At 68.1% G+C, this 110,378-nt stretch carries 109 protein-coding genes, 2 tRNA genes and 2 pseudogenes (2 of these 113 only partly in view); 60 read left to right on the plus strand and 53 right to left on the minus strand.

Annotated features, from left to right (window positions below; all coding sequences use genetic code 11):
* Positions 1-80: the end of an alpha/beta fold hydrolase gene (locus tag AC1DW4_RS05675; protein ID WP_477016279.1), read on the plus strand. Its footprint begins 811 nt before the window's first position; the window shows 80 of its 891 coding nt (coding positions 812-891); the start codon falls outside the window, past its left edge; it ends in the stop codon at positions 78-80.
* Here AC1DW4_RS05675 and lysA read toward each other — a convergent pair.
* Genes lysA through argH form a run of 3 tightly spaced genes read right to left on the minus strand, consistent with a single transcriptional unit; the run spans position 77 to position 3,037 of the window.
* The gene (lysA, locus tag AC1DW4_RS05680) at positions 77-1,351 is read right to left on the minus strand and encodes a diaminopimelate decarboxylase (RefSeq protein ID WP_477016280.1); all 1,275 of its coding nucleotides are present in this window, start codon (positions 1,349-1,351) and stop codon (positions 77-79) included. The two genes, AC1DW4_RS05675 and lysA, sit on opposite strands and share 4 nt — an antisense overlap.
* Positions 1,352-1,367: 16 nt before the next feature.
* On the minus strand, positions 1,368-1,607 hold the full coding sequence (locus AC1DW4_RS05685) for a hypothetical protein (RefSeq protein WP_477016281.1): 240 nt from the start codon (positions 1,605-1,607) through the stop codon (positions 1,368-1,370).
* Positions 1,604-3,037, minus strand: a complete 1,434-nt coding sequence (gene argH / locus AC1DW4_RS05690) for an argininosuccinate lyase (RefSeq protein WP_477016282.1) — start codon at positions 3,035-3,037, stop codon at positions 1,604-1,606. Before argH ends, AC1DW4_RS05685 begins: the two co-directional genes overlap by 4 nt.
* Between argH and AC1DW4_RS05695 the strand changes: the two genes are divergently transcribed.
* Positions 3,036-3,659 (plus strand): TlpA family protein disulfide reductase, encoded by a 624-nt coding sequence (locus AC1DW4_RS05695; RefSeq protein ID WP_477016283.1) that lies wholly within the window; start codon positions 3,036-3,038, stop codon positions 3,657-3,659. The two genes, argH and AC1DW4_RS05695, sit on opposite strands and share 2 nt — an antisense overlap.
* Here the strand turns inward: AC1DW4_RS05695 and AC1DW4_RS05700 are convergent.
* Positions 3,656-4,003: a hypothetical protein gene (locus AC1DW4_RS05700; RefSeq protein WP_477016284.1), complete on the minus strand. Its 348-nt coding sequence runs from the start codon at positions 4,001-4,003 to the stop codon at positions 3,656-3,658. The two genes, AC1DW4_RS05695 and AC1DW4_RS05700, sit on opposite strands and share 4 nt — an antisense overlap.
* A gap of 72 nt (positions 4,004-4,075) precedes the next feature.
* Positions 4,076-4,152: transfer RNA gene (locus AC1DW4_RS05705), tRNA-Met, on the minus strand.
* Positions 4,153-4,344: 192 nt separating this feature from the next.
* On the opposite strand from AC1DW4_RS05705, the gene AC1DW4_RS05710 reads away from it, so the two are divergent.
* Together AC1DW4_RS05710 and gcrA are read left to right on the plus strand one after the other, a co-directional pair.
* Positions 4,345-5,571, plus strand: a complete 1,227-nt coding sequence (locus tag AC1DW4_RS05710; protein ID WP_477016285.1) for a PQQ-dependent sugar dehydrogenase — start codon at positions 4,345-4,347, stop codon at positions 5,569-5,571.
* 270 nt (positions 5,572-5,841) lie between these two features.
* Positions 5,842-6,360 (plus strand): cell cycle sigma 70 cofactor GcrA, encoded by a 519-nt coding sequence (gcrA, locus tag AC1DW4_RS05715; RefSeq protein WP_477016286.1) that lies wholly within the window; start codon positions 5,842-5,844, stop codon positions 6,358-6,360.
* A gap of 283 nt (positions 6,361-6,643) precedes the next feature.
* Here gcrA and apaG read toward each other — a convergent pair whose 3' ends face one another.
* Complete coding sequence (gene apaG / locus AC1DW4_RS05720; protein ID WP_477016287.1) at positions 6,644-7,051, minus strand: Co2+/Mg2+ efflux protein ApaG; 408 nt, start codon at positions 7,049-7,051, stop codon at positions 6,644-6,646.
* 123 nt (positions 7,052-7,174) lie between these two features.
* On the opposite strand from apaG, the gene AC1DW4_RS05725 reads away from it, so the two are divergent.
* A complete protein-coding gene (locus tag AC1DW4_RS05725; RefSeq protein ID WP_477016288.1) occupies positions 7,175-8,197 on the plus strand; it encodes a 2'-deoxycytidine 5'-triphosphate deaminase in 1,023 nt (340 codons plus the stop codon).
* 84 nt (positions 8,198-8,281) lie between these two features.
* Here AC1DW4_RS05725 and AC1DW4_RS05730 read toward each other — a convergent pair whose 3' ends face one another.
* Positions 8,282-9,577: an MFS transporter gene (locus AC1DW4_RS05730; protein WP_477016289.1), complete on the minus strand. Its 1,296-nt coding sequence runs from the start codon at positions 9,575-9,577 to the stop codon at positions 8,282-8,284.
* Positions 9,561-10,037 carry a cupin domain-containing protein gene (locus tag AC1DW4_RS05735; RefSeq protein WP_477016290.1) on the minus strand — a complete coding sequence of 159 codons (477 nt, stop codon included), beginning with the start codon at positions 10,035-10,037 and terminating at the stop codon, positions 9,561-9,563. Before AC1DW4_RS05735 ends, AC1DW4_RS05730 begins: the two co-directional genes overlap by 17 nt.
* 48 nt (positions 10,038-10,085) lie before the next feature.
* Between AC1DW4_RS05735 and dapE the strand changes: the two genes are divergently transcribed.
* On the plus strand, positions 10,086-11,270 hold the full coding sequence (gene dapE, locus AC1DW4_RS05740; RefSeq protein WP_477016291.1) for a succinyl-diaminopimelate desuccinylase: 1,185 nt from the start codon (positions 10,086-10,088) through the stop codon (positions 11,268-11,270).
* On the opposite strand, the gene AC1DW4_RS05745 is transcribed toward dapE, so the two are convergent.
* Together AC1DW4_RS05745 and AC1DW4_RS05750 are read right to left on the minus strand one after the other, a co-directional pair.
* The gene (locus tag AC1DW4_RS05745) at positions 11,267-11,485 is read right to left on the minus strand and encodes a hypothetical protein (RefSeq protein ID WP_477016292.1); all 219 of its coding nucleotides are present in this window, start codon (positions 11,483-11,485) and stop codon (positions 11,267-11,269) included. The genes dapE and AC1DW4_RS05745 overlap by 4 nt on opposite strands.
* Positions 11,486-11,487: 2 nt before the next feature.
* Positions 11,488-12,801, minus strand: a complete 1,314-nt coding sequence (locus AC1DW4_RS05750) for an amidohydrolase (protein ID WP_477016293.1) — start codon at positions 12,799-12,801, stop codon at positions 11,488-11,490.
* 95 nt (positions 12,802-12,896) lie between these two features.
* On the opposite strand from AC1DW4_RS05750, the gene AC1DW4_RS05755 reads away from it, so the two are divergent.
* Positions 12,897-13,250, plus strand: coding sequence for a hypothetical protein (locus AC1DW4_RS05755; RefSeq protein ID WP_477016294.1), 354 nt, complete (start codon positions 12,897-12,899; stop codon positions 13,248-13,250).
* Positions 13,251-13,255: 5 nt separating this feature from the next.
* Here the strand turns inward: AC1DW4_RS05755 and AC1DW4_RS05760 are convergent, their stop codons facing one another.
* A complete protein-coding gene (locus AC1DW4_RS05760; RefSeq protein ID WP_477016295.1) occupies positions 13,256-13,660 on the minus strand; it encodes an SRPBCC family protein in 405 nt (134 codons plus the stop codon).
* A gap of 122 nt (positions 13,661-13,782) precedes the next feature.
* Here AC1DW4_RS05760 and AC1DW4_RS05765 point away from each other — a divergent pair, with 122 nt between their 5' ends.
* The 6 genes from AC1DW4_RS05765 to recR all read left to right on the plus strand — a co-directional run bounded on the left by AC1DW4_RS05765 (position 13,783) and on the right by recR (position 18,749).
* Positions 13,783-15,084 carry an MFS transporter gene (locus AC1DW4_RS05765; protein ID WP_477016296.1) on the plus strand — a complete coding sequence of 434 codons (1,302 nt, stop codon included), beginning with the start codon at positions 13,783-13,785 and terminating at the stop codon, positions 15,082-15,084.
* A gap of 60 nt (positions 15,085-15,144) precedes the next feature.
* Positions 15,145-15,552, plus strand: a complete 408-nt coding sequence (locus AC1DW4_RS05770; protein ID WP_477016297.1) for a DUF3597 domain-containing protein — start codon at positions 15,145-15,147, stop codon at positions 15,550-15,552.
* Positions 15,553-15,633: 81 nt separating this feature from the next.
* Positions 15,634-15,915 (plus strand): hypothetical protein, encoded by a 282-nt coding sequence (locus AC1DW4_RS05775; RefSeq protein WP_477016298.1) that lies wholly within the window; start codon positions 15,634-15,636, stop codon positions 15,913-15,915.
* Positions 15,916-15,953: 38 nt separating this feature from the next.
* On the plus strand, positions 15,954-17,780 hold the full coding sequence (locus AC1DW4_RS05780) for a DNA polymerase III subunit gamma/tau (RefSeq protein WP_477016299.1): 1,827 nt from the start codon (positions 15,954-15,956) through the stop codon (positions 17,778-17,780).
* A 32-nt stretch (positions 17,781-17,812) separates the two neighbouring features.
* Positions 17,813-18,142 (plus strand): YbaB/EbfC family nucleoid-associated protein, encoded by a 330-nt coding sequence (locus AC1DW4_RS05785; protein ID WP_477016300.1) that lies wholly within the window; start codon positions 17,813-17,815, stop codon positions 18,140-18,142.
* A 4-nt stretch (positions 18,143-18,146) separates the two neighbouring features.
* Positions 18,147-18,749, plus strand: a complete 603-nt coding sequence (gene recR, locus AC1DW4_RS05790; protein WP_477016301.1) for a recombination mediator RecR — start codon at positions 18,147-18,149, stop codon at positions 18,747-18,749.
* Here the strand turns inward: recR and ppc are convergent.
* Both ppc and AC1DW4_RS05800 read right to left on the minus strand, forming a co-directional pair.
* Positions 18,746-21,493: a phosphoenolpyruvate carboxylase gene (ppc, locus tag AC1DW4_RS05795; protein WP_477016302.1), complete on the minus strand. Its 2,748-nt coding sequence runs from the start codon at positions 21,491-21,493 to the stop codon at positions 18,746-18,748. The genes recR and ppc overlap by 4 nt on opposite strands.
* 47 nt (positions 21,494-21,540) lie before the next feature.
* On the minus strand, positions 21,541-22,170 hold the full coding sequence (locus AC1DW4_RS05800; protein ID WP_477016303.1) for a cytochrome P460 family protein: 630 nt from the start codon (positions 22,168-22,170) through the stop codon (positions 21,541-21,543).
* Between the two features lie 239 nt (positions 22,171-22,409).
* Here AC1DW4_RS05800 and ffh point away from each other — a divergent pair, with 239 nt between their 5' ends.
* From ffh to rimM, 3 genes are all read left to right on the plus strand, one after another.
* The gene (ffh, locus tag AC1DW4_RS05805) at positions 22,410-23,969 is read left to right on the plus strand and encodes a signal recognition particle protein (protein ID WP_477016304.1); all 1,560 of its coding nucleotides are present in this window, start codon (positions 22,410-22,412) and stop codon (positions 23,967-23,969) included.
* Between the two features lie 21 nt (positions 23,970-23,990).
* Positions 23,991-24,578, plus strand: coding sequence for a 30S ribosomal protein S16 (gene rpsP / locus AC1DW4_RS05810; RefSeq protein ID WP_477016305.1), 588 nt, complete (start codon positions 23,991-23,993; stop codon positions 24,576-24,578).
* Between the two features lie 71 nt (positions 24,579-24,649).
* Positions 24,650-25,174, plus strand: a complete 525-nt coding sequence (rimM, locus tag AC1DW4_RS05815; RefSeq protein ID WP_477016306.1) for a ribosome maturation factor RimM — start codon at positions 24,650-24,652, stop codon at positions 25,172-25,174.
* A 7-nt stretch (positions 25,175-25,181) separates the two neighbouring features.
* Here the strand turns inward: rimM and AC1DW4_RS05820 are convergent, their stop codons facing one another.
* Complete coding sequence (locus tag AC1DW4_RS05820) at positions 25,182-25,361, minus strand: YegP family protein (protein WP_477016307.1); 180 nt, start codon at positions 25,359-25,361, stop codon at positions 25,182-25,184.
* A 142-nt stretch (positions 25,362-25,503) separates the two neighbouring features.
* Here AC1DW4_RS05820 and AC1DW4_RS05825 point away from each other — a divergent pair, with 142 nt between their 5' ends.
* Positions 25,504-26,208, plus strand: a complete 705-nt coding sequence (locus AC1DW4_RS05825) for a glutathione S-transferase N-terminal domain-containing protein (RefSeq protein WP_477016308.1) — start codon at positions 25,504-25,506, stop codon at positions 26,206-26,208.
* 57 nt (positions 26,209-26,265) lie between these two features.
* Positions 26,266-26,697, plus strand: coding sequence for a pyridoxamine 5'-phosphate oxidase family protein (locus AC1DW4_RS05830; RefSeq protein ID WP_477016309.1), 432 nt, complete (start codon positions 26,266-26,268; stop codon positions 26,695-26,697).
* Here the strand turns inward: AC1DW4_RS05830 and AC1DW4_RS05835 are convergent.
* Positions 26,694-27,491, minus strand: coding sequence for an enoyl-ACP reductase FabI (locus AC1DW4_RS05835; protein ID WP_477016912.1), 798 nt, complete (start codon positions 27,489-27,491; stop codon positions 26,694-26,696). The genes AC1DW4_RS05830 and AC1DW4_RS05835 overlap by 4 nt on opposite strands.
* A gap of 158 nt (positions 27,492-27,649) precedes the next feature.
* Between AC1DW4_RS05835 and AC1DW4_RS05840 the strand changes: the two genes are divergently transcribed.
* Complete coding sequence (locus AC1DW4_RS05840; protein ID WP_477016310.1) at positions 27,650-29,296, plus strand: M28 family peptidase; 1,647 nt, start codon at positions 27,650-27,652, stop codon at positions 29,294-29,296.
* Positions 29,297-29,349: 53 nt separating this feature from the next.
* Here AC1DW4_RS05840 and fabB read toward each other — a convergent pair whose 3' ends face one another.
* The 3 genes from fabB to AC1DW4_RS05855 all read right to left on the minus strand — a co-directional run bounded on the left by fabB (position 29,350) and on the right by AC1DW4_RS05855 (position 32,320).
* Complete coding sequence (gene fabB, locus AC1DW4_RS05845) at positions 29,350-30,579, minus strand: beta-ketoacyl-ACP synthase I (RefSeq protein WP_477016311.1); 1,230 nt, start codon at positions 30,577-30,579, stop codon at positions 29,350-29,352.
* A 56-nt stretch (positions 30,580-30,635) separates the two neighbouring features.
* Positions 30,636-31,169 (minus strand): 3-hydroxyacyl-[acyl-carrier-protein] dehydratase FabA, encoded by a 534-nt coding sequence (gene fabA / locus AC1DW4_RS05850; protein ID WP_477016312.1) that lies wholly within the window; start codon positions 31,167-31,169, stop codon positions 30,636-30,638.
* Positions 31,170-31,708: 539 nt separating this feature from the next.
* The gene (locus tag AC1DW4_RS05855; protein WP_477016313.1) at positions 31,709-32,320 is read right to left on the minus strand and encodes an SH3 domain-containing protein; all 612 of its coding nucleotides are present in this window, start codon (positions 32,318-32,320) and stop codon (positions 31,709-31,711) included.
* A gap of 19 nt (positions 32,321-32,339) precedes the next feature.
* On the opposite strand from AC1DW4_RS05855, the gene AC1DW4_RS05860 reads away from it, so the two are divergent.
* A complete protein-coding gene (locus tag AC1DW4_RS05860; protein ID WP_477016314.1) occupies positions 32,340-33,326 on the plus strand; it encodes a 2-hydroxyacid dehydrogenase in 987 nt (328 codons plus the stop codon).
* A gap of 221 nt (positions 33,327-33,547) precedes the next feature.
* Here AC1DW4_RS05860 and AC1DW4_RS05865 read toward each other — a convergent pair whose 3' ends face one another.
* Positions 33,548-33,802: a GlsB/YeaQ/YmgE family stress response membrane protein gene (locus tag AC1DW4_RS05865; protein WP_477016315.1), complete on the minus strand. Its 255-nt coding sequence runs from the start codon at positions 33,800-33,802 to the stop codon at positions 33,548-33,550.
* 194 nt (positions 33,803-33,996) lie between these two features.
* Between AC1DW4_RS05865 and AC1DW4_RS05870 the strand changes: the two genes are divergently transcribed.
* Together AC1DW4_RS05870 and hisN are read left to right on the plus strand one after the other, a co-directional pair.
* The gene (locus AC1DW4_RS05870) at positions 33,997-34,383 is read left to right on the plus strand and encodes a helix-turn-helix domain-containing protein (RefSeq protein ID WP_477016316.1); all 387 of its coding nucleotides are present in this window, start codon (positions 33,997-33,999) and stop codon (positions 34,381-34,383) included.
* Positions 34,384-34,475: 92 nt separating this feature from the next.
* The gene (gene hisN, locus AC1DW4_RS05875; RefSeq protein WP_477016317.1) at positions 34,476-35,261 is read left to right on the plus strand and encodes a histidinol-phosphatase; all 786 of its coding nucleotides are present in this window, start codon (positions 34,476-34,478) and stop codon (positions 35,259-35,261) included.
* Between the two features lie 3 nt (positions 35,262-35,264).
* Here the strand turns inward: hisN and AC1DW4_RS05880 are convergent, their stop codons facing one another.
* The 3 genes from AC1DW4_RS05880 to AC1DW4_RS05890 all read right to left on the minus strand — a co-directional run bounded on the left by AC1DW4_RS05880 (position 35,265) and on the right by AC1DW4_RS05890 (position 38,138).
* The gene (locus tag AC1DW4_RS05880; RefSeq protein ID WP_477016318.1) at positions 35,265-36,287 is read right to left on the minus strand and encodes an alpha/beta fold hydrolase; all 1,023 of its coding nucleotides are present in this window, start codon (positions 36,285-36,287) and stop codon (positions 35,265-35,267) included.
* On the minus strand, positions 36,284-37,195 hold the full coding sequence (locus tag AC1DW4_RS05885; protein WP_477016319.1) for a class I SAM-dependent methyltransferase: 912 nt from the start codon (positions 37,193-37,195) through the stop codon (positions 36,284-36,286). Before AC1DW4_RS05885 ends, AC1DW4_RS05880 begins: the two co-directional genes overlap by 4 nt.
* A gap of 112 nt (positions 37,196-37,307) precedes the next feature.
* On the minus strand, positions 37,308-38,138 hold the full coding sequence (locus tag AC1DW4_RS05890) for a class I SAM-dependent methyltransferase (protein WP_477016320.1): 831 nt from the start codon (positions 38,136-38,138) through the stop codon (positions 37,308-37,310).
* Positions 38,139-38,390: 252 nt separating this feature from the next.
* On the opposite strand from AC1DW4_RS05890, the gene AC1DW4_RS05895 reads away from it, so the two are divergent.
* The gene (locus tag AC1DW4_RS05895; protein WP_477016321.1) at positions 38,391-38,855 is read left to right on the plus strand and encodes an Hsp20 family protein; all 465 of its coding nucleotides are present in this window, start codon (positions 38,391-38,393) and stop codon (positions 38,853-38,855) included.
* A gap of 59 nt (positions 38,856-38,914) precedes the next feature.
* On the opposite strand, the gene AC1DW4_RS05900 is transcribed toward AC1DW4_RS05895, so the two are convergent.
* From AC1DW4_RS05900 to AC1DW4_RS05910, 3 genes are all read right to left on the minus strand, one after another.
* A complete protein-coding gene (locus tag AC1DW4_RS05900; RefSeq protein WP_477016322.1) occupies positions 38,915-40,168 on the minus strand; it encodes a pentapeptide repeat-containing protein in 1,254 nt (417 codons plus the stop codon).
* A complete protein-coding gene (locus tag AC1DW4_RS05905) occupies positions 40,165-41,436 on the minus strand; it encodes a pentapeptide repeat-containing protein (protein WP_477016323.1) in 1,272 nt (423 codons plus the stop codon). The genes AC1DW4_RS05900 and AC1DW4_RS05905 overlap by 4 nt, the downstream gene beginning before the upstream one ends.
* Before the next feature lie 106 nt (positions 41,437-41,542).
* Positions 41,543-43,663 carry a M13 family metallopeptidase gene (locus AC1DW4_RS05910; protein ID WP_477016324.1) on the minus strand — a complete coding sequence of 707 codons (2,121 nt, stop codon included), beginning with the start codon at positions 43,661-43,663 and terminating at the stop codon, positions 41,543-41,545.
* A gap of 161 nt (positions 43,664-43,824) precedes the next feature.
* Here AC1DW4_RS05910 and AC1DW4_RS05915 point away from each other — a divergent pair, with 161 nt between their 5' ends.
* Together AC1DW4_RS05915 and AC1DW4_RS05920 are read left to right on the plus strand one after the other, a co-directional pair.
* Positions 43,825-45,657 (plus strand): cation:proton antiporter domain-containing protein, encoded by a 1,833-nt coding sequence (locus AC1DW4_RS05915; protein WP_477016325.1) that lies wholly within the window; start codon positions 43,825-43,827, stop codon positions 45,655-45,657.
* Between the two features lie 180 nt (positions 45,658-45,837).
* Positions 45,838-46,491: a TetR/AcrR family transcriptional regulator gene (locus AC1DW4_RS05920; RefSeq protein WP_477016326.1), complete on the plus strand. Its 654-nt coding sequence runs from the start codon at positions 45,838-45,840 to the stop codon at positions 46,489-46,491.
* A 116-nt stretch (positions 46,492-46,607) separates the two neighbouring features.
* Here the strand turns inward: AC1DW4_RS05920 and AC1DW4_RS05925 are convergent, their stop codons facing one another.
* Complete coding sequence (locus tag AC1DW4_RS05925; protein ID WP_477016327.1) at positions 46,608-47,720, minus strand: Rieske 2Fe-2S domain-containing protein; 1,113 nt, start codon at positions 47,718-47,720, stop codon at positions 46,608-46,610.
* A gap of 123 nt (positions 47,721-47,843) precedes the next feature.
* On the opposite strand from AC1DW4_RS05925, the gene AC1DW4_RS05930 reads away from it, so the two are divergent.
* From AC1DW4_RS05930 to AC1DW4_RS05940, 3 genes are all read left to right on the plus strand, one after another.
* Entirely contained in the window at positions 47,844-48,833 is a 990-nt protein-coding gene (locus tag AC1DW4_RS05930) for an alpha/beta fold hydrolase (protein ID WP_477016328.1), read from the plus strand.
* A complete protein-coding gene (locus AC1DW4_RS05935) occupies positions 48,830-49,438 on the plus strand; it encodes a methyltransferase domain-containing protein (RefSeq protein WP_477016329.1) in 609 nt (202 codons plus the stop codon). The genes AC1DW4_RS05930 and AC1DW4_RS05935 overlap by 4 nt, the downstream gene beginning before the upstream one ends.
* 136 nt (positions 49,439-49,574) lie before the next feature.
* A complete protein-coding gene (locus tag AC1DW4_RS05940; protein WP_477016330.1) occupies positions 49,575-51,659 on the plus strand; it encodes a transglycosylase domain-containing protein in 2,085 nt (694 codons plus the stop codon).
* A gap of 4 nt (positions 51,660-51,663) precedes the next feature.
* Here AC1DW4_RS05940 and AC1DW4_RS05945 read toward each other — a convergent pair whose 3' ends face one another.
* The 3 genes from AC1DW4_RS05945 to AC1DW4_RS05955 form a co-directional block, all read right to left on the minus strand.
* Complete coding sequence (locus AC1DW4_RS05945; RefSeq protein ID WP_477016331.1) at positions 51,664-52,389, minus strand: M48 family metallopeptidase; 726 nt, start codon at positions 52,387-52,389, stop codon at positions 51,664-51,666.
* Entirely contained in the window at positions 52,343-53,623 is a 1,281-nt protein-coding gene (locus tag AC1DW4_RS05950; RefSeq protein ID WP_477016332.1) for a polyhydroxyalkanoate depolymerase, read from the minus strand. The genes AC1DW4_RS05945 and AC1DW4_RS05950 overlap by 47 nt, the downstream gene beginning before the upstream one ends.
* A gap of 212 nt (positions 53,624-53,835) precedes the next feature.
* Complete coding sequence (locus AC1DW4_RS05955; protein ID WP_477016333.1) at positions 53,836-54,459, minus strand: SCO family protein; 624 nt, start codon at positions 54,457-54,459, stop codon at positions 53,836-53,838.
* 54 nt (positions 54,460-54,513) lie between these two features.
* Here AC1DW4_RS05955 and AC1DW4_RS05960 point away from each other — a divergent pair, with 54 nt between their 5' ends.
* Positions 54,514-55,974 carry an ActS/PrrB/RegB family redox-sensitive histidine kinase gene (locus AC1DW4_RS05960; protein ID WP_477016334.1) on the plus strand — a complete coding sequence of 487 codons (1,461 nt, stop codon included), beginning with the start codon at positions 54,514-54,516 and terminating at the stop codon, positions 55,972-55,974.
* Between the two features lie 99 nt (positions 55,975-56,073).
* Complete coding sequence (locus AC1DW4_RS05965) at positions 56,074-56,640, plus strand: ActR/PrrA/RegA family redox response regulator transcription factor (RefSeq protein ID WP_477016335.1); 567 nt, start codon at positions 56,074-56,076, stop codon at positions 56,638-56,640.
* Positions 56,641-56,647: 7 nt separating this feature from the next.
* On the opposite strand, the gene mmcB is transcribed toward AC1DW4_RS05965, so the two are convergent.
* The 4 genes from mmcB to thpR form a co-directional block, all read right to left on the minus strand.
* Positions 56,648-57,091 (minus strand): DNA repair putative endonuclease MmcB, encoded by a 444-nt coding sequence (gene mmcB / locus AC1DW4_RS05970; protein WP_477016336.1) that lies wholly within the window; start codon positions 57,089-57,091, stop codon positions 56,648-56,650.
* A gap of 93 nt (positions 57,092-57,184) precedes the next feature.
* A complete protein-coding gene (locus tag AC1DW4_RS05975; RefSeq protein ID WP_477016337.1) occupies positions 57,185-57,712 on the minus strand; it encodes a lipocalin family protein in 528 nt (175 codons plus the stop codon).
* A gap of 68 nt (positions 57,713-57,780) precedes the next feature.
* Complete coding sequence (locus AC1DW4_RS05980) at positions 57,781-58,329, minus strand: GNAT family N-acetyltransferase (protein ID WP_477016338.1); 549 nt, start codon at positions 58,327-58,329, stop codon at positions 57,781-57,783.
* A complete protein-coding gene (thpR, locus tag AC1DW4_RS05985; RefSeq protein WP_477016339.1) occupies positions 58,326-58,862 on the minus strand; it encodes an RNA 2',3'-cyclic phosphodiesterase in 537 nt (178 codons plus the stop codon). Before thpR ends, AC1DW4_RS05980 begins: the two co-directional genes overlap by 4 nt.
* A 144-nt stretch (positions 58,863-59,006) precedes the next feature.
* Between thpR and AC1DW4_RS05990 the strand changes: the two genes are divergently transcribed.
* Positions 59,007-59,753 carry a Bax inhibitor-1/YccA family protein gene (locus AC1DW4_RS05990; protein WP_477016340.1) on the plus strand — a complete coding sequence of 249 codons (747 nt, stop codon included), beginning with the start codon at positions 59,007-59,009 and terminating at the stop codon, positions 59,751-59,753.
* Positions 59,754-59,867: 114 nt separating this feature from the next.
* Here the strand turns inward: AC1DW4_RS05990 and AC1DW4_RS05995 are convergent, their stop codons facing one another.
* The 4 genes from AC1DW4_RS05995 to AC1DW4_RS06010 form a co-directional block, all read right to left on the minus strand.
* Positions 59,868-60,206 (minus strand): DUF2794 domain-containing protein, encoded by a 339-nt coding sequence (locus tag AC1DW4_RS05995; RefSeq protein ID WP_477016341.1) that lies wholly within the window; start codon positions 60,204-60,206, stop codon positions 59,868-59,870.
* Between the two features lie 350 nt (positions 60,207-60,556).
* Entirely contained in the window at positions 60,557-61,903 is a 1,347-nt protein-coding gene (locus tag AC1DW4_RS06000; protein WP_477016342.1) for a trypsin-like peptidase domain-containing protein, read from the minus strand.
* A gap of 28 nt (positions 61,904-61,931) precedes the next feature.
* Complete coding sequence (locus AC1DW4_RS06005; RefSeq protein ID WP_477016343.1) at positions 61,932-63,389, minus strand: sensor histidine kinase; 1,458 nt, start codon at positions 63,387-63,389, stop codon at positions 61,932-61,934.
* 4 nt (positions 63,390-63,393) lie between these two features.
* Entirely contained in the window at positions 63,394-64,206 is an 813-nt protein-coding gene (locus AC1DW4_RS06010) for a response regulator transcription factor (protein WP_477016344.1), read from the minus strand.
* A 130-nt stretch (positions 64,207-64,336) separates the two neighbouring features.
* On the opposite strand from AC1DW4_RS06010, the gene AC1DW4_RS06015 reads away from it, so the two are divergent.
* The 3 genes and pseudogenes from AC1DW4_RS06015 (at position 64,337) to AC1DW4_RS06025 (ending at position 65,653) form a co-directional block, all read left to right on the plus strand.
* Positions 64,337-64,615, plus strand: a complete 279-nt coding sequence (locus AC1DW4_RS06015) for a DUF3313 domain-containing protein (protein WP_477016345.1) — start codon at positions 64,337-64,339, stop codon at positions 64,613-64,615.
* A gap of 18 nt (positions 64,616-64,633) precedes the next feature.
* A pseudogene (locus AC1DW4_RS06020) lies at positions 64,634-65,116 on the plus strand (DUF3313 family protein); the annotation flags it as partial.
* Between the two features lie 75 nt (positions 65,117-65,191).
* A complete protein-coding gene (locus tag AC1DW4_RS06025; protein WP_477016346.1) occupies positions 65,192-65,653 on the plus strand; it encodes a nuclear transport factor 2 family protein in 462 nt (153 codons plus the stop codon).
* Between the two features lie 21 nt (positions 65,654-65,674).
* Here AC1DW4_RS06025 and AC1DW4_RS06030 read toward each other — a convergent pair whose 3' ends face one another.
* The 4 genes from AC1DW4_RS06030 to AC1DW4_RS06045 all read right to left on the minus strand — a co-directional run bounded on the left by AC1DW4_RS06030 (position 65,675) and on the right by AC1DW4_RS06045 (position 71,238).
* Complete coding sequence (locus AC1DW4_RS06030) at positions 65,675-65,977, minus strand: hypothetical protein (protein ID WP_477016347.1); 303 nt, start codon at positions 65,975-65,977, stop codon at positions 65,675-65,677.
* 171 nt (positions 65,978-66,148) lie between these two features.
* Entirely contained in the window at positions 66,149-67,339 is a 1,191-nt protein-coding gene (locus AC1DW4_RS06035) for an acyl-CoA dehydrogenase (protein WP_477016348.1), read from the minus strand.
* 98 nt (positions 67,340-67,437) lie between these two features.
* Positions 67,438-70,269, minus strand: a complete 2,832-nt coding sequence (locus AC1DW4_RS06040; protein ID WP_477016349.1) for a M16 family metallopeptidase — start codon at positions 70,267-70,269, stop codon at positions 67,438-67,440.
* A 78-nt stretch (positions 70,270-70,347) separates the two neighbouring features.
* Positions 70,348-71,238, minus strand: a complete 891-nt coding sequence (locus tag AC1DW4_RS06045; protein WP_477016350.1) for an isoaspartyl peptidase/L-asparaginase family protein — start codon at positions 71,236-71,238, stop codon at positions 70,348-70,350.
* A gap of 175 nt (positions 71,239-71,413) precedes the next feature.
* Between AC1DW4_RS06045 and AC1DW4_RS06050 the strand changes: the two genes are divergently transcribed.
* The 3 genes from AC1DW4_RS06050 to AC1DW4_RS06060 are packed head-to-tail and all read left to right on the plus strand — an operon-like array spanning position 71,414 to position 73,895.
* Positions 71,414-72,415, plus strand: coding sequence for an NADPH:quinone oxidoreductase family protein (locus AC1DW4_RS06050; RefSeq protein WP_477016351.1), 1,002 nt, complete (start codon positions 71,414-71,416; stop codon positions 72,413-72,415).
* Positions 72,412-73,137 carry a 2OG-Fe(II) oxygenase gene (locus tag AC1DW4_RS06055; protein ID WP_477016352.1) on the plus strand — a complete coding sequence of 242 codons (726 nt, stop codon included), beginning with the start codon at positions 72,412-72,414 and terminating at the stop codon, positions 73,135-73,137. The genes AC1DW4_RS06050 and AC1DW4_RS06055 overlap by 4 nt, the downstream gene beginning before the upstream one ends.
* A complete protein-coding gene (locus AC1DW4_RS06060) occupies positions 73,134-73,895 on the plus strand; it encodes a 2OG-Fe(II) oxygenase (protein WP_477016353.1) in 762 nt (253 codons plus the stop codon). Before AC1DW4_RS06055 ends, AC1DW4_RS06060 begins: the two co-directional genes overlap by 4 nt.
* A 144-nt stretch (positions 73,896-74,039) precedes the next feature.
* On the opposite strand, the gene AC1DW4_RS06065 is transcribed toward AC1DW4_RS06060, so the two are convergent.
* Positions 74,040-74,438 (minus strand): YkvA family protein, encoded by a 399-nt coding sequence (locus tag AC1DW4_RS06065; protein ID WP_477016354.1) that lies wholly within the window; start codon positions 74,436-74,438, stop codon positions 74,040-74,042.
* A 55-nt stretch (positions 74,439-74,493) separates the two neighbouring features.
* On the opposite strand from AC1DW4_RS06065, the gene AC1DW4_RS06070 reads away from it, so the two are divergent.
* Together AC1DW4_RS06070 and AC1DW4_RS06075 are read left to right on the plus strand one after the other, a co-directional pair.
* Positions 74,494-75,276: an SDR family NAD(P)-dependent oxidoreductase gene (locus AC1DW4_RS06070; RefSeq protein WP_477016355.1), complete on the plus strand. Its 783-nt coding sequence runs from the start codon at positions 74,494-74,496 to the stop codon at positions 75,274-75,276.
* A gap of 121 nt (positions 75,277-75,397) precedes the next feature.
* Positions 75,398-75,472: transfer RNA gene (locus AC1DW4_RS06075), tRNA-Gly, on the plus strand.
* 95 nt (positions 75,473-75,567) lie between these two features.
* On the opposite strand, the gene AC1DW4_RS06080 is transcribed toward AC1DW4_RS06075, so the two are convergent.
* A complete protein-coding gene (locus tag AC1DW4_RS06080) occupies positions 75,568-76,668 on the minus strand; it encodes a phytase (RefSeq protein ID WP_477016356.1) in 1,101 nt (366 codons plus the stop codon).
* A gap of 232 nt (positions 76,669-76,900) precedes the next feature.
* Between AC1DW4_RS06080 and AC1DW4_RS06085 the strand changes: the two genes are divergently transcribed.
* From AC1DW4_RS06085 to lpdA, 6 genes are all read left to right on the plus strand, one after another.
* On the plus strand, positions 76,901-79,636 hold the full coding sequence (locus AC1DW4_RS06085; protein ID WP_477016357.1) for a TonB-dependent receptor: 2,736 nt from the start codon (positions 76,901-76,903) through the stop codon (positions 79,634-79,636).
* Positions 79,637-79,725: 89 nt separating this feature from the next.
* On the plus strand, positions 79,726-80,913 hold the full coding sequence (locus AC1DW4_RS06090; protein WP_477016358.1) for an alkaline phosphatase: 1,188 nt from the start codon (positions 79,726-79,728) through the stop codon (positions 80,911-80,913).
* 185 nt (positions 80,914-81,098) lie between these two features.
* Complete coding sequence (locus AC1DW4_RS06095; protein ID WP_477016359.1) at positions 81,099-82,922, plus strand: PAS domain-containing sensor histidine kinase; 1,824 nt, start codon at positions 81,099-81,101, stop codon at positions 82,920-82,922.
* 65 nt (positions 82,923-82,987) lie between these two features.
* Positions 82,988-83,485: a hypothetical protein gene (locus tag AC1DW4_RS06100; protein WP_477016360.1), complete on the plus strand. Its 498-nt coding sequence runs from the start codon at positions 82,988-82,990 to the stop codon at positions 83,483-83,485.
* Between the two features lie 43 nt (positions 83,486-83,528).
* Positions 83,529-84,032 (plus strand): hypothetical protein, encoded by a 504-nt coding sequence (locus tag AC1DW4_RS06105; RefSeq protein WP_477016361.1) that lies wholly within the window; start codon positions 83,529-83,531, stop codon positions 84,030-84,032.
* Positions 84,033-84,171: 139 nt separating this feature from the next.
* Complete coding sequence (lpdA, locus tag AC1DW4_RS06110; RefSeq protein WP_477016362.1) at positions 84,172-85,596, plus strand: dihydrolipoyl dehydrogenase; 1,425 nt, start codon at positions 84,172-84,174, stop codon at positions 85,594-85,596.
* Positions 85,597-85,603: 7 nt separating this feature from the next.
* Here the strand turns inward: lpdA and AC1DW4_RS06115 are convergent, their stop codons facing one another.
* Positions 85,604-86,530, minus strand: coding sequence for an aspartyl protease family protein (locus AC1DW4_RS06115; protein ID WP_477016363.1), 927 nt, complete (start codon positions 86,528-86,530; stop codon positions 85,604-85,606).
* Positions 86,531-86,737: 207 nt separating this feature from the next.
* Between AC1DW4_RS06115 and AC1DW4_RS06120 the strand changes: the two genes are divergently transcribed.
* On the plus strand, positions 86,738-87,079 hold the full coding sequence (locus tag AC1DW4_RS06120; protein ID WP_477016364.1) for a hypothetical protein: 342 nt from the start codon (positions 86,738-86,740) through the stop codon (positions 87,077-87,079).
* On the opposite strand, the gene AC1DW4_RS06125 is transcribed toward AC1DW4_RS06120, so the two are convergent.
* Genes AC1DW4_RS06125 through fsa form a run of 3 tightly spaced genes read right to left on the minus strand, consistent with a single transcriptional unit; the run spans position 87,076 to position 89,401 of the window.
* On the minus strand, positions 87,076-88,020 hold the full coding sequence (locus AC1DW4_RS06125) for a tyrosine recombinase XerC (protein WP_477016365.1): 945 nt from the start codon (positions 88,018-88,020) through the stop codon (positions 87,076-87,078). The two genes, AC1DW4_RS06120 and AC1DW4_RS06125, sit on opposite strands and share 4 nt — an antisense overlap.
* Positions 88,002-88,715 carry a DUF484 family protein gene (locus AC1DW4_RS06130; RefSeq protein ID WP_477016366.1) on the minus strand — a complete coding sequence of 238 codons (714 nt, stop codon included), beginning with the start codon at positions 88,713-88,715 and terminating at the stop codon, positions 88,002-88,004. The genes AC1DW4_RS06125 and AC1DW4_RS06130 overlap by 19 nt, the downstream gene beginning before the upstream one ends.
* Positions 88,716-88,747: 32 nt before the next feature.
* Positions 88,748-89,401 carry a fructose-6-phosphate aldolase gene (gene fsa, locus AC1DW4_RS06135; protein WP_477016367.1) on the minus strand — a complete coding sequence of 218 codons (654 nt, stop codon included), beginning with the start codon at positions 89,399-89,401 and terminating at the stop codon, positions 88,748-88,750.
* A 30-nt stretch (positions 89,402-89,431) separates the two neighbouring features.
* Between fsa and AC1DW4_RS06140 the strand changes: the two genes are divergently transcribed.
* Positions 89,432-91,594, plus strand: a complete 2,163-nt coding sequence (locus AC1DW4_RS06140) for a primosomal protein N' (protein ID WP_477016913.1) — start codon at positions 89,432-89,434, stop codon at positions 91,592-91,594.
* Here AC1DW4_RS06140 and ligD read toward each other — a convergent pair.
* Positions 91,591-94,179 carry a DNA ligase D gene (gene ligD / locus AC1DW4_RS06145; protein ID WP_477016914.1) on the minus strand — a complete coding sequence of 863 codons (2,589 nt, stop codon included), beginning with the start codon at positions 94,177-94,179 and terminating at the stop codon, positions 91,591-91,593. The genes AC1DW4_RS06140 and ligD overlap by 4 nt on opposite strands.
* Before the next feature lie 201 nt (positions 94,180-94,380).
* Between ligD and AC1DW4_RS06150 the strand changes: the two genes are divergently transcribed.
* A complete protein-coding gene (locus AC1DW4_RS06150; RefSeq protein WP_477016368.1) occupies positions 94,381-97,224 on the plus strand; it encodes a M16 family metallopeptidase in 2,844 nt (947 codons plus the stop codon).
* A gap of 181 nt (positions 97,225-97,405) precedes the next feature.
* On the plus strand, positions 97,406-97,633 hold the full coding sequence (locus AC1DW4_RS06155) for a DUF3072 domain-containing protein (RefSeq protein WP_477016369.1): 228 nt from the start codon (positions 97,406-97,408) through the stop codon (positions 97,631-97,633).
* Here AC1DW4_RS06155 and AC1DW4_RS06160 read toward each other — a convergent pair.
* Positions 97,630-98,052: a metallopeptidase family protein gene (locus tag AC1DW4_RS06160; RefSeq protein WP_477016370.1), complete on the minus strand. Its 423-nt coding sequence runs from the start codon at positions 98,050-98,052 to the stop codon at positions 97,630-97,632. The genes AC1DW4_RS06155 and AC1DW4_RS06160 overlap by 4 nt on opposite strands.
* 84 nt (positions 98,053-98,136) lie before the next feature.
* Here AC1DW4_RS06160 and AC1DW4_RS06165 point away from each other — a divergent pair, with 84 nt between their 5' ends.
* The 4 genes and pseudogenes from AC1DW4_RS06165 to AC1DW4_RS06180 form a co-directional block, all read left to right on the plus strand.
* Positions 98,137-100,467: a sensor histidine kinase gene (locus AC1DW4_RS06165; RefSeq protein ID WP_477016371.1), complete on the plus strand. Its 2,331-nt coding sequence runs from the start codon at positions 98,137-98,139 to the stop codon at positions 100,465-100,467.
* A gap of 105 nt (positions 100,468-100,572) precedes the next feature.
* Complete coding sequence (locus AC1DW4_RS06170; protein ID WP_477016372.1) at positions 100,573-101,433, plus strand: HAD family hydrolase; 861 nt, start codon at positions 100,573-100,575, stop codon at positions 101,431-101,433.
* A gap of 18 nt (positions 101,434-101,451) precedes the next feature.
* Positions 101,452-102,402: a glutathione synthase gene (gene gshB / locus AC1DW4_RS06175; RefSeq protein WP_477016373.1), complete on the plus strand. Its 951-nt coding sequence runs from the start codon at positions 101,452-101,454 to the stop codon at positions 102,400-102,402.
* 92 nt (positions 102,403-102,494) lie between these two features.
* Positions 102,495-103,139 (plus strand): annotated as a pseudogene (locus tag AC1DW4_RS06180) (magnesium chelatase domain-containing protein); the annotation flags it as partial.
* A 29-nt stretch (positions 103,140-103,168) separates the two neighbouring features.
* Here the strand turns inward: AC1DW4_RS06180 and AC1DW4_RS06185 are convergent.
* Both AC1DW4_RS06185 and AC1DW4_RS06190 read right to left on the minus strand, forming a co-directional pair.
* Positions 103,169-103,438 carry a helix-turn-helix domain-containing protein gene (locus AC1DW4_RS06185; RefSeq protein ID WP_477016374.1) on the minus strand — a complete coding sequence of 90 codons (270 nt, stop codon included), beginning with the start codon at positions 103,436-103,438 and terminating at the stop codon, positions 103,169-103,171.
* 26 nt (positions 103,439-103,464) lie between these two features.
* Entirely contained in the window at positions 103,465-103,695 is a 231-nt protein-coding gene (locus tag AC1DW4_RS06190; protein ID WP_477016375.1) for a helix-turn-helix domain-containing protein, read from the minus strand.
* 118 nt (positions 103,696-103,813) lie between these two features.
* Between AC1DW4_RS06190 and AC1DW4_RS06195 the strand changes: the two genes are divergently transcribed.
* The 5 genes from AC1DW4_RS06195 (at position 103,814) to AC1DW4_RS06215 (ending at position 108,217) form a co-directional block, all read left to right on the plus strand.
* Positions 103,814-104,803, plus strand: a complete 990-nt coding sequence (locus AC1DW4_RS06195; RefSeq protein ID WP_477016376.1) for a lysozyme inhibitor LprI family protein — start codon at positions 103,814-103,816, stop codon at positions 104,801-104,803.
* A gap of 220 nt (positions 104,804-105,023) precedes the next feature.
* Complete coding sequence (locus tag AC1DW4_RS06200) at positions 105,024-105,188, plus strand: hypothetical protein (protein WP_477016377.1); 165 nt, start codon at positions 105,024-105,026, stop codon at positions 105,186-105,188.
* Positions 105,185-105,910, plus strand: coding sequence for a hypothetical protein (locus tag AC1DW4_RS06205; RefSeq protein WP_477016378.1), 726 nt, complete (start codon positions 105,185-105,187; stop codon positions 105,908-105,910). The genes AC1DW4_RS06200 and AC1DW4_RS06205 overlap by 4 nt, the downstream gene beginning before the upstream one ends.
* 1,076 nt (positions 105,911-106,986) lie before the next feature.
* A complete protein-coding gene (locus AC1DW4_RS06210; protein ID WP_477016379.1) occupies positions 106,987-107,349 on the plus strand; it encodes a hypothetical protein in 363 nt (120 codons plus the stop codon).
* A gap of 103 nt (positions 107,350-107,452) precedes the next feature.
* The gene (locus tag AC1DW4_RS06215) at positions 107,453-108,217 is read left to right on the plus strand and encodes a hypothetical protein (protein WP_477016380.1); all 765 of its coding nucleotides are present in this window, start codon (positions 107,453-107,455) and stop codon (positions 108,215-108,217) included.
* Positions 108,218-108,265: 48 nt separating this feature from the next.
* Here the strand turns inward: AC1DW4_RS06215 and AC1DW4_RS06220 are convergent, their stop codons facing one another.
* The gene (locus tag AC1DW4_RS06220) at positions 108,266-108,730 is read right to left on the minus strand and encodes a hypothetical protein (RefSeq protein WP_477016381.1); all 465 of its coding nucleotides are present in this window, start codon (positions 108,728-108,730) and stop codon (positions 108,266-108,268) included.
* Between the two features lie 186 nt (positions 108,731-108,916).
* Between AC1DW4_RS06220 and AC1DW4_RS06225 the strand changes: the two genes are divergently transcribed.
* Both AC1DW4_RS06225 and AC1DW4_RS06230 read left to right on the plus strand, forming a co-directional pair.
* Positions 108,917-109,096 (plus strand): hypothetical protein, encoded by a 180-nt coding sequence (locus AC1DW4_RS06225; protein ID WP_477016382.1) that lies wholly within the window; start codon positions 108,917-108,919, stop codon positions 109,094-109,096.
* Positions 109,097-109,621: 525 nt separating this feature from the next.
* Positions 109,622-109,798: a DUF3606 domain-containing protein gene (locus AC1DW4_RS06230; protein ID WP_477016383.1), complete on the plus strand. Its 177-nt coding sequence runs from the start codon at positions 109,622-109,624 to the stop codon at positions 109,796-109,798.
* Positions 109,799-110,337: 539 nt separating this feature from the next.
* Here the strand turns inward: AC1DW4_RS06230 and AC1DW4_RS06235 are convergent.
* Positions 110,338-110,378 carry the final stretch of a hypothetical protein gene (locus tag AC1DW4_RS06235; RefSeq protein ID WP_477016384.1) on the minus strand. 175 nt of this gene lie beyond the right edge of the window, so 41 of the gene's 216 nt are visible here — the last part of the coding sequence; the start codon falls outside the window, past its right edge — the gene reads right to left on this strand; its stop codon occupies positions 110,338-110,340.

Genomic DNA, 110,378 nt, shown 5'->3' on the forward strand with positions numbered 1-110,378 from the left:
GCATCGAGGGGGCCGAACACATGGTGATGATCGACCAGCCGGGCCGGTTCCTGGCGGCGGTGGGGCGTTTCCTGGGCTAGAGCCAGCCTGCCAAGGCTTCCCGCGCCAGCATCTCGTCATACGTCGGCCGTCCCCGCACAACCGCCCAGCGCGCCCCGTCCACCAGCACCTCCGGCACCAGGGGGCGGCTGTTGTATTCGCTCGACATGACCGCCCCATAGGCCCCGGCCCCGGTGAAGACGACCAGGTCTCCCGCCATCAGCGGCGGCAGGTCGCGGCCTCGGGCGAAGGTGTCGCCGGTCTCGCAGACCGGGCCGACGATATCGTAGGCGATCCGGTCTCTGTCGCGCGGCGTGACGGGTTTCACCTCGTGGAAGGCGTCGTACATGGCCGGGCGGACCAGGTCGTTCATGGCGGCGTCCAGCACCAGGAACCGCCGACCATCGGCCCGCTCGGTCACCTGGATGACGCGCGCCAGCAGCACCCCCGCATTGGCGGCCAGCAGCCGCCCCGGCTCGAACGCCGCCTCGACCTCCAGCCCCTCCAGCACCCCCGCCGCCATCGCCGCATAGTCGGCCACCGACGCCGTGACCGCCCCGCCGGAATAGGGCACGCCCAGACCGCCGCCGAGGTCCAGCCGCGTCACCGACAGACCTTGCCCACGCAGGCCTAGCGTCATCTCCCGCAGTAACCGAAAGGCAGCCTCCAGGGGGGTCAGGTCGATGATCTGGCTGCCGATATGGCAGGCCAGGCCGACCGGGTTCACATGCGGGCTGGCGGCGGCGCGGGCATACAGCGCCAGGGCCACGTCCGCCGGAATGCCGAACTTGTCGCCCTCGCCGCCCGTGGTGATCTTGGCATGGCCGCCCGCGCCGATCTTGGGGTTCACCCGAATGGCGATGTCGGGGCAGGCGTCCTTCTCGGCCGCGACGGCGATCAGGCGGTCCAGCTCGGCCGGGCTCTCGACATTGATCTGGCGCACCCCGGCGTCGAGCGCGAACGCCAGCTCCGCATCCGTCTTGCCGACGCCGGAGAAGATGATCTTTTCCGCAGGGACACCCGCCTTCAGCGCCCGCCGGATCTCGCCCTCCGACACCGTGTCCGCCCCCGACCCCAGCCGGGCCAGGGTCGCCAGCACCGACAGGTTGGAGTTCGCCTTCACCGCGAAGGCGATCAGGGCGTCGCCGAACGCGCGGGGGTGCGCGGCCACGGCATCCCTCAGCACGCCATAGTGCCGCGTCAGCGTCGCGGTCGAATAGACATAGGCGGGCGTCCCGACCCCGGCCGCCAGGGCGTCGAGCGCCACGTCCTCGGCATGAAGGGTGCCGTCCCGAAGCTCGAAATGATCCAAGGCGGCCTGGCGGTCGTTACTGGGGGTCGCGCGCGGCGGCGGGCGATCCGTAGGGATTGGTCGGCCCCCCGTCGATCGGGATCTGGCTGGATGGGCGGTTGACGGTCGCCGGATCGGGCAGGTGCGGCGCGCGGGCGTCACGCGGCGCGCGCTCGGTCTGGCGCGGAGCGGGGGTCTCCAGGTCCGCCATCCGGCCGCAACCGGCGGCGGCCAGCGCGGTCAGGGCGAGCGCGCCCGCGAGGATCGACTTCTTCATGCGAGACGCGCTTTCCATTCGACGATGCGCGCGCGGACCTGTTCCGGCGCGGTGCCCCCGAAACTCTGGCGACTGGCGCAGGAAGCCTCAGGGGTCAGCACCTTGTAAACCTCTTGCGTGATCGAGGGATGCAGCGCCTGCAGTTCTTTCAGCGGCAGTTGCGCCAGACCCACGCCCAGCGCCTCCGCCCGCTTGACCGCCGCGCCCGTCACATGATGCGCCTGGCGGAACGGCAGATCGGCTTCGCGCACCAGCCAGTCGGCCAGGTCCGTCGCGGTGGAAAAGCCCCAGCCCGCCGCCTCGGCCATGCGTGCGGTGTTGGGAATGAGGGCCGAAACCATCGCCGTCATGGCCGTCAGCGCCAGGTCCAGCGCGTCCAGCGCTTCGAACACCGGCGGCTTGTCCTCCTGCATGTCCTTGGAATAGGCCAGCGGCAGGCCCTTCATCACGGTGGACAGGGCCACGAACGACCCCAGGATGCGCCCGGTCTTGGCGCGGACCAGTTCGGCGGCATCCGGGTTGCGCTTTTGCGGCATGATCGAGGAACCGGTCGTCAGGTCGTCGGGCAGGCTGGCGAACCCGAACATCGGCGTCATCCAGACCACGATCTCCTCGGCGAAGCGCGACAGGTGACCGGCCGTGATCGAGGCCGCGGCGAGGGTCTCCAGCGCGAAATCGCGGTCCGACACGGCGTCGAGAGAATTGCCCATCGGCCGGTCGAAGCCCAGCGCGGCGGCCGTCGCATGACGGTCGATCGGAAACGGCGACCCGGCCAGGGCGGCGGCCCCCAGCGGGCTCTCGTTCATGCGGGCTCGCGCATCGGCGAACCGCCCGGCGTCGCGTCCGAACATCTCGACATAGGCCATCAGGTGATGCCCCAGGGTCACCGGCTGGGCCGTCTGCAGATGGGTGAAGCCCGGCATCAGGTCACCCGCATGCTGCTCTGCGCGGGCCAGCAGGGCGTGTTGCAGCGCCGTCAGCTGCGCCACCGTCCGGTCGCAGGCATCCCGCACCCACAGCCGGAAATCCAGCGCGACCTGGTCGTTCCGGCTGCGCGCCGTATGCAGACGCCCCGACGCCTCGCCGATCAGTTCGGACAGGCGGGCCTCCACGTTCAGGTGGATATCCTCGTATTCGTCGCGGAAGGGAAAGGTCCCGGTCTCGATCTCGGCCCGGATGGTGTCCAGCCCCGACAGGATCGCCGCGCCGTCCTCAGGCCTCACGATCCCCTGGTCGATCAGCATGCGGCAATGGGCCCGCGACCCGGCCAGGTCCTGCGCCCACAGGCGCTTGTCCACGCCGATGGAGACGTTGATCGCCTGCATGATGTCGGCGGGCTTGGCGGAAAAGCGTCCACCCCATAGGGTCTGGCCGGATTGCGGCGTGGCCGCTTCGCCCGCATCGGGCGTCGGCGCAGGGGACTGAGGCATGGGCGGCTCGTTGAAGGTCGTTTTGATCGCGGGTGCGATCGCGGGCGTGCTGGTGGGCGGGACGGTCGGCACCCTATACGCGATGAAGGCAGGTCCTTTCAAAGCGTCCGCGCCCGTCGTGGCCGAAAAGAGCGAACTGGCCCGGTTCGCGGTCGGTCCGCTGGCTTCGCTCGACACACCCGCCAACTTGGAAACCGCGCCCGACTACGTCTTCAAGACCCGGGATGGCACCGACGCCCACTTCGCCGACTTCCGGGGCAAGGTCGTCCTGGTCAATCTCTGGGCCATGTGGTGCGCGCCGTGCCGGACCGAGATGCCGACGCTGGCCACCCTGGCCTCGGCCTATCCCGACGGCGATCTGGTGGTCCTTCCGATCAACGTCGATGTGGGCGCGGACGCCCTGGCCGACGCCAGGAGCTTCATCGACGTCCACGACCCGCTGCCGTTCTACTCGGACCCGAAGTTCCAGCTTCCGTTCGAGTTTCCGGGCAAGGGCAAGATGCCCCAGACGATCCTGCTGGACCGTCAGGGGCATATCCGCGCCGCCTTCGCGGGCGAAGCCGACTGGTCCAGCCCTCAGGCGCGCGCGCTGATCGGTGCCGTGCTGGCCGAAGGGGCCTAGTTGGAGGCCGGAACGCGCTTGTCCGTCGTCGGATCGACGGCGCCCGGTCGACCTTCGGATGCTGCCTCGGCCTGATTGGCTTCTAGTCTGTCGGCGACATTTCCCGCTCCCGCTTCGACGGCCTGGGCCGCCTTCATGGCTCCGGCTTCCAGAACTTCACCGGCGGCCGCCGCGCCCTCCTTGACCTCCTGGCCGGCCTCGGCGGTCGCGACCTCAGCCTTGTCGCCGGCGGCGTCGGCCTGGGCTTCTGTCTGGTTTTGCTCGGCCTGGGTGCAGGCGGCGGAACCCAGCGAAAGGGCGGCGATGGCGGTCATGGCCGGGATGGATGGAATGCGGATGGTCATATCTTGCCCTCGGAAACGGTTGAACCTTGACCGTAAACGCCGCCCGTCACGGACGGTTGCGGAGGGCTGGACTGGTGGCTGGAGGCGGGATCGAACCGCCGACCTGTGGGTTATGAATCCACCGCTCTAACCATCTGAGCTACCCAGCCCAGTCCAGCGCGCGCACCGGGGCCCGATCCGCGCGAGAGGCGTGCCTATATAGTTCAGGCCCGCGCGGTTCAAGTCGCCATTCCGCCGGGCCGGAGACGCGACAGTGCGACGCGGTCGCATCTGGACGGGAACGGTGCAGGTCGCGCATCGTTCGAAGTCAACATCCCATCCGACCCGGTCCGGAGATCGCCATGCGCCCCCTTCTGCTCGCCGCCTCAACATCCGTTCTCGTGCTCGCCGCCGCCTGCCAGGCCAGTGGCCAGTCCCAGCCTCCTGCCGCCGGCGCCCCGGTGGAGACCCGCCCCGCCAACGGCGCGAACCAGACCCCGGCCTTCGAAGGTCAGACCCGCGCGCCTGGCGTCCGCACGGAGCAAGCCCTGACCACCACCGTCGTCGCCTCGGGGCTGGTTCATCCCTGGGGGCTGGCGCTCCTGCCCGACGGCCGCTGGCTGGTGACCGAGCGTCCCGGACGCCTGCGGATCGTGACCGCCGAGGGTGACATCGGCGCGCCCATCACCGGCCTGCCCGCCGTCGATGCGGTCGGTCAGGGCGGTCTGCTGGATGTCGTTCTGTCACCCGCCTTCGCCACCGACCGGACGATCTTCTGGAGCTACGCGGAGCCGAGGGAGGGCGGCAACGCCACCTCGGTCGCTCGCGGGCGGGTGTCGGACGACGGCACATCGGTCGGCGATGTTCAGGTCATCTTCCGGGCCCTGCCTACCTATGACGGCGACAAGCATTTCGGCTCCTCCCTGGCCTTCGACCCCGAGGGCCACCTGTTCATCACCCTTGGGGAACGGTCCGACACGCCGATGAGGCCCCAGGCCCAGGACCTTGGCTCGCACATGGGCAAGGTCATCCGCATCAACGCCGACGGCTCGGTCCCGGCCGACAATCCGTTCGTGAATACGGCCGGAGCGCGGACCGAGATCTGGTCCATGGGTCATCGCAACGTCCAGGGCGTCGCCGTCCAGCCCGGCACCGGCCGCGTCTGGACCGTCGAGCACGGCACAAAGGGCGGCGACGAGCTGAACCATCCCGAGGCCGGCAAGAACTACGGCTGGCCCATCATCGCCTATGGCGTCGAATACGCGGGCGGGCCGATCAACGCGGGCATCACCGCGCGCGAGGGGCTGGAGCAGCCGGTCTACTACTGGGACCCGGTGATCGCGCCGGGTGGTCAGGCCTTCTACTCCGGCGCCATGTTCCCCGGCTGGGACGGCAACCTGCTGATCGCGGGCCTGGGCGGCAAGTCGATCACCCGGCTCGTGCTGGAGGGCGACCGCGTGGTGGGCGAGGAACGGCTGATCGCCGACTTCGGCAAGCGCATCCGCGACGTGGCCGTGGCCCCGGACGGCGCGGTCTGGGCCATCACCGACGAGGATGACGGCCAGCTGATCCGCATTTCGGCGCGTTAGACACGACCGATACTGGCGTGGCCGCCTGCTAGAAGCCCAAAACCGCGAGCGGCGGGCGGCTGGCCATTGGAGAAGTAGAAGTCGCTTTTTTCGACTCCAGCGCTCCAACCGCCTCACTCGTCGAACGCCGATTCAAGATGTGGTTTCTGTGGACGGACTGATTCGCACATCTTGCGTCCGTTAAGGGCTCGTTTACGATTAGTTGTGGCCAAGGGGACCCCGGAGGGGCTTCAGGCGCCACATCTTGAATCGCTCGACCCGGAGGGTGTCATGACCGCAGGCTGGACCGAAGATCGCGTCGGCGCGCTGAAGAAGCTGTGGCTGGAAGGCCAGTCGGCCTCCCAGATCGCCAAGCAGCTGGGCGGTGGCGTGACCCGCAACGCCGTGATTGGCAAGGTGCACCGCCTGGGCCTTTCGGGACGCGCGACCCCGTCCCAGCCGGCCCGCACCGCCACCAGCTTCCGCCCGGCCCGGACGCGCACGACGCCGCCGGCCCAACCGTCCGCCCCGCGCCGCATCGAGGCGGCGCAACCCACGCCGCGCCCCGTCGTGGCCGCGCCCAGCCTGCCCGCCGTCGCTGAAATGCCCGGAACCGCAACGGTCATGACCCTGGGTGCGCACATGTGCAAATGGCCGATCGGCGACCCGTCCTCGACCGAGTTCAGCTTCTGCGGCCGCCGTGCCTCGGAAGGCGTCTACTGCCAGGAGCACGCCCGCGTCGCCTACCAGCCGCAGATGAAGCGCGGCGGCAAGGAAGAGCTGGCCCGGAGCCTGCGGCGCTACATCTAAGCGAAGGGCGCTATCGCTCGCGACGCGGTCACTCGCTGCTTGAGCGCGGATCGCGGCGTTGTCGCCCTCTCGTCATCCACGCCCTGTAGAGGGCCGCATCCGCCTCGTGGGCTCGCCCACGAGACCGGGGCGGGGCTGCGGTTATCCGGGTTGACGCAGCCCCGCCGCCTCCTCTTTCAAGCGGCTAACGCCCGGCTCGCGGAGCCGCGCTGCTTGAGCCTCTTTCAAGGGGCTAACGCCCGGCTCGCGGAGCCGCGCTGCTTGAGCCTCTTGGGGCTCTTGCCTAGTTCAGCACCCGACGGCCGCCCGGCACATCCAGGCTGAAAGCCGGAATGGCGGCCTCGAATTCACGCCCGGCCGCGTCGGTCATCACATAGGCCCCTTCCATCGATCCCGACGGCGTCGGCAGGGGGCAGCCCGAGGCATAGGAATAGCTGTCGCCCGGTCCGATCAGCGGCTGCTCGCCCACCACGCCCGCGCCGCGCACGGTTTCGACATGGCCGGTCGCATCGGTGATGATCCAGCGGCGCGCCATCAGCTGCACCGTCTCGGGTCGCGAATTGACGATCTCGACCTGATAGGCCCAGACCCAGCGCCCCTCCTCCGGATCGGACTGTCCGGCCAGATAGCTGGGCCGGACCCGCACGATCACGCCGTCGGTCTCGGCTTCATAGGGGCGGGTGTCATGCATGGCCCATGGTCGCCCGGCCCCCGCCACGTTTCAAGCGCGCTCAAGCAGCGAGCGACCGCGTCGCGAGCGCAGCGCCTTACTGGCAGGTGGTCGCCCCCGAAGGGATCAAGTATGGCAGGGTCCATGACTTTCGAATCCTCCACGCCGGGCATCCTGCCCTGCCAGTCCATCGAGACCCTGATCGCCACGGGCGCGATCTCATCCGCCACGCCGTTCGACGCCGATCAGGTGCAGCCGGCCAGTCTGGACCTGCGTCTGTCAGAGCGCGCCTGGCGGGTGCGGGCGTCCTTCCTGCCCGGCCAACGATTGGTCGCGGACCGGATCGCCGACGTGTCGATGCATTCGATCGACCTGACCGGCGGCTATGTGCTGGAAAAGGGCTGCGTCTACATCGCCGAGCTTCAGGAACGCCTCAGCCTGCCCAAGGGCCTGATCGCCCGCGCCAACCCCAAGTCCTCGACCGGCCGCGTCGATGTCTTCGTGCGCCTGCTGACCGATCGGGGCGGGTCGTTCGACGATGTGGACGAGGGCTATGAGGGGCCGCTGTATCTGGAGATCGCGCCTCAGACCTTTTCCATCCTGGTCCGCCCGGGCACCCGTCTGAACCAGCTGCGGCTGAAGGCCGGCGAGCCGCCCAAGCTGGAAACCCGCAGCGTGGGCGTCGATCTGCAGGGCGGCGACATCGTCGGCTTTCGGGGCCGTCGCCATGCGGGCGTGGTCGATCTGGACCGGATCGACGGCCATGATCCGCGGGATTTCTGGGAACCCCTGACCCTGCGGCGCGGCGAACTGCTGCTGGACCCGGGCGAGTTCTACATCCTGGCCTCTAACGAGGCGGTCGAGATCCCGGTCATGCAGGCCGCCGAGATGACCCCGATCGACCCCAGCGTCGGCGAGTTCCGCGTCCACTATGCCGGCTTCTTCGACCCCGGCTTCGGCACCGACGAGGCGCACGGCGCGGGTTCGAAAGGGGTGCTGGAAGTCCGCACCCACGACACGCCCTTCCTGCTGGAACACGGCCAGATCGTCGCCCGCCTGGTCTACGAGCCCCTGACCGAACGCCCGACCCGGCTGTATGGCGAAGGCGGCAGTCATTATCAGCGGCAAGGGCTGAAGCTGAGCAAGCACTTCAGGGCGTGGGGCTGAATTCGAGGGCTTAGTGAGTAGGTCTTGGGGCTTAGGAGGCCGGTCTCACCAAGCCCTAAGACCTAGGCCCTAACCCCTCGCTGCTCACACCAGCTTGTCCGCCTTCCGCAGCCCCGGGAACAGCCTGGCCCACAGCCCCGTCGCGGTCAGCGCCCCGATGCCGCCGAAGACGGCCGCGCCGATCGGCCCCAGAATGCGGACCATCAGGCCGGAATAGGCCTCGCCCAGCTCGTTGGACGCGCCGATGAACAGCATCGACACCGACGACACCCGCCCGCGCATGTGATCGGGCGTCGACAGCTGGATCAGGGTCTGGCGGATGTTGACGCTGACCATGTCGGCCATGCCGCCGATGAACAGGGCGATGGCGCTGATCCAGACGATCTTCGACAGGCCGAAGACGATCGTGCACAGGCCGAACACGGCGACCGAGGCGAACATCAGCAGGCCGCCCTTGCCGGGGATCGGATAGCGCGCCAGTACCAGCGCCATCAGGAAGGCCCCGCCGCCGAACGAGGCGCGCAGCAGGCCAAATCCCTCCGGTCCGACATGCAGAATGTCGCGCGCGAAGATCGGGGTCAGCAGGGCGACGCCCGCGAACAGCACCACGATCAGGTCCAGCGAGATGGCCCCCAGCACGATCTTGGTGTCCCAGACGTATTTCAGGCCATCTTTCACCGACTGCCAGCGGCCGACATCGGTCGTGACGGGCGCGGGTCTGCCGCTGGTCTTGATCATCACGAAACAACTGAGGCCCAGCAGGAACAGGGCCACCGACGATCCGTAGGCCAGGGGCACCGACAGGCCGACGATGACGCCTCCCAGAGCCGGTCCGGCGATGGCTCCGGTCTGGAAGGCGATGGACTGGGCGGCGATGGCGCGGGGCAGGGCCGCCCGGCCCACGACCATGGGCAGGAAGGCCTGGCTGGCCGGTGCCAGAAAGGCGCGCGAGGCCCCGAACCCGAACGCGACCAGCAGCAGACCCCACAGGGGCGGACTGCCGTGGATCGCCATGGCCAGGAACGACAGGGCACAGGTCCCCTCGGCGATGATCGCCAGGACGACGGTGCGCTTGCGGTCCCGACGGTCCGCCATCTCGCCCGCCGGCAGCGTCAGGGCCAGCAGGGGGATGAACTGCGCCAGGCCAACCAGCCCCAGATAGAGGCTGGCCTCCGCGATCGGATGGTCCCGCCGCGCGATCTCGTAGACCTGCCACAGCAGGGCCGAGGACTGAATCTGGATGGCGAGCACCGCCGCGATCCGCCCGAGCCAGATCAGGCGGAAATCGTTGATCGCCCACGGATTGGTGCCGTGGGCCGCGAGCGCCGCCTTGGCATTCGGCCGGGTGATCGGCTCGGGAGCCTCAGGTGCGTCGGTCATGTTTGGGGTAAGGCGTTCCGTCTCGGTGGTGATAGCGGTCCGCCCCGGCGGGCAGGACCATGTCGATGTCGGGATAGTCGCAGGCGTCGGTCGTGGGCGAGCGCGTGCCGACTTCCAGCAGAAGCGCCTCTGCGTCCGATCGGTTCTCGATTTTATGCCCGTTGGGAACACCGGCCTTGAACCCCGCGCAATCCCCGGCCTGCAGCACCGTTTCCCCGTCCTCCTCGACCAGGACGACCTCGCCGGACAGGACAGTCACGAACTCGTCCTCGTTGGCATGCCAGTGGCGCTGGCTGGACCAGGCCCCGGCCGGGAGCCGCAACAGATTGACGCCAAACTGGGTCAGACCCGCGGCGTCCCCAAGCCTCCAGCGACGCCGCGCCAGACAAGGCCCGGCGTGTTCGTCCGGATAGCTGGTGCCGTGGCCGGTCGGTGCGGCATCGATGTCGATCTTCGGCATGGCGGCTCCCCTTTCCGGCTCGGTGCGATCTCCCTAAAGCATAGCTGCATGGGCACTGCATCAACTCCTGTGATCGATCCTGTCGAACTGACGAAGGCGCTGATCCGGCGGCCGTCGGTGACCCCGGTCGATGCGGGCGCGATGGACACGCTGGAGCGGGTGCTGATCGACCTGGGCTTCACCTGTCGGCGGATGGCGTTCGAAGGCTCGACCGGGGCCGCGACCGATGCCCGGATTGAGAACCTGTATGCCCGACGGGGCACCGCTTCGCCCAACCTCTGTTTCGCCGGTCACACCGACGTCGTGCCGACAGGCGAGGCCACGGCCTGGTCCTCCGGCCCCTTCGAGGCCGAGGTGAAGGACGGGCTGCTCTATGGGCGGGGTGCGGTCGATATGAAGGGCGGGATCGCCGCCTGGATCGCGGCGGTTTCGCAGGTCCTTGCGAAGGGCGAACCCGCTGGGTCCCTGTCGTTCCTGATCACCGGCGACGAGGAAGGCCCCGCGCTGCACGGCACCAAGCGCGTCGTCGAGGCCCTGATGGCCGAGGGCGAGGTCATAGACGCCTGCGTGGTCGGCGAGCCGTCGTCCCAGCAACAGCTCGGCGACATGATCAAGATCGGCCGGCGGGGTTCGCTGAACAGCTGGATCACGGTGCACGGCAAACAGGGCCACGTCGCCTATCCGGCCCGCGCCGCCAACCCGGCGCCGGTGCTGGTGCGGTTGCTGGCGGCGTTGGACGCCCACGTCCTCGACGACGGTTATGAGGCCTTCCAGCCGTCGAATCTCGAGATCACCACGATCGACATCGGCAACACGGCCACGAACGTGATCCCCGCCGAGGCGAAGGCGCGGCTCAACATCCGCTTCAACCCGGCCCAGACCGGCGATGGCCTGATCGACTGGCTGAACCGCGAGGCGGGGCGGGTCCAGGCCGAGACCGGACTTCAGATCACGCTGGAACACATGTGTTCGGGTGAGGCCTTCTTGACGCCCCACGGCCCGTTCGTGACGGCGGTGCAGGACGCGGTCGAGGCCTCCGCCGGGATCCGGCCCGAGGCCTCGACGACGGGCGGAACGTCTGACGCGCGCTTCATCCGCGCGATGTGCCCGGTGCTGGAACTGGGTCTGGTCGGCCAGACCATGCATCAGGTTGACGAGCGGGTCCCGGTCGCCGAGCTCGTGGCCCTGACCGCCGCCTATCGCCGGGTGATCGAGACGGTCCAGGTCGCCTAGTTCGGCAACCCCGTCGGTGGGGCGGCCATCATTTCTGCCCGGGCGATGCGGCGATCCATGTCGGCGACCACCTGTTCCAGCCGAACCTTCTCCGAGGCCATGTCGATCGGCGTGCCGTCCTCGTAGGTGATCTGTGCGCCTCTCGCGATCAGGTCGAGGCGGTGAATCGCCGTGGCGCGCGTGGCCTTGAACCGATCCAGTTCGCGGTCGGCCATGGTCAGGGCCGCTCCAGGAAGCGCAGCGCGCTCAGAACGTGGGCGCGAACACCGACCGGCAGGACCGCCTCGTTGACGTCGAACTGGGGCGAATGGTTCGGGGCGGCCGTGGCCGGATCGACACCGTCGGGTGTGGCCCCGAGGTGATAGAAAACGCCTGGCACCTCGCCCTGGAAATACGAGAAGTCCTCCGCGACCGTCGTTGGGGGCGCGGCCGGATTGACCTTGCCCTCGCCGGCCGCCTCGGTCAGCACCGGGGCCAGCCAGGCCGACAGGGACGGGTCGTTGAACACCAGGGCCGCGTTCTGACGCACCGAGAAATCGGCCGTCGCGCCATAGGCCTCGGCCACATGATCGACGGCGGCCTCGGCCCGGGCGACCAGGGCGTCCCTCTGAGCGATGTCGAAGGTGCGCAGCGTCCCCGCCATCGTCGCTGAATCGGGAATGATGTTGTAGCGCACGCCCGCATCCAGGGTGGCGATCGTGAACACGGTCGGTGTGGTCGTGGGATCGACGGTGCGGGCGGTCAGCGTGTTGATGGTCTGGATCACGTTCGCGGTCGCCGCGATCACGTCCACGCCGCGCCAGGGCCAGGCCCCGTGCGTCTGGCGGCCATGCAAGACGATGTCGACCCGATCCGACGCCGCCATGAAGCCCTGCGGCCGATAGAAGATCGTGCCCGGCACGCCCGGCACGACGTGCAGGCCGAAGATGGCCTCGACCTTCGGATCCTTCAGCGCGCCCGCCGCGATCATCAGCTTGGCGCCGCCCATGGGCTCGCCCGGTGGCACGCCCTCCTCGGCGGGCTGGAACACGAAGACGACGGTGCCGCTGAATCGATCCCGCATGCCGCTGAGCACCTCGGCGGCCCCCAGCAGCATGGCGACGTGGGCGTCGTGACCGCAGGCATGGGCCACGGGCACGGTCTCGCCCTGATAGGTGCCGGTCGCGGTCGAGGCGAAGGCCAGGCCCGTCGCCTCCAGCACCGGCAGGGCGTCCATGTCGGCGCGCAGGGCCACCACATGCTGCGGCCCGGTCCCGGTCCCGCGCAGCACGCCGACGACCCCGGTCCGCCCCACGCCCTCGCGCACCTCGATACCCATGGCGCGAAGGTGTTCGGCGACGAAGGCGGCGGTGCGGGTCTCGGCCAGACCCAGTTCGGGATGCTGGTGCAGGTCCCGCCGCCAGGCGACGACCTCTGCGCTCACCGCCTCGGCCGCCGTCGCGACCTCCCCAGCGCTGACCGGTGCGGATTGCGCAAGGACCGGCGAGGCCGCCAGCGTCAGGGCGGCGGCGATCAGGGCGGGGCGAAACATCGGCGGTCTCCGAAAGGGTCAGTCGATGATGGGGTCAGGCGTCGCAATGACGCAAGCGACTTGCGTCGCACAGGGCGCGGCCCGATGGTGCGGCCATGGCGATCAAGACCGCAAAGACGAAATGGCGCGACGTCGTCCTGGTCTGCAAGAAGTGCCAGAAGAAGCTCGACGGCGGCTTCGGCCCTGACGGCGACAAGACCCTCAAGAAGGCGCTGAAAAAGTATCTGTTGCCGGGCGACGGCAAGGGCCGGAAGGCCGAGCTCGCCGTGATCACGACCGGATGTTTCGATGTCTGTCCGAAAAATGCGGTCATCGCCGTCAATGCCGCCAACCCCAAGGCCCTGCTGATCGTGCCGGCCGGTGCCGACCTGTTCGAGGTCAAGGCGCGGCTGGGTCTGGACGATGGGCGACGCCTCAAGCCGACCCTGACGGTGGTCGGCGAAGACTGACGCGATCAGGCCGCCCGATCCCGTTCCATCGAGGCTTTGATGGCGTCGATCCCGGCATTCATCATGGCGGTTATGCGCTCCCCAGGTCCGTCCGGCAGGAAGTCCACGACCCAGATGAAGCGGCAGCGGTCTTCACCCTCCGGCACGACGGCGTTTGACGCGCTGTGGTGTTCGAACGTGTCGGCCAGGATGCTGTAGACGATCCGACGGTGCTCATCATCGATGGCGATCAGCCGTTCGCGCAGGACAAGGCCGCCGTCGAACGTCACGGTCCGAACATCGCCCTCCACGACCGTGTCCAGGATGAATCCCGGTGCCGTTTTCGTATGCAGGGCACCAAAGTCCCTCAGCGCGTCCCAGACTGTGTCCGCCGAGGCGTGAATGGTTCGCTCGATGTGGATAGTGGCCATCTCGTCACTCACGTTTCCTGTGCACCCCAGCTTGTATCGCCGAGCTTTGTGAGTCTCGCGGCTTTCGGACCGGATCGCCCGTCCGACGTGACCTGGAGCCGGGTCGGCGCTATGCCGAACCGATGTCGCCCAGATCCCCCGCCTTCATGATCCTGTTCATCGTCAGCCTGATCGCGGCGGCGGGGAACATGGGGCTGCAGTCGGTGCTGCCCGCCATCGGGCGACAGTTCCACCTCGCCGACACCCTGGTCGCGGGGGCCTTCGCCATCTCGGCGCTGATGTGGACCTTCACCTCCCCGTTCTGGGCGCGGTTGTCGGACACGCTGGGACGCAAGCGGGTCATCGTCATCGGCATGACCGGGTTCGTGGTGTCGATGATCGGGTTCGGTCTGGCCGCCACGTCCGGCATAGAGGGATGGCTGGGCCCGGTCATCGCCTTCGCCCTGATGGCGACGGCGCGCACGGTCTATGGCGTGTTCGGCTCGGCCGCGCCGATCGCGTCGCAGGCCTATGTGGCGGATCGGACCAAACCGGCGGAGCGGACCCAGGCCATGTCTTTGCTGGCCTCGGCGCAGGGGCTGGGCACGGTGATCGGGCCGGTTCTGTCGCCCTTCTTCATCCTGCCCCTCGTGGGGCTGGCGGGGCCGATGTATGTCTTCGCCCTGTTCGGCCTGATCGTCCTGGTCATCGTCATGCGGTTCCTGCCATCGGGCGAGGTGATCCGCATCCCGTCGCCCAGCGGCCAGAGAGGCGCGGGCGACGCCGGCAAAGGACTGTGGCGCGATCGGAGGGTGCGCGACTTCCTGCTGTTCGGCCTGCTGGTCACCGGGGCTCAGGCGGTCAACATCTCGGTCCTCGGCTTCCACATCATCGACGAGATGGCGACGACAGGCCTCGATGCGCGCGCGGCCCAGCCGTTCATCGGCCTGGCCATGTTCGCTGGTGCTCTGGCGACCCTGATGGTCCAGTGGGGCCTGATCCCGCTGCTGAAGCTGCGCCCGCCCGAACTGATGCGCTGGGGTGCGGCGCTGGCGCTGGTGGGCAATGTCCTGAGCATCGCCTCGCCGGGCTATTTCGGTGTGGTCGTGGGCTATGCCGTCGTGTCGATGGGGGTCGGGTTCGCCCGGCCGGGATTCACCGCCGGCTCGTCACTGGCGGTGGGCGCCCACGAACAGGGCGCGGTGGCGGGCCTGATGATGTCGCTGGCGGGTCTCAGCTTCCTGGGACCGCCCGTGGTGGGGGTCGCCCTGTACGAATGGAAGGAGTTCGCGCCCTTCGCCGGCAACGCGCTGCTGCTGGCCGGAGCCGTGGCGGTCGCCTGGATGAGCCCGGCCCTGAAGGCCCTTTCGGAACGCCCCGATGACGAGACGCCGGCCCCGGAAATGGCCCCCGCCTCCCAGCCCGGACCCGAAGGCAACAGCTGAGCGCCGGGAACCTCCACCGTTCCTGACCGCTCCTGTGGCTGGACCCACCGGAGCACGACCATGAGCATCCTCGGCAACATTCTCGGCAAGATTTTTCATCGCAAGGATGAGCCCAAGGCCCCGTCGGCACCCGGCCAGCCCGCGCCGACCTCGACACCGGTCCAGCCCCAGGTGACCGCCGCCGCCGCGACCGCGCCGCAGCCCGCGCCGCCTGTGGATGTCGCAGGCATCCTCGATTTCATGAACGAGCAGCGGGACCAGACGCTGAACTGGCGCACCTCCATCGTCGATCTGATGAAGCTGTGCGGCATGGAAAGCTCGCTGGCCGAGCGCAAGCAGCTGGCCGATGAGCTGGGCTATACGGGCGACAAATCCGACAGCGCGACGATGAACATCTGGCTGCACAAACAGGTTATGCAGAAGATCGTCGACAACGGCGGGCAGATTCCCGGCGATCTGACGCCCTGATCACTGAGCGGAACCTTAACGAAGTTAATCCGGTTGCCTCTCATTGCCTTTTGAAGGGAACCACTATGGAACGCTCAACTCATGACCCATGACGAACGCATCGAGGCCAACGACCATTTGCTCAAAGCAGTGGTTGCCTTGTTGACGATCAAGGATCCAACGTTCGTGAACCAACTCGATAACATTTTCAGGATGGCAGAGGCCCAGGGCGACGAAATCGCGCGAATGAATGCCCAGTCCTGGTCTCACATACGTGACGAACTGGAAGTCGTTCGAAACTTCGTCCATGGCGACGAGGATCCGCAGGCTCTGATCCATGGATCGGTCGCCCTCGACGGCAAAATGGCGTTGGGCAGCGCCTGAGCGTTCACGATCGCGCTGGCTCGCGCTATGGGTCTTCAATGACCGACGTCGACCTTGATTCCGGCGATCCGCCCTGGGCGGAGGACGATGCCGCGCCCGAGCGCGACGAGAACACTGACGACATGTTCGGCGCGCCTGCTCCTGCGCCGGTGGCCGAGCTCTCCGCGCCGGCACCGCCAGGCGACGCCGCGCCATCGAACGGCGGCGAGGCCTATACCGTCCTCGCCCGCAAACACCGGCCCCGGACCTTCGAGGACCTGATCGGGCAGGAGGCGATGGTCCGGACCCTGACCAACGCCTTCGCCACCGGCCGAATCGCCCACGCCTTCATGCTCACGGGCGTCCGGGGCGTCGGCAAGACCACCACGGCCCGTCTGCTGGCCCGTGCCCTGAACAACGAGACCGACGTCATCGACCGGCCCTCGCTGGAGTTGACCGCCTTCGGCCGCCACGACGCGGCGATCATGGCCGGCCAGCACATGGACGTCATGGAGATGGACGCGGCCTCGCACACGGGCGTCAACGACATCCGCGATATCCTGGAGAGCGTCCGCTATGCGCCGGTCGAGGCCCGCTACAAGGTCTATGTGCTCGACGAAGTGCACATGCTGTCCAACCAGGCCTTCAACGCCCTGCTGAAGACGCTGGAGGAGCCTCCACCCCACGCCAAGTTCATCTTCGCCACCACCGAGATCCGCAAGGTGCCGGTGACGATCCTGTCCCGATGCCAGCGATTCGACCTGCGCCGCGTCGAGCCGGAAATCCTGGTCGAACACCTCGGGCGGATCGCCACCAAGGAAGGCATGAAGGTCGAGGACGACGCCCTGGCTCTGATCGCCCGCGCCGCAGAGGGGTCGGTCCGTGATGGGCTGTCGCTGCTGGATCAGGCCCTGGTCCAGGGCGAACGCGGCGAGCCGGTCGCCACCGACACGGTCCGCGACATGCTGGGCCTGGCCGACCGCAGCCAGACCATCGCCCTGTTCGAACAGATCATGGCCGGCCGCACGCCCGAGGCGCTGGAGACGTTTCGCACCCTGTACGGCTTCGGGGCCGACCCGGTTCAGGTGACCAACGACCTCTTGGAACACTGCCATGCGGCCTCGGTCGCCAAGATGCTGGGCCCCAACGCCACCCGCCTGCCCAACGATCAGGCCCAGCGGCTGGCCGCCATGGGGTCGCAGGTCTCGGCCGGCACCCTGTCGCGGACCTGGTCCATGCTGCTGAAGGCGCTGGACGAGGTGCGGCGAGCCCCCAGTCCCGCGGACGCGGTCGAGATGGCCATCGTGCGCCTGGCCTATGCCGCTGACCTGCCGGGGCCGGAGGAGGCGCTGAAGCGGCTGCAGTCTGGCGAACCGATGGGCGGCGGCACAAGCGCGGGCGGCCCACGCGGCGGCGGGGGCGGCGGGGCCTCGGCCCAGCTGGCCCCGCGCCCCCTGGCCCAGCCCAGCCTGCCCGATCCACAGACCTTCGAGGCCGTCGTGGCCCTGATCGGCGAGAAGCGCGAGATCGCGCTGCAGATGGACGTGCAGCGCTACGTCCGTCCCGTATCGTTCAAGCCGGGAGCCTTGACGTTCGAACCCGTCGACGGCGCGCCCGCCAACCTGGCCACCCGCCTGTCGTCGCGGCTGAAAGAATGGACCGGCCGACAGTGGTTTGTCGTCGCCAACGGCCAGGGCGGCGGCGAGACCCTGATCGAACAGGAAAAGAAGGCCACCGTCGCCCTGCGCGCCGAGGTCGAGGCCGACCCCTTCGTCCAGGCGGTGATGGCCGCCTTCCCCGGCACCGTCGTCGGCGAGATCAAGACCCTGGCCCCGGCCGTCGAGATGCCGTCCATCCCGGACGAGGTCGAGGACGATCAGGACTAAAACTTGCGCGTGAAAGGCCCTATCTAGAGCCCATGAAAGATCTCAACGAACTGATGCAGCAGGCCCAGGCGATGCAGCAGAAACTGCAGGACGCCCAGGCGAAGATGGCTGAAACGACCGCCGAGGGCACTTCGGGCGGCGGCATGGTGGCCTTGGCTCTGAAGGGGGCGGGCGAGGTCACCTCGGTAAAGATCGACGACAGCCTGATGGTGCCGGGCGAGACCGAGATCCTGGCCGACCTGATCGTCGCCGCCCATGCCGACGCCAAGCGCAAGCTGGACGCGGTCAATGCCGAACTGATGCGCGAGGCGGCCGGGCCGATGGCGGGCATGAACATTCCCGGCATGCCCAAGCTGTTCTGACGACTTGGCCGCCTCCGCCGGACCCGAGATCGAGCGGCTGATCGCGCTCCTGGCCAAGCTGCCGGGGCTCGGACCCCGCTCGGCCCGACGCGCGGCCTTGGCTCTGCTGAAACGACGCGAGCAGCTGCTGGAGCCGCTGGCGGCCTCGCTGGCGGAGACGGCGGCCAAGGTCGTGTCCTGCTCGATCTGCGGCACGCCCGACACCCGCGACCCCTGTTCCATCTGCTCCGACCCGAACCGCGACAACGGCCTGATCTGCGTGGTCGAGGAGGCCGGGTCGCTGTGGGCCATGGAGCGGTCCGGCGCGTTCCGCGGCAAATACCATGTGCTGGGCGGGCTGCTGTCAGCCCTGGACGGCGTCGGTCCCGATGCACTCCGGGTCGCCGAGCTGGTCGGGCGTGTGAAGGGGGGCGAGGTGCGCGAGGTCGTGCTGGCCCTGCCGGCCACCGTCGACGGCCAGACGACCGCCCACTATCTGGCCGAGCGGGTGGCTGGAAACGACGTGGAGGTGACCTCACTGGCGCGCGGCGTCCCGGTCGGCGGCGACCTGGACTGGCTGGACGACGGCACCATCGTTCAGGCGCTGCGCGCGCGCCGGCCGGCCTAGCCGCTGTTCCTCAGGCCAGCCGCCACGCCGTTGATGGTCAGCAGGATACCTTCACGGACCCGGGGATCGTCGTCGCCGGCCCGTCGGCGGCGGATCAGCTCGATCTGGACGTGATTCAGCGGCTCGACATAGGGCATCCGCAGGCGGATCAGCCGGTCCAGCTCGGGCTGACCACCCAGCAGGTCCGTCTGGCCGGTGATGGTCAGGACCGCGTCACGCGTCCGGTCCCATTCGGCCCGCAGGGATCCGAAGATTGAGGCGGCCAGCGTCTGATCCGGCACCAGACCGGCATAGCGCCGCGCGATGGTCATGTCGGACTTGGCCATGATCATCTCCATGTTCTGGAGCAGGGTCCGGAAGAAGGGCCAGTCGGTCGCCATCGCGCGCAGCTCCTCCATGTCCCGGCCGCGCACGGCCGAGCCGAAGCCGAACCAGCCGGGCAGCATGACGCGGCTCTGTGACCAGCTGAGCACCCAGGGGATGGCACGCAGATCGTCGATGGCGGTCGAGGCGGTGCGGGATGTCGGGCGCGAGCCGATCTTCAGCTCGGCGATCTCGTTGATCGGGGTGGCGGCCCGGAAGTAATCGACGAAGCCCGGCGTCTCGTAGACCAGGGCCCGATAGGCGGCCATTGAGGCGACCGACAGGGCCGAGGCCGTCTCGCCGTGTTTCGCCGTCATCGCCTCATCCGGCGGCGGGGCCAGGGAGGCGATCAGCGTTCCGGCGGTCAGGGCGTCCAGATTGCGGCGCGCCACGTCCGGCTCGCCGTATTTGTTGGCGATGACCTCGCCCTGTTCGGTGATGCGGATGCGGCCCGCGACCGTGCCCGTGGGCTGGGAGATCACACCGGCGAAGCTGGATCCCCCGCCGCGCCCGACCGCACCGCCGCGTCCGTGAAACAGCTGGAGCCGGACGCCGACGTCCTGGGTCACGCTGAGCAAGGCGCGCGAGGCCTCGTGCAGTTCCCAGGTCGAGGTCAGGTAGGAGCCGTCCTTGTTCGAGTCCGAATAGCCGATCATCACCTCCTGCACGCCCCGCGCCCTGGCGACGGCCAACGCCGAGGGCTCCTGCAGCAGGCGGGTCAGGGTGGGCTTTGCGGCGCGCAGGTCGTCGATCGTCTCGAACAGGGGTGCGGCCTGGATCGGGCAGGAGGCCGGGTCGTCGGGGCGATAGAGGCCGACCTCCTTCAACAGCAGGTAGACCTCCAGCAGGTCCGACGCAGCATCGGTCTTGGACACGATATGGGTGCGGATCGCCTGGGGTCCGAAGGTCCGAAGGGCCTCGGCCGCCGCCTGCAGAATGGCGCGTTCCTTGAGCACCTCTGGGTCGTAATCGGCATAGGGGCTGAACAGCAGGCGCGGCGCGGCCAGTTCGGCCGACAGCAGGGCGATGCGCGCATCCTCGTCCAGCGCGGCATAGTCGGGACAGACCCCGGCGACCCGCAGAAGATGGGAAACGACACGCGCGTGGACGTCCGAATTCTGGCGCAGATCGAGCGTCGCCATGTGGAAGCCGAAGACGTCGACCGTGGCGATCAGGCGCGACAGGCCGTCGTCGGCGAAGACCGCGCCGTGGCTGGCCACCAGACTGTCGTGCAGCACCGCCAGATCGGCGCGGAAGGCGTCCGGCCCGTCATAGGGCGGGGCGGCGAAGGGGGCAGGCCGGGGCGCGGTCTCACCGGTCAGCAGCGGGTGGGTCGCCGACAGCCGGGCGTAGATCTGGCTGAGCGCGCGGCGATAGGGTTCGTCGGCGCGATGAGGCGAGGCGTCGCCCGACCCGTCGGCCAGGGCCTGCAGCGCCGGGCTGATGGCGACCAGCGAGCCCGACAGGCTGAGCTCGGCCCCCAGGGTGTTCACCGCCTCCAGATAGTGGCGCAGCACGGCCTTGGCCGGTGTGGCGAAGGCGGCCCTCAGCGCAGCGGCGTCGACGTTGGGATTGCCGTCCCGGTCGCCCCCGACCCAGGCCCCGATGCGGATGAAGGGCTTCAGGTCCGGCGCGCTCAGCCGCCTGCGCCAGTCGATCAGCTGTTCCGGCGCGACCTTCAGGAAAACCCGTTCCAGGAAGGATACGACCGTGTCGATCTCGTCCTGAACCACCAGCCCCGTGGTCCGCACCAGCCGCGTCGCCCAAAGGATCACCGTCTGTCGCCGCAGTCCCGCGATCAGGACATCGGGCGCGCAGGACAGGTCGTCCCGGTCGCAGGCGTCCAGCAGGTCCGACACGGTGGCGATCCGGTCGATGACGCTCTTGCGGCGCACCTCCGAGGGATGGGCCGTCAGGACGGGGGAGATCAGAGCCTCCGACAGCAGGGTCCGCGCATCCTCGACCGACCGCCCGGCCTGGGCCAGCCGGGCCAAGGCCCCCTCGGGCGTATCGGGCCGCGCCCCCTCGGCGGTCTGGCTGCGCGCGCGGCGCTTGCCGGCCCGGTCCTCGGCGACATTGGCCAGCAGGGAGAAGACCGCGAAGCCGTGGGCCAGGCCCACCGCGTCGTCCAGAGACAGGTCCGACAGCAGCCGCTCCAGCTCCGCCGACCCGCGCGCGCCCGCGTGCCGATGATAGCCGACCGAGGCCACCCGCACCGCCTCGATCCGGTCGTAGAGCGCCTGTCCGCCCTCGTCGCGGATCACCTCGCCCAGCAGCCCGCCCAGCAGGCGCACCTCCTCGCGCAGGCGATCATCGGTTTCAGGCAAGATGGCGGTGTCGGCGGGCATGGCGGTCTCGTGCAGCGGGGAGGCTGCTGCCATCCGACGCCGCATCGCTGTGTTTCGTCAATGCACGTTCCGTGACCAGGTCAGGGCGCGTCGGCCTCAATATCAAAGCTGAAGCCTGGCTTGACTGTGCCTAGCCGTTGGGCGGTCCCCAGCAGTGTTGGATAGAACTGCACGAAGGTCGTATCCACCGCTCCATTGGCCTGATGGCAGGAATAGCAGTTGGCTTCCTTTGCGATCAGGTCGCCGGGCGTTCCGTCGACCAGAAAGAAAAAGCCCCAGCCGCCCTCGAACCGCGCCTCGTCACGCACATGGGCCTCCAGTCCGATGACACCGGCCTGAAACTGTCCCGAGCGGTTGATGGAGCCGCCCGTACGGCCTGCGCGATTTTCCAGGATCAGCACCGTTTTGTCCGGCCAGTGACCCGTCCGCTGGAACGCCTGATAGGCGACCGGAGGGGCAAAGACGTTGCCGAAAACATGCTCGGTCGGCGTTGACCCGAACTGCACATAGTTCATGTCCAGCCCGGCGCTCAAAAAGACCCACTCGCGATAGTTCGCGGGCGGGATCAGGCGACCGTCAGCGGTGTAGTGGGGCGTGTCGTCCTGCGCATTCGACCGGGCGCGCAGCGGGCCCAGAAGCAGGAACGCGGCGGCCAGTACGGCGACCAGCGCCACGCCCGCCAACGCCAGGATCATCTTCAGTTTCATCATCGCCCCGCTAGTTTCGGAGCCGATACGGTGGGGAGCGCAGCCGGGTTACGGCGACCCGCCTTGTCTTTGCCCGCATTTTCCCGCATAAGCCCGCGCTTCCGGCGCAAGTGAACCTCGCGTCTCCACCGGCACGACCCAGGTTTCGACCTGACGAGGCTGGCGAGAACCCCCTGCCGACGTGATCGTCGCCAGGGGCCGTTGTCGTATGGAGCCGCGTCACCCGCCCAAACGAGGTGCGTATGTTCGAGGCTCTGAACGAGCGGCTGACAGGGGTTTTCGACCGGATCACCGGGCGAGGCGCGCTGTCCGAAAAGGACGTCTCCGAGGCGATGCGCGAAGTGCGCGTGGCCCTGCTGGAGGCCGACGTCGCCCTGCCGGTCGTCAAGGACTTCATCGCCTTCGCCACCGAAAAGGCCACGGGCGAAGAGGTCATCCGTTCGGTCCGGCCCGCCGATCAGGTCATCAAGATCGTCTATGACGGTCTGGTCGAGATGCTGGGCGGCGAGGAGCCGACGCCGCTCAACCTGAACGCCACCCCGCCCGCCGTGCTGCTGATGGCCGGCCTGCAAGGGTCGGGCAAGACCACCACTTCCGCCAAGCTGGCGCTGCGACTGACCAAGTTCGATCGCAAGAAGGTCATTATGGCCTCGCTCGATACGCGTCGTCCGGCCGCGATGGAGCAGCTGGCCCAGCTGGGCAAGCAGATCGACGTGGCGGTCCTGCCGATCGTCGCGGCCGAGAGCGCGGTCCAGATCACGCGGCGCGCGCTGACGTCTGCCAAGCTGCAGGGCTTCGACGTCCTGATCCTCGATACCGCCGGGCGGATCACCCTGGACGAAGGGCTGATGAACGAGGTGGCCGAGGTCGCTTCGATCGCCAATCCGGTCGAGACCCTGCTGGTCGCCGACAGCCTGACCGGCCAGGACGCGGTGCGCACGGCCAAGGCCTTCCACGAGCGCCTGCCCCTGACTGGCCTGATCCTGACCCGCGCCGACGGCGACGGGCGCGGCGGGGCCATGCTGTCGATGCGGGCGGTCACCGGCCTGCCGATCAAATACATGGGGTCGGGCGAGAAGGTCGACGCGCTGGAGGTGTTCGACGCCCGCCGCGTCGCCGGGCGCATCCTGGGTCAGGGCGACATCGTCGCCCTGGTCGAGAAGGCCGCGACCGAGCTGGACCAGTCCAAGGCCGAGGCCATGGCCAAGAAGCTGGCCAAGGGACAGTTCGACCTAAACGACCTGGCGGCCCAGCTGCAGCAGATGAAGAAGATGGGCGGTCTTCAGGGCATCATGGGCATGCTGCCCGGCGTGGCCAAGATGAAGGCCCAGATGGCCGAGCAGAAGATCGACGACCGAATGATCCTGCGCCAGGAAGCGATCATCAGCTCCATGACCAAGGCCGAGCGCAAGAAGCCCGACCTGCTGAACGCGTCCCGCAAGAAGCGCGTCGCGGCCGGCGCGGGCGTCGAGGTCCAGGACATCAACCGCCTTTTGAAACAGCACCGCCAGATGGCCGACATGGTCAAGTCGCTGTCCAAGGGCGGACGCGGCAATCTGCAGAAGATGGCGGCCATGATGGGCGGCATGCCCGGAATGCCCGGCGGCGGTGGCGGCATGGGCGGTCCGGGCGGGATCGGCGGCCCCGACATCTCGCGTCTCAAATCCCTCGGCGGGGGGCGGATGCCCGAACCGACCGAGGACGAAATCAAGGCCCTTCAGGACCGGCTATCGGGACTGGGCGGCGGATCACTGCCGGGGGGCCTTCCGGGCCTGCCCGGCCTTCCCAAGAAACCCAACTGATCTCCCTGAAAGAAGACTGACATGCTGAAGATTCGTCTGGCCCGTGGCGGCACCAAGAAGCGCCCCTACTACTACATCGTCGTGGCTGACTCGCACTCGCCGCGCGACGGCAAGTTCCTGGAGCGCGTCGGCACCTACAACCCGATGCTGCCCAAGGACGGCGAAAAGCCCCGCGTGACCCTGAAGCAGGAACGCATCTCGGAATGGCTCGGCAAGGGTGCCCAGCCGACCGACCGCGTCGCCCGCTTCCTGAGCCAGGACGAAGCCCTGGCCGGCAAGGTGAAGTGGACGCAGGGCAACAACCCCAACAAGGGCCAGCCGGGCAAGAAGGCCCAGGAACGCTCGGCCGAACGCGCCCAGCGCGAAGCCGACCGCGCCGAGGCCGAAGCCGCCGCCAAGATCGAAGCCGCCGAAGCCGCCGAGCGCGCCAAGGAAGAGGCCGCCGCCGCCGCCGAAGCCGCCAAGAACGCGCCGCCTGCTGAAGAAGCGCCTGCCGAGGAAGCCGCTGCTGAAGAGGCCCCCGCCGCCGACAGCGAAGGCTCCGCCGAGGTCAGCGTCGAAGAGGCTCCGGCCGAAGGCGCCGCCGAGGAAGACAAGACCGAGGCCTGATCCGCTTCGCCTGAATGGGCTATGGGAAGGGCGGCATCCGAGGGTGCCGCCCTTCTGCTATTGGAGACCCCATGACCCAGCCCAAACTCATCCTCGTCGGACATGTCGCGGGCGGCTTCGGCGTGAAGGGCGAGGTCAAGATCACGGCCTATACGGCCGATCCGCTGGCGTTGACGGCCTATGGCCCGCTGCTGCGCGCCGACGGATCGCACGCCCTGACCGTGTTGTCGGCCCGCCCGACCAAGGACGGCATCGTCGGTCGGGTGAAGGAGGTCGCCACCAAGGAGGAGGCCGACGCCCTGCGGAACCTCAAGCTCCATGTCCCGCGCGACCGGTTCCCGGAAGCCGACGAGGACGAATTCTATCTCGCCGACCTGATCGGGTTGGAGGCGCGCGATCCCGAGGGGGTCGTGCTGGGCACCGTCAAGGCGGTCCAGAACTTCGGCGCCGACGACATGCTGGAGATCGCGCCGGCGACCGGCGGCCCCACCTGGTTCCTGCCCTTCACCAAGACCGCGACTCCGGAACTGCACCTGTCGGACGGCTGGCTGCTGGCCATCCGCCCGGAGGAGGTCGGCGAGCGCGAGCCGGACTGAGCGTCAGTCAGTCAGTCGTATCGTCGATCGGAGCGTCGGGTCCGTTCTTCTTGATCGACTCGATCGCGTTCTTGGCCGAGGCCTTGGACGCATAGCCCTCGGTCGAGAACATGACTTCCGAGTTGTACTTGAAGCGGACCCGGAACTCTCCGGCCTTGTCCTTGTAGATTTCGAACGTGTGGGCCACAGCGCGCCTCCTGATTGTTTCCGGGAGGGATATGGCCAAGCTGTGTCGGCGGGCGTCAACCGCGAACTGTCGATCGCCGGACACTTGCGCGTGAGGCCGCGCCTCCCGACATGCAGGCCATCAGCAACCGACACGGTGTCCCATGGCCGATCTGTCCGCCTTTCCGATCACCCGCCAGTTTCCGGCCCAGCACCCCGACCGCCTTCAGCTGTATTCCCTGCCGACGCCCAACGGCGTGAAGGCCTCGATCATGCTTGAGGAAATCGGCATCCCCTATGAGGTCCATCTGGTGGACATCATGAAGAACGAGACCTGGACGCCCGACTATCTGTCGCTGAACCCCAACGGCAAGATCCCGGCGATCCTGGACCCCGACGGTCCGGGCGGACAGCCACTGGCCCTGTGGGAATCCGGGGCCATCCTGGTCTATCTGGCCGACAAGACGGGCAAGCTGATCCCGACCGATCCGGCGGCGCGATACGAGACCCTGGCCTGGGTGTTCTGGCAGATGGCGGCGGTCGGGCCGATGTTCGGCCAGCTGGGCTTCTTCCACAAGTTCGCGGGCAGGGACTACGAGGACAAGCGGCCGCGCGACCGTTACGTCGCCGAGTCGAAACGCCTTCTGGGCGTGCTTGAGGATCGGCTGAAGCATCGCGCCTTCATCATGGGCGACGATTTCACGATCGCCGACGTCAGCCTGATCGGCTGGGTGCGGAACCTGATCACCTTCTACGAAGCGGGCGACCTGGTGGATTATGGATCGCTGAGCGCCGTGCCCGCCTGGGTCGAGCGCTGCCTGGCGCGGCCGGCGGTGGCGCGGGGGCTGACCATCCCTGCGCGGCCCTGACGCGGGATCGTCCCAGCGGGTTGGGGGTTTGGTCGGGGCAACACACAGGAAGCCCCGATGAAACTGATCCTCAAAGAGCTGTCGAAGAAGATGCGGAGCATCGACTTCACCATGCTGACGACCCGCACCGAGGGCGGCGTGCTGGCGTCGCGGCCGATGAGCAACAACGGCGAGGTCGACTACGACGGCGACAGCTGGTTCTTCACCTCGGATGACACCCGCATGGTTGCCGACATCGCCGCCGACCCGGTCGTCGGCCTGACCCTGTCGGGCGACAAGGGCCTGCTGGGCAAGCCCGGCATCTTCATCGCCATCGAGGCCCGCGCCGAGCTGATCCGCGACAAGGCCCAGTTCGCCGCCCACTGGACCAAGGGGCTGGACCGCTGGTTCCCGCAGGGCGTGGACACGCCCGGCCTGATCCTGATCAAGTGCCACGCCTCGCGCATCTCCTACTGGGACGGCGAGGACGAGGGCGACCTGACGCTCTAGGCCTCCTCGTCTCCCGCCAGGCCCATCATGTGGAAGCCCGCGTCGACGTGGATGACCTCGCCGGTGGTCGAGAACCCAAGGTCCGAACACAGCCACAGGGCCGCCCCGGCGACGCCCTCCATCGAGGTGTCCTCCTTCATCGCCGACATGGCGCGGCCCTGGGCGATCATGCCCCGGCCACCGGAGATGCCGGCCAGCGACAGGGTACGCATGGCCCCGGCCGAGATGGCGTTGACCCGGATGCCGCGCGGGCCCAGGTCGCGGGCGATGTAGCGGGTCGCCGCCTCCAGCGCCGCCTTGGCCACGCCCATGGTGTTGTAGTTGGGGATGGCGCGCTCCGATCCCAGATAGGTCATGGTGATCATCGACCCGCCGTTCGGCATGATCTTGGACGCACGCCGGGCCACATCGACGAAACTGAAGCACGAGATGTTCATGGCCAGCAAGAAGCTGTCGCGGCTGGTGTTGTCGATGAATGACCCCTTCAGCTCGTCCTTGTTGGCGAAGGCGACGGAGTGGACCACGAAGTCGATGGTGCCGAACTGGGCTTCCAGTTGTTCGAACGCGGCGTCCATCGAGGCGTCGTCGGTGACGTCGGCCTGGATCAGCAGCTTGGCGCCGACGCTCTCGGCCAGCGGACGGACCCGGCGCTCCAGCCCCTCGCCCATATAGGTGAAGGCCAGCTCGGCCCCCTGGGCCGCCAGCTGCGAGGCGATGCCCCAGGCGATCGAGTTGGCGTTCGCCACCCCCATGATCAGGCCCTTCTTGCCCTTCATGAGTTCGCCGGTCGGCATGTTCCAGCTGCTCTCGCTCGCCATGTCTCGTCTCCCTAGGATTCGAGCCTTTCTGGACGGAGCCGCACCGGGAGACAAGGTTGGGCGTGACGGCCCGTCGCTGGACAGGGTGGCGGCGGCGTGGGACGAAACCGAACGCTTTCTGCAGGACCGCCGTCATGACCCGTCTTCGCCCGCTGCCGCTCGCCCTTGTCTTCGCCATCGGCGCGGGCGGTCTGGCGCTGGCCCAGACGATGCCGGTCGCGCCCCTGCTGGACGCCGCCGCGATCAAGCGGGACGATCAGGCTCTGTCGAGCGACGCCTTCTTTGGACGCGGGCCGGGCGAAGCGGGTGAGACCGCGACGCTGGACTATCTGGTCGGACAGTTCCGCGCGGCGGGTCTACAGCCGGGCGGAAACAACGGGACCTGGCTGCAGGACGTGAACCTGACCCGCTACGACCGCAATGGAGCGGAGGTATCGATCCGGGTGAACGGTCAGGCCCTGCCGCTGACCCTCGCCGACGACATCAGCGTGACGTCGATGCATGTGGGCCAGAACGCCATCGCCGATGCGCCGCTGGTCTTCGTCGGTTTCGGCGTGGACGAGCCGGGCCTGGGCTATGACCAGTTCGCCGGCGTCGACCTGACCGGCAAGGTCGCGGTCTTCCTGATGAACGACCCGGACTATGCGTCCGACACGGGGCCGTTCAACGGACGCAACCGCAGCCCTCAGGGTGGGCTGGGGGCCAAGAAGCGCGCCGCTTTTGCCCGTGGCGCGGTGGCGGTGCTGCAGATCCATCAGTTCGAGACCGCCAGCTGGCCCTTCCAGCAGATCCGCAACTCCGACCCCGATCCGAAGTTCGTGCGCGGCCCGGCCCCGGAGCGTGGCACCGATCTGTCGGGGACGATCCGGTTCGAGGTGGCGACCGATCTGTTCGCCCGCGCCGGTCTGGATCTGCCCGCCCTGGCGCTGGCGGCACGGACGCCCGCCTTCCGTGCGGTCGAGGTGCCGGGGGCGACGATGAGCGCCAGCTTCACCATCGCCACCTCGCCCATGCTGACCCACAACGTCGTGGCCATGCAGCCGGGGACGACCCGGGCGGACGAGACGGTCATCTATGGCGCCCACTGGGACGCCTACGGCATCGGCCCGGCCTATGCGGACGGAGATACGATCCGGAACGGGGCCATCGACAACGGCATCGGCACGGCGACCCTGCTGGAGGTGGCCCGGAAATACGCGGCGGCCCCGGCCCCGGAGCGCACCGTGCTGTTCATCGCCTATACGTCCGAGGAGGACGGCCTGCTGGGCGCCTATGAGTATGCTTTGCGGCCTCTGCGGCCGCTGGAGACGACGGCTGCGGTGCTGAACCTCGATCCGCACCTGGCCCTGCCCATGACCCGCTCGCTGGAGCTGATCGGCGCGGGCCGGACGGATCTTGAGGCCGATCTGGCGCGGGTCGCGGCGACGCAAGGCCTGAGCATCGAGGCCGAACACGATCCGGCGGCGGGCTGGTACGGGCGGTCGGACCATTTCGCCTATGCCGAACAGGGCGTGCCGGTGATCTATTTCCGCGCCGGAGCCGATCTGGTCGAGGGCGGGACCGAGGCCGGCCTGGCGCGAATCGCGACCTATAACAGCCACGACTACCACCAGCGGTCCGACGAGTTCGACCCGTCCTGGGACATGGTCGCCGCCGCCCAGGAGGGCACCGTCGCCTATCTGCTGGGCCGCGAGATCGCCGACAGCGGGCGCTGGCCGACGTGGAACGACGGCGTGGCCTACAAGACGCTGAGAGACACCAGCGCAGACCGACGCCGCTGATTGCTGGAGCGCGATCTTAGCCGAAAACCGCTCACACTTCTCGGGATCGCGCTCTAGACCTTCGAGAAGATCACCGTCCCGTTGGTGCCCCCGAAGCCGAAGCTGTTGGACATGACGGTGGTCAGTTCGACGTCCCGGCGCTCGCGCAGGATCGGCATCCCCTCGAACGCGGGGTCGAGGGTTTCGATGTGGGCGCTTTCGGCGGCGAAGCCGCCGTTGAGCATCAACAGCGAGTAGATCGCCTCCTGCGCGCCGGCCGCGCCCAGAGAGTGGCCGGTCAGGGACTTGGTCGAGGAAATCAGCGGCATGTCGTTGCCGAACACGTTTCTGACCGCGCCCATTTCCTTGGCATCGCCGACCGGGGTCGAGGTGCCGTGCGGGTTCAGATAGTCGATCCGGCGATTGCCGGCCTGGTCCATGGCGATCTTCATGCAGCGTTCGGCGCCCTCGCCCGAGGGGGCGACCATGTCATGGCCGTCGGAGTTGGCCCCGTAGCCGACGATCTCGCCATAGATCTTCGCGCCGCGCGCCACGGCCCGCTCGTAGGCCTCGACCACCACGATGCCCGCGCCACCGGCGATGACGAAGCCGTCGCGGGCGATGTCATACGCGCGGCTGGCCACCGACGGCGTGGCGTTGAAGTCCGAAGACATGGCCCCCATCGCGTCGAACATGTTGGACATGGACCAGTCGATATCCTCGCAGCCGCCGGCGAAGACCACGTCCTGTTTGCCAAGCTGGATCTGTTCGGCGGCCGCACCGATGCAGTGGGCCGAGGTCGCGCAGGCGGAACTGATCGAATAGTTGACGCCGCGCATCTGGAACCAGGTCGACAGCACGGCCGAAGGGCCACTGGCCATGGCCTTGGGCACCGCGAAGGGGCCGATCCGCTTGGGCGCGCCCTTTTCGATCGTTGTCTGGGCCGCCTGGAGGATGACCTGGGTCGAGGGGCCGCCCTCGCCCACGATGACGCCGATACGGTCGTCGCGGATGTCCTCGGCCGTCATGCCGGAATCCTTCAGCGCCTCCTCGAAGGCGATGTGGCCCCAGGCGGTGCCGTTGGCCAGGAAGCGCGCCGCGCGGCGGTCCACCAGCGGGGCCCAGTCCTCGGCCGTGACGCCCAACGAGGGCGGCGCCCAGACCTGGGAGCGGAAGCCATGCTTGATGTGATCCGGAGCCGCGACCACGCCCGACTTCGCGGACCGCAGCGAGGCGGTGACCTCATCGACGCCTGTGCCGATGGAGGAGACAATACCCAGACCCGTGACGACGACACGCCGCATGCAGTTTCCTTCTCTTCAGTCGTTTTGTCCGCGTTGACCGCGGTATTTGTGTGGTTTCAGGCTTCGACGGGCTTTTCACCCGCCTGGAACAGACCGACCCGCATGTCGGTCGCCGTATAGATAGGCACGCCGTCGGCTTCCATCACCCCATCGGCGATTCCCATGACCAGTCGACGGTTGATGACCCGCTTCAGGGTGATCTTGTAGGTCACCTTCTTGATGTCCGGCGTGACCTGGCCGGTGAACTTGACCTCGCCCACGCCCAGGGCGCGACCCCGACCCGGACCGCCGATCCAGCCCAGATAGAAGCCGACCAGCTGCCACATGGCGTCCAGGCCCAGGCAGCCGGGCATGACCGGGTCGTTGATGAAGTGGCAGGCGAAGAACCAGAGGTCCGGATGGATATCCAGCTCGGCCTCCACATAGCCCTTGCCGTGCGCGCCGCCGTCGCCGTTGATCTGGGTGATCCGGTCGAACATCAGCATGGGCGGCGCCGGCAGCTGGGCATTGCCCGGTCCGAACAGCTCCCCCCGGCCAGAGGCCAGAAGGGCCGCGTGATCGAAGGACGAGGGGTATTGCGAGGTGGTCAAGGCTGTGAAGCTCCAGCATTCCAGTCGGGCTAACGCGCGTTCGCGCTGCTTGAGCCCGCGTGTTGCGCCGGGGTTACACGAGGGGAGCGGGTGGCTCAACCACGCACAATGAACCCACACGTCCTCGTTCGTCCGCTGCGAACGGGATGGGAAGGGCGGGCGGGGCGGACAGGAAGGAAGGGTTTCTTCACAGCGAGCACGAAGGAAGCGAAGACACGAAGGACACGACGGGACCGCGTGTGCGGTTGCGGTCGGAGAACGCCTTCGGGATGGATTGCGGCGAAGCCGCCTTTACGCTGCGCGGCGTCACAACGGGGGCGGTTGTTTGAGGGCCGCGCAGTCCCGTCTTGCCCGCCGTGCCTGCCGTGCCTTCGCTGTGCTCGCTGTGATGAAATCCCTTGCTCGGCCGGCGCGATCGTCAGGTCGATGTCTCAATCGCCTTGCCCGCCCCAGCCGGTCTCCGCTGTGCTCCGACCATATGGGAGCCGATCGTATACGATCGGCCCCATGCCCCGGTCGGGGAGGGAGAAGATCGGTGTCTAATCCTCGCCCACCCCGCGGCGTGCATCGCACTGGGCCGTCGGCTGGGTGCCGAAGACCGACCCTTGGGGCAGCCAGCCCTTCAGCTTGTGCGCCCGCACGCGGCACCAGCCGTCCTTGCATTCGTCCAGGGATACGACCGACCGGGGGCTGAACCGGGCGCGGACGGGGGACTGGGCATTGCGGCCGGCATGGACGGCGACCTCGACATCCGTCCCGTTGAAGGCTCCGCGTCGGCCGGAGGCGACGCTGCGGTGTATCCAGGCCACGCCATGTTCGGGATCGCAGATCATGCGCCACTCGCGGGTCTCGGCGATGACCTGGACCGGCAGGCCGGCAGCGCGGTATTCCCACAGAATGCGATAATCCAGCCCCGGCCCCTGGCGGGCGCGGACGTGGGACGACTTCAGCGAGACCCAGCGCGGGACCTCGAGCCCCGTCGGCGTGGGGCGTCCGTCCGGCATCGTCGCGCCCGCCCCGGCCACCACGGCGCAGGCCAGGACGGCCGCCAGGGCGGCAATCCGGCGCGAGAGGCTTTGGACGCGGCCAGAAGACTTGCTAGACACCGGTATAGACCCGTCGCAGGCGGGCAGACCGGCGCGGTCGCCCATTGAAAAACCCAAGGCTCCTATGTCCAACGCCCGCCTTAAGGTCGTCTTAACCAGAAGATTGCCGGACGCGGTCGAGACGCGGATGCGCGAGCTGTTCGACGCCGAGCTGAACCTGAAGGATATTCCGTTCGACCGCGCGGCGCTCGAAGCCGCCGTCCAGCGCGCCGACGTCCTGGTTCCGACCATCACAGACGAGATCGACGCCGACCTGATCGCGGGCGCGGGCGACCAGTTGAAGATGATCGCCAACTTCGGCGCGGGCGTGGACCATATCGACATCGATGCGGCGGTCGCGCGCCAGATCATCGTCACCAATACGCCCGGCGTCCTGACGGAGGACACGGCCGACCTGGCCATGAGCCTGATCCTGGCCGTCAGCCGCCGGATCGTCGAGGGCGCCCAGGTCGTGGCGGACGGCAAGTTCGAAGGCTGGACCCCGACATGGATGTGCGGGCGCAAGCTGTGGGGCAAGCGGCTGGGGATCGTCGGCATGGGCCGGATCGGACAGGCGCTCGCGCGTCGCGCGAAGGCGTTCGGCCTGCAGGTCCACTATCATAACAGGAAGCCCGTCAGCCCCCGGATCGAGGAGGAGCTGGGCGCGACCTACTGGGACGACCTGGACCAGATGCTGTCGCGCATGGACCTGATCAGCCTGAACTGTCCGGCGACGAAGGAGACCCACCATCTGCTGAGCGGCGAACGCTTGGCCCGGCTGCAGCCGCACGCGATCCTGGTCAACACGGCGCGGGGCGAACTGATCGACGAGGCGGCCCTGGCCGAGGCCGTGGCGCGGCGCGGGATCGCGGGGGTCGGGCTGGACGTCTATGAGAACGAGCCGGCGATCCATCCGGGGCTGCTGGGGCACCCGAACGTGGTGCTGCTGCCGCATCTGGGGTCGGCGACGCTGGAGGCGCGCCAGGACATGGGCGACCGGGTGATCCTGAACGTCATGACCTTCCAGAACGGGCACCGGCCGCCGGACCGCGTCATTCCGGCGATGCTGTAGCCCAGAGACCAACACCCGCGCTCAAGCAGCGAGCGACCGCGTCGCGAGCGGTAGCGAGACCAGGACGAGGCGCTCAAGCAGCGAGCGACCGCGTCGCGAGCAGTAGCGAGACCAGGACGAGGCGCTCAAGCAGCGAGCGACCGCGTCGCGAGCAGTAGCGCCCAAAAGAAAAGGGCGGCCCTTGCGGACCGCCCTTTCGTCGATGATCGTGTCAGAAGCGCTTAGGCGCGACGCTTGACCAGTCCCAACAGGAACAGCAGCAGGCAGGCGCCGAGGAAGGCGACCAGCAGGGTCATGATGTTGAAGCCGCCGACCGGAATACCCAGCAGGTTGCCGGCGATCCAGCCGCCCAGCAGGGCGCCGACGACGCCGACGATCAGGTTGGTGACGAGGCCGTGATTACGACCCATGACTTTTTCGGCGAGCCAGCCGGCGACGATGCCGATGATGATCCAGCCAATGATTCCGAGACCCATAGTTCCATTCCTTCCAAAGCAGAGGTGGCCTGATAATGCGCTGCGGCAACGCTGGTTGCGTGGCGTGAAAGATTGTTGGTCTCCCGCTTCGGCACGGTCGCTCGCCCGTCACGCGAAGGCGGCATGGTGATTGCGGCATCCCGGGCGAGCCGTGCCGCTTTGGCACAGCCCGCTAGATCAAGGGGACTGGGCAAATGGCCACCGATATCGACCTTCACCTGGGGCGCCGCCTGCGCCGCCGTCGCCGCCTGCTGGGGCTGACGCAGCAGCAGCTCGCCATCCAGGTCGGCATCCGCTTTCAGCAGATCCAGAAATACGAATGCGGTGCCAACCGCATCTCGGCCGCCCGCCTGTGGCAGCTGTCGGAAGCGCTGGAGACGCCGATCAGCTATTTCTACGACGGCCTGACCGAGGCCATGGAACGTAGGGAGACCGCCGGGGCCAACGGCGGGGAGATGTTTTCCAGGAAGGAAACCCTCGACCTGATCCAGGCCTACTACCAGCTGGGGGAACGGCCACGTCGCCGCCTGCTGGACCTGGCCAAGTCGCTGAACACCGAGGGGGACGCGATCGCGTCCTAGGTCGTAGGGATTAGGGATTAGGGAAGTGAGGCGGGGACGACACGGGGGGCAACCCTTGACTAATCCCTAGTCCCTAATCCCTAACCCCTCCCATGACCGAATTCGAATCCTTCGCCGTCGAACTGGCCGCCGAGGCCGCCCGCGTGACCCTGCCCTTCTTTCGCGGCGACTATGCCGAGGAGAACAAGGCCGCCCCGGGGGCCTTCGATCCGGTCACCCAAGCGGACAAGGAGGCGGAAGCCGCGATCCGTCAGCTGATCGCGGCCCGGTATCCCGGCCACGGGGTCATCGGCGAGGAGTATGGCGAAGACCGACCTGACGCAGAACACGTCTGGATCCTGGACCCCATCGACGGCACGCGGGCCTTCATCGCGGGCCTGCCGATGTGGACGACCCTGATTGCACTCCGGGTCGGTGGACGATCGACCGTCGGTGCCATCTCCCAGCCGTACATCGGCGAACTTTTTTTGGGCGGCCCGTCCGGAGCCGTGCTGATGAGCCGGGGTCGGACGAAGACCATCCGGGTGCGGGCGTGTGAGAAGCTGACCGATGCGGTCATCGCCACCACCGCCCCCGAAATCTTCACCGCGCCCGAGCTGGGGGCCTGGACGCAGGTGATGGCGGCGGCGCGGCTGGCCCGCTACGGCTGCGACGCCTATGCCTATGCCATGCTGGCCATGGGTCGGATCGACATGGTGGCCGAGACCGGCCTGAAGGTCTGGGACTGGTCGGCCCTGATCCCCGTGATCGAGGCTGCGGGCGGCGAGGTCACCAGCTGGTCGGGCGGGCCGGTCAACGGCGACGGCCGGATCATCGCGGTCGGCGACCCCCGCGTGCGCGAACAGGCCCTGGTCGCGTTTCGCCGCGGCGCGCGGTAGCCCCTAAACCGCTTCGACCGCCGCGGTCGGTGGCGCCAGATCGTTCACCGGCGAGACATAGTCGGCCATGGCGTCGAACTCGTGCAGGAAGACGGCCCGGAGGTCGTCCGTCTCCATGATGATCTCGTGCTTGGCGCCCGAAACCTCGACATAGCGGCCGCGCCCCAGCCGCTTGGCGGCCCAGCGGTTGGTCTGTTTCCACACACGATCGTCCTCGCCCGACTGGACGATGGTGCAGGGAATGGTGACGGATTTCAGCGCCTTGGGCTTCAGCGAACGCTCGCCCGCGTCGATGCCGAACGCCAGCCAGCCCCACGTCGGGCCGCCGACCGCCAGGTGCGGGCAGGCATACAGCTGCTGACGCCACATTTCGTAGCGGCCCTCGTCGGTGGTCAGGGCGTCCTTCTCGAACGTGTGGTCGAAGGGATCGTCCGGATCGTCCAGCACGAAGTCCCCCGCCTTGCCGTGACGCACGTTCCAGCGCACCGCCAGCTTGACCGACCACATCGACCGCTTGCCGGTCTTGATGCGCAGCATGGGGCTGGACAGGATGGCCCCGGCGAAGCGGCTTTCCCCGGCCTCGAGGCTGAGCAGGTTCAGCGTGCCGCCCATGGAATGGCCGACGGCGATCCAGGGCTTGGGCGCGCGCGCCTCGAAGGCGTCCAGAAGCCGGGAATAGTCGTCGAGGAACTCCTCGACCGCGCGGGCGTGGCCCTTCAGGCGGTCGGGCAGCAGGCGGGCGGACAGGCCCTGACCGCGCCAGTCGTGGGCCAGGACGCACCAGCCACGGGCCAGGAAGTTGCCGATGACCTCGAAATATTTCTCGATCGGCTCGGTACGGCCCGGGCTCAGGATCACCGTGCCGCGCGGTCGGGCGGCGACGAGGGCCGACGGCGTCCAGAAGGCGGCGCGCAGCCGCAGGCCCCCCGCCCCCCGGAACCAGTCGCCGGTCCCTCCCGGCGGGGCGGCGGCACCGGGAACCCCCATCAGGGGCGCATTGGCGGCGAAGGCGGCGGCGCGGTTCACTCTGGCTTCCTGAACTTCAAGGTCATGCGATCGCTCTCGCCGATCTCACGGTATTTGGTGCTGTCGAAAGTGGGGTCGGGCGGACTGCCGGGGGCCGAGGTCGCCAGGCGCGGCGGCAGGGTCTCGACCCCGAAGGGATGGTCCTTGGTGTCGTCCTCGTTGGCGTTGATCTCGGACGAGGCCACGAAGACGAAGCCGGCCTCGGCCGCCAGCTGTTTGACGAAGGCTTCCTGAACATAGCCGTTGGCGGCGGCCGGGTCCTGATCCTGATCGGGCGCGAGACGATGCTGTTCGATGCCCAGGACCCCGCCCGGTCGCAGGGCGGCATGAGCGTCAGCGAAGGCCTTTTCCGCGATGCCCGCGGCCATCCAGGCGTGGATGTTGCGCATGAACAGGACCATGTCGGCCTCGCCCGCCGGGCAGACCGGGCCGGTCGTCGCGCCGAACTGGCTGAACTTGACCTCGCCATACAGCCGTTCGTCGGCGCTGAAGCGGCGTTCGAAGTTGGCGTTGAGGGCGATCTGGGCCGGATCGGCCCCAGGCCCCGTCGCGAACCCGGCGGCATAGTAGGTGCCCTTGCCCTTGTGCAGATACGGGGCCAGAATTTCGGTATACCACCCCCCGCCGGGCCAGAACTCGACCACCGTCATGTCGGGTTGAAGGCCGAAGAAGCGAAGCGTCTCCAGGGGATGGCGCCAAGCGTCGCGCGACCGGTCCGACGCGCGCCAGGAGCCCGCGATGGCCCATTCCAGGGATCCTTCCGGCGGGCCGGTGGGCGCTTCGGGATCGGCCTTCGTCTCGGTCTTCCTGCCGCAGGCGGCCAGACCCAGAACGGAGACGACACCCATGCCGGACAGCATCGCGCGGCGCGACACGGCCAATGATCGAGGCGTCCTCCGATCCTGCATCAACAATCCGCGCCCTGCCGCCCCGACGACCAAACGTGCCGGACGCCGCTGGATTAGAGGGCTTCGTCAGGCACGTCAAAGCCTTGGGCGTGACGGAAAGAGTCCGGGTCCGTCAGCCGGGTTTACGGAACCGCAGCGTCATGCGGTCGCTCTCGCCAATGGCGTCCAGCGCCGCGCGTTCGGCCTCGGTCAGGGGAGTCGGGCGATCGGTGGCGACACCCTCGCGGGGGGCGCTGACGCGGGTCGGCGGCAGGCTCCAGACGCCATACGGATGGTCGTGGTTGTCCTTGGGATTGGCGTTGAGCTCGCTGCGGCCCTCCAGCACGAACCCGGCCGCCTGGGCCGCCTGGATGACGTAGCTTTCGGAGACATAGCCGGTCGGGGCCGTGACGGCCGCGTTCAGCCCTTCGTCCGCCCGGTGCTGTTCGACGGCCAGGATGCCGCCGGGCTTCAGCGCCTTGAAGAAGGCCGCCAGATAGGGGCCGGTGCGCGACGGCGTGGCGCGCTGCCAGTTGTGGAAGGCGCGGGCGACGACGATCAGATCAGCCGATCCATCGGCCACGCCCATGCTCTCCAGCGGACGATTGACGGCCGTATAGGTGCCCCCGGTCGCGGCCGCGTAGGGCTGGAGGATCGCGCTCCACCAGCCGCCCCGGCCCGGCTCGATCTCGACGATGCTCATTCCCGGCGTCAGACCCCAGAAGGTCAGGGTCTCATAGGGATGGCGATAGACGTCGCGCGCCACGTCGGCGGCGGGACGGGTGTCGGCGCCGATCGCGGCCTGAAGCTGTTCGTCCTCCTGCAGCACGGGCGGCTGCATGGCCTCACGCCGCGCGACCCGCTGGGCCGGGGTCTCACTCAGGGTTGGCAAGGCCGTGTCCTGAGCCGCAGCGGAACCGGCCATCAGGGCGAGGGCGGCGAGGGACAGCGTCAGGCGGCGCATGGGTGTCTCCGGAGATGATTGAAGTGGCGAGCACCTTAGGCGGCGGCCGGGCGCGGGCAAGTGACGTTTCCGCCAGTCCGGCCCCCTTGACGCCGCAGGGCGCGATCCCAACTTCTTCCTCCGAGAGCGCCGGTCACCGGGCTTTCGCAGGCCATCCGGCGCCCGACAGGGGCCGGACGGACTGATCCCCACCGCCGTCCCGGGCGCAAAACGCAGGGAGGGCTCAATCTTGCTGATGATCAGGAGATCGACATGCGTACCATCGACTTCACCCCCCTCTATCGTTCCGCCGTGGGCTTCGACCGCCTGGCCACCCTGCTGGAAAGCGCAGCGCGCACCAGTCAGGAGACGGGCTGGCCACCCTACAACATCGAGACGACGGGCGAGAACGCCTATCGCATCGAGATCGCGGTCGCCGGCTTCAAGCCCGACGAACTGAACATCGAGGTCAAGGAAAACCTGCTGACCGTCACCGGTCGCAAGACCGCCAACGACGATGCCGGCGCCGAGCGCACCTATCTGCACCGCGGCCTGGCCGAGCGCGACTTCGAGCGCCGCTTCCAGCTGGCCGACTATGTGGTGGTGACCGAGGCGGGTCTGGACAACGGCCTGTTGTCCATCAACCTGAAGCGTGAACTGCCCGAAGCCCTGAAACCCCGGCGCATCGAGATCGCGACCGGCGGATCGGCGGCGCTGATCGAAGGCAAGGCGGCGTAAGCCGTCCCGCCTTCGCGACTGAACGGGGGCGGTCCTTTCCGGGGCCGCCCTTTTTCGCGTCAGGCGGCGTGCTGGGTCTCGGCCACGCCCGAGGCCCGATCCAGGCAGGCCTGGGTGAAATCCGCGCCCTCGGTCAGGCACTGCGTCAGGTCCGCGCCGGACAGATCGGCCCGCACAAGCACCGCCTTCGACAGATCGGCGCGGCGGAGCACGGCATACCGCATCCGCGCGCCCGTCAGATTGGCGGGGACCGAGCGGGACGGGCCCAGCGGCAAGGGGCCGAGGTCGGCGCCGGACAGATCGGCCTTCGTCATCAGCGCGCCGCCGAACCGCGCGCCCCGCAAGTCTGCCTGGCCCAGCTGCGCTCCGCGCAGGTCGGCACCGTCGAAGCCGGCGCCCTGAAGCGCGACGCCGCGCAGGTCCAGACCCGCCAGACAGGCGCCCTTGGCGCTGAGCGCCGACAAGGACAGCCCCTTAAGTCGATCGCCCAGCGGACGCAGATCCTCGCCGTCCATCGTGGCGGGACCGCCCAGAGCCCCCCCGCTCTCGACCCAGGCGTTGGCGTCGAGCGCCATCTGATACAGCACGTCCGCCCGGGCGACGGCGGCGGCGTCGGGCGCGCGGATACAGCCCGTGGTATCGGTGCGGTCCAGGCGTGCGCGGCCCATCTCGACCCCGGTCAGAATGGCGCCGCACAGGCGGGCACCGGCCAGATTGGCCCCGCCGACGTCGGCGCCTTCGAGCAGGGCACCGGACAGGTCGGCGTCCTTGAGGTTCGCACCGTTCAGGATCGCGCCGCGCATCGAACAATCGGTGAAGTCGGCCTTGCAGGCGCTGACGCCGTCGAAACGCGAGCCATCCAGGGTGGCGCCCGAGAAGGTCGCTCCGTCGGCGATGCCCTGGCGCGTCTCGTGCCGGGCGGAGGCCAGACCCCGCGTCTCGTGCGGGACCGCGATGACCCCCTCGCGGAAGTCGGCCTGGGTCAGGTCGGCCTCGGACAGATTGGCGCCCTGCAGGCATGTGCCGCGGATGTCGGCGCGGCGCAGACAGGCGCGCGTCAGGTCCGCGCCGCGCAGGTCGCAGCCGAACAACACCGCCCGTTCCAGCCGCGCGCCCGCCAGATTGCAGTTTTCCAGCACCGAGCCGGAGAAGTCGGCGTCGTCCAGGACGCGATGGGCCATGCTGACGCCCGTCAGGTCGACGAATTTCAGCGACAGCTTGCGCCCGCCGGGCTTGCCCGCGACGAAGCGTTCGTGGGCGGCGGCGAATAGGTCGAAGTCGCCCTGCCCCAGACGTCTGCGCACCATGCTCATGCCGTCTCACCCTGAAGTTCGTATCCCCTGACGCCGGCCATGACGGCGTCGGTCAGCACGGCGTGCCGCGTCTGGGCACCATGAAGGCTGGCCCGGGTCAGATCCGCGCGAACCATCACGGCCCGGCGCAGGTCCGCGCCCGTCAGATCGGCCGACCGCAGGATCGCCCCCGTCAGGTCGGCGGGCAGCAGGCGCTCCGGTCCGATCATCAGGGGCCCGAGCTGCGCCTCGCGCAGGTCCGCCCCGTTCAGCCGCGCGCCGGTCAGACGGGCTCCGCGCAGGTCGGCGCGTTTCAGATTGGTGGAGCGCAGATCGGCCCCCTCCAGATGCGCGCCCTGAAGCTGCACCCCCTCCATGTTCAGGCCATAGAAGACCGCCCCGCGCGCTGACAGCGCCGTCAGGTTCAGGCCGGTGATCGACCCCAGACCGCGCAGATCGACGTGGTCGAAGACGGAGGGCTGACCCTCCGAACCGCCACTCTCGCACCAGATCGCGTGTTCGTGCAGCATCTCGGCGGCGGGCAGTTGGGCGACCGGTTCGCCGGCCGACCGGTTGTCGGTCAGAGCACCGTCGAGATTGGCGCCGTCGGTCCGCCACATCGAGGACGTGACACCCACGAGCACGGCGTCGCGCATGTCCGCGCCCGTGAGATCCGCGCCGGACATGTCGGCCCCGGCCAGATCGGCACCCCGGAAACAGGCCTGTTTCAGATTGGCCCGGACCAGCTTGCAGTCCTTCATGATGGCGTCGGAAAAGTCGGCCGACTGGGCGGCGATGCCGGACAGGCGCGAGCGCTGCAGGTTGGCACCGACCAGACTGGCGCCCTGGGCCTGGGTCGTGTTGCGGCTCTGGGCCTCAACGATGCGGAAGCCCGCCGTCTTGTCGGCCGAGGCGATGGCCCCCTCTCGCAGGTCGGCCTCGAACAGGTCGGCCCCGGAGAGGTCGGCCCCGCGCAGGCAGGCGCCACGCAGGTCGGCGCGGCGCAGCGAGGCGTCGACCAGAATGGCGTCCTGCATGTCCGCGCCGAAAAAGGACCCGTTATCCAGACGCGCGCCGGTCAGGTCGGCCCCGATCAGGCAGGCGGCGGCGAAGTCCGCATCGGCCAGGTTCCGGCCCTTCAGATTGAGGCCCGACAGGTCCATCCAGGCGAAGACGGCGCGCGCGCCGCCGGGCCGCGCCTGCCACAGCCGGTCGTGCCGGGCGCAGATGGCGTCGAGCTCCTGCTGGCTGATGCGGCGTCTGACGACGCCTTCGGAAACCCCTGACATGGTCCCATCATGGGACAGTCCGCTTAAGACGGGGTTTCGGAAACCGGGGTTTCCGACAGCATCGCCGCCCCTCCGCCGAAGGCGAAGGGGCGGCTGCCGTTTCGACCTACCAGAGGTGAACGCGCTCGGCGGGCGTCAGGTAGTAGTGGGTGCCCGGCTGGACGTCGAAAGCCGTGTACCAGGCATCCACATTGCGCAGCGGCCCGATGACGCGGAACTCGGCCGGGCTGTGCGGGTCGGTGGCGACCTGCTGCTTCAGGGCGTCGTCGCGCGACTTGGACTGCCACACCTGCGCCCAGCCCAGGAAGAAGCGCTGGTCGCCGGTGAAGCCGTCGATGACGGGAGCCTGGGCCCCGTTCAGCGACAGGTGATAGGCCTCCAGCCCCACGGCCGTGCCGGCCGCGTCGCCGATGTTCTCGCCCATCGTGAGGCCACCCTGGACGTGATAGCCCGGCAGGGGTTCGAACTGGTCGTACTGCTGACCCAGACGGGTCGTCAGGGCGTCGAAGTTCGCCCGGTCCTCAGCGGTCCACCAGCTGCGCAGGACCCCGTTGCCATCGGACTTGGAGCCCTGGTCGTCGAAGCCGTGGCCGATTTCGTGGCCGATCACGCCGCCGATGCCGCCATAGTTCACCGCCGGATCCGCGTCCGGATCGAAGAAGGGCGGCTGCAGGATCGCGGCCGGGAAGACGATCTCGTTGTTGGTCGAGTTGTAATAGGCGTTCACCGTCTGGGGCGTCATGCCCCACTCGGTCTTGTCGACGGGCTGGTTCAGGCGGGCCAGCTGGTAGTTCCACTGGAACAGGCCGGCGCGCTCGCCATTGCCGAAGAGATCGTCGGGGCGGATCTCAAGGGCCGAATAGTCACGCCAGTGGTCAGGATAGCCGATCTTGACGGTGAACTTGTTCAGCTTGTCGTGGGCGGCGGCCTTGGTGGCGTCGCCCATCCAGGTCAGGTTGTCGATGCGGTTGCCCAGGGCCAGGCGCAGGTTGGCGACCAGCTGTTCCATCTTGGCCTTGGACTCGGCCGGGAAGTAGTCGGCGACGTACTGGCGGCCGACGGCTTCGCCCAGCGCGCCTTCGGCGAAGCTGATGCCGCGCTTGTCGCGGGTGCGCTGTTCCGGCTGACCCGACAGATCGCGCGAGCGGAACTCCCACTGGGCGTCGGAGAAGCGGCGCGACAGGCGGGGCGCGGCCTCGTCGACGGTGTGGAAGGCTTCCCACGCCTGCAGGGTCTCGACCGGCGTCTCGGCATAGATGGCCGCGATCTTGGGCATGGCCGTGTCCTGGCGGACGATGATGCGCGGCACGTCGCCCAGCTGCGCGGCGTTGTAGTAGCCGACCCAGTCGAAGCCGGGGGCTTCATCGACCAGGCGCTGGATGGTGTATTCGTTATAGGTCCGATCGCGGTTGCGGTTCTCGATCGGGGTCCAGTGGGCCTCGGCGATCTGGGTTTCCATGGCGACGATGGCGGCGGCGGTGTCGGTCGGGTTGTCCCAGCCGATCATCTCCAGCATCCGGGCGACGTAGGCCTGATACTTCTCTTTTTTGTCCGCATAGAGCGGCGACAGATAGTAGTCGCGGTTCGGCAGGCCGATGCCCGCCTGGCCCGTCGAGACGACGTAGCGATCGGGGGCCTTCTGGTCGGTCGTGATGCCGGTGCCGAAGATCGAGGCGCCCAGGCGGCCGTTCGTGCCCCCCATGTAGGCGGCCAGCTTCTCACGCGTGTCGGCGGCGCGGATCGCGGCCAGATAGGGCTGCAGCGGCTGGGCATCCAGCTGCTCGACCCGGTCGGTGTCCATGTAGGAGCGATAGGCATCGGCGATCTTCTGCTCGTCCGAACCGGCGACCAGATCGGTGCGGGCGGCCAGACCTTCGATCATCACCTTCAGCCGGTTGTCGGACAGCTCGCGCAGCAGGGCGAAGGAGCCGTAGCTGGTGCGGTCCGACGGGATGACCAACCGGTCCAGCGCCGCGCCGTTGGCATAGCGCATGAAGTTCTCGCCGGGCGCCATCGAGGTGTCCATCCCCGCCGGGTCGAAGCCCCAGGTCCCGTATTTCGGCGCGTCGATGCCCTGGTAGCCCGTCGCGCCCTCGACCGCGGGCACGTCCTGGAACAGTGACATGACGGTGCAGCTTTCGTCGACGCAGGTGTGCTCCTGTGCCAGCACGGTGGACGCGGGGAGCAGCAGCGCGCCGACAGCGGCGGCGATCAGAAGTCTGTTCATGGGATTTCCTGGGTTTTCCGTCAGCGGATACGCGCCGTGGACGGCGACTGGGACGAACCCTACGCCCGACCCGCGACCTGTCGTCTTAAAAAAAGTTAATGAAAGCCGTCCCCGCCCACGCCCCGCTTGGTCTAGGCTGGATTTCTCAAGAAGGAGGACGGATGACGGGCGCGCACGGCGGCGGCGAATACAAGGACCTTGTCGTCTTCCTGGCGGCGGCGGGCATCGTCGTGCCTCTGTTCAGTCGCTGGAAGATCAGCCCCGTTCTGGGGTTCCTGGCCGCCGGCGTGCTGCTGGGACCCGACGGGCTGGGTCGGCTCGCGCCCGTCGTCCCCTGGCTGGCATGGCTGACCATCGACGATGCGGACCAGTTGTCGCAGCTGTCCGAACTGGGCGTGGCCTTCCTGCTGTTCATGATCGGACTGGAGCTGTCGTGGGAACGGCTGAAGTCGATGCGCCGTCTGGTGTTCGGCTTTGGCATGATGCAGGTCGGCGTCTGCGCCGTCGTGCTGGGCGGGGCGTTCATGCTGATGGGCCAGTCGCTGGCCTCGGCGGCCGTTCTGGGCATGGGGCTGGCGCTGTCGTCCACGGCTGTCGTCCTGCCGGTCATGGCCGAGCGGGGACGCATGAGGGGCGTGGTCGGACGCGCCACGTTTGCCGCCCTGCTGGCCCAGGACCTGGCCGTCGCCCCCATTCTGATCACCGTGACCGTGTTGGCGGCGCTGGCGACCGGAGGCGGTGAGCTGACGCCGTCGGTCCTGGGGCCGGCGCTGCTGACCCTGGCCCCCGCCGCCATCGGCCTGGCCCTGATCGTGGTGATCGGACGGCTGGGCCTGCGCCCCCTGTTCCGGTCGGTGGCGAAAAGCCGGAAGAAGGCGGCGGGCGGCAGTCAGGAGCTGTTCGTGGCCCTGTGCCTGCTGGTCGTGATCGGCGCGGGCGTGGCCGCCCAGGCGGCGGGTCTGTCCATGAGCCTGGGCGCGCTCATCGCGGGCATCCTGCTGGCCGAGACCGAATATCGCCGCGAGATCGAGATCAATATCGAACCGTTCAAGGGTCTGTTGCTGGGGGTGTTCTTCGTCGGCGTCGGCATCGGGCTGGACCTGGATGCGGTGGCCGCCGATCCGGTGGGGGTGTTCGGCCTGGCCCTGGCGCTGACCGCCCTCAAGGCGGCGCTGATCTTCGGCCTCGCGCGGATGTGGGGCCTGTCCAGCCGGGCCGCGGTCGAGACGGCGCTGGTTCTGGGCCCCGCCGGAGAGTTCGCATTCGTCATCCTGACCACCGGCATGGTGGAGGGCATCGCGGCGCGCGGCTTCACCCAGGGCGTGCTGGTCTCGGCCACCATCTCCATGTTCACCGTGCCGCTGATGGCCATGCTGGGCCAGAGGCTGGCCCGGGTCCGCGCGGACGCGCCGCCGGCGACCCTGCCCGTCACCGAGACGCGCACCGGCGACGTTCTGATCGTCGGCTTCGGGCGCGTCGGGCGGCTGGTGGCCGAGATGCTGGCCCAGCACGGCCAGACCTTCATCGCGCTGGACACCGATCCTACGGCCGTCGCGGCGGGACGAAAGGACGGCTACGACGTCTCCTACGGTGACGCGGGCCGGGCCGAGATGCTGTCCCTGTGCGGCATCGACACCGTCCGCGCCCTGGTCGTGACCATGGATGCGCCAGGCAAGGTCGACGAGGTGGTCGCGGCCGCACGGGCCCTGCGCCGGGACCTGATCGTCATCGCCCGCGCCCGCGACGACCGCCACGCGGTCCGGCTGTATGCTCTGGGCGTCACCGATGCCGTGCCCGAAACGACCGAGGCCAGCCTGCAGCTGGCCGAGAACCTGCTGGTCGACCTGGGTGTGCCGATGGGACTGGTCCTGGCCTCGATCCACGACCGGCGCGACGCCTTCCGCGCAGTCTTCCAGGCGGCTGCGCCGCAGGGCAGCCGCGACCGTCCCACGCGGGCGCTGCGTTCGACCGTCAGGACGGCACCGGGGCCTTAACCCAAAACACGACCCATTTTGGTCATCGTTGCGTGATGAAAGCGGCGGCTCCCCCTCAGGGCTCAGCCTTGGCTGGGTCGTCGCGCTGCGCCTCGTCAACGGCCATGCGGACCCGGTCGCAGCCCTGCCGTCCCTTGTTCCGCACCGCGATCGCGGGCGTCATACAGAGTAATCGTGTTCATGCGTGAGTCCGCGTCGACCGCCCTTTCCGCCGCCGAAACCACCGGCCAGCCCCGCATCAACCGCCGCCAGGCCGCAAAGGTGCGCACGCGCCAGAAGGTGCTGGACGCGGCCCGCGGCCTGTTCGCCGAGCGCGGCTATGAGCCCGCCACCATCCGTGACATCGCCAAGGGCGCCGGCATGTCGACCGGCGCGGTCTTCGCCAACTTCCAGGACAAGGCCGAGCTGTTCGAAGCTGTCCTGACCGAGGATATGGCGGGATTGGCCGAGGTCATGCGGAACGGGGCCGGCGACGGCTCGACCCGCGACCGGCTGGTGAATGCCCTGTCGGCCGGCTACCACGGCTCCATCGACCAGCTGCCCCTGTTCCAGGCCATCGTCGCCCGGTCCTGGTTCCAGCCGATCGCCGCCGAGACCCGCCAGCGCGCGGCGACCGAAGGCCTGACGGCCGTCATCAGCGACATCCTGCGGTCCGGCATCGGCGCCGGCGAACTGAAGCAGGATGCGGACATCGCCCTGCTGACCGAGCTGACCTGGGACGCCTATCTGTCGAACTATCGCCGCGCCGCCTATGACGGCTGGTCGGTCGAACAACTGGCCGACCACATCGGCCGCCAGGTGGACACGCTGCTGGCAGGGGTCAGCACGAAGTAAGGCAGTAGCGAGTTGCGAGTGGCGAGACGGTTGTGGGTCCAACGCCTGATAAGGAAGCGGCGACGCAGTTCCAGCCCCGCAGCATCTCGGCACTCGGCACTCGCCACTCTCTCAGATCAGCTCTTCCACCTCAGGACCGCCGGTTTGACCGGATTTGAAAAGTCGCGCCCCTCGGCGCGGCTTTTCTGCCATTCGCGCTTCAGCTGCTGGTACCATTTCGCCTGACGGTCGGCGTCGTCGATCCAGATCAGGGCGGGGTCGTAGCGCAGGCCCTCGTTCTGCAGGTTCACCATGCCGCCGTCCTGTTTGAGGAAGGCGACGACGCCCATCCGCAGGAAGGGCTTGGCGATGCCGAACACCCAGTGGTCGGACCAGAAGATCTGGGTGATCCGCGTCTTCGTCTCGGTCACCGGCGTCAGGCAGGTCAGGGCCAGGACCTGCTTTTCTCCCACCTGGATATGCTCCCAGCGATAGCCGGGCAGGCGGAAGGTGATCTCGGTCGCCGGGGCACCGCCCAGGATCCTGTAGGCCCGGCTGTTGGACGAAGGCGCGTGGCGGACCATGGCGAAGCCCAGGTCGCGGGGTTCGAAGGCCTTGGACTTCTCGTGCATCGAATGCTCGGAGCGCCACCACCACTGCTGGTGCACATAGGGGCCGTGGGCGGGGTCCATCAGGCCGACGACGGCATGGTCGATGTGGCTGTCGAAATCCATGAACTCGACCAGTTTCGCATCGCCACCGACCACGCCGGGAAAGGTCGGCGGCGGATGGTCGGGCGCGACGTCGGAACGCGGGTCGGCGCGCACATAGACGAAGACCATCCCCTGACTTTCGGCCACCGGATAGGAGCGAACGCGGATGCGGTCGGCTTCGTACGGCTGGTCATCCACCAGCGACGGAATGGCGGCGCAGACTCCGTCGGTGCCGAAGCGCCAGCCGTGGTAGGGGCATTCGACCGTCTCCGGCTCGCCCGGTTTCTGGACCAGCCGCCCGGCCGACAGGGGCGCGGCGCGGTGGGGGCAGATGTCGCGCATGGCATAGGCGGCGCCGTCGCGCCGGCGGCCCAACAGCACCGGTTCGCCCAGCAGTTCGTAGCGCTTCAGCGAGGCGACCGCGACGTCGCGCGACAGGGCGACGAAATACCAGGTGTCCAGCACGAAGCCCTTGCCGAAGGCGGCGGGGGGCGCTTTCGCCTCTGGGGACTGGATCGGGGCGCTGTCTGCGGGCATGCATGCACTCTAGAAAGAAAATCGCGTCGTCGCCATTCCGCCCGCATCCGCGCGCCCCATCTGTGACGACATGGGCTCGAGTCAGGTCGGCGCGACGTCCGACACCTGTCAGGAAACACGACCATGGATAGCCAGATTTTGACCGGCCTGATCGCCGCGATCGGCCTGATGGCCAACTTCGCCGGGGTCGGCGAAGCCCGCGCCGACGACGTTTTCGATGCCCTGAACCAGGACGAGAGCGCCCAGCACATGGACCACGGCCACCACCACGCCGCTTTCCAGTCCGACCGCCTGCACGTCCGCGTCGATGGTGAACCGGGTCCGGGCGTGCGTGAGATCATCCTGATCCCCGGACTGAGTTCCTCGCCCGAGATCTGGCAGGGCACGGTCGACCATCTGGCCCAGGCCCCGCAGGGCGAGGGATTCCGGGTCCACAGGATCCACATCCAGGGCTTCGCCGGCGCGCCGGCCGAGGGCAATGCCGAGGGACCCGTCGCCGCCCCGGTCGCCGAGGAGATCGCCCGTTACATTACCGAGAACCATCTGGATCACCCCGTCGTGGTCGGCCATTCGATGGGCGGGACGATCGGCATGATGCTGGCCGCGCGCCATCCCGACGCGGTCGGCAAGCTGATGGTCGTGGACATGGTGCCCTTCATGGGGGCGATGTTCGGCGGGCCGGGCGCGACGGTGGAAAGCGTGACCCCCATCGCGGACCAGGTCTATGCCGGCATGGCCAACAGCCCCCCCGAGGCCTATCAGGCGGCCGCCGCGACCACCGTCACGGGCATGGTCAACAACGAGCAGGCGCGCCCCGCCGTGCTGGCGGACACAGCAGCCAGCGACCAGAAGGTGTCCTCGGCCGCCTATCGCGAGCTGATCGTCACCGACCTGACGCCCGAACTGGCCCGGATCACCGTGCCGACCGAGGTGCTGTACGTGAAGTTCAACGACGCCCGGATGACCCCCGAGATCACCGACGCCATCTATCAGGGCGCGTTCGCCACCCTGCCCGGCGTCGAGCTTAAGCGCATCGACGACAGCGCCCACTTCATCATGCTGGACCAGCCCGCCGCCTTCTATTCGGCACTCGACGCCTTCGTCGCGGAGTGAGCGATCCGGTCGGCGCAGCCGCCGACGTCATCGACCTCTATGACCGCCGCGCCGAGGACTGGATCGTCGATCGCGGCGTCGATCTGACGACGGCCGACCGTCTCTGGCTGGACCGATTCACGGCGACGCTGGCCCCTGGCGATGCAATCCTGGACGTCGGCTGTGGATCGGGGCGGCCGATGGCGGCGGCTTTGCTGGATCACGGCTTTCAGGTCACAGGCGTGGATTCGTCCGCCAGACTCATCGCGAAGGCCTCGGCGGACCTGCCGTCCGGGCGGTTCATCCAGGGCGACATGCGCGCATTGCGACTTGAGCGGACCTTCGCCGGAGTGCTGGCCTGGCACAGCCTGTTCCACCTGACGCCGGAGGATCAGCGGATCGCCCTGCTGCGGCTCATCGCCCACGCCGCGCCGCTCGCGACGATCATGTTTTCGTCGGGCCATCGGTTGGGCCACGCCATGGGTCAGTGGCACGGCGAGCCCCTGTATCATGGCAGTCTGGACGCTTCGGAGTACGAGGCGATCCTCGCCGGAGCCGGGTTCGAGGTCGAGCATGGCGTCTGGGCCGCCGGCGGGTCCGTCTGGCTGGCCCGGCGAGATGGATGAGCGTTAACCTCAGCGCCATCGTTTCAACCGAAAGCCCGATCACGGTGACGTGAGGTCTTCATGCGCCATTCACGGGAACGGCGTTTGTCTGGGGCGCGCGAGCGGCTATGACGGCCGGAACAGCTTGAGGATATCGATGGCGGGTCCGGGTTTCGGGGCGAGGAACGGTGGAACGGGCGTGCAGCGCACCCCGCTGCAACGCGTCATCTATTGGGCATCGGTCCTGGCCGTCTGGGGTCTGATCTTCCTGGTCGTCTTTTTCGCCGTGTTCGCGCGCGGCCTGCCCGACACCTCGGCGCTTTACGATATCGATCGCCAGCCCTCGATCACCTATCTGGACCGGAACGGGGCCCTGATCGCCACGCGGGGATCACAGCAGGCGCCGCCCGCCGATCTGGAGGCGCTGCCCGACTATGTGCCCGCCGCCTTCATCGCCATCGAGGACCGGCGCTTCTACTACCATCCCGGGTTCGACCCCATCGGCATGATGCGGGCCATGGCGCGCAACATGCGGGCCGGACGGGTGGTGCAGGGCGGTTCGACCCTGACGCAGCAGCTGGCCAAGAACCTGTTCCTGACGCCCGACCAGAACATGCGCCGCAAGGTGCAGGAGCTGATGCTGGCCGTCTGGCTGGAGTTGAAATTCTCCAAGAAGGAGATCCTGGCCCTGTATCTGAACCGCGTCTATTTCGGCGCGGGCGCTTACGGGATCGAGGCGGCGTCGCAGCGGTATTTCGACAAGTCGGCCAAGGATCTGACGGTCGGCGAGGCCGCGCTGCTGGCCGGGCTGCTGAAGGCGCCGTCGCGCTACTCGCCGGTGTCCGAGAGCGAGCGCGCGGCCGTGCGGGCCACCGTCGTCCTGGACCAGATGGAGGCGACCGGCGTCATCACGCCCGAGCAGCGCGCGGCGGCCGTGCTGGAACCGGTGCGGGTGTCGCGCACCCTGGCGACCCAGCACGCGCAATATTTCATCGACTGGCTGGACAAGGAAATCCGTGGCCTGGTCGGGGAGCCGACCGAGGACATGGTGGTCGAGACCACCCTGGACCTGACGCTGCAGACCTCGGCCGAGCGGGCGGTGCATCGCATCCTGGAGCGTGACGCCTCGCGCGGGGTGCAGCAGGCGGCCTTGGTCGCCCTGGATGGCGATGGCCGGGTGAGGGCCATGATCGGCGGGGCCTCCTATGCCGACAGCCAGTTCAACCGCGCCGTCGATGCGCGGCGTCAGGCGGGGTCGGCGTTCAAGCCCTTCGTGTATCTGGCGGCGATGGAGGCCGGATACACGCCCCAGACCCCGGTGGTGGACGAGCCGGTCCGTATCGGCAACTGGAGCCCGCGCAACTATTCCGGCAACTTCATCGGCAACACGACCATGGCCAATGCCCTGGCCCAGTCGATCAACACCGTGGCCGCGTACGTCGCCGACCAGATCGGGCGCGACAGCGTGGCCCGCGTGGCGCGGCGGCTGGGCATCAGCTCGCGCATCGGGCTGGAGCCGGCGATGGCCCTGGGCGCGGTCGAGGTCTCGCCCATCGACATGGCCACGGCCTATGACGCCTTCGCGAACGGCGGACGGCGGGTCGATGCCCATGGCATCAGCCGCATCCGCACCCCACAGGGGCGGGTGATCTATCAGCGCGCGGGCCGCGACGCGAACGCGGGGCAGGCGATCAACAACCCTTCGCTCTACTACATGAACCAGATGATGCGGGGCGTGGTCACGGGCGGGACGGCGCGGGCGGTTCAGATCGCCGGGCGCGATCTGGCGGGCAAGACGGGCACGACCTCGGACTACAAGGACGCCTGGTTCGTCGGCTATACCGGCGGCTTCGTCACCGCCGTCTGGGTCGGCAAGGACGACAACACCGCCATGCGCGGCGTCACGGGCGGCGCGGCCCCGGCGGCGATGTGGAAGGCCTTCATGGAGGCGGCCCTGCCGCGCCTGAACGTCCAGCCCATCCCCAATGGTCCGCCGATGCCCGAGGGCTGGGTCGCCCCCGATCCAATCGGCGACCTGATGGGCGCGGTCGAGGACCCGTTCGGAGACGGCACCGCCATTGATCCGGTCGATCCGGACCAGGGCGAACCCTATCAGCCCCAGAAGCCGACCGACGACCGGCCGGTCGCGCGCGAGCCCGACCGTCGCCGCGACGACCCACCGGACCAGCGCCCGGAAGCGGAGCCCCTGCCCGAGAAGCCCAGCAACCCTCTGTTCTTCTGAAGTCTCAGCGACCGACTGCGTGCAGTTCGGCCCCGTGCTGGCGTAACCAGGCGCGGAACGGTCGGTGGTCCCCCACCAGGCGGTGCACGACGGCCCAATAGGCCGGGCTGTGATCGGCGTGGACCAGGTGCGCGACCTCGTGGGCGGCGAGGTAGTCCAGCACGGCGGGCGGGGCCAGGATGACACGCCAGGAATAGCGGATCGATCGCGTCATCGGGCTGCAGGAGCCCCAGCGCGAGGTCGGGTCGTTGATGCTGAGCGTCACCGGCTTCTGTCCGAGCGCCTCAAGGTGGACCTGGGTGCGTGCGGTCAGGGCCTCGCGCGCCAGGCGTTTCAGCAGGTTGACGACGCGGCGGGCGAAGGCCTCGCCCTCGCCGCCTGAGACGATGCGCATCCCCTCCGGTCCTTCGACCAGGCGTGCGGCCCCCGCTCCGCCGGTCCCCTCCAGCACCGCCACGGCACCGCGAAAGGGGATCGTCGCGCCGGGCACGAGGGCGGTGCCCCCGGGACGGGACAAGAGACGTTCGGCGATCCAGGTCGCCTTGGACCGCGCGAAGGCCACGGCGTCGGGCAGACGTCGCTCCGACGGAGCCACGGCGACCGCTTCGCCCGCCCGGGCGTCGATGCGGATCGAGATGCGGCGGGCGCGAGGGTTGACGCTCAGTCGAAGCTGAGCCCCGCCCTCAAGCTGCAGCCGCTGTCCGGTCCGGTACGGCGCAGAGCTTTTCATTGGCGGCGATGAAGTCCCGGGTGCGGGGGTAAATCTCCTCGCGGAATCGACGCCCGTTGAAGACGCCGTAGTGGCCGACGCCCGGCTGGACGTAAAGCACGCGGCGATCATCCGGCAGGGATGTGCACAGGGTATGCGCGGCCTGGGTCTGGCCGACGCCCGAGATGTCGTCCTTTTCGCCCTCCACCGTCATCAGGCCGACGTCGGCGATCTTCGTCAGATCGACGGGCACGCCGCGGTGTTCCAGCAGGCCGCGGGGCAGCAGGTGTGACTGGAAGACGATGTCGATGGTCTGCAGATAGAACTCCTCCGTCAGGTCCAGGACCGACAGGTATTCGTCGTAGAATTCCTCGTGCTTTTCGACCCCGTCGCCATCGCCGGCGACCAGGTCGCGGAAATACTCCCAGTGGGCGTCGGTGTGGCGCTGCTCGTTCATCGACATGAAGCTGTAGAGCTGGACGAAGCCCGGATAGACCTCGCGACCGAAGCCTGGATAGGGCCAGGGCACGGTGTGGATCATGTTGGACTGGAACCAGGCGAAGGGCTTGGCCTCCGCCAGCTGGTTGGTGACCGTGGGCGACAGGCGCGCGTCGATCGGCGAGCCCATGAAGGTCATGGAGGCCGGTCGGTTCGGATCGTCCTCGGCGGCCATGATGGCGACCGCGGCCAGGACCGGCGGTCCCGGCTGGCAGACGCCGACGACATGGGCGCGCGGGCCGATCTGGGCCAGCATGGTGCGGACGTGGTCGATATAGTCGTGGAAGTCGAAGCGGCCTTCCAGCATCGGCACCTGACGGGCGTTGACCCAGTCGGTGACGTAGACGTCGTGATCCTGAAGGAAGGTTTCGACCGTGCCCCGCAGCAGGGTGGCGTAGTGGCCCGACAGGGGGGCCACGATCAGGACGCTGGGGGCGGCGGCGGGCTTACCCGCCCGCTTCAGGTCGCCGATGTTGCGCGCGAACCGCAGCAGCCGGACCCAGGGGCTTTTCCACACCACCTGTTCGGTGGTGCGCACCGGGCGGTCGTTGATGGTGACGACGTCCAGCCCCCAGGCCGGCTTGCCGTAGCGGCGCGTGACGCTCTCGAAGAGTTCGGCCGAGGCATAGGCCGTGCGGCCGATGGCGGTGTCCGACGCCGGGTTCAGGGGCGAGGTCCAGAAGCGGCGCGCGAACTGTGCGCCGATGCGGAAGGGCTGCGCCGAGGAATAGGCGAACTCGTGAAGTGCGTAGAGCATGGAATCCTGTGATCGGCCCCCGCCGAGACGGGCATCGCATCATAGAACGCGCTGCACTGCAAAAGGATTATGAAGGGAGGGAATAGGCAGCAGGCAGTAGGCAGTAGGCAGCAGGCAGTAGCGTGAGTTCCGGAAGCGCTACCCTGTCGCAAGCCGCAATAAGCGAACTGTGGATCGGCGAACCCCTACTGCCTACTGCCTACTGCCTCTCTTCATCCCCGCGCCATCACCCGCTGGATCAGCTGGGCCGAGCGTTCCGGGCCCAGATCGTGGGCGAGGGCGGAGCGGTATCGGCCGTCGGGGCCGATCAGATAGACAGTCAGGGAGTGGTTCATCGTGTAGTCGGGGCCGCTTCCGACCCTCTGGTAATAGGCGCGGTAGGCGTCAGCGGCGGATTTCACCTGAGCCTCGGTGCCGGTCAGGCCGATGACGCCTTGTGGGAAGCCATCGGTGGTCAGGTATTCCTTCAGGGCCTTCGGCGTGTCACGGGCCGGATCCACGCTGATGAAGACGATCTGCACGTCGTCGGCGGCCGCGCCAAGGCGGGCCTTGGTGGCCGCCAGGGCCTGCAGCGTCGTCGGGCAGAAGTCGGGGCAGTAGGTGAAGCCGAAGAAGACCAGGCTCCATTTGCCGTTCAGCAGCGTCTGATCGACCGACTGGCCGTCCTGGTTCACCAGTTGGAACGGTCCGCCGACGCTGGCCTGGCCCGTGCCCGACCCCTCGGCGACGGCCGCCGCCTGCTCGCGCCCCGTCACCACGACCACGGTCACGGCCGCCAGGGCCGCAGCGATGGCGATACAGGCACCGGCGAACATCAGGACAGAACGGCGTGGCATCGTGTCTCCAGGGACGGGGCCGACATCGGGGCGGCGAGGGTCTATAGACCCGTCGTGAACCAGAGCGAAGCCAACCCGTCGTTCGTCGCCAACACGCCGCAGGGCGCGCCCGGATGGCGAGACCTGCCCCGGCGCGCGCGCGGCCTGTCGCTGCGCACCCTGATCATCCTGCGCTGGCTGGCCATCGCGGGTCAGACGGCGACGGTCATCGTCCTGGTCATGATGCTGCACTTCCCCCTGCCGGTCTGGCAGGTGCTGAGCGTCATCGGCATCAGCGCCCTGGTAAACCTGTCGGCCATGTCGCGGCTGCGCCAGACCGACAGCCGGCTGCCGGACGGCCGCCAGACGGCGATCCACCTGGGGTTCGACATCCTGCAGCTGACGGCCCTGCTGGCCTTCACCGGGGGTCTGGAGAACCCGTTCTGCCTGCTGCTGGTGGCGCCCGTGACCGTCGCGGCGGCGTCGCTGCCGGGACGTCAGGCCCTGATGCTGGGCCTGATGGTGTTCGTTTCCACCACCGCCCTGTTCTTCTGGTCCATGCCGCTGCCCTGGGTGTCGGGGACCGAGCTTGAGCTGCCGGCCCTTTACCGGTTCGGGGTCGGTCTGGCGCTGTGTACCGGCGTGGTCTTCACCGCCGCCTATGCCTGGCGGGTCGCGGCCGAGGCCGAGAAGCTGGAACTGGCCCTGGCCACCACGCAGGACGTGCTGCAGCGCGAGCAGAGGCTGGCGGCGCTGGGGGGCCTTGCCGCCGCCGCCGCGCATGAGCTGGGCACGCCCCTGGCGACCATCCAGATCGTGGCCAAGGAACTTCTGCGCGCGGCCACTCCGGACGGCCCGATCGCCGAGGACGCGCGGTTGATGCTGCTGCAGGCCGACCGGTGCCGAGACATCCTGAAACGCCTGTCGCAACGACCCGAGGACGGGGACGAACTCTATACAGAGGTGGGGCTGAAGGCCCTGCTGTCCGAGGTGGTGGAGCCGCACCTGGGCTTCGACCTCGATATTTCGGTCGAGATGCGCACCCCGCCCGGCATGGCCGCGCCCCATGTCCGGCGCCTGGCCGAAGTCATCCACGGGCTGTCGGCCATCGTGGAGAACGCGGCCGATTTCGCCGCGACCCGCGTCCGGGTGCTCGGCACGGCCGATGTTCAGTGGATCACGATCGAGGTGCTGGACGACGGTCCGGGCTTTGCCGCCGACATCCTGCCCAGGCTGGGCGAGCCCTATGTGACCAGCCGGCCCCACGGCAAGGCGCGCCAGGCCCTGGCGGCGCAGCTGGCCGGTGCGGCGAGCGCGGCCCGGCCGGGGAAGAAGGGGCGTGGGGCCCCCACGGTGCTGGATGCCATTCCCAGCCAAGGCGGAATGGGGCTGGGATTCTTCATCGCCCGGACCCTGCTGGAACGAACGGGCGGCCAGGTCGTCGTCAGCCACGGCGAGGGCGGACCCGGTACGAACCGCGGTGCCCGCGTCACCGTGCGTTGGCCGCGAAAGGCGCTGGAAGCCGCCCAGGCCTAAACCCAGGGCCGCGAGCCATCTGTCGGCAAGCGACCCATCGCCGCACCGGTTGACGCAAGCTGCACGGCAACCGATGTCGGCCGCAGGGAGACTGACGACATGACGACCACAGCCACCAATCTCGAAGACCGGATCGCCGGACTGGATGATCGTTCGCTGCTGTTGCTGGACGACGATCAGGCCTTGCGGACGCGTCTGGGTCGGGCCCTGGAATCGCGCGGGTTCGAGGTGACGACGGTGGCCTCGGTCGCGGAAGCGACAGAAGCGCTGAAGGCGACCCAGCCGGCCTTCGCCGTTCTGGACATGCGGCTGGAGGACGGCAACGGCCTGAAGGTGGTCGAGGCCATCCGCGACCGCCGCGCCGATTCCCGCATCGTGATGCTGACCGGGTATGGGGCCATCGCCACGGCCGTGGCGGCAGTCAAGGCCGGAGCCGTCGACTATCTGTCCAAGCCGGCCGATGCCGACGATGTGGTCAAGGCGCTGCTTGCCACCGGCGATGCGCCCGAGCCGCCGGACAATCCCATGAGCGCCGATCGGGTGCGCTGGGAACACATCCAGCGGGTCTATGAGCTGTGCGATCACAATGTCTCGGAGACCGCGCGCCGCCTGGGCATGCACCGCCGGACACTGCAGCGCATCCTGGCCAAGCGGGCACCCAGATAGGCTTAGGCTAGGGCTTCAGGGTCCGCATCGCCGCGAGGCGACCGAAAGCGATCGTGAGGGCCTTGCGCCGGGCCGGGGCCAGGGGGCTGGGCGGCGCATCGCGAACCATCGCGCCCCCGAAGGCGTCGGCCACGATCAGCCCGGGTTCGTCGGGCAGGACGCCGTCGGGGAACTCGGGCGCGACGGCGAAATAGAAGGCGTCGCAGAACGGTGCGTATTCGGGCCATTTGCGATCGACGCGGAAGTCGTCAAGCCCGGACTTCACCTCGACGATGACGATATCGCCCTTGCGACCCAGGGCCATGACGTCGGCGCGGCGGCCGTTGGGCAGGCAGACCTCGAGCAGGGGCGCATAGCCCATGTCGGCCAGCAGACGGGCCGCACCCCGCGTGACGCCGAGCGTCGTCTCGGGTCGGCTGAAGACCAGTTCGAGGTGGGCGGCGGCGGGCATTCCCGCACTATGTTCCGGTTGCGTTCCGCGTTCAAGCGCCACAGCCGACGCGGCTCAGGCAGAGAGCCGCCGCGCGGCGAGCGTTAGCTGCCATTAGGTGCCAGTCTGCACCAGGCTGGAGGTGTTGAAGCCCAGGGCGCGGGCACGGGCCAGGGTCGCGGACCGCACCGAGGCGGAGGGACTCTGGCTGCGGTGCCAGATCCACCAGCTGGACTTGTTCGGCAGCCCCATGATCGCCCAGCTGTAGTCCGGCGCGTGGTCCCAGACCCAGTACTGCTGCGAGGCCAGCCCACCGAAACTGAGCAGACCGCTCAGGCTGAAGCGGAACTTGGCGTTGGTCGCCGGATCGGTGACGCGGGCGTTGGCCCGCAACGTCTCCACCCGCCCCGTCTCGCGCCGCGTGCAGGTCACCAGGATGGCATAGCGGTCGGCCTGCCCGGCCGGGTTGAAATCGATCTGGGCCCGGCTGCAATCGCGCTGCATGCCGTTGTCGTTGCGCGCGATCTCGAACCAGCGGCCGTCGAACTGGTCCAGGTTCACGTCGGTGGCCTGGGCGGCGGCGGGCAGGGCGCTGCCTAACAGGGCGGCGGCGGCGAGGGCGAGGGTTCTGGCGTCGGTCATGGGCATCACGGGCTCTTCGGGGATCGGCGTTTACCGCGAAGATACGAGGGAGCCGCCCCGATGGTTGCCTATCGCCGGAGCCGGGTCCTGTTCTCGCGCCATTGATCCGCACTCTGACCCCACAGGTCGATGCGTTCATCCTGCATCGGTTCGGGCAGGCGACCGGGTCCGCGATTGGTCGATCCGAGCCGCTCTGCCACCCGCGCGGAGGCCAGGTTCGCGGGCGCGATACAGTGGATGACGTCGGTCCAGCGCAGGACGTCGACCGCATAGTCCATCGATGCCGCCGCCGCCTCGATCGCATAGCCGCGTCCGCGCGCATCGGGGTGAAGGCTCCAGCCCACCTCGGTGCCGGGCCAGCCATAGGGATGCAGAGGGCCGATCCGGCCCATCCAGAGACCGCTGTCCTTCTCGATCACCGAGAACATCGCCTCGCCCGTCGCCGCCCATTGGCCGATGACGGCCATCATCGTGCGCCAGGTCTGCGGCGGCGGCTGAACCCCGCCCAGGAAGCGGTTGGTTTCCGGGTCGGCATGGAACTCAGCCCAGCGCGAGAAGTCCTCGACGACCGGCGGGCGCAGGATCAGGCGGGCGGTCTCGATCACGGGTTCGGTCAAAGGGGATACTCCCGATCCAGTTCGTAGTGGCTGCCGCTGTCCGACAGGACGCTGGAATACAGGCCGAAACGGTCGACCCGGATCGGTGGCGAATGCAGCAGGTTGTGGCCCGTGATCCAGGCCCCGATGCGATCGGGGTTGGTCTGGGTCTTCAGATAGGCCAGGGTCAGGTGCGGACGATAGACGCGGGGCTCCAGGCGGATCCCAGCCCGCTCCGCCGCCGCCCGGCACCGGCCCGCCAGGACGCCCAGCCGCTCGTTCGGTTCGACCCCGGCCCACAGGGTATGGCTGCGGTGGGCGTCGCCGAAGGCGCCCACCCCCTTCAGTTCGATCTGGAAGGTGCCGCCCGGAACGCGCGCCAGCTCGGCCGCCAGGTCATCGGCGCGGCGTTCCTCGACCTCGCCATAGAAGGCCAGGGTGATGTGAAGCTGTTCGGCCGTGCGCCATTTCGCGCCCGGCAGGCCGGTCTGGCGCCGCGCCAGGGTCTCGGCCACGTCGAACGGGATGGGCAGGGCGGTAAACAGGCGCAGCATGGGGTCAGCCTATCGGCCGGACCCGTGCGGCGAAAGGTCGGAACCGTTCCCGCTGCGAGCCGCTTGCAAGAACACGGATGACACCCGATATTCCCTACAGACGCCGGGGACTTTCCCTCCGGCCCATTGGAGATTGATCTCGCGATGAGCGACTTCAGAAACGGTTTCTCGACCCCGGCGCCCGCCCAGGCCGACATGGCCGTGGACACCGGCCTGCGCAGCTTCATGCTGGGGGTCTACAACAAGCTGGCCCTCGGCCTCGTGGTCGCGGGCGTGCTGTCCTACATCACCGGCAACGTCCCGGCGGTGCAGCAACTGCTCTACACACAGACGGTGGACGGCCGGATCGGCCTGACGCTGCTGGGCATGATCATCCAGTTCCTGCCGCTGGTGCTGCTGTTCGGCTCCATGTTCATGATGAAGAACCCGACCGCGCGAGGCACCAACCTGCTGTACTGGGCCGTGGTCGCCTCGATCGGCGCAGGGCTCGGCGTGCTGTTCCTGGTCTATACGCAGGGCTCACTGGCCACGACCTTCTTCATCACGGCGGCGGCCTTCGGCGGCCTCAGCCTGGTCGGCTACACGACCAAGAAGAACCTGTCGGGCATGGGCACCTTCCTGATCATGGGGGTGATCGGCCTGGTGATCGCCTCGATCGTGAACATCTTCCTGCAGTCCGGGACCTTCTACCTGATCATCTCGGGCCTGGGGGTGCTGATCTTCGCGGGCCTGATCGCCTATGACACCCAGCGTCTGAAGATGACCTACTATGCGCTCGGCGGGAACGACCAGGCGATGAGCGTGGCGACCAGCTATGGCGCGCTGAGCCTGTTCATCAACTTCATCAACCTGTTCCAGTTCCTGCTGGCCTTCACGGGCGGCCGTCGCTGACCATCACGGGTGCGCTAACGGCCGTTCGGCCTGCTTGAGCGCAGGCGGCGACCCGCCGATAGGAATAGACCAGAGGCTCCGGCGGCAACGCCGGGGCCTTTTTCTTTGCCTCCGTTACTCGACGACCTGGAACTTGCGGCTGTCGAACACGCGCAGCACCTGATCCAGCTCGCGCCCGCGTTTCAGTACCACGCCGCCCTCGCCGATCACCGACCACTGGCCCTGACGGGTCTGGAGGGACGGGCGTTTTTCGATGCGATAGGCCGGGGCGTCGCCCGAGCGGCGGAAGACGGCGAACTCGGCCGCGTCCTTGCCGCCGACCATGGCATAGTCGCGCCATTCGGCCTGGGCGACCATGCGGCCATAGACCCGCAGGATCAGGTCCAACTCGCGTCGCTCAAAGAAGACCGAGGCGTTGGGGTTCGGCTGGAACGGGGTCACATCGGCGCTCATAGGATCAATCTAGGCCCGCCCCGCACGAACGCCAGCGGTGCCGACACCGCAAAAGATCGTCCGTCACGAAATGGCCCCGTTTCGGTCCATCGCCGGACAGATCGCACGGCGAAAGACACAGCGTCGGCCTGACGGAGTTCGGAAGCGTCCCGGATCCTTAACAGCCCCCCCAGCCCCCCTGGATGTCTCCAGTCTATGGGCTCCGACGGGCCGACGCTTCCTCCAAAGCGAGACGCCCGTCCTGCCTCCCCTCCCCCCATGGCACGGCGGGCGTTTTGCTGTCCGGGAGACACCAGGCACGAAAAACGCCGGGGCGCGGGCTCCGGCGTTTCGCTGTGTGGCCCGAAGGATCAGGCGACGGGCGTGATCGACAGCTCCAAGACCTCGCCGTCGCGACGAACGCTCAGCGCCCCGCCGTCAGCCAGGGCCGCGGCCAGATCGGCCAGGGACGAGACGGCATTACCGGCGACAGCGGTGATCACATCGCCCGCGCGCAGGTCCTGCTGGGCGGCCGGTGAGCCGCCCTCGACCGCCACGACGATCAGGCCGGGCCCGTCGCCCTTGCCGTCCGAGGCCATCAGCGGCCGGATATTGGCCCCATAGGCCTGCAGAGAGGATGAACCCAGCTGCACGGCGGCGGTCGATTCGGCCTCGACCGTCATCTGGGCCGTCGTGCTCTGGCCGTCGCGCAGATAGACGAGGCTGAGCGGCGTCCCCGGAGGGGCGATGCCGACGGTCGCCTGGACCGAGCCGGCGTTGGCCACGGGGCGGTTCTGGACGCGGGTGATGACGTCGCCGGTCCGAAGGCCCGCGCGGTCCGCCGGAGACCCCGGGGCCACGTCCTCGACGATCGCACCGCGCACGAAGCCCAGGCCGCGTTCGACCGCCCGCTCCGCCGTCAGCGAGCCCAGCGTCGCCCCGATCATGCCGCGCGTCACCGATCCGTTGGCGCGGATCTGGTCGACCACGAACATCAGGATTCGCGTGGGCACGGCGAAGGCGATGCCGTCGTTTCCGCCGCCCTGATCCCCCGACAGGATCGAGGTGTTGATCCCGATCAGCCGACCCCGGCTGTCCAGAAGCGGCCCGCCCGAGTTGCCCGAGTTCACCGCCGCGTCGGTCTGGATATAGTCCTCGACCGCGTCGCCCATGCCGGAACGGCCGAGGCCCGAGATCACGCCCATGGTCAGTGTCTGATCCAGGCCGAGGGGATAGCCGACGGCGAAGGCGAGATCGCCGGTGCGCAGAGTGTCGGAATCCACCGTCTCCACCTGCGACAGGCCGGTGGCCTGGATCTGCAGCACGGCCACGTCGGTGGCCTTGTCCGTGCCCAGCAGGACCGCATCCACCAGCCGGCCGTCGGTCATGTCGACGCGGAACTTCTGGCCGCCCTCGATGACGTGGTTGTTGGTGACGATGATGCCGTTGGCCGCATCGATGATGACACCCGAACCGCTGGCGGTGGGCGTCGGCTCAGTCTCGCCGGTCGTCGGCCCGGCCGAGACGCCCAGGGTCGTGACCTGGACCACGGCCGGCAGGGAGCGTTCCAGCCCGGCGGCGAAGGTGAAGACCCCGCGCCGCGCATCGAAGGGCAGGCTGGACGGTCCGCTCTGAGCCGAGGCCGCGCCCGCGCCCGCGCCCGCGCCGAACAGGGTCAGGGCGATCGCCGTTCCCGCCAGAAATGCCGCACGTTTCATTGGTTCATCCCCTGATGTCGAATGGAGCCTAGCGCGGGAAACGCGCGGTGACGATGGCCCCGGGCGCGGCGTCATCAATCGTCATCCGCCCGCCGTGGCGCCGCAGGATGGCCCGCACGAAGGCCAGGCCCATGCCGTGACTGTCGGTCCCCTCGGCGCGTGCGGGCACCGGCCCGGACATGCCCGGCCCCTGGTCGGCGATCGAGATGGCGACCTCCGCCTCGTCGGAATAGGCGCGCAGATCGACCGTGCCGCCTTCGGGCGAGAACTTGACCGCGTTATCAACCAGATTGGCCACCGCGCGCTGGAGCAGGGACCGGACGCCGAGGACCGAGACGGGCTCGCCCCCGGCCACGATGCGGACGCCGCGCATGTCGGCAATCGGCTGGTACAGCTCGACACAGGCCTGGGCCAGGACGTCGAGTCGCACGCTTTCGAACAGCCAGGCCTCGCCGTCGCGCAGCGCCATGGCCTCGTTCATGGCGCGGGTGATGTCCGCCAGGTCCTGCTTGGCCTCCTCGCCCAGGCGCGCCCGCTCGGCCGGATCGTCGGCCTCCATCAGCCGGTCCAGCCGCAGGGAGGCGCGGGCCAGGGGGGTCCGGAAATCGTGCGCCAGCTGGTCGGCGGAATCCCGCAGCCAGCTCAGCAGTTCCTCCAGTCGATCCAGCGTGCGGTTTACCTGGGTCGACAGGGCGGTCAGTTCGGGCGCGACCGCCACGGCGGGGGCGCGGCACGAGAAGTCGCCCACGGCGGCCCGGTCCAGGGCCATGCTGACCTCGCTGATCGCGCTGGTCAGGCGACGCCGGGCGAAGGTGGCGGCGGCCAGGCCCGACACCAGAATCAGGGCGCCGGTCAGGGCGACCGACAACACCGCCCAGCGCCAGGCGACGCCCGCCGGATCGACGACACGACCGACGATGACCTGCAGCGCCCCGACCGGCCGCTTGACGATGACCGCCTCAATCGCGCGGGCAGGGCAGAGCTGGCCGGGCGGCAGTCGCACCAGATAGACGCCGGGACCCAGGCTGGACAGACGATAGGTTCGGGCGGTCTCGAGTGCCCCCAGCCCCGCGGGCTTGCCGATCGGCGCGCGGATGAACCGCACCCCCGCCCCGCCCCGCCCGGTGCGGCAAGTCTCTTCCAGGGTGATCGATTCGCGGCTGGGCCCGTCCTGAAAGGCGCTGAGGAAGGCAGACCAGTAGGCGGCGTCCGATTCCGTCAGCTGATCCGCGCCCGCGTCGGGCGGCAGTTTCACCGCGATGGCGGCGAAGTCGGCCAGGGCCGCAAGGGCCGCCTGTTGCCGCTGATCCAGGCGCGCAGCCTGTCCGGTGATCAGGAGCGAACCCGTCAGGGCCAGGGCGGCCAGGACGGCCAGTGTGGCTGCCAACTGGGTCGAGGTGCGTTCCGCCAGCCATCGCCGCCAGCCGGAACCCCCGTTTGAGGGTTGTCCGGGCACGCCCTTCCACAGGTCGGAAAGGCGGGGCAAGGCCCTAGCCCGCGTCGAGGTCGCGGAAGATCAGGCTCTGGCTGCGCGCAGAGACGATCAGGGGATGCAGGTCCTCCCCCAGTTCGGGGGCCTGTTCCTTCAGCCGCCGACGCAGGGCGCTGATCCGGGCGTCGATGATGTTGACGAAGTTGTCCGGCAGGAAGGTCCACTCGATCCAGCACCGGTCCCACAGCATGGTCTTGGTCACCGGCTGACCCCGCGCGGTCATCAGCTCGGACACGATGGCGAACTCCAGCGGCGACAGGTCGATCAGCCGCTCGGCACCCTCGACCATCAGCTTCAGCGTCCGCGCGCCCGGAGACAGGCGGAACGGGCCGTTGATGAGGTCGGCGTTGGCCGGACGGGCACGTCGCGCCACGCGCCGAAGCTGGGACGCCACACGGGCCAGCAGTTCCTCGTCCCCGATCGGCTTGGACAGATAATCGTCGGCCCCGCCCAGCAGGCCCTCGACCCGCTGGCGCTCGCCGGTCAGGGCCGTCAGCATCAGGGCGGGCGCATCGCTGGACGGACCGGACGCCGTGCGCAGGCGCTTCAACGTCTCCAAGCCATCGAGGCCGTTGGTCATCCGATCGAGGATGAGCACGTCGTAGGGATGCGCCTCCGCCATTTGCAGGGCCGCCTCGCCCGCATCGACGCGGTCCACGATCTCGAAGCCCGCCTTCAGCAGGCGGTCGGCGACGTGGTCTGCCAGGGCGGGATCGTCTTCCAGCAGCAGGGCGCGGCGGCCGGCGAAGACCTCGGCCAGGGCGGCGAACGGATCCACATCGGCCGTCGTATCGATCTCGAGCGTGGTCATCCGTTCGTCCCCCGTAACGACGGTCACGATAGAAGGCTGACGCGAAATCACAACGGCGGGCGGTATGACCGTTTCTGACCGCAACGCTCCGCCCCGTGCCGCGTTTGGGGGGCCAATCCGGAGATTCGCCATGCGCCAAGCCGCCCTTCTCGTCCTCGCCGGTCTCGGCCTCACGGCTTGTCAGACGGCACCCGTCGCCGATGCGGGGTTCCTGAGCAGCTATGACGGCCTGGTCACGCGCGAGGACACGATCCGTGCCTCGATCCGTCAGCGGCGGGACGACGCGGCGGTCACGGCGATCGATCGCGTCCATCTGGAACCGAGCCAGTTCGTCGGCGCGGCCGGAAGCAACCTGACGGACGAGGAGCGCGCCCAGCTGCTGCGCGAGGTGGATCGCCAGATATGCTAGGAGGTCAGCGAGCGGTTCACCCTGGCCCCTGCGGCCCGCGACGTGGCCCGCCTGCGGACCGGCGTGGTCGATGTGCGCCCGACCGGCTCGGCGGGGTCGGGCGTGGCGGCCGTCGCCAATATGTTGATCCCCGGCCCCGGCACCCTGCGCGTTCCCGGCACCACGGGCGGCCTGGCGGTCGAAAGCGAGCTGATCGGGCCGGATGGACGCCAGGTCGCGGCCCTGGCCTGGGCCCGCAACGCCAACACGGTCGGCACCGACGCCCCCTCCCTGTCGCGCATCGGCGACGCCCTGCAGATGGCCGAGCCCCTGGGCGACGAGGTGGGCAATACCATCTCTCAGCCGAACCGGACGGTGCGCGACATCCCGACGCCCGATCCCTGCCTGTCGTTCGGCCCCCGGACCCAGCCGGTCGGCTTCGTTACCCGCGCGGTGACGGGCCTCTATGTGCCCCAGGTCAACACCGGCTCGGCCCCGGCCGAGGACAAGCCCCGGCCCTGACGGCTTGTCGCCATCGGGCGGCGTGATAGCGTCCGATCTGGCGCGAGGCTGCGCGCTGAACGGGAGGCTCATCTCATGTCCATGCTCGCCCTGATCGCCGCGCTGGCGATCCAGACGCCGACGCAGGTCGATCCGACCTCGCCCGAGGCCGCCGCCGTCATGGTTCCCGTCGACGGCATCTTCGCCGCCCTGGCCGCGCGGGACGGCGCGATGCTGGCCCCGCACCTTTCCCCGGAGGCGCGCATGATCGTGGCGGTGGAGGCCGCGGATGGCAGCCGGACGGTGCGCTCCGTCCCCGGCGAAGGCTTCGCCGCCGGGCTTCAACCGGGACCCGAACGGTTCGAGGAAATCCTGACCGACCCGATCATCGCCATCGACGGCGACATCGCCATGGTCTGGGGCCGCTATGTCTTCAAGATCGACGGCGCGGTCAGCCACTGCGGCTCCGACCACTTCGACCTGATCCGCCGCGACGGTGTCTGGAAGATCGCCGGCATCACCTGGAACCAGCGCACGACGGGGTGTGAGGACGAGTAGGATCGCGATTAGACCCGCCCCTTATCCAAATCTTCCCAGCATGAGCGCGATCAGCCCTGAATACAGCAAAAGGGCTGGGGCAGTTATGAGCAATGCCAAGTAATACCTACGCTTCAGCGAGGCGACCAACGCTGCGACCGGCGTGCCGACGAGCCAGACAGCAAGCGCGATGGCAAGGTTGATGGAACCACTGTCGCCGCTTGGGTATGACCATAGCGCCGCACCGAGAAGGTAGATGGCGCCGATGATTGCGCCCATCCCTGTTAAAACGATCGCAAACCCGGCACCCACCGCTAGCAAATCATCGGAAATGATGCGGTTCATGAGCGGACTTTTGCGACAAGTGCCTGATGTTTAGACGCATGCTTCACCAGTTTCGCGGTGGAGCCGATCAGATATTAAGAGCCAAAACTCGAAGAAAATCTTGCCAATCAAACTTAAGATTGGATCGAGCTGTTGTCGCTAGTTGCCAAGTCCACCAGTTAGGCAGCGGTGCTAAAACGCGCTCTCGCCCGTGATCGCGCGGCCCAGGATCAGGGCGTGGACGTCGTGGGCGCCTTCGTAGGTGTTGACCGTTTCCAGGTTCATGGCGTGGCGCATGACGTGGAGCTCGCCGGTGATGCCAGCGCCGCCGTGCATGTCGCGAGCCTCGCGGGCGATGGCCAGGGCCTTGCCGCAGTTGTTGCGCTTCATAAGGCTGATGGCCTCGGGCACGAAGGCGCCGGTGTCGAGCAGGCGGCCGAGCGCATAGGCCCCCTCTAGCCCCAAGAAGATCTCGGTCTGCATGTCGGCCAGCTTCTTCTGCACCAGTTGGCGCGACGACAGCGGGCGGCCGAACAGCATCCGTTCGCCGACATAGTCGCGGGCGGCATGCAGGCAGAACTCGGCCGCACCCATGGCCCCCCAGGCGATGCCGTAGCGCGCCTTGTTCAAACAGCTGAACGGGCCGCGCAGACCCTTCACGCCCGGCAGCAGATTGGCCTCGGGCACGAAGACGTCGTTCAGGCCGATGTCGCCGGTGATGGAGGCGCGCAGAGACAGCTTGTCGCCGATCTTGCCGGTGGTGAAGCCCTCGAAATCCCGCTCGACGATGAAGCCGCGAATGACCTCATCCAGTTTCGCCCAGACGATGGCCAGGTCGGCGATCGGCGAGTTGGTGATCCAGTATTTGCCGCCGTTCAGGCGATAGCCGCCCTCGACCGCGACCGCCCTGGTCTTCATCGAGGCGGGGTCGGAACCGCCGTCCGCCTCGGTCAGGCCGAAACAGCCGATCAGCTCGCCCGCCGCCATGCGGGGCAGGAAGCGCATCTTCTGCTCCTCGTTGCCGAAGGCATAGATCGGATACATGGCCAGGGACGACTGCACCGACATGGCCGAGCGGTAGCCACTGTCGACCGCCTCGATCTCGCGGGCGATCAGGCCATAGGCGACGTGGCTGACGCCCGAGCCGCCGTACTGTTCGGGCAGCATGGCCCCCAGGAACCCCATCTCGCCCATCTCGGTCATGATGGCGCGGTCGAAGGTCTCGTCGCGGAAGGCGGCGACGACGCGGGGCAGCAGTTTCTCTCGGGCGTAGGACCGGGCCGCGTCCTGGATGGCGCGCTCGTCGTCGGTCAGGCGGGACGCCATGTCGAAGGGGTCGTCCCAACGGAAGGTCTGGGTGATGGAAGCTGCGCCGTCGGCCATGTCGGGGCTCTTGTTCTGGAGGATCAGCCCGCCCGTTTAGGCCAGAAAAGCCGCGACAACCAGATCAGGCCCGTGATCCGGTTGTCGCGTGGCAGGCGCTATTTCAGCGCGGCGCTGTCCAGGTTGAGGTCGGACAGAGGGATGACCTCCACGTCCGGGTGCTTGGCGCGCAGGGCATCGATGAACTGCGCCGCGTCGCCGACGATGACCAGGCTGGCCCGGTCGACCGGCAGATGTTCGGCGAAGGCGGACTGGACCGCCGCGCCGTCGACGGCCTCGACGTTGCCGACATAGTCCGCCAGCTCGCTCATCGGCAGATCGTAGAGGGCAAGGCCCGCGACCAGTCCGCCCAGGCCGTCCACGGTTTCCAGAGCGCTGCCGAACGATCCGGTCAGGATGGCCTGACGGGTGGTGATTTCCGACGCGGTCGGCTGGGTCGTCGACAGGCGCGCGACCTCGGCCAGGATCAGGTCGGCGACCTCGGCGGCGGCGTCGTTGCGGGTCTGGGCGCTGGCGGTGAACAGGCCGTCGTCGCGGCGAACGCCCAGCCCCGAACGCGTGCCGTAGCTGAGGCCGCGCTTGATGCGGATTTCCTGGTTCAGCCGCGAGGTGAAGCTGCCGCCCAGCAGGGTGTTGCCCAATGTCAGCGGGAAATAGTCGGCGTCGGTCCTGGACACGCCGCGCAGGGCCACGGTGACGGCGGCCTGCCCGGCCCCCGGCTGGTCGATGACGACGATGCGGGTCGGCAGGGGTTGACCGGCCGGATGTGACGGGGCCGGAGCCGCGCCCGCAGGATCGCGCCAGTCGCCGAAGGCCGTCTGAGCGAGCGAACGCGCCTGGGCCTCGGTGACGTCGCCGGAGAAGACCAGGGTGGCGTCCGATGGACGGTATCGGGCGGCATGGAAGGCCGCGACGTCCTGGCGCGTGATGGTGGGAAGCGTCGTCAGCGTGCCGGAGCCCGGGGACCCGTAGGCGGCGTCGCCATAGACGACGCGGGCGGCCGCTGCCGAGGCGACCGGACCCGGTGTCGACAGGGCCACACGAAGCCCATCGAGCGCCTGGGTGCGCTGTCGCTCCAGTTCCTCGTCGGCGAAGGTCGGATTGCGCACCAGATCGGCCATCAGGCTCATAGCCTGGGGGAAGACGTTGGCCGGGGCGTTGGCATAGACTGACGAGAAGTCCACGCCGGCGCTCGCGCCCACATCGGCCCCCAGCTGTTCGATCTCGGTCGCGATGCGGGGTGCGTCGCGGGTGGTCGTGCCTTGCGTCAGCAGGGCGGCGGTCATGGCGGCGACCCCGGCCTTGCCCGGCGTCTCGTCGGCCGAACCGGCGTCGAAGTTCAGCCGGGCCGAAACCAGCGGCAGATCGTCCTTCCGCACCACCAGCACTCTCAGGCCGTTGTCGAGGCGGAAGTCGGCGACCGGCGGCGTGGCCGGAGATACGGCCTCGGTCGTCGCCGGAAAGGGTGCCCGCTCGGCCTCCGGCAACAAGGTCAGGATCTGGCCCACGGGCGCGAGATCGGCGATCTGGACCGGGGCTGTGACGTCGGTGACCTGGGTCGTGACCGGATGTGCGTCGTCGGCGTTGAGATAGCGCAGGGTGACGGCGCGATCCTCGGTCAGGTAGCGGCGGGCGACGCGCTGGATGTCGGCGGCGGTGACGGCCTGGATCTGGGCGATCTCGCGGTCGGCGACCGAGGCGTCATTGGTCTCGATCAGGGCGAAGCCGAGGACATTGGCCCGGTCGTCGATGGTCTCGCGGCTGCGCAGGGCATCGGCCACCAGCTCGTTCTTGGCCTCGGCCAGTTCGGCGTCGGTGACGGGTTCGTCCCGGAATCGGGCGACCTCGGCACGCAGGGCCGCCAGCCCCTCCTCCGGTGTCTTGCCGCCGGCCATGATGGCGGTGGCCGACATATAGCCTGCCTGCTGGGCGAAGTCGGGGCTGGACGAGGCCTGGGCCGCGATCTGCTGCTCATACACCAGGGAGCGATACAGGCGGCTACTCTCGCCCGTCGACATGATGCCGTCCAGGACGGTCAGGGGAATGCGGTCCGGATCGCGATAGGCCACGGTCGGCCAGGCCAGGACGACGGCCGGCAGGGGGACATTGGGCGCATAGACGGTCTGTTCGCGCGGACCGGTCGGTTCGGGCTCGACGACGTTGTTGGTCGGCAGCGGCCGGTCCGGGTTGGGGATGGGCCCCATGTAACGGTCGATCCAGCCGTCGAGCTGAGCCTGATCGAAGTTTCCCGCCACGATCAGGATGGCGTTGTCCGGTCGGTAGTAGGTGGCATGGAACCGGCGCACGTCCTCGATGGTCGCGGCGTCCAGATTTTCGATCGAGCCGATGGTCGAGCGGCGATAGGGGCTGTCCTGATAGACCAGGGCCGGCAGGAACAGTCCGAGCCGCCCGTAGGGTCGCGCCAGATAGCTCTGGCGGTACTCCTCCTTGACGACGTCGCGCTCGCTTTCGAACACGTCCTCGTTGACCACCAGCGAACCTAGGCGGCTGGCCTCGGCGAAGATCAGGCGCTCCAGGTGATTGGCCGGGATGGTCTCGTGATAGGCGGTGACATCGTCACTGGTGAAGGCGTTGTTGTTGCCACCCACGTCCTCGGTCAGGCGGTCGAAGGTCTCGTCCGGGAAGTCCTTGGTGGCCTTGAACATCAGGTGTTCGAACAGGTGGGCGAACCCGGAGCGGGCCTGGGGGTCGTCCTTGGAGCCGACGCGATACCAGACCTGGACCGTCACGTTCGAGGTCGAGGTGTCGCGCGAGGTGTAGACGTCCATGCCGTTCGGCAGGGTCCGCTTGACGAAGCCCAGCGGCGGCACCGCGATGGAGGCGGCGGGTGCGGCGGCGGTCTGGGCCATCACGGGTGCGGCGGACATCAGGGCGAGGGCGGCGACGGCCGACAGCAGGCGGGACTTCATGGGGGCGGGCTCCGGGGGATTGCGAGGCGACCGTATCAGGGGTTTGTCGCCGCGTCAGTTACAGGCGTGTAATGTCGCTCAGTGGCCGAACACATCGACCCCGACGTCACCCTCCGGCGTCAGCCAGGCGCGCTTCATGCCCTGGCTGTTGAAGGGATCGGCGCGGTGGCCCTGGGCATCCAGGGCGACCAGGCCGCCGTCGCCGCCCAGGGTGCCGATCTCGGAGATGGTGGCGGCCGTGGCTTCAGCCAGAGACGCGCCGGCTGCGACGCGCCAATCGACACCGGCCGCCGCATTGGTGCGGATGAAATACTCCCCCTGGCCGGTGCAGGAGACCGCGACCCGGTCCGTGGCCCAGACGCCTGCGCCGGGGATGGGGGTATCGCCGACCCGGCCCGGCAGCTTGCCGAACACGCCACCGGTCGAGGTGCCGGCCGCCAGCCGACCGGCGCTGTCCAGCACGCAGCAGCCGACCGTGCCGTGCGACAGGGCGGACGTGCGGCCCTGTCCAGGGGGATGGTTGTCCTCGCCCTGACCGGCGCGGGTGAACCAGGCGTCCGGGTCGTCGATGGGGTCGAGGCCGTGTTCGCCGGCGAAGGCGGAGGCTCCCGATCCGGCCAGCAGGACGTGGGGGCTGTGCTCCATGACGGCGCGGGCGGCGCGGACCGGATTGCGATAGCCCTGGAAGGCGGCGATGGCCCCGGCCCGGCGGGTCGCGCCGTCCATCAGGCTGGCGTCCAGCTCGTATTCGCCCGCTAGATTGGGCGAGGCCCCGCGTCCGGCGACATAGAGGCCGGAATCCTCCAGCAGCACGATGGCTTCGACGACCACGTCCAGCGCCGCCGCGCCGTCGGCCAGCCGCACGGCCATGGCCTGAACCACCTGCCGCATATGGGCGATCTCCGCGTCGTAGTCGCGGTCGCGCCGCGCCCCGGCGCCGCCGTGCAGGATAAGGGCGGGTCCGGGCATAAGCGTCTCCTGATACGGTCGCCTCTTTCATTCGGGCGTGGCGCTCTTTAGCGTTGCCCGCAAGCGTGCGCCACATTCCACAAGAGGGTGGCGAAGCGTCGAACCAACCTGACAAGGCGACCTCAAGCAGCGCGACTGCGCGATAGGTCGCCCGAGCGAAGCGAGACAAAGAATCATGCGCGCAGTCCTGTCCAAGACCGTCGGTGGCCCCTCGTCGCTCGTCGTCGAAGAGGTTCTCGACCCCACGCCCAAGGCGGGCGAGGTGGTGATCGAGGTCAAGGCCGTCGGCATCAACTTTCCCGACACATTGATCATCGAGGACAAATACCAGTTCAGGCCGCAGCGCCCCTTCTCGCCCGGCGGCGAGGTCGCGGGCGTGGTCGAGGCGGTGGGCGAGGGCGTCAAAGGCGTGTTCAAGGGCGACCGGGTCATGGCCATTCCCGGCTGGGGCGGTCTGGTCGAACGGATCGCGGTCCGGGCGGAGGCCCTGATCCCCATGCCCGACGGGATGTCGTTCGAGGAGGCGGCCGCCCTGGTCATGACCTATGGCACCTCCCTCTACGCCCTGAAGGACCGGGCCGGGCTGAAGGCGGGCGAACGCCTTCTGGTGCTGGGCGCGGCTGGGGGCGTGGGGGCGGCCGCCGTCGAGCTGGGCAAGGCCATGGGGGCCCAGGTGACGGCCGCCGCCTCGACCAACGACAAGGTCCAGTTCGCGCTGGAACTCGGCGCCGACAACGGCCTGATCTATCCGTCCGGGGCCATGGACAAGGCGGCGCAGAAGGATCTGTCGGGCGAGTTCAAGCTGGCCTGCGGCAAGGATGGGCCGGACGTCGTCTATGACGGGGTGGGCGGCGACTATGCCGAACCGGCGCTGCGGGCCATGGACTGGAACGGGCGCTATCTGGTGGTCGGCTTCCCGGCGGGCATCCCGTCCTTCCCGCTGAACCTGACCCTGCTGAAGTCGGTGTCGGTGGTCGGTGTCTTCTGGGGGGCGGGCATGGCGCGCGATCCGGAAGGGCACAAGGCCAACATGGCCCAGCTGATGACCTGGTACGCCGAGGGCAAGATCAAGCCGCGCGTCAGTCAGACCTTTCCGCTGGAACGAGCGCATGAAGCGATCCAGGCCCTGTCGGACCGCACCGTCATGGGCAAGGTCGTGGTGACCGTCGAGTCGTGACCGCGCTGTCGGCCTCGCTGGACCCGGCGGCGGCGGCGGAGCGGCTGGCGGCGACGTCGCGCGTGCGCGTGCCAGGCCTGCTGCAGGACGGCGTGGGGGCGCTCTACGCGGCGGTGACCGATCCGGCGATGGTCTGGATGCGGGCCATGCACAACCCCTACAACGCCGAGGTGCCCGTCGCCCTGTTCGAGGCCGAGCCTCTGCACGAACAGGCGCGGCTGGTCGCCCTGGCCCACGAGGAGGCGACCGACGGGTTCCAGTTCCTGTTCGACCGGATGAAACTGGGTCAGGCGCGCGCCCTGGGGCTGGCGTTACCGCAGGCGCTGTACGACCTGCACGCCTGGTTCAATTCGGAGGCGTTCCTGGCGTTCGCGCGAGCCCTGACCGGCGACGACCGCATCGCCTATGTCGATGCCCAGGCGACGCGGTACCTGCCGGGTCATTTCCTGAACCGCCATACCGACGAGCATGTCGATGCGGGACGGCTGTATGCCTATGTGCTGAACCTGTCGCCGGACTGGCGGGCGGAATGGGGCGGGCTGCTGATGTTCCTGGAGGAGGGCGAGGTGGTCGAAACCTTCATGCCGGGCGCGGGGACGCTGAACGTGTTCAGGGTGCCGCAGAGCCATGCGGTGTCGATGGTCGCGCCGTTCGCCGGGATGCCCCGCTATTCGATCACCGGCTGGTGGCGCACGACCCCGCCGTCGGGAGGCCAGGGGTGACGCCGCTGCGCCTGTCGTCGGACCTGGATGCGGCCGAACTGGCCAAGGCCTTTGCGGCGGGCGGGCAGCGACTGCACATCCCCGACATCCTGGTCGCCGAAGACGCCGACGCGGTCGAGGTCGTGCTGGCGGCCGAGCGGCGGTGGAAGACCACGGTGGCGGCGGGGGGGACCTTTCTGGAGCTGCCGCTGGACGGACGGCTGGCCGAAGACCCGGGCAAGCAGTCGTGGCTGGACGAGGCGGCGGTGGACGGGTCCAGCCCCCTGACCCAGTACATCTTCGACACCCGCCGCCTGACCGCCGAGCGCGAACTGGGCACGGCCGGGGGCGACGCCGCCGATGCGGTGCTGGACTGGCTGAACAGTCCGGCCTTCATCGCCTTCGCCCGCACGGTGACGGGTGACGACCGGATCGATCTGGCCGACGCCCAGGCCTCGCGCTATCGGCCGGGCCATGTCCTGACCAGCCACAACGACGTCTCGCCGGGCAAGAACCGACTGTATGGCTATGTGCTGAACTTCAGCCGCGACTGGCGGGCCGACTGGGGCGGGAACCTGGTCTTCTATGGCGAGGACGGCCACATCCAGCACGGCTGGGTGCCGGCCTTCAATGCGCTGAACCTGTTCGTCGTGCCGACCCGCCATGCGGTGACCCAGGTGGCGTCGTTCGCACCCAGGGACCGGCTGTCGATCGTCGGATGGCTGAGGTCGAACACCGCGATTGGCCCGCAAGCGCGGGGCAGCAGCCGATCCTATTGATCCTCCCCCGCCCCTTTGCGGGGGAGGGGGACCGCGAAGCGGTGGAGGGGGCGGCAGCGAGCACCGTGTCTGGGGTCGCCCCCTCCACCCCCGCGCAAGCGCGCGGCGGTCCCCCTCCCCCGTTCGCTTCGCTCCTGGGGAGGATTATTGATCCCGCAGCCGCTCCAGCGCCCGCTCGGCGGCCTCGCGGTGGCGCTTCCTGATATTGGCCCCCATCGTCGCGATCACGGCGGTGATGACGGCGGCGTCGTCGGTGAAGCCGATGCCGGCCAGGATGTCGGGGATGGCGTCCATGGGCAGGACGAAATAGGCCAGCGCTCCCATCATCACGCCCTTGGCGGCCAGCGGCGTCTCCGGATCGCGGGCGGCGTAATAGACGCTGATCATCTGGTTGGCGAAGGGGATGCGCGCGGCGACGCGGCCGACCTTGGGCCAGAAGCCGGCCTTGACCCGCACCTCGTTGACCCGCTGCACGGCCGGCAGCAGGGCCTTGTCCGGATCGATCGCGTCTTCCGGCGAGATGGGTTTGGCGTTTGCGGTCATGGCGGCTAAATCCCCCCGACTTTCCAAGGTTCAACGGAATATAGGGACGAACGCCATGAAACTCGACAGCAGCATCGCCGCGGTGGTGACCGGTGGGGCCAGTGGCCTGGGCGAAGGCACGGCGCGGGCGCTCGCGGCCGCGGGCGTCAAGGTCGCCCTGTTCGACATGAACGCCGAAAAGGGCGAGGCGATCGCGACCGAGATCGGCGGCATCTTCTGCGCCGTGGACGTGACCGACGATGCGTCCGTCGCAGCGGGCTTCGAAAAGGCCCGCGCCGCGAACGGCCAGGAGCGGCTGCTGGTCAACTGCGCCGGGATCGCCACGGGCCAGAAGACCGTCAGCCGCAAGAAGGACACCGGCGAGATCCGCGCCCACGACATGGCCAGCTTCGAGCGCACCGTGCGGGTCAATCTGTTCGGCACCTTCCGCGTGCTGAGCCAGTCCGCGCTTGGCATGGTGACCCTCGACAAGGGCGAGGACGGCGAGCGCGGCCTGATCGTCAACACCGCATCGGTCGCCGCCCAGGACGGACAGGTGGGCCAGGCGGCCTATTCGGCCTCCAAGGGCGGGGTCTACGCCATGACCCTGCCGATCGCGCGCGACCTGGCCCAGGAAGGCATCCGGGTGAACACCATCCTGCCCGGCATCATGTGGACGCCGATGATGGCCGGCATGGACCAGAAGATCCAGGACGCCCTGGCCGCCCAGATCCCCTTCCCCAGCCGCCTGGGCAAGCCCTCGGACTATGCGTCCCTCGTGCTGGAACTGGCCCGCAACGTCTACATCAACGGCGAATGCATCCGGCTGGACGGCGCCATCCGGATGGCGCCTCGCTGACGCGAGGAAGGGCGCTACCGCTCGGCTCGCGGAGCCTCGCTGCTTGAGCGCGAGGAATTGTGCGGGTTGGGACTTGCGATCAGCCGCGCGGGTCCGCTATACGCCCGCCTCCGACTGAAGTGCGGGCGTAGCTCAGTGGTAGAGCACAACCTTGCCAAGGTTGGGGTCGAGAGTTCGAATCTCTTCGCCCGCTCCAGTCGAACAAAGAGGCCCGGTCGCGAGACCGGGTTTTTTTGTTTCTGCGCCCCGGGTTCGTGAGTTCCCCGTGGAGTGGCGCGGCGGGCGGAGGGCTCAGTCGATCGCCAGCGCCGTCTTGATGTCGCGCCAGTCGATGTATTTGAAGTTCTGGTTGCCGACGTCGTTGACGTCGTCCTGGACCACGACCAGCCCGTTGGTGAAGGGGCCGATCGGTCCGCTCCATGCGGCCACCCCGTCCGTGCCGGTGACCCCGTCGATCACGCCGTCCCGGACCACGAACCGGCCGACGTAGGCGGGGGTCGCGCCATCGATACGCCAGACCGGAAAGGTCGAATCCCCCTGGCTGGACCCGATCAGGTAGCGGGCGTCGCCGTCTGTGATCGTGGTCAGCCCCTCGGCGTCCGCGACCAGGACGCCGGGGGCGATCGGCTGGACCAGGGCGCGCGCGTCGCCGGACGCCGGATCGAGGCCATAGCGCCAGACGCCGATATTCTCCTCGGCGAGATAGAGGGCGTTCCCGGCGGGGTCGGCGGCGCAGCCTTCGGAGATCGAGCCGATCTCGAAGCGGCGGACCTCCCGGGCCTGGACCTGGCCCGTCACATCGACCGTGACGACGAACTGGCGCACGTCGCCCTCGTGGCCGACCAGGATGGCGTGCACGTCCCCGCCTACGCGCGCGAAGCAGAAGCCGTAGGGCTCGACCACATCGGTGGCGATCGCGCCCCACGGTCGAATGCCATTGTCGCCCGTGCCGGCCGGATCGAACAGATACAGGGACACCCCGGTCTTGCCGGGCGTCCGGTCGCTGGCGCCCAGCAGCAGCTGCGGGCGGCCGTCGACGATCAACCCTTCAACGGCGTCGACGTTGTTCAGCAGGCCCTCGGGCAGGACCTGCAGGATCGCGCCGTCCAGACCATAGACATAGAGGCCCGCCTTCTTGTCCGTGCCGACGACGATGCCCGGGGTCGAGACGCCCCCGACCCTCACCGGATGCGTGCCCGCCCAGACGACCGGATCGTCCGCTGCGTCCTCTCCGACTTCGCCGACCGAGGGCGTTTCCGCCACCGCATGGACTGTCGCGCCCGCGCCGACGACGCCTGCGCCCTCGCCCCTGTAGTCGACCTCGTGCGTCGCGCATCCCGCGAGGAGGAGCGGCGTCACCAGCAAGACGAGACGGATCAGGGTACGAGACATGGGCGGGCTCCGGGGCGTTGCGGCGCGTGTCGAGACCACGCCCCGCACGCCGCCGTCAAGCCGGTCGCCGCACGGCGATATCCGGAATGATCCGGGTCAGGATCGACCTTCGAAAAACCCACGCAAACCTGCGTTCTTCGCGTCGCAAAACCGTCAATGCAGCTTTGCCAGCGCCGTGTACGGGCGCCTCCATCGGCGGATCGCAAACGCGGGCGCCATGGGGGATATCATCATGCGCAAGTCCATCCTGCTCCTCGGAGCAGCCATCTCGCCATTCCTGTTCTCGGGCGTCGCCGCCGCGCAGGACGCACAGGCCGATCGGGTCGACGAGGTCGTCGTCGTCGGTCGCCGCCCGATCGCGGAATCGGAAGCCGCCGCCCTGAGCGTGCAGCGCAACTCCGACAGCCTGGTCAGCGTGGTGGCGTCCGACGCCGTCGGTCGCCTGCCCGACCAGAACATCGCACAGGCCGTGGCGCGCATTCCCGGTGCCGCCGTCGAGAGCGACCAGGGCCAGCCGCGCTACATCTCGCTGCGGGGCGCGCCCAAGAACTGGACCACCCTGTCGATCAACGGCATCGGCATCGTCAGCCCAGAGGGCCGCGACACCCGCTATGACAGCCTGCCGTCCGCCATCGCGTCGCAGATCGTGATCAACAAGGCGGTGACGCCCGACCTGAACGGCGAGACCATCGCAGGCAACGTCAACATCATCACACGCTCGGCCTTCGACTATTCCGGCCTGCACGTCGCCGGCAAGGCGGGTATCGGCAGCGTCGAGCTCGGCAACCGTAGCGAATACGACGCCCAGCTGATCGCCTCGGACCGGTTCGACACCGGGATCGGCGAGATCGGTATCCTGGCCTCGGGCTCCTACTACGAGCGCAACATGGTCACCGACAACTACGAGATCGACTGGGAGCTGGTGCCGCAGGATGTCCAGCCCGGCGGCGCGGGCGCCGGCGGTGACCGGCTGTGGGCGCGCGAGACGGAGAACAAGCTGTATCGCCTGACGCGGACCAACTATTCGCGCACCGGCCGCATCGACTGGGCCCCCAACGACACCAACCGCATCTTCCTGGAATCGATCTACACGACCTTCCAGGACGACGAGGCGCGCGACAACTTCCTGTTCGACACCGACGATCGTCAGGCCGACCTGAACCGTCCGGCCGGCTGCGCCCCCGTGACGACCTTCTCGGTGCCGACCACCGGCTATGCCGACACCTGCATCGGCAACACCTCGCTGCGCGGCACCGTCTATGGCATCGACCTGAACCAGCGCGCCACGCTGCGGGCCTATGAGCAGTCGATCTTCACCACCACCCTGGGCGGCGAGCACGAGGTCGCGGGCTGGGGCATCGACTGGCGCGCCAACTTCACCCGCTCGATCGACGACCGCTCGGTGGTCGGCGAGGCCCGCTATGAAAGCCCCTCGGCCCGCAACCAGCGCGTCACGATCGACTACAACTTCAACGACGTGAACCTGCACGACATCCAGCTGTTCCGCACGATCACGACCGGCACCGGGGCGGCGACCCGCTATTCCAAGGGCGACCGGGTCACCAACATCGATGACTTCGTGCACGACCTGACCCAGCTGACGTCGCTGAAGGCCATCGACGAGACCGAGGCCTATACGGGTCGGTTTGACGCCCATCGCGACTTCAGCCTGATGGGGACCGAGGCCACCTTCACCTTCGGCGGGCAGTACGACCAGCGCACCAAGGAATCCAACGAGAGCCAGCTGTCGCTGGCGACCTCGAACACGGCCCAGAACGCCATCCTGACGGCCGCCAACGTTTCGCGCACCTACATCCCGGTGTCGCTGGACATCCCGTTCAAGGGCAAGATTCCGCTCGCCTATCAGTTCCGCTATTTCGATCTGCAGGCCATGCGCGACCAGGTCGCCCGCGCGGTCGCCGCCGGCGGGACCTACAACCCCGTCACGGCCAACTTCTACAACGTCGAGGAAGAGGTCGCGGCCGGCTACGCCTCGATCCGTCTGGGCTATGACTGGGGTTCGATCCTGGCCGGCGCCCGCGTCGAGCACATCACCAACACGGGTCAGGCGATCGTCCCGCTGGGCGGCGTCGACACCCGCATCACCACCGAGAACGAGCAGACGCTGGTCTATCCCAGCCTGCACATCAACTACGACCTGACCGACGACCAGAAGCTGCGGCTGTCGTTCTCGACCGGCGCGGCGCGCCCCGACTACGACCAGCTACGTCCCAATTTCACCTTCTCGGACACCAACCAGACGATCTCGGGCGGCAACCCCGATGCCAAGCCCGAACGGGCTTACGGTGTCGACGCCTACTGGGAATGGTATGTCCAGCCGCAGGGCTTCGTGTCGGTCGGCGTCTTCTACAAGAAGGTCGACGACGTCCTGTTCTCGGACAGCCGCGTGTTCAACTCCACCGTCCTGAACTCGGGCGGGGTGGACCGCAGCCAGTATCGCCTGACGACCCTGGTCAACGGCGGCGAGGGCTATATCTACGGCATCGAGGGTGCCCTGCAGTTCCAGCTGGAACCCTATACCGAGCAGCTGGGCCTGCCCGACTGGATGGGCGGCTTCGGCATCAACACCAACGTCACGATCAATGAGTCGGAGGCCGACACGCCCGGCGGCACCAAGGTGTCCCTGCCCAACACCTCGGACCTCATCTACAACGTCGGCGTCTACTATGAGAAATACGGCCTGTCGGCGCGCGTGAACTATCGCGAGCGTAGCGAGTGGCTGGACGCCTACGGCCCCGACGTCGACGGCGGTTCCACCTATTGGGCCACTGACGACGAAATGGACGCCTCGGTCCGCTATGCGGTCAGCGACAACCTCGAGGTCTATTTCGACGCCTCGAACCTGACCAACACACCGGGCCGCCGCTATTCACGCGAAAGCCAGTACACGATCGAGTGGGAACGGTTCGGCCGCCGGTTCGACGCGGGCATTCGCTTCAACTTCTGATCCACAGACGACGTCAACCCATCCGGAGAGCCACCGGGACGCACAGGCGGCTCGCGGCTCTTCGGTCTGGGCATAGAGGTGGCCGCACCATGAAGACGCTCGCCAAGGTCGCCGGTCTCGCGACCGCCATATCGCTGTGCTTCGGCACCATGCCGGTGTCGGCACAGGTCTCCTCGGCGGCCCCGGCCCCTGCGGTTCAAAGCCAGCGCGCCGACGTGGGCGAGGGTCGCGCCAGGAATGTCATCCTGTTCCTGGCCGACGCGGCGGGCGTGGCTACCCTGTCTGCCGCCAGTCTGATGGCCTATGGCGAACCCCAGCGTCTGCATGTTCAGACCTGGCCGAACCTGGGGCTGAGCGAGACCTCTCCGGTCGACGAATTCGTGTCCGACTCGGCCAACGGCATGTCGGCGATCGTCACGGGCGTGAAGACCCGCAATGGCGTCATCAGCCAGGGACCTGACGCTGTGCGCGGCCGCGTCGACGGCACCCCGACCAAGACCGTCCTGGAATATGCCGAGGACCACGGCCTGCTGACAGGGGTCATAACCAGCCAGTCGATCGCGGATGCCACGCCGGCCGCCAACTATGCCCACGGCAATGACCGGTCGAGCTGGGGCACGATTTTTCCGCAGGCCTTTGCGCCCCGGTCTGGCGACGGGGTGGATGTGCTGCTGGGTGCCGGTCGGGCCAAGATAGGCGAGCAGTTGACCGCCTTGGGCACCGGTTTCGATGCCCTGAGCCAGGCGCACGATCGGCCGATCCATGCCTCCCTGGCCGACGTGCCGCTGACCGATTCCAGGCCCATAGTGGTGGCCGACGCCCTCGACGTCCGGGCGGCGACGCTGCGGGCGCTGGATATCCTGCAGCGATCCCCGACCGGCTATCTGCTGGTCGTCGAATGGGATGCCCACACCGACGATCCCCGCGAAGGCCTCCAGAATGTCGTGGATTTCGACCGGTTGATCGCCGAGGTGCAGAGCCGCGTCGATTTGAAGGACACGCTGTTGCTGTTCACCGCAGACCATTCTTTTGGACTGCAGGTCGATGACGGCACCCGTGGCCAGCCTCTGCTTGAGGGTTACGACGACTGGAAGGCCACGGCCGGCGACGAAGAGGACGTCGTCCGTCTGAAGAACGTGATGGTCAACGCCACCCACACGGCCGAAGAGGTGCCCGCCCTGGCGATCGGTGCGGGGGCCGAGCGCGTTCGTGGCTATTTCCCCAATACCCACCTGTTCCATGTGATGATGGACGCCTGGGGCTGGATGGCGGACTGAACACCCCCGTCGGATCAAGGACCCGGCCCGGGTCGGACGCCGCCGCCGCGATCCGTGACATCGGCGTCATCGCGCAGATGCGACTGGACCGGACTGCGGGTCCGTCCTAACCGCTGAACCCGGCCCGGCCCTTGCGAGGTTCGCGTCACAGGCGCTTTTTCGGTGCCAGAATGGGATGACGCGGGATGTTTCTGGAAGGCGAGGTCGACTGGGTTCTTGTGCTGGGCCTGCTGGCGGCCGTGACCTCGATCGTGGCCGTGGCGTCCCTGGTCTATGCCTTCACCCACCGGACGCGGCACGTCTCGACCGCAGACGAGCTCGGAGCCGTGTCCAAGGCGCGCGAGGCGGCAGAGACGCGGCTTTACGAGACGCTGAACGCCATTCCCGTGGCCATCGTCCAGACCGATCGCGGCGGCAAGTTCGTCTTCGCCAACCGCGCCGCCCATCAGCTGATGGGCCGTCGCGATGCCGAGCTGATCGGCCTGCGGTTCCATTCGGCGACCTGGGGCATCACCTATCCCGACGGCCGGCCGGTGCCGCCGGACCTGTTGCCCAGCGCGCGCGCCCTGCGGGGCCAGACGGTCAAGGGGTTCCAGCACATCCTGGCCAACCCGGCGACGCGCCGGAAGATGCTGGTCTCGGTCACCGCCATGCCGATCGAGGATGCGCTGGGCCAGATCATCGGCTCCACCGCAGCCATCGTGGAGACCGAGGGCCTGACGACGCCAGAGGCCGTGCCGGTCGAGACGGTGTCCGCCGCCGGCAGCACCGACGATCTGACGCGGCGCGTGTTCGAAGCGGCCTCCAGCGCCCTGATCGTCGTGTCGGCGCATGGCGTGATCCGCGAGGCCAACCCCACGGCCCTGGCGCTGTTCGGCCGTGACGCCAGCGTGATCGGGATGGACTTCGCCGACCAGTTCCTGGGCGAGACCGAGCGGGTCGAGGGTCGCCAGACCCTGCGCGCCGCCCTGTCCGCGACACCGGGCGAGGCCGATCCGATCGAATCGCGCTTCGGCGGCGAACGTGGCGTCCACTGGCGCATCCTTCCCCTTTCCGCACCGGATGAGCCTGTCGATGCCCTCCTGCTCGCCGGCAATCCGGTGTCGGCATCCGAGGGCGAGGTGGCCGTGCTCGAGGCGCAGGAAAGCACCGACGAGGCAGCGCCTATCCAGGCTCCGGACGCCACGGCCGGGGCGCGAGAGGCCGAGCTGGCCCGCTCTCTGGGCCAGGTCCGGACCGAGCTTCAGGCGGCCCGCGATGCGGCCGCATCGGCCGAGGCGCGAGCGCGGGCGGAGGTCGCCGACCGCAACGAGGCGGCGCATCGACTGGAAAGCGTCGGACGTCTGACGGGCGGCGTGGCCCAGGACTTCAACGCGCTGCTGGCCGTGATGACCAGCGCGCTCGACATGATGCTGAAGACGGCCGACGACCCGGCCCGTGTGCGCCGACTGGGCCAGGCCGCCCTGATCGCCGGACAGCGGGGCGAGGCCCTGACGCGTCGGCTGTCGGCCTTCTCCCAGGGAGAGGACGCCCAGGGACAGGTGCTCGATGCGGGGATCCTGCTGCGCGGGCTGGAGACGCGGCTGAAGGCCGTGGCCGGACCCGGCGTGGACCTGATGATCGAAGCGCCCGACGTCGAGACGCCGGTGCGTCTGGATCCGGTCGCGTTCGACGCGGCGATGACCGCCCTGGTGCGAAACGGCGCCGAGGCCATGGACGGCGCCGGAGCCATCGCCGTGCGTCTGGAACGCCCCGCCGACGGCGCGGTGCGGTTGACGGTGCGCGACACGGGCCCCGGCCTCGACGCCGCGACGGCCCAGCGGGCGCTGGAACCGTTCTTCACGACCCGACTGGGAGCGCAGGGGCTGGGACTGGCCCAGGCCCACGCCTTCGCCCGTCAATGGGGCGGAACCCTGAGCCTGACCGGTGCCGAGGGCGAGGGGGCCGAAGCCGTCCTGACCCTGCCCGGCGTGGTCGCGGCGCAACGGATCGAGGAATCCGCAGCCTGACCGAGTCGCCCGGACACCGGTGTTCGTGCTAGAGCGTTAACCCTGATCCGCGGCGGGGGCGCTTTATGGTTTGGGCACTGAGAATTTGTCTGGCGGCACTCGTCCTGGCCTATGCGGCGTGGCTGGCGCTGCCTCCGGGCACGGCCCTCGCGGCGGGGGTTCCCCTGCTTCAGGTCTGGTCCGATCTGGCTCCGGTCGCATCGGTGCCGGCGGCGACCCTGGCGGGCATGTTCCTGGCGATCGTCGCCCTGTACGGCACAAGCGGCGTCGCGACGACGCTGGGCCTGAACGGGGCTCCCGGCCTCTTCTTCCTCGGCTTCGTCGGCGAGATCGCGGTGCGCCTGGTGATCGCCGGAGGGACGCCGACCGTGGCGCCGACCCTGGACATCGCCGCTCGGGTGGAATCGGCTCTGCGACCGTTCGGCGTGCTGGTGGAGACCACGCCCCTGGCCCTTGCAGCCTTGCTGGCGGTCGGGTTGTGTATTCTCGTGACCGGAGTCTGGCGCGGCCAGACGGGCGCGGCCCTGACCCGCATCTGGACCCAGCCGCCCGTCTACGCCTGATACGGCCGCGACCCTCAGTCCCCTTTTTCCAGAGCCGGTCCTCATGAAGATCCTTCGCTTCGTCCTGGTCCTCGCCGTGATCGGTTATGCGGGTTGGCTGGCCTGGCCCTTCCTGTCGCCCTTTTTCGAGGGCGCGCCGGTCGATGTGGCCACGCAGCGGTCAAGCGCGATGATCGAGGCGGGTGGAGGCATTCCGCAGGCAGCCCTCTGGATCGGGGCCGTGTTCCTCTATGTCGTCGCGGCCCTTCTGCTGGGCTCGGGAAACCCCCGAGCCGCCGTGGCCTATTTCCTGGGCTTCATCGCCGATGCGGTGCTGAGGCTGGCGATCGACCGGTCCGGAGGGTCCCAGAACGCCTCCATCGCTGCGGACAGCTCTGCGGCCGGGGGGGAGATGGCCCAGCGCTCGGCCGAGGCCGTCGCACCCGTCGGCCTGCCCGTCGATCCGACCTGGCTGATCCTGGGGGTGCTGCTGGTCATCGGCGTCCTGGTGGTGGCCTTGTCGCGCAGGAGGGTACGACGCCGGGGGCAGGGTCAGCTGGCGGCCTGACGCCGCCGGCCAGCCAAACGCCGGTGCGGTCTGTTCGACGCCGGTCGAAGCGCCCATATCCTCTCCGGCGGTTGACCCGGTGCGGTCAGTCGCTAGGACAGCGGGCGTCTCCCCGACCCCGCACGACCCAGAGGTTCTCATGGCCGACGCCACCCCCGCATCCGCTTCCGTTTCCTACGACGTCGTCATCATCGGCGGCGGCCCCGGCGGCTACAACGCCGCGATCCGTGCGGGTCAACTGGGCCTGAAGGTCGCCTGCGTGGAGATGCGCGAGACCCTGGGCGGCACCTGCCTGAACGTCGGCTGCATGCCGTCCAAGGCCCTGCTGCACGCGTCCGAGCTTTTCGAGGCCGCTAACGGAGAGTTCGCCAAGATCGGCATCGAGGTCGGCACGCCCAAGCTCAACCTGCCGGTCATGATGAAGCAGAAGTCCGAAAGCGTGACCGCCCTGACCAAGGGCATCGAGTTCCTGTTCAAGAAGAACAAGGCCGACTGGATCAAGGGCAAGGGCAAGATCACCGGTGCGGGCACCGTGGAGGTCGAGGCCGCCGATGGCTCCAAGACGACCCTGAACACCAAGAACATCGTCATCGCCACCGGCTCGGAGCCCACGCCGCTGCCCGGCGTCGACTTCGTCCCCGACAAGGTGGTCGATTCCACCGGCGCGCTGAGCCTGCCCGCCGTGCCGAAAAAGCTGATCGTGGTCGGGGCCGGCATCATCGGGCTGGAGCTGGGTTCGGTCTGGCGTCGCCTGGGGGCCGAGGTGACCGTGGTGGAATACCTGCCGCGCATCACGCCGGGCATGGACTCCGATCTGGCCACCGCCTTCCAGCGCGCGCTGACCAAACAGGGCATGACGTTCAAACTGGGATCGAAGGTCACCGGGTCCAAGGTGACCGACGCGGGCGTCGAACTGACCGTCGAACCGGCGGCGGGCGGCGCGGCCGAGGCCCTGACCGGCGACGTCGTCCTGGTCGCCATCGGGCGTCGCCCCTACACGGCCGGGCTGGGGCTGGAGACCGTGGGCGTCGAGACCGACAAGCGCGGCTTCGTCATCGGCGATCACTTCAAGGTGGCGGATGGCGTCTGGGTGATCGGCGACGTCACGACCGGCCCGATGCTGGCCCACAAGGCCGAGGAGGACGCCGTCGCCGCCATCGAGCTGATCGCGGGCAAGGCCGGGCACGTCGACTACAACCTGGTTCCCAGCGTGGTCTACACCTTCCCCGAGGTGGCCTGGGTCGGGAAGACCGAGGACCAGCTGAAGGCCGAGGGTGTGGCCTACAAGTCCGGCAAATTCCCCTTCACCGCCAACAGCCGCGCCAAGATCAACCATGAGACCGACGGCTATGCCAAGGTCCTGGCCGACGCGACGACCGACCGCATCCTGGGCGTCCACATCATGGGACCACAGGCCGGCGAGATGATCGGCGAGGCCTGCGTGGCCATGGCGTTCGGCGGCGCGTCCGAAGATCTGGCGCGGACCAGCCACGCCCACCCGACCCGCTCCGAAGCCGTCAAACAGGCGGCCATGGGCGTCGAGGGCTGGACCATGCAGGCCTGAGGCGCGGTCAGATCCCGCGCTGAGGTCGCCGGCGGCGGACCGGGCCGACCGTGATCCTGGCCTGGGCGTAGTCGAGCGCCACGGTCTCGAACCGGGTCAGGATGTCGGCACCCAGCAACAGGGCCGGGCGGTCCTGCAGACCCAGGGCCGAAAAGACGTGCAGGTCCGAGAACAGCAGCGGCGTGGGTCCCAGCGACCGGCGGGCGATGCGCAGGCTTGACGCGGTCTGGGCCTCGCCCTGGAGAGGCGTGCCGTTGACACCCAGGATGATCGGCGTCGGCACGGTCGGCCCGCGCGCGCCGTCGCGGCCGATGCGGGACTGCAGGGCGCGGTTGCCGATCGAGTATTGCGCGCCGCTGTCGACGAAGGCATCCACGGCGACGCCCTCCACCTCCGTCGGAAGCAGAAGCTGACCGAACCGGCCCTTCATGGCGCGGGCGGGCGTGCGGCCCAGCCGCCCGGCGGCGGCCTCGCCCCGGTTGAAGCTGATGAACTCGCCGTCGTTGGGCCGCAGCCGCACACTGTTGTCGATGAAGTCGATCAGCAGTTCGAACCGACCCAGGGTGTCCAGCCCCACCAACCCCTCCGACCCCAGGTCGGCGCGCGGAAATACGGGGGCCAGGATTTGCTCGAACCGCTGATGCCCGAACTCCAAGGTCTCGATCACGACCGTGTCCACCACGGCGTCGGACGTGACGCCGTGGACCAGGGTGCGGGGACCGGGCGGCAGAGCCATGGCCCGCGCCAGTTCGGTCGAAAGGACGGTGCGCTCCGCCCCTGTGTCGATGACGAACATGGCCGACTGGCGGGCCTCGATCCGCACCGCGACCGACATGCGGGTCAGCAGATTGACCGACAGGGCCGTCGCCGCGTCCACCGGGAGCACGGTGCCCGGCGCGGACTGAAACGCGTCGCCCAGCCCCAGCGCACCCACCGATCCCGCCAGGAATCCGCGCCGGTCCAGTAATCGTGTCGATGCAGGTCCGATGGTCCTTCCCCTCGTCGTAAAGACAGACCCTTTTCGACGACCCTAGGTGCAGGCGGCGACGCTGGCCAGTCACCACGACCCAGGTCCCGGACCGTTGGCGGAAAACCCGCATCGCGCGTATGCTGGGTGAAAGTGGAGGATCTCATGCTAGCGATGCTGCTTCTTCTCGCCGCCGGACCGCAATCGACGGCCGTCATGCCTCCTGACCAGACCGTCGTCCCGGCCCCTCGACCGGACGGAGCCCGGATGAGGATCATCGGGCAGACGCCGCTGTGCCGCTCCGAAGTTCTGAGAACGGTCGAACCCCTCGCCCCCGGCGGCGGTCTGATGTGGCGGGAAGGCGCAGAACCCGTCGGCCTTCATCGTCTGCTCGAGCGCCGTGTGAACGGGTGTCCGGCACCGATCGTCGTGAACTATCGCGTGCCGGGATCGAACGCCGTCGGTCGCGAGATGGGCCGCGCGCAACCCTCGCAGCCGATCACCATCCGCCCCTAGGCTCTGGGGTGCGCGGCGGCGTAGGCCCCCAGCAGGTGGGCCGCATCGACGGCCGTGTATTTCTGGGTCGTCGACAGGCTGGCGTGGCCCAGCAACTCCTGGATCGAGCGCAGGTCGGCCCCCGCCCCCAGCAGATGGGTGGCGAAGCTGTGGCGGAGCGCATGGGGGGTCGCGGACGCCGGCAGGCCCAGCCGGCCGCGCAGTCTTTGAACCGTTGCCTGGACGTGACGGGCGCTGAGCGGGCCGCCGCGACGGGCGCGGAACAGGGCATCGGAAGGCTCCAGCGGAAAGGGCTGAACAGCGACGGCGGCGTCCACCGCGGCGCGGACGGCGGGCAGGATCGGGACCAGCCGGGTCTTGCCGCCCTTGCCGGTGATCCGCAGGCTCTCGCGCAACGGGACGTCGGCGCGGATCAGGCCGAGCGCCTCCGAAATGCGCAGTCCGCATCCGTAGAGCAGCGAAAGGACGGCGGTGTCGCGCAGGGCCTCCCACGGTTCCGCATCGGGATCCAGACCCGGTTCGGCCAGCAGGCCCTTCGCCTGATCGGCGCTGACCGGCCGGGGCAGGGTCGCCTTGACCCGCGGGCCGCGCACCAGAGCCAGTTGCGGCGCGGGCGTATCGCAGCGGCGGTCGAGGAAGACGTGAAAGGTCCGGATGGCCGACAGGGTCTGGCCGAGCGAGCGGGCGTTCAGGGGATGATCCCCAGACCGGCGCTGGGCCAGATGGGCGCGGAGCTCGGCGGCCGTGACGGTGCCGAGGTCGGACAGGCGCTGGGGCTCGCCGCGATGGCGTTCGAGGAAGCTTAGATACTGACCGCCGACATGGCCATAGGCTTCCAGCGTGCGGGGCGACAGCCGGCGCTCGTGCGCCAGATGCTCCAGCCAGGCCGCCAGCGCCTCGGAGGCGGTCAGTTCAGGCCCGCCTAGTTGAGAATGGGCCATCGCTCGGCCATGCGTTCGACGACCCGGGCGATGAAGGCGACCAGTTCGCAGCCCATGCCGGGGGTGAAGCCCTCGTCCTCGGGCGAGCCGAAGGCGCAGATCGCGTGTCGGGCCTGATCGTTGCGCTCGCCCCCTAGGTGCGGGGCCATGCGGATCAGGGCGACGGAGCGGATGTCGGCGGTCGCGGGCCCGAACATATCCAGCCCCTCGAACATCGGTCCGAGCCACGTCAGGCCGTGATCGCCCAGCAGGCCGTCGACGCCGCCGACCTCCAGCAGTTTCCAGCCGAAGGGCGCGCCGCCGGGCTTCTCGACCGCGATGGCGGCCCCGGCCAGGCCGAAACGCCCCTGGGCCGCGGTGTCCAGGCGGCGGGCGAGATCAGAGTGGTTGCGGGATTCCAGAAGATCGAGCGCCGCGACATGAGTCTGGGTCTGGGCGGCGAAGTTGGCGCGGGCGATGGATTCGATGCGCTTTCGGGCATCGGCCTCGCGCTCGGCGGCCTCTTCCAGCCGGGTCAGGGCGGCGCGGCCGAACTCGACGACGTTGCGCCCATGGGGCTTCAGCCCGATTTCTTCCAGCAGGGAACGGTCATCGGCGATCGTCTGGGGGTTGGCCTGTAGCCAGGCGCGGACCTCGGGCCAGTGAAGGGGCTCGGGTTCGGCGAACAGATCGGCGGTCTGGTCCTTGGACGTCAAATCGGCGCTCCTGTCCGGAGCGCCGGACGCGTTTACAGAATCGACTGGCCCGTCTTGCCCCAGTCGGCCAGGAAGGCATCAAGCCCCTTGTCGGTTAACGGGTGCTTGACCAGGGCCTTGAAAGTGTCGGCCGGAAGCGTCGCGGCATCGGCTCCCGCGATGGCGGCGGCCGAGACGTGACCCGGATGACGCAGGGATGCGGCGAGAATTTCCGTCTCGAAGCCGTGAACGTCGTAAAGGACGCGGATGTCCTCCAGCAGTTCGATTCCGTTCGACCCGTGGTCGTCCAGGCGCCCGACGAAGGGCGAGACGAAGGTCGCGCCGGCCTTGGCGGCCAGCAGGGCCTGGGCGGCGGAGAAGCACAGCGTCACGTTGGTCTTGATGCCCTTGTCCGCGAAGTTGCGCGCGGCGCGCAGTCCGTCCCACGTCAGCGGCAGCTTGACCACGACGTTGGGCGCGATGGCGGCTAGCTTGTCGCCCTCCTTGACCATGGTCTCGAAATCGGTCGCGACGGCCTCGGCACTGATCGGCCCCTCGACGAGGGCGCAGATCTCGGCGATGACCTCGGCGATGTTCCGACCGGATTTGGCGATCAGAGAAGGATTGGTGGTGACGCCGTCCACCATGCCGGTGGGCAGCATCTCCTTGATGACGGCGACGTCGGCGGTGTCGAGGAACAGTTTCATGCGGCGGGTTCTAGCGGACCGGGCGTGCCTGTGAAAGTCGCCTCCGTCCTCATACCCCTGCCGGTGCACGAGGCCTTCGATTACGAAGTGCCCGATGGGGTGGCGCTCGCGCGGGGCGATCAGGTGGCGGTGCCGCTGGGGCCGCGCCTGATGCGGGGCATCGTCGCCGAGGTGCGCGAGACGACGAGATCGAACCGACGGCTGAAGGCAGTGGACACTCGTCTGGACGATCCGCCCCTGCCAGAGGGAACTGTCCGGTTCGTCGAATGGGCCGCGCGCTGGACGCTCAGCCCGCCGGGCGAGATGGCGGCGACGGCGCTGAAGGGCCTGCGGGCGCCCCGGCCCCGACCCGAGCGGCGGCTGCGGCGTGTAGGAGAACGGGTTCCGCTGCGACCCACGGCGGGACGCACGGCCGTGCTGGAGGCGTTGGCTCAGGGGGCAATGCCAGGACCCGATCTGGCGCGGGCGGCCGGGGTGTCCTCAGCCGTGGTCAAGGGCCTGCTGGATGAGGGGGTGCTGGAGGTCATCGAGATCCTGGCCGACGCCGCCTTCGATCCGCCCGATCCGGCCCATGCCCCGGCGACGTTGAACGCCGACCAGGCGGCGGCGGCCGATGCTATTTCGGCGGCGACGGCGGCGGGCGGGTTCAGGCCCTTCCTGCTGGACGGGGTCACCGGCTCCGGCAAGACCGAGGCCTATCTGGAGGCCGTGGCGCGAACGCTGGCGGCGGACCCTGCGGCGCAGATCCTGATCCTGCTGCCCGAGATCGCCCTGACCCAGGACCTGATCGCGCGCATCACCGCCCGGTTCGGCGCGGCCCCCGCGGAGTGGCATTCGGGCGTCGCCCCGCCAAAACGCCGCCGGGTGTGGGAGGCGGTCGTCGCGGGCCGCTGCAGCATCGTCGTGGGGGCGCGATCGGCGCTGTTCCTGCCCTTCCCGAGGCTGAAGCTGGTCGTCGTCGACGAGGAGCACGACGGGTCGTTCAAGCAGGAAGACGGTCTGGTCTACCACGGCCGCGACCTGGCGGTGGCGCGGGCGCGGATCGAGGGGGCGGTGGTGGTCCTGGCTTCCGCGACGCCGTCGCTGGAGACGATGTGGAACGCGCAAGGCGGTCGCTACGGGTGGCTGAAGCTGTCCAGTCGGCACGGCGCAGCGGTCCTGCCCGACATCAGCCTGCTCGACCTGCGCCAGTGCCCGCCCGACCCCCAGACCTGGCTGTCCCAACCGTTGCGAGAGGCGATCGCCGAGACTCTGATGGCGGGCGAGCAGACGCTGCTGTTCCTGAACCGGCGAGGCTATGCGCCGGTGGTGCTGTGCCGGGCGTGCGGGCACCGGATGACCTCGCCCGATACGGACAGCTGGCTGGTGGAGCACCGCTATACCGGGCGGCTGGTCTGCCACCTGACCGGCTTCACCATGGCGCGGCCCCGGTTTTGTCCGTCCTGCGGGGCGGAGGACACCCTGGTCTCGGTCGGGCCGGGCGTCGAGCGGGTCGAGGAGGAGGTGCGCCAGCTGTTCCCGCAGGCGCGGACGGCCGTGTTCAGCTCCGATACCGTGCCGGACGCCCGGGCGGCGCGCGCGCTGATCCAGCGGATGACGGACGGCGAGATCGACATCCTGGTGGCCACCCAGGCGGCGGCAAAGGGGCACAACTTTCCGCTGCTGACCCTGGTCGGGGTCGTGGATGCCGATCTGGGCCTGAGAGGCGGCGATCTGCGCGCAGCGGAACGAACCTATCAGCTTCTGACCCAGGCGACGGGGCGTGCCGGGCGGGCGGACAGGCCGGGGCGGGCGATCCTGCAGACCTGGACGCCCGAGCATCCGGTGCTGATGGCGCTGGCGGCGGGCGACCGCGAAGCCTTCGTCGAGGCCGAGATGGCCGAGCGGGAGGCGGCGACCCTGCCCCCCCATGGTCGGCTCGCGGCGCTGATCCTGTCGGGGGTCGACGCCATGGCGGTCGAAAAGGTCGCCGCCGACCTGGCCGCCGCCATTCCCAATGCCGAACGGCTGGAGGTCTATGGCCCGGCCGATGCGCCGCTGGGGCTGATCCGGGGGCGGCGGCGCAAACGCCTGCTGGTCCGGGCCGACCGGGACGTGGACCTGCAGGGCTTCCTGCGAGCCTGGCTGGCACGGGTCAAGGTGCCGGGATCGGTGCGGGTCACGGTGGATGTGGACCCCTACAGCTTCCTCTAGCCGACCCCCATTGCTTTCAGGGCCGGGCGCAGGCTGACGGCGGACGTGCGAAAATCCTTCCACGGATACGGCTTCTTCAGCAGGGCCGGATAGGTGCGCAGGGTGAAGGCCCTGGGGTCCAGGCCGGTCTTCACCTGGGTCCAGCCGAGCGGGAAGGCGATGCCCGCGCCGGGGCGGGCGCGGGGCGACCAGGGCGCCACGGCCGTCGCCATCCGGCCGTTGCGCAGATAGTCGAGGAAGATCTTCCCGCCCCGCGCCTTCTTGGCCAGGGTGGTGGTGAACCGGTCGGGCGCGCCGGCGCGCACCGCCTCGGAGACCGCCTTGGCAAAGGCCTTGTTCTGATCCCAGGTGACCCGGCTGCGCGCATCGGTCTTGATCGGCACGACGACGTGCAGTCCCTTGCCCCCGGTGGTCTTGACGAAGGGGTGCAGGCCCAGCGCCTCCAGTCGTTTCCTCAGCACCTTGGCCGCCGCGATCACGTCGTCGAAATCCAGCCCTTCGTCGGGATCCAGGTCGAAGGTGATCTGGTCGGGGATTTCCGGTTCGCCCGGCGCGCAGCCCCAGGGGTGCAGTTCCAGCCCGCCCGACTGGCCGATGGCGACAAGGCCGCCGACATCGACGACGGCGACATAGGGTTTCCTCTCGTGCACGTCGATCAGCTTCAGGCGCGGGTTGGAGCCCGGCATGGCGTGACGCTGAAAAAAGGTCTCGCCGCCCACGCCCTCGGGCGCGCGGATGATGGAGGTCGGCCGATCCGCGACGTGAGGCAGGATGCGCATCGCCACCGCCTCGTAATAGCGGGCCAGCTCGGCCTTGGTGATGGCGGGATGTCCGTCCTGTGCCGGCCACAGGACCTTCTCGGGATGGGAGATCGTCACCCCCGCCACGACGACCTTGCCCTTCGCCGAGGCCGGCGGCGCCGGTTCTCCGGGCACGTGCAGATTGGCGGCGGGCGCGGCCTTGCCGGTGGGGCTGGGGGTCTGGGGGCGCTCGGTCACATCCGAGGCCGGCTTGTCCTCGCGCAGGCCCTTGAACGCCGCCTGCCGCAGGGATCCGGATTCGGTATAGCCACCGTGGGTGACCTCGGCGACCAGGACGGGCCTCAGCCAGTGGATATCGCGGCCCCCGCGCGGCGCGCCCTTGCCCGCGAAGGGGCTGTCTTGCGACGCCGCCGTCTTCAGCGCGGGCAGCAGGGTCTTCAGCAGCGGCTGGGAATAGCCCGTGCCGACGCGGCCGAGATAGCGCAGGCCCTCGCCCTCCCGCACCCCCACCAGCAGGGACCGGAACCGGGTGCCGTCTTGCGACGACCAGCCGCCGATGACGACCTCGTCCCCGCCCCGGCATTTGGACTTCAGCCAGGTCGTGGATCGACCGGCGGTGTAGGGGGCATCGAGCTTCTTGGAGATGACGCCTTCCAGGTCCATGCGACAGGCGCTTTCCAGCACCGCCTGACCGGTCGAGGCGAAGTGGTCGACATAGCGGATGCGGCCGCGCGCCGCCTTGGGCATTCGGTCGATGTGGGCGCTCAGCCTGGCCTTGCGATGCGACAGCGGCAGGTCGCGCAGGTCCTCGGTGCCTTCGGACAGCAGGTCGAAGGCGAACAGGACGAGGCCGCCGGTCTTGCCGTCAGAGATCGCCGCCTGGAGCGCCGAGAAGTCCGGCATGTGGTCCGCATCCAGCGCGCAAAGCTCCCCGTCGACGACGCCGGCAGGCCAGCGGGCGGCGTCGGCCACGACTTCGGGGAACTTGTCGGACCAGTCGTGGCCGCGCCGCGTATAAAGCCGGGCCCTGCCGCCCCCGGTGGCGATCTGGACGCGGTAGCCATCGAACTTGATCTCGTGGGCCCAGCCCGAACCGGACGGTGGATGGTCGGCGACCTTGCACAACTGGATCGGGGTAAAGGCCGGCGGTTTGGACAGCGTCGTCTCGGACGCCTTGGGTTTCGGTTTGGCCGGAGCCTTGCGCGTGGTGGGCTTCGACGTCGTCCACTGCTTTTTGCCGTCGGCGATCTCGGCCAGGCTGCGGCCCGTGGTGACGGAGGCGTCGATCTCGGCCAGGGCGTCGCCCTCGCCCGGCACGGCGTGGGAGTCCTTTTCCTTCAGCAGCAGCCAGTTGTTCCGTTTTGAAGGCTTGCCGCGATCGGACTTCAACCGAACCAGCGCCCACCCGCCCTTCAGCCGCTCCCCGTCCAGACACATCTTGATCGAGCCCTTGGCCCAGTCGTCTTCCAGCGTATCGGGATGCTGAGGCGTCCAGGTGCCGGTGTCCCACAGCTGGACTGTGCCCCCGCCATAGTTGCCGGACGGAATGGTGCCTTCGAAGTCGCCATAGTCGAGGGGATGATCCTCGACCTCGACCGCCAGTCGTTTCACGGTCGTGTCGCGAGACGGGGCCTTGGTCACGGCCCAGGACTTCAGCACCCCGTCGAACTCGATGCGGAAGTCGTAGTGCAGCCGCGTCGCCGCATGCCGCTGGATCAGATAGCGGAGTGGAGCTGACGCCTTGCCGACCGCCTTCCTGCCCTTGGGCTCGGGTGTCTCGGCGAACCGGCGCTTGGCCTGATAGGTCTTCAGCTCGCCCTTCATCGTCGGTCCCGTCCCTGTCGCAGACACGGCAACGCTCGGCACAAGGATTCGATCACCTGCGGCTCAAGCAGCGAGGCTGCGCGAGCCGAGCGTTAGCCGCCCAAACATTTGTGACTCTTTGTCCATGTTCGTGCGGTGCCGATTGCACAGCGGTATTCGGTCGTTAAGGTCTGGGCCGCCCGTCAAAAAAGGACTGTTTCCATGCGTCTTCGCCTCGTCTCGCTCGCCGCCATCATGGCCGTGATCGCCCCGGCCGCACCGGTGTTCGCCGCTGTATCGGACACGGCACCCGCGACGGCGACGGCCGCACAACCCGTCCAGGCCGAACCGCTGCAGGCCGCGCCGGTCGCGGATCTGGTGGCGAGGGTCGATATTCCGTGGTCGCGCTTCACCCTGGACAACGGCCTGACGGTGCTGGTCCACACCGATCGCAAGGCACCGGTCGTGGCGGTGTCGATCTGGTACAACGTCGGCTCCAAGGACGAACCGCAGGGATCGACCGGCTTCGCTCACCTGTTCGAGCACCTGATGTTCGGCGGATCGGAGAACAGCCCCGGAAGCTATATCCAGACCATGAGCGCCGTGGGCGCGACGGGCCTGAACGGCACCACCTGGTTCGACCGCACCAACTATTTCGAGACCGTGCCGACGCCGGCGCTGGAAACGACCCTGTTCATGGAAAGCGACCGGATGGGCTATCTGCTCGGCCAGGTCGGGCAGGAGGTCCTGGATCTGCAGCGCGGCGTCGTCCAGAACGAGAAGCGCCAGCGCGACAACCAGCCCTATGGCCTGGTCGAATATGCCCAGCTGGAAAACCTGTTCCCCGAAGGCCACCCCTATCGCCACTCGGCGATCGGCTCGATGGCCGATCTGGATGCCGCCAGCCTGGAGGTCGTACGCAACTGGTTCCGCCAGAACTATGGCCCCAACAATGCCGTGCTGGTCCTGTCGGGCGACATCGACGAGGCGACGGCCCGCACCCTGGTCGACAAATATTTCGGGGCCATCCCGCGCGGCCCGGTCAATGACCCGGCCGAGGCTCCGGTGCCGACCCTGGCCGCACCGATCGACCTGACCCTGCACGACCGGGTCGCCAACACCCAGATCACCCGCAGCTGGGTCGTGCCGGGCCTGAACGACGACGATACGGTCCCCCTGAGCGTCGGCGCCGCCATCCTGGGCGGCCTGGCCTCGTCGCGTCTGGACAACGAACTGATCCGCAAGGACCAGACGGCCGTCTCGGTCAGCGCGTCGGACGCCGCCTATCACCGCATCGGCATCTTCGAGATCAGCGTGGACGTGAAGCCCGGCGGCGACGTCGCGGCCGTGAACACGCGCCTCGATTCCATCCTGGCCGACCTGATCGCCAATGGCCCGACCGAGGAAGAGGTGGCGCGCGTCGCCACCAGCTATGTCTCGCGCCGCATCCAGGGCCTGGAACAGGTCAACGGCAAGGCCTCGGTCCTGGCCGAGGGCCAACTGTATTCGGGTGACCCCGATCACTACAAGAAGGAGCTGGCCGCCTTTGCCTCGGTCACGCCGGAACAGGTGCGTGACGCCATGGGTCGCTGGCTGTCGCGCCCCGCCCTGAACATCACCGTCGAACCCGGCGAGCGCGAAGCCTATGCCGAGGCGGCGGCCACCAATGCGCCGCCCGTGCCCGCCGAGCCGATCCAGCGCGTGGCGCGCGATCCGGTCCCCGCCGTCGGTCCGGTGTCCGACCTGAACTTACCCGCCGTAGAGCGGTCACGGCTGTCGAACGGCATCCAGGTCGTCTACGCCCGCTCGACCACCGTGCCGGTCACCCGCGTGGCCGTGGAGTTCGACGCGGGCTTCGCGGCCGACAAGCCCGACGCCCTGGGCGCACAAAGCCTGATGCTGGACCTGATGGACGAGGGCGCAGGCGGCCGCACCGCCGCGCAACTCGCCGAGGAACAGGAACGCCTGGGGGCCTCGATCAACCTTGGAGCCTCCATGGACCGATCGGCGGCCAGCCTGACGGCCGTCTCGACCAACCTGGCCCCGTCGCTGTCGCTGCTGTCCGACGTCGTGCGTCGCCCGACCTTCGCCGACGGCGAGGTGGCCCGACTGCGCGCCCAGCGGATCGCCGCCCTGGCCAGCGAGAAGACCAATCCCGGCGCCATCGCCGCGCGCGCCCTGCCGCCGCTGCTATATGGCGAGGCCAGCCCCTATGGCCGGTCCTTCACGGGCAGCGGCACCGAGGCCGCGATCAGCGGGCTGGACCGCGCGGAACTGCTGGCCCAGCACGACGCCTGGATCCGGCCCGACAAGGCGACGATCTTCGTCGTCTCCGACCTGCCGCTGGCCGAGGTCACGGCCCAACTGAACACCGCCTTCGGCGACTGGGCCCCGCCTTCGGTGGCCGCCGGCACCAAGTCGTTCGCCGCCGCCGTGCCCGCCACGACCGGCCGGATCGTCCTGATCGACCGGCCGCAATCGCCGCAGTCGCTGATCTATGGTGGGCAGGTCCTGCCGCTGACGGGCACCGACGACCTGCTGACGATCAACACCGCCAACGCGGTTCTGGGCACGGACTTCCTGTCACGGATCAACGCCGACCTGCGCGAGACCAAGGGCTGGTCCTACGGCGTGCGGGGCAACATCAACGCGCTGGAACACCAGATCCCCTACATCGTCAACGCGCCGGTACAGGCCAACCGGACGGGCGAGTCGATCGCGGCGCTGATGGCTGACTATCAGGCCTTCCTGGGGCCGCAGGGGGTGACCCCGGCCGAGCTGACCCGCACGATCAACGGCAATACGCGGGGCCTGGCCGGCAGCTACGAGACCTCGGCCCAGTTGCTGAACGCGCTGCGCTCCAACGCCCTGTACGGTCGCCCCGACGACTACCAGGAGACGATCGCCAGCCGCACCCGCGCCCTGACGACCGAACAGCTGGATGCCGCGGCCCGCGCCGCGATCGATCCGTCCAAGTTCGTCTGGGTCGTCGTCGGCGATGCGGCCACGGTGCGTCCGCAGCTGGAGAACCTCGGCCTGCCGGTCGAGGTTCGCGAAATACAGTAGAGCAAGGGCGCTAACGCTCGGCTCGCGGAGCCTCGCTGCTTGAGCTTGGGTCGGGTCGCTAACGCTCGGCTCGCGGAGCCTCGCTGCTTGAGCGCAAGCGGCGGAGCTTCGTTGCTTCGGGACAACCGGGAACGGAGTCCGCGGCTGGAACATTATGGCAACTCAGTTTCTGGAGTGCGCCGTGACCGATCCCAATCCCAAGCTTGACCCCGATCCGCCGACCAATACCGAGAAAGATCCCGACGACTGGGTTTCCGGGGACGATCCCATGACGGGGGCGCAGGCGTCGTATCTGAAGACCCTCTCCGAGGAGGTCGACGAACCGGCGGCCTTCGCGGCCGATCTTTCCAAGGCCGAAGCGTCGCGCCGGATCGACGACCTGAAGAGTCGACTGCGCGCGGGCGGCTAGTCCTCACCCTCGATGGCGTGGATGTCGTCGTCGGAAAGGCCGAAATGGTGGCCGATCTCGTGGATCAGGACGTGGCCGATCAGGTCGGACAGGCCGATATCGCCCCGCTCGCACCACTCGTCCAGGATCGGGCGGCGGTACAGGAACACCCGCGACGGCTCCGTCGCGGGTCCCAGGCCCTCGCGACGGCCGATATCGACGCCGTGATACAGGCCCGTCAGTTCGAAGGGATCCTCGACGCCGACCGAGGCCAGGGTCTCCTCGTCCGCGAAGTCGTCGATGCGCAGGACCACCTCACCCGCCGCGGACCGGAAAGGCTCGGGCAGAGCGTCGAACGCGGCGCGGGCCATGGCCGCGAAGTCGTCGAGCGATGGGGCGGCGCGGTCGATCCAATCATTGGCAGGCGCGGTCTGTGACATGGTGCGGATATCGGTCCCACAAGCCCTCCGCGCAATCGCGGAAATCAGGCTATGCTGGCGAATCAAATCGGCGGGTGAACGCGAATGGACGGAGCCGAGATCGCCTTTGTGGCGACGGCCGGAGCGGGGGGACTGGCGCTGGCCATCAGTGCCTGGGCCTGGCGGCTGAAACGCGCCGCAGCCCGGCGCGAGTCCATCATCGAGCAGGGTCTGCACGCGGCGCAAACAGGCAAAAGCGCGCGCGACGCGGCTCTGGCCGCCTTCGGAGACGTGCGGCTGAGCCTGATGCGCGACGCCATGCCGGCCGTGGTGGGCGATGCCGCGCAGATCCAGTCGGCCCGCATCGGCCTGGATGCCTCCGAGACCGCCGACGCCGCCGTGTCCCTGGCAGAGGCGCTGAACGGGCGTCACCCCGAGGCCATCCGTCGACTGATCGACGAGGGTCACGCCTTCGACATTCGCGACGGCGAATGGCGCATCGAGGGCCGGCCGTTTGGCGGTGAGGCCTGGATCGGCCTGTCGCACCCGGGCAGTGCCGAGCGCACCAATATGACGCCCGGAGAGGCACCCGGGGGGCTGGGGGCCGGGCTGATCGCCGACGCCTCGCCTTCGCCCACCTGGGTGGTGGACGGGCAGGGACAGCTGATCTGGGCCAACCGCGCCTGGCTGAGCGAGGTCCGCGCGCCGTCGCTGGAGGAGGCGCGAGAGGCCGGGGCCGTGTTCGACCGGGGTGCCGATCAGCTGGCGGCGGAAGCGTCGCGGATGGGCGCGCGTCAGGAAGGCTTTCGCTGGACGGCCGGCGACAGCCGCAGGCGGGCCTGGAAGATCATGGCCGAGCCGCTGGCCGGCGTCGGCGGGCCGGTGCTGGTCTTCGCCATCGACATGACCGAGGCCGAGGAGACCCGCGACACCCTGCGCCGCCACGTCACCGCGCACGACGAGACGCTGAACCACCTGGCCGACGCGGTCGCCATCTTCGGCCCGTCGAGGAAGCTGGCGTTCCACAACACGGCTTTCCAGACCCTGTTCAACCTCGACCCCGCCTGGCTGAACGAGCGGCCGACGCACGGCGAACTGCTGGACCGCCTGCGCCAGCGCCGCATGCTGCCAGAGGTTATCGACTACGCCGGGTGGAAGGCCCAGGAGCTGGAATTCTATGGCGCGGCGGAGGCGGCCCCCGACGACAGCTGGTCCCTGCCCGACGGGCGGACGCTGCGGGTCGTGCGCCAGCCCCATCCCCTGGGCGGCATCCTGCTGATCTTTTCGGACATCACCGGCGAACTGTCCCTGCGCAGCCGCTTCAACTCCCAGCTTCAGGTCCAGACCGCGACGCTGGACAAGCTGAACGACGCGGTGGCCGTGTTCGGATCCGATGGGCGGCTGCGGCTGCACAACGAGGCGTTCGAGACCTTCTGGTCCGTCTCTGCCGAGCGGCTGGAAGCGGCGGGTGATTTCGATGCGGTGGCCGAGCTGTGCAAGGTCGCCCTGCCCGACGCCGCGCTGTGGCTGGGGCTGAAGGCCCGCGTCGCCGATCCCGATCCCGAAAGCCGGGTGGCGGTCCAGGGCGAGGGGCGCACGACCGACGGCCGCATCGCCGCCTGGCAGACCCGGCCGCTGCCCGACGGTGCCACGCTCGTTGCGTTCTCCGACGTCACGGCACGGCGCGAGCTGGAGCAGGCCCTGGCGCAGCGCGAGGCGGCGCTGAAGGAAAGCCAGGCGCTGAAGCGCGAGTTCGTCGGCTCAGTCAGTTACGAGCTGCGCACGCCCCTGACGACCATCGTCGGCTATTCAGAACTGCTGGAGACCCTGGGCGATCTGCCCGAGCGCAGCCGCCAGCACGCGGGAGCCATCCGCATCGCGGCGGGCCAGCTGGCGCGGTCCATCGACGACGTGCTGGACATGGCCCAGATCGACGCGGGCGAGATGGAGCTGTCGCTCGGCGACGTGCGGCTGCGCGACCTGTTCGCCGAGGCTGTCGAGCGTCATCGCCCCCGGATCGACGGGCGCGGCGCGACGCTGACGGCCCTGGTCCCGACCGACCTGCCGCCGGTCCGTGCCGATGCGCGCCGGCTGATGCAAGCGGTGGATCATCTGCTGGAGAACGCCACCCGGTCCGTGTTCGAAGGCGGCGAGGTCACCCTGAAGGCCGAGCTGAACGGCCCGGAGGTCCGCATTCGGGTCGAGGACACCGGGCGCGGCATCCCCTATCACCTTCAGGCCCTGGTGTTCGACCGGTTCGTCAAGCGCGAGCGGGGCGGACCGGGCGTCGGTCTGGCCCTGGTCAAGGCCCTGGTCGAACTGCACGGTGGTTGGGCCGAGGTGGAATCCGAACCCGGCAAGGGCGCGGCCTTCATCCTGCACCTGCCGCTGGAGGCGACGGGCGCGGCGGTGACGCCGGAGCTGGCTTTGGGATGAGGCAATAGGCAACAGGCAATAGAAAGGGGGCCGCCTCGTCGCCGGGGTTGAGCCGCGCCTTCCTGTTGCCTATTGCCTGTTGCCTGTTGCCTGTCCGGAGGCCCCATGGCCGACAAACCGCTCCTCAAGACCGCCCTGATCTACGACTTCGACGGCACCCTGGCGCGTGGGAACATGCAGGAGGTGACCTTCATCCCCTCGGTCGGCATGGGCATCGGCGACTTCTGGGGCGAGGCGGACCGGCTGACCAAGTCGGCCGATGGCGACAACATCCTGATGTACATGCAGTTGATGCTGCAGCGGGCGCGCGAGAACGGCACCCCGATCACGCGAAAGACCCTGCGCGAGCACGGCGAGGACGTGAAGCTGTTCGATGGGCTGAAGTCCGACCTGACCGGCCCCGGCTGGTTCGAGCGGATCGACGCGGTCGGCGCGAAATACGGCCTGGACATCGACCACTACATCATCTCGGCCGGGCTGGAGGAGATGATCGATGGATGCCCGATCCGCGACGCCTTCCACCACGTCTTCGCGTCCAAATTCGCCTATGACGACCACGGGGTGGCGATCTGGCCCGCCGTGGGCGTCAACTACACCACCAAGACCCAGTATCTGTTCCGCATCAACAAGGGCGTGCTGAACCACTGGGACCACGAGCGCATCAACAAGTTCGTGCCCGATGACGACCGCGCCGTGCCGTTCGAGCGGATGATCTTCCTGGGCGACGGGGACACCGACGTGCCCACCATGAAGATGATGCACACCAAGGGCGGCTATTCGATCGCGGTCTATGACCCCCGGAACTCCGAAAAGGACCAGAAGAAGATCTACAGCCTGATCTCCGAGGACCGGGTGAATTTCGTGGCCGCCGCCGATTATCGCGAGGGCCAGCCGCTCGACTTGATCGTCAAGGGCCTGATCGGCCGCATCGCCATCAACGCCGGCACCATGCCGGCCGTCGACTGATCGACGAAGGACATTCACATGCTGCGCGTCGCTGTTCAGATGGACCCGATCGAGGGGGTCAATATCGCCTCGGACACCACATTCTTCCTGATGATGGAGGCGCAAGCGCGCGGCCATCCGCTGTGGGTCTATGACTTCCGGACCCTGGCCCTGGAGGACGGCAGCCTGTCGTGCCGCGCCCGGCCGGTCGTGATCCGCCAGGTGCATGGCGATCACGTGACCCTGGGCGATGAGGTCAAACTGGACCTGGGGCGGGACGTCGACGTCATCCTGATGCGCCAGGACCCGCCCTTCGACATGGCCTATGTGACGGCGACCTATCTCTTGGAGACGGTCCATCCGCGCACCCTGGTCGTCAACGACCCGGCCGAGGTCCGTTCCGCCCCCGAAAAGCTGTTCGCCACCCATTTCGAGGGCGTCCAGCCGCCGACCCTGATCAGCGCCGACGCGGTGGCCCTGGTGGACTTCCACGAACGCCATGGCGACGTGGTGCTGAAGCCCCTGCATGGCGCGGCCGGGTCGGGCGTGGTGCGGCTGAAGGCCGACGATCCCAACCTGGAGGCCCTGGTCGAGATCCACATGGCCGGGTCGCGCGATCCCCTGGTAATCCAGAAATTCATCCCGGCGGTCTCCAAGGGCGACAAGCGGATCATCCTGATCGACGGCGAGCCGGTCGGGGCCATCAATCGCGTGCCCGCCGACGGCCAGGTGCGATCCAATCTGCGCGTCGGCGGCACGGCTGCGCCGGTCGAACTGACGCCGCGCGACCTGGAAATCTGCGCCATCGTCGGGCCGACGCTGAAGGAAAAGGGGCTGCTGTTCGTCGGCATTGACGTGATCGGCGACTATCTGACCGAGATCAACGTCACCTCGCCCACCGGCGCTGTGCAGATGAAGGAATTCTCCGGCGTCGATGCGGCCGCGATCCTGTGGGACGTGATCGAGGCCAAGCGCATTCCGAACGCCTGACGCGGCATGCGAGCGCGACGATGGTCTTGCAACTCGACAAGGTTCGTGTTTTGTTCCACGTGAAACACGGCTTGTGATTTCGGGGGCGGGACATGCTGGCCAGTATCGCGACGGTGGCGTTCGAGGGGGTTGAGGCGCGGCGCGTCAGCGTCGAGGTGCAACTGGTCGGCTCGGACGGCCCGACCATCTTCTCGATCGTCGGCCTGCCGGACAAAGCGGTGGCCGAAAGCCGCGAGCGCGTGCGCGGGGCCTTCGCCGGTATCGGCCTGGCGCTTCCGGCAAAGCGGATCATCGCCAACCTGGCCCCCGCCGACCTGCCCAAGGAAGGCAGCCATTTCGACCTGCCCATCGCCCTGGCCTTGCTGGCGGCGCTGGGGGTGATTCAGCCGGACGCGCTGCAGGGCTGGGCGGCGCTGGGGGAGCTGGGGCTGGACGGGCGGATCCAGCCGGTGGGCGGGACCCTGCCTGCCGCCGTCGCCGCCTCGGCCATGGGGCTGGGCCTGATCTGTCCGGAGGCGAACGGGCCCGAGGCGGCGTGGGCGGGCGACGTCTCGATCCTGGCCCCGCGCTCGCTGATCGGCCTGATCAACCATTTCAAGGGCACGACCATCCTGCGCGCGCCCGAGCCGGGGCCGGTCCGGTCTGGCACGGCCGTGCCGGACCTGCGCGACGTCAAGGGCCAGGAGAGCGCCAAACGCGCCTTGGAAGTCGCGGCCGCGGGGGGACACAACCTGCTGAGGTTATTTTTTAGGCAGGACAGTTCGGATCATAATCCCGTTGCGGCAATGCCTAGCTCTTCCCCAGCGATATCGAGAAGCTCCACCACGGTGGTGTCGAGCACTAAAGCGATCCGCTCCAGTCTGATGATTGTCGGATCAGCTCGGCCCATCTCAAGCCTTCGGATGTAGGCGACGGATAGGCCGGTCCGGGAGGCCAGTGCCTGTGGGCTGAGCCCCGCAGTCTCCCTGAAAGTCATCACACGTTCGCCGACGGCAGCGAGAAAGAGTTGCGAGCCGCTGAGTTCTTTCGACGGCATGAAATCGACCTCTAACAGGCCGACGATCAGCCTTCGTTGGCCGCTTCCGGGTCTGGCGTGATCAGGACAACAGGCGTCGTTTCGAGGGCTTGGGCGATTTCGTGCAGACTTAGGACGGTGGGATTACGAAGTCCTCGTTCGAGCTGGCTGATGTAGCGCTGGTCAAAATCGCAGCGGTCAGACAGCGCCTCTTGGGTCAGGCCCGCTTCCAGCCGCAGCCGTCGAACATTCCTTCCGACAAGCACTCGAATGTCCATCGAACGAGCGTTGACGTGGCGTGACGGCCAAGTTTATTCACTAAAGAGAATATCGACTTTCAGTTGTCCTGTTCGCCGACAGCCGAGATGCCGACCGATCATCGACGGGGGAACGTGAATGATCAGATCCATCTTAGCCATCAGCTTTGGCATTGTCGGAGCGCTGGTCGTCGTTGGGTTCGCTGGACCGGCTGACGCCCAAGGCACATTTGATTGTCGGCGACCGGCCGAGTCTTACCAGAGGGTGGTGTGTGCCGACGCCAATCTCCGATCGGCCGATTGGCGTCTGAACGAGACATTGGGCGAGGCCCTTCGGACGGTCCCTAACCCGGATCAACTGCGCTCCGATCAGAGCGAATGGACCCAGAACCTGCGCAACTGTTCCACGGACGCTCTGTGCCTGCGAGACTCCTACGCCGACCGGATCGGAAACGTCAGTCGACAAACTGCAGATTTCCTTGAAGGGCAGAGGGCCGCCGAGGCTGACAAAGTCGAAGCATCAGAGGCGGTAAAGACCCCGAAGCCCGTCGCCCCGGAACAAACCCCGATTGCGACGAACGCTCCCTTTGAACAGGTCGCGGCCGACCCCCCGTTAGAATTCCCCGCAGATGTGTCGGATGATGTCGCAGTGCCGACCGACGCTTGGGGAGGTGATACGGCCCAATCATTCGAGCCGATCAATCCCGACACGCCGCCAACTGCCATTCCAAGCGAGTCCGCCGCTCCCGACGACGCCAATCCCATGGCCAGCATCGGCTTGGGTCTGGCCATGCTTGCCCTGATTGTCGTCGTGATCGTCGCACTGCTGGCGACCCGATCTTTGGCCAACTATTCGATGCAGCGATACGGATGGCCCATGATCTTGAACTGGTGGAACCTGCTCCACCTTGTGGCGATCTTCGCCCTGATCGGAGGCATATCCTTCGGTGCCCCTATCGCTGGCCTCGTCATCGCCGGGGGGTTGTGGGTCATCATGCTGCTGGTCAACTGCCTCAAGACCAACCTGCTGGCGGGGTTGGCCATGACGCTCATCCAACCCTTTGTGATCTTTCTGCTCTGGGCGCTCTACGGGGCGGCCAGGGCGAAGGCTGAGGGCCGAAGGGTTTGACCCGCAAGCGCAGAGGTCTTCCGCCGGGGTTCAGGCTCTCGCTGTCTCGGGCCACCGGTCTGAGCGAAGCCAAACGCAAACTCTCGAAAGAAGCGGGCGTCCCAATCACCCGCTCCGGTCGCCAGCGCAAACTCGGAGCGGCGATGGGCTGCTGCGTTGTCTTGGCCCTGCCGTTTGCGGGAGTGGGGCTGACCACAATCACCGTCTGGGAGACGATGAAATGACCGACAAGCCAGATCAACCAGCTGAGCCAGACCCTATCCCCGCCCTCTTCGCCACGATCCACTTCCGAAGCGATAAGCGTCCCAGCGGATACACGGATGATGAGATCGCCGAGTTGAACGAGGCCTTGAACAACGACCTGCCAACGAGTGACTCTAAATGAAGCGGGTGATGATTGCCTCTGTCGCCGCACTGACTGTCGCGGGGTGCGGCGACGACGGGCATTCAGACAAATATTACACCGATTTGGCCAAGGCCTCTGAGCAAGCTGCTCAGGTGCCAGTGCCGCCGCCTGAAGACGTCATGCCGACATCAACGGCCGAGTACCTCGGGCTGTTCGAAGCTAGAGGTCTGCACCTGGGGATGCACAAAGCGGATGTCGCACCTGCTTTGGCCACCCGAGGTATGTTCGTTCCGCCTGAAGGCGGAGCCCCGCTCACTGAGATGGTCGCCCAGCTGCCAACCTTTGCTGCATCGGAAACAGCCTACATCGACACACCGGAATGTCGGGACGAGTTCCAACGCCACCGGAACATGAGTGCCAGCGAGGCCAACTCGCTGGCAGCGACGTTTTATCGTGGCTGCGACATGGGGGCCCGTATCTTCTACGACAGCGAGCAACTGGTGGTTGCCTTCTACGTGACGCCCGCCGGGTTTGGCCTGGAGCGAACCGACCTCAGACAGTTCGCCGAGGCTGTGGCGGCCAACTTGCCGACGGGAGACCTCGTTCCAGAAACCCAGTCCATTAGGACGCTCGGCCAGAGCGGCGTTTGCACAAACTTTGTGGGGCAGGCGACGGCGGGCGAGCGGATAAGTGTCTCCGATTGCGGCTTCATGCGGATGCAAGTTCAACATTCGGCCGCAGCATCTGGCGATTTCCAGTAGGCGGATCGACCCGGCGTAAAATCAATCCTCCCGCGATTTGACCCGGCGGGGTGGACTTTCCAGGGCGACAGCTCAGGCCGCATTCAAATCCGGTTCTCTGGCGATTTTTGCAGCGGGAAGACGTTTTTGGCATTCGCTCGGGCGTTCCAACACGCTGTTACAGATTCCAGCGTGGTGGGTTTCCTTAAACAACCGTCAAGCTGAGCGGGCGTTTGCGGACCGTCATACTTGTTTAACGAGTTGATTAAATACGGCTTCATGATCAACACGTTGTTTTAACACGATTTTTCTGGGGTTTTGGTCGCTCCTATGCTAAGGTGTCAGCCAATCCAACAACCTCACCGGTTCTCCCATGACCCACGACTCCGTCTCTTCAACGGCCAATAACCATGTGTCCGTCCTTGTCGACAGACCCTCACCAGATCCGTCCCCGACCTGGCGGGAGTTATCGAAGCCTGGCATCGAAGTCAGCCTCGACGACTTTCTGACGACCGATCCCGCAGTCCCGCCCAGCTAGTCTTCTGCCCGAACAGCTGGGGTACTTGAGGACCGGGTTTGTGTCCTCATCGCCGCTGACGGGCACCGCCGCTCCTGTCCTCAGGTCAGGCTAAGCCCAAGCTCCACCGACCACGTCTGAACGCAACAACCGATGGCGCAATGCCGCCCGCCGGTGATCCCGTGCGCCCGGACGAGACCTCCCTCCCACAGTTTCAGGAGACGCTCACCCCATCACCCTACGGCCTATTCATTCAACATCAGGAAAACAAATGTCCGATAAACAATGGCTTACTACCGAAGAAACTCACGCTCTGCGAGAGCAAGGAGCCCCTCTCTGCTACATCAAGGCGTTGGGAGAACTAAATTATCGGCCTGAAATGGCCAAACATCACCAATACTCCCCACGGTACGGCGTCTTTCAATATTGCTCGGCGAGACGATCATTAGGGGGCGCTCAGAGGACGCTCATCGAGATACGAGAAGCCCTGGCCCCGCACCTCGGGCCTTCACGATCGATAAAGGATCCCACCGGCAGCAACGCCTTCTGGATAGCTTGGCGAACGGTTCCTGGCTGGACCATGTCGGTGTCCGCCGATCAATACCCCTACGACCCCGAGTGGTTCACGACCGCCCTGCTGATCCACCGTCGCTTTTCAGATCGGGCGTCGCAGGCGCAGATGGATCGAGAGGTCAAAATCGCTTTGTGGGGGCCATACGAAGAAGAGTGGCCCGGAAGGCCTTACACCGGCCCCCTGCTCGAGCCCTTCATTGACAAACCTCGTCGGCACCCGCGTGCCGCAATGTTTGATGAGTTCAACTGCGAAGGCGCTGCCTCCGCCGTCACCGCTCAGGCCACTTTGACCGCCGCCCAACCAACCCTCACGGGCAGTGGCAAGTCCCTGAACATCCCCAGCCTCGAGGGCCTCTTTATCAACGAATAGCCGCCCTGCGGTTCCCACCATTCGTGACCGTCAGGACTCCCTGGCGGCTCGAATACGGCTGCGCCCCTGCCGCCGTCCCACCCTTTAAAAACAGGACCATATAATGAAAAATCTACCCTTGCTGACGAGTATCACACCCACGGACACCTTGGACGATCTGGTGGCCAGACTACCAAAAACCGCTGTTCCGACCCATCTGGAAGGGGCCGAAATGGTGATCGACGAGAACGCCATAGCGACTCGGTTCGGGACCACATTGAGCCCATCCGACGAGTCTTTGATCGTCGAGTTTGACGATGAGGGCGGGGTCGTATTCGCTGAACTTAGTAAGCCCTTCCCCACAGTCCGGCGGGCTAAAGCGCAAGCCCTGAAAATCGGACATAAGTTGCTATCGCAGCAGTTCGCACTGGATGGTCTCGAACGGTCCAAGCCAGCGTTTCGAACGACGTTTCACCATGGCATTGTTTGCCAGTATCAGACGTGGATCGTCGGCGAGCGCCAAACTGTCGATGTCGTGGTCTGGTCCTGTCCAAACGACGCCGGCCACGATCGTGCATTCGTATGTGTGGCGACGCACATAACTTCGGACGCTGAGGGACAGGATCCTCGACCCAGATCAGCTTCCTATCCAATCGACAGCCTAAATCCCTGGGCAGGATGGGAGGATGTCGGCGACAGAGCGGGCGTAGACAGCCGAAACCGTGCCTATCACGCACACATCGAACCGCCGACCGCTGAGGAATGGGCGGCCATGGTCCGGCCGGACGATCTCGATGAGCCGACTATGGATGAGGTTCTGGCGTCTATCCGCCAGGTCATTTCAGAGGATCCGGATCTATCGAGGTGGCCGTCCCATGCCGGTGATTGAGAAAACGCCGGAGCAATGCCCCGGCGCTTCCAGTCTGCACAACTAGCCTCAGGCCTTCTTCGCCGCCTTCTTCGTCGTGAAGCGGGCCTGAAGTCCGGCCGCCGCCTCGGCCAAGGCGGCGTCCAGCGATCCCGTCAGCACCTCCTGCCGCAAAGGCGGGAGGAGCTGACGAAGGTCGTCCAAAGCCCCTAACACGAAGGTATCCTTGCCGTCCTTCACCTTGAGGCGTGTCGATCCGTACCTGATGGCGAAGTGTACCTTGCCGCCGTCGTCGATGAACCACCACGGCGAAACCTGTCGACGTTCCTCTGACGACTTCACTTCGTCGCTTTCCAGATCCCGCTCCTTGCGGACCTTGACCTTCTGATAGCTGCCCCCGGCCTCGATGGCCTCCAGCAGCTTGATCTGATCGGCCAGACCCTCGGCCAGCTTCTTGCGTCGCACCCTCACCGGGTCATAGCCCGTCTGCCGCTCGCCGCCAGCGATCACTTCCAGTTTGTCCAGAACGCCCATGCACGCCTCCATCTGTTGATGGCCGCCACATCCCTTGGCCTCGGGCCAGAGACAACGATGCCGGAGAGGCTAATCCGTCCGCCAAACATCTATCTCTGGATAACCAGAACAAATACGGAACATGTTCTTGCGCATCCCGCACATGCGGAGTCACAACGTCATCCGGGTCGGCACCTGGAGAGCGTCATGCAAGAAGAACTTTTCCCGACCCGACCGGCTGATCAACACCGCCTGATGGAGCGCATGGCCAGCGCCCGGGTCTCGCCTGATCAGGCCCGCGAGATCATCCGCTCACCCGAAGCCCACAGGGCTTTCATCGCCGAGCTATGCGCTGGGATGCAGTGGGCAGCAGGAAAGCGGTCGTGAGCGGTCGGCACAAGGGCGCTGGTCAAAAGGGAGCGCCAGACGTCGGGGACTTGGAAGCTCTGGCTCGCATGGTGCGCGAGCTTCAGGACATAGGCGCCGCCATCAACATGCATCACCCCTGCCAGCACCCGATCGCAGCAGCGAGGGCTACGGTCTTTGCAGCGTGGGCGGAAATATCAGGCGAGGGAATGGCCTGGTCGATTCCAGCAAGTCAGATGCTTACGAGCGGGCTATCTCGAAGTTCGCTTAAGCGCCAGCCGAGTGTACCGAGGTCAAAGGCCGCGCCTGAACCGACAAAGGGCCCTGCCGTCCGGTGAGAGGACGGCAGGGCCAGGGCATCACTTAGGGCTAGGACTTTCGGAGCGGCGCGTCATGCCGGGCCACCGCTCGCTTGGGCCGGCACCGATGGATCAACGACGAAATATCAGCGGCGTTCCTATGTCGGCCGCACGACGGATCAACGCACCGGTCAACATCGGAACCGCGACGCTTTGCATGGCGTTGCCAGTCCGAAAGGAGCACGTCATGTCCGACGACAAGACAAAGACCGGCGGCCAGGACCGCCAACGCATCAGCCTCAGCGAAGACTACGAGGTCCGTGACTGGGCCGAACGGTTCGGGGTGACAGAGGACCAGCTGCGCGCGGCGGTCGGGCGCGTCGGCAATCAGGCCGACGCCGTGAAGCGGGAGCTGGGCAAGTGAGCGGACGGATCGAGGGCGATCCGGGAGAGGCCAATCGCGGCATAGGCCAGCAAGACGTTACGACCGACCAACGTCCGGCCGCCCGAGTGGAGGAGACGAAACCGGGTTCCGGCACAGGTCCGACATCGGCTAGGCCGAGACACCAGGAGCCGGGGGCCGAACCAGACGCGTCCCCCTCTGGCACCTACGGGCAAGGCTGACCGCCGGGACTTTGTGGCCGACCGTGATGGCTTGGACCGTCGATATGACGATGGAGGATCGGATGAACGGGAGTGACCTGAAAGCCTTCCGGATCTCGCATCGGCTGACGCAAGGACGGGTGGCTCAGCGTCTTCAGATTTCCCGAGGCGCTATCATCGACTACGAACAAGACCGACGACCGATCCCGACGTGGCTGGGACTAGCCATCGCGGCTTGGGCGGCGGGTCTGCACACCTACTCAGCCTCACCTGAAGACTTGCAGCAGGTGCTGCGCAAACGACGTGTAGATGGTCCAGCCCTGGCTGCTGGCCTTCGCCACTGACCTCATGGGCTGTCAGTCAGATCGGAAGAATATAGATCCGCTCATAGCCGGCCCGCC

The organism is Brevundimonas sp. P2_A6 (assembly GCF_056404975.1).

Bases quoted from the DNA above. Each gene is read 5' to 3' on its own strand.
- AC1DW4_RS06165 (WP_477016371.1), top strand. From the start codon at position 98,137: ATGGACGGAGCCGAGATCGCCTTTGTGGCGACGGCCGGAGCGGGGGGA.
- AC1DW4_RS06230 (WP_477016383.1), top strand. From the start codon at position 109,622: ATGTCCGACGACAAGACAAAGACCGGCGGCCAGGACCGCCAACGCATC.
- ligD (WP_477016914.1), bottom strand. From the start codon at position 94,179: ATGAAGGGCGAGCTGAAGACCTATCAGGCCAAGCGCCGGTTCGCCGAG.
- AC1DW4_RS06065 (WP_477016354.1), bottom strand. From the start codon at position 74,438: ATGACCGCAAACGCCAAACCCATCTCGCCGGAAGACGCGATCGATCCG.
- AC1DW4_RS05920 (WP_477016326.1), top strand. From the start codon at position 45,838: ATGCGTGAGTCCGCGTCGACCGCCCTTTCCGCCGCCGAAACCACCGGC.
- ppc (WP_477016302.1), bottom strand. From the start codon at position 21,493: ATGGCAGCAGCCTCCCCGCTGCACGAGACCGCCATGCCCGCCGACACC.
- fabB (WP_477016311.1), bottom strand. From the start codon at position 30,579: ATGCGGCGTGTCGTCGTCACGGGTCTGGGTATTGTCTCCTCCATCGGC.
- AC1DW4_RS05770 (WP_477016297.1), top strand. From the start codon at position 15,145: ATGAGCATCCTCGGCAACATTCTCGGCAAGATTTTTCATCGCAAGGAT.
- AC1DW4_RS06195 (WP_477016376.1), top strand. From the start codon at position 103,814: ATGATCAGATCCATCTTAGCCATCAGCTTTGGCATTGTCGGAGCGCTG.
- AC1DW4_RS05995 (WP_477016341.1), bottom strand. From the start codon at position 60,206: ATGAGCGCCGATGTGACCCCGTTCCAGCCGAACCCCAACGCCTCGGTC.
- AC1DW4_RS06200 (WP_477016377.1), top strand. From the start codon at position 105,024: ATGACCGACAAGCCAGATCAACCAGCTGAGCCAGACCCTATCCCCGCC.
- AC1DW4_RS05855 (WP_477016313.1), bottom strand. From the start codon at position 32,320: ATGGGCGACCGCGCCGGTCTGCCCGCCTGCGACGGGTCTATACCGGTG.
- AC1DW4_RS06105 (WP_477016361.1), top strand. From the start codon at position 83,529: ATGAAGATCCTTCGCTTCGTCCTGGTCCTCGCCGTGATCGGTTATGCG.
- AC1DW4_RS05760 (WP_477016295.1), bottom strand. From the start codon at position 13,660: ATGGCCACTATCCACATCGAGCGAACCATTCACGCCTCGGCGGACACA.
- AC1DW4_RS06100 (WP_477016360.1), top strand. From the start codon at position 82,988: ATGGTTTGGGCACTGAGAATTTGTCTGGCGGCACTCGTCCTGGCCTAT.
- AC1DW4_RS05780 (WP_477016299.1), top strand. From the start codon at position 15,954: ATGACCGACGTCGACCTTGATTCCGGCGATCCGCCCTGGGCGGAGGAC.
- AC1DW4_RS06220 (WP_477016381.1), bottom strand. From the start codon at position 108,730: ATGGGCGTTCTGGACAAACTGGAAGTGATCGCTGGCGGCGAGCGGCAG.
- gshB (WP_477016373.1), top strand. From the start codon at position 101,452: ATGCTGCGCGTCGCTGTTCAGATGGACCCGATCGAGGGGGTCAATATC.
- AC1DW4_RS06190 (WP_477016375.1), bottom strand. From the start codon at position 103,695: ATGGACATTCGAGTGCTTGTCGGAAGGAATGTTCGACGGCTGCGGCTG.
- AC1DW4_RS05695 (WP_477016283.1), top strand. From the start codon at position 3,036: ATGGGCGGCTCGTTGAAGGTCGTTTTGATCGCGGGTGCGATCGCGGGC.
- AC1DW4_RS06120 (WP_477016364.1), top strand. From the start codon at position 86,738: ATGCTGCTTCTTCTCGCCGCCGGACCGCAATCGACGGCCGTCATGCCT.
- AC1DW4_RS05905 (WP_477016323.1), bottom strand. From the start codon at position 41,436: ATGTCAGGGGTTTCCGAAGGCGTCGTCAGACGCCGCATCAGCCAGCAG.
- AC1DW4_RS06095 (WP_477016359.1), top strand. From the start codon at position 81,099: ATGTTTCTGGAAGGCGAGGTCGACTGGGTTCTTGTGCTGGGCCTGCTG.
- AC1DW4_RS05990 (WP_477016340.1), top strand. From the start codon at position 59,007: ATGAGCGACTTCAGAAACGGTTTCTCGACCCCGGCGCCCGCCCAGGCC.
- AC1DW4_RS06030 (WP_477016347.1), bottom strand. From the start codon at position 65,977: ATGAACCGCATCATTTCCGATGATTTGCTAGCGGTGGGTGCCGGGTTT.
- AC1DW4_RS05730 (WP_477016289.1), bottom strand. From the start codon at position 9,577: ATGACCGACGCACCTGAGGCTCCCGAGCCGATCACCCGGCCGAATGCC.
- AC1DW4_RS05915 (WP_477016325.1), top strand. From the start codon at position 43,825: ATGACGGGCGCGCACGGCGGCGGCGAATACAAGGACCTTGTCGTCTTC.
- AC1DW4_RS05910 (WP_477016324.1), bottom strand. From the start codon at position 43,663: ATGAACAGACTTCTGATCGCCGCCGCTGTCGGCGCGCTGCTGCTCCCC.
- AC1DW4_RS06205 (WP_477016378.1), top strand. From the start codon at position 105,185: ATGAAGCGGGTGATGATTGCCTCTGTCGCCGCACTGACTGTCGCGGGG.
- AC1DW4_RS05895 (WP_477016321.1), top strand. From the start codon at position 38,391: ATGCGTACCATCGACTTCACCCCCCTCTATCGTTCCGCCGTGGGCTTC.
- AC1DW4_RS05950 (WP_477016332.1), bottom strand. From the start codon at position 53,623: ATGCTCTACGCACTTCACGAGTTCGCCTATTCCTCGGCGCAGCCCTTC.
- AC1DW4_RS05745 (WP_477016292.1), bottom strand. From the start codon at position 11,485: ATGGCCGACCGCGAACTGGATCGGTTCAAGGCCACGCGCGCCACGGCG.
- AC1DW4_RS05830 (WP_477016309.1), top strand. From the start codon at position 26,266: ATGAAACTGATCCTCAAAGAGCTGTCGAAGAAGATGCGGAGCATCGAC.
- AC1DW4_RS06045 (WP_477016350.1), bottom strand. From the start codon at position 71,238: ATGCCCGGACCCGCCCTTATCCTGCACGGCGGCGCCGGGGCGCGGCGC.
- AC1DW4_RS06080 (WP_477016356.1), bottom strand. From the start codon at position 76,668: ATGTCTCGTACCCTGATCCGTCTCGTCTTGCTGGTGACGCCGCTCCTC.
- AC1DW4_RS06010 (WP_477016344.1), bottom strand. From the start codon at position 64,206: ATGACCACGCTCGAGATCGATACGACGGCCGATGTGGATCCGTTCGCC.
- AC1DW4_RS05835 (WP_477016912.1), bottom strand. From the start codon at position 27,491: ATGCCGACCGGCGAACTCATGAAGGGCAAGAAGGGCCTGATCATGGGG.
- AC1DW4_RS05965 (WP_477016335.1), top strand. From the start codon at position 56,074: ATGACGACCACAGCCACCAATCTCGAAGACCGGATCGCCGGACTGGAT.
- AC1DW4_RS05870 (WP_477016316.1), top strand. From the start codon at position 33,997: ATGGCCACCGATATCGACCTTCACCTGGGGCGCCGCCTGCGCCGCCGT.
- AC1DW4_RS06025 (WP_477016346.1), top strand. From the start codon at position 65,192: ATGTCCATGCTCGCCCTGATCGCCGCGCTGGCGATCCAGACGCCGACG.
- AC1DW4_RS06050 (WP_477016351.1), top strand. From the start codon at position 71,414: ATGCGCGCAGTCCTGTCCAAGACCGTCGGTGGCCCCTCGTCGCTCGTC.
- AC1DW4_RS05890 (WP_477016320.1), bottom strand. From the start codon at position 38,138: ATGCGCCGCCTGACGCTGTCCCTCGCCGCCCTCGCCCTGATGGCCGGT.
- AC1DW4_RS05725 (WP_477016288.1), top strand. From the start codon at position 7,175: ATGACTTTCGAATCCTCCACGCCGGGCATCCTGCCCTGCCAGTCCATC.
- AC1DW4_RS06160 (WP_477016370.1), bottom strand. From the start codon at position 98,052: ATGTCACAGACCGCGCCTGCCAATGATTGGATCGACCGCGCCGCCCCA.
- AC1DW4_RS05940 (WP_477016330.1), top strand. From the start codon at position 49,575: ATGGCGGGTCCGGGTTTCGGGGCGAGGAACGGTGGAACGGGCGTGCAG.
- AC1DW4_RS06150 (WP_477016368.1), top strand. From the start codon at position 94,381: ATGCGTCTTCGCCTCGTCTCGCTCGCCGCCATCATGGCCGTGATCGCC.
- AC1DW4_RS05955 (WP_477016333.1), bottom strand. From the start codon at position 54,459: ATGCCACGCCGTTCTGTCCTGATGTTCGCCGGTGCCTGTATCGCCATC.
- AC1DW4_RS06225 (WP_477016382.1), top strand. From the start codon at position 108,917: ATGCAAGAAGAACTTTTCCCGACCCGACCGGCTGATCAACACCGCCTG.
- AC1DW4_RS05755 (WP_477016294.1), top strand. From the start codon at position 12,897: ATGGCGATCAAGACCGCAAAGACGAAATGGCGCGACGTCGTCCTGGTC.
- AC1DW4_RS05900 (WP_477016322.1), bottom strand. From the start codon at position 40,168: ATGAGCATGGTGCGCAGACGTCTGGGGCAGGGCGACTTCGACCTATTC.
- AC1DW4_RS05865 (WP_477016315.1), bottom strand. From the start codon at position 33,802: ATGGGTCTCGGAATCATTGGCTGGATCATCATCGGCATCGTCGCCGGC.
- AC1DW4_RS05860 (WP_477016314.1), top strand. From the start codon at position 32,340: ATGTCCAACGCCCGCCTTAAGGTCGTCTTAACCAGAAGATTGCCGGAC.
- AC1DW4_RS05930 (WP_477016328.1), top strand. From the start codon at position 47,844: ATGGATAGCCAGATTTTGACCGGCCTGATCGCCGCGATCGGCCTGATG.
- argH (WP_477016282.1), bottom strand. From the start codon at position 3,037: ATGCCTCAGTCCCCTGCGCCGACGCCCGATGCGGGCGAAGCGGCCACG.
- AC1DW4_RS06125 (WP_477016365.1), bottom strand. From the start codon at position 88,020: ATGGCCCATTCTCAACTAGGCGGGCCTGAACTGACCGCCTCCGAGGCG.
- fsa (WP_477016367.1), bottom strand. From the start codon at position 89,401: ATGAAACTGTTCCTCGACACCGCCGACGTCGCCGTCATCAAGGAGATG.
- AC1DW4_RS05840 (WP_477016310.1), top strand. From the start codon at position 27,650: ATGACCCGTCTTCGCCCGCTGCCGCTCGCCCTTGTCTTCGCCATCGGC.
- AC1DW4_RS06070 (WP_477016355.1), top strand. From the start codon at position 74,494: ATGAAACTCGACAGCAGCATCGCCGCGGTGGTGACCGGTGGGGCCAGT.
- AC1DW4_RS05825 (WP_477016308.1), top strand. From the start codon at position 25,504: ATGGCCGATCTGTCCGCCTTTCCGATCACCCGCCAGTTTCCGGCCCAG.
- mmcB (WP_477016336.1), bottom strand. From the start codon at position 57,091: ATGCCCGCCGCCGCCCACCTCGAACTGGTCTTCAGCCGACCCGAGACG.
- rpsP (WP_477016305.1), top strand. From the start codon at position 23,991: ATGCTGAAGATTCGTCTGGCCCGTGGCGGCACCAAGAAGCGCCCCTAC.
- lpdA (WP_477016362.1), top strand. From the start codon at position 84,172: ATGGCCGACGCCACCCCCGCATCCGCTTCCGTTTCCTACGACGTCGTC.
- AC1DW4_RS05685 (WP_477016281.1), bottom strand. From the start codon at position 1,607: ATGAAGAAGTCGATCCTCGCGGGCGCGCTCGCCCTGACCGCGCTGGCC.
- AC1DW4_RS06040 (WP_477016349.1), bottom strand. From the start codon at position 70,269: ATGAAGTCCCGCCTGCTGTCGGCCGTCGCCGCCCTCGCCCTGATGTCC.
- thpR (WP_477016339.1), bottom strand. From the start codon at position 58,862: ATGCTGCGCCTGTTTACCGCCCTGCCCATCCCGTTCGACGTGGCCGAG.
- rimM (WP_477016306.1), top strand. From the start codon at position 24,650: ATGACCCAGCCCAAACTCATCCTCGTCGGACATGTCGCGGGCGGCTTC.
- AC1DW4_RS06185 (WP_477016374.1), bottom strand. From the start codon at position 103,438: ATGCCGTCGAAAGAACTCAGCGGCTCGCAACTCTTTCTCGCTGCCGTC.
- AC1DW4_RS06085 (WP_477016357.1), top strand. From the start codon at position 76,901: ATGCGCAAGTCCATCCTGCTCCTCGGAGCAGCCATCTCGCCATTCCTG.
- AC1DW4_RS05785 (WP_477016300.1), top strand. From the start codon at position 17,813: ATGAAAGATCTCAACGAACTGATGCAGCAGGCCCAGGCGATGCAGCAG.
- hisN (WP_477016317.1), top strand. From the start codon at position 34,476: ATGACCGAATTCGAATCCTTCGCCGTCGAACTGGCCGCCGAGGCCGCC.
- ffh (WP_477016304.1), top strand. From the start codon at position 22,410: ATGTTCGAGGCTCTGAACGAGCGGCTGACAGGGGTTTTCGACCGGATC.
- dapE (WP_477016291.1), top strand. From the start codon at position 10,086: ATGGGCACTGCATCAACTCCTGTGATCGATCCTGTCGAACTGACGAAG.
- AC1DW4_RS06015 (WP_477016345.1), top strand. From the start codon at position 64,337: ATGCGCCAAGCCGCCCTTCTCGTCCTCGCCGGTCTCGGCCTCACGGCT.
- AC1DW4_RS05945 (WP_477016331.1), bottom strand. From the start codon at position 52,389: ATGAAAAGCTCTGCGCCGTACCGGACCGGACAGCGGCTGCAGCTTGAG.
- AC1DW4_RS05765 (WP_477016296.1), top strand. From the start codon at position 13,783: ATGTCGCCCAGATCCCCCGCCTTCATGATCCTGTTCATCGTCAGCCTG.
- AC1DW4_RS06035 (WP_477016348.1), bottom strand. From the start codon at position 67,339: ATGGCCGACGGCGCAGCTTCCATCACCCAGACCTTCCGTTGGGACGAC.
- AC1DW4_RS05800 (WP_477016303.1), bottom strand. From the start codon at position 22,170: ATGATGAAACTGAAGATGATCCTGGCGTTGGCGGGCGTGGCGCTGGTC.
- AC1DW4_RS06215 (WP_477016380.1), top strand. From the start codon at position 107,453: ATGAAAAATCTACCCTTGCTGACGAGTATCACACCCACGGACACCTTG.
- AC1DW4_RS05735 (WP_477016290.1), bottom strand. From the start codon at position 10,037: ATGCCGAAGATCGACATCGATGCCGCACCGACCGGCCACGGCACCAGC.
- AC1DW4_RS05975 (WP_477016337.1), bottom strand. From the start codon at position 57,712: ATGACCGACGCCAGAACCCTCGCCCTCGCCGCCGCCGCCCTGTTAGGC.
- AC1DW4_RS06090 (WP_477016358.1), top strand. From the start codon at position 79,726: ATGAAGACGCTCGCCAAGGTCGCCGGTCTCGCGACCGCCATATCGCTG.
- AC1DW4_RS05775 (WP_477016298.1), top strand. From the start codon at position 15,634: ATGACCCATGACGAACGCATCGAGGCCAACGACCATTTGCTCAAAGCA.
- AC1DW4_RS05750 (WP_477016293.1), bottom strand. From the start codon at position 12,801: ATGTTTCGCCCCGCCCTGATCGCCGCCGCCCTGACGCTGGCGGCCTCG.
- AC1DW4_RS05925 (WP_477016327.1), bottom strand. From the start codon at position 47,720: ATGCCCGCAGACAGCGCCCCGATCCAGTCCCCAGAGGCGAAAGCGCCC.
- apaG (WP_477016287.1), bottom strand. From the start codon at position 7,051: ATGCATGACACCCGCCCCTATGAAGCCGAGACCGACGGCGTGATCGTG.
- AC1DW4_RS06170 (WP_477016372.1), top strand. From the start codon at position 100,573: ATGGCCGACAAACCGCTCCTCAAGACCGCCCTGATCTACGACTTCGAC.
- AC1DW4_RS05710 (WP_477016285.1), top strand. From the start codon at position 4,345: ATGCGCCCCCTTCTGCTCGCCGCCTCAACATCCGTTCTCGTGCTCGCC.
- AC1DW4_RS06210 (WP_477016379.1), top strand. From the start codon at position 106,987: ATGTCGGTGTCCGCCGATCAATACCCCTACGACCCCGAGTGGTTCACG.
- AC1DW4_RS05885 (WP_477016319.1), bottom strand. From the start codon at position 37,195: ATGCAGGATCGGAGGACGCCTCGATCATTGGCCGTGTCGCGCCGCGCG.
- AC1DW4_RS05700 (WP_477016284.1), bottom strand. From the start codon at position 4,003: ATGACCATCCGCATTCCATCCATCCCGGCCATGACCGCCATCGCCGCC.
- AC1DW4_RS06000 (WP_477016342.1), bottom strand. From the start codon at position 61,903: ATGAAACGTGCGGCATTTCTGGCGGGAACGGCGATCGCCCTGACCCTG.
- gcrA (WP_477016286.1), top strand. From the start codon at position 5,842: ATGACCGCAGGCTGGACCGAAGATCGCGTCGGCGCGCTGAAGAAGCTG.